The 113887-nt window shown below is 71.8% G+C and carries 102 protein-coding genes (2 of these 102 only partly in view); 63 read left to right on the forward strand and 39 right to left on the reverse strand.

Annotated features, from left to right (window positions below; genetic code table 11):
• From ACF1G2_RS10825 to ACF1G2_RS10840, 4 genes are all read right to left on the reverse strand, one after another.
• Positions 1–119: the start of a branched-chain amino acid ABC transporter permease gene (locus tag ACF1G2_RS10825; protein ID WP_352186341.1), read on the reverse strand. It extends 811 nt beyond the left edge of the window; only the first 119 of its 930 coding nucleotides appear in the window; the start codon lies at positions 117–119; its stop codon lies off the left edge, out of view.
• A gap of 103 nt (positions 120–222) precedes the next feature.
• Entirely contained in the window at positions 223–1455 is a 1233-nt protein-coding gene (locus ACF1G2_RS10830; RefSeq protein WP_352186340.1) for a branched-chain amino acid ABC transporter substrate-binding protein, read from the reverse strand.
• 1339 nt (positions 1456–2794) lie between these two features.
• The gene (locus tag ACF1G2_RS10835) at positions 2795–3301 is read right to left on the reverse strand and encodes a PaaI family thioesterase (RefSeq protein WP_391797948.1); all 507 of its coding nucleotides are present in this window, start codon (positions 3299–3301) and stop codon (positions 2795–2797) included.
• Positions 3302–3428: 127 nt separating this feature from the next.
• On the reverse strand, positions 3429–5708 hold the full coding sequence (locus ACF1G2_RS10840) for an FdhF/YdeP family oxidoreductase (protein WP_391797949.1): 2280 nt from the start codon (positions 5706–5708) through the stop codon (positions 3429–3431).
• 178 nt (positions 5709–5886) lie between these two features.
• On the opposite strand from ACF1G2_RS10840, the gene polA reads away from it, so the two are divergent.
• Positions 5887–8541, forward strand: coding sequence for a DNA polymerase I (polA, locus tag ACF1G2_RS10845; protein WP_391798135.1), 2655 nt, complete (start codon positions 5887–5889; stop codon positions 8539–8541).
• A gap of 164 nt (positions 8542–8705) precedes the next feature.
• Here the strand turns inward: polA and ACF1G2_RS10850 are convergent, their stop codons facing one another.
• The gene (locus ACF1G2_RS10850) at positions 8706–9584 is read right to left on the reverse strand and encodes a DUF4184 family protein (RefSeq protein WP_391797950.1); all 879 of its coding nucleotides are present in this window, start codon (positions 9582–9584) and stop codon (positions 8706–8708) included.
• 231 nt (positions 9585–9815) lie between these two features.
• Between ACF1G2_RS10850 and ACF1G2_RS10855 the strand changes: the two genes are divergently transcribed.
• From ACF1G2_RS10855 to ACF1G2_RS10865, 3 genes are all read left to right on the forward strand, one after another.
• On the forward strand, positions 9816–11555 hold the full coding sequence (locus tag ACF1G2_RS10855) for a lytic murein transglycosylase (RefSeq protein ID WP_391797951.1): 1740 nt from the start codon (positions 9816–9818) through the stop codon (positions 11553–11555).
• 189 nt (positions 11556–11744) lie between these two features.
• The gene (locus ACF1G2_RS10860; RefSeq protein ID WP_355111251.1) at positions 11745–11885 is read left to right on the forward strand and encodes an SPW_0924 family protein; all 141 of its coding nucleotides are present in this window, start codon (positions 11745–11747) and stop codon (positions 11883–11885) included.
• 14 nt (positions 11886–11899) lie between these two features.
• Complete coding sequence (locus tag ACF1G2_RS10865; protein WP_391797952.1) at positions 11900–12865, forward strand: DUF3068 domain-containing protein; 966 nt, start codon at positions 11900–11902, stop codon at positions 12863–12865.
• On the opposite strand, the gene hrpB is transcribed toward ACF1G2_RS10865, so the two are convergent.
• Both hrpB and ACF1G2_RS10875 read right to left on the reverse strand, forming a co-directional pair.
• Positions 12849–15410 (reverse strand): ATP-dependent helicase HrpB, encoded by a 2562-nt coding sequence (hrpB, locus tag ACF1G2_RS10870; RefSeq protein ID WP_391797953.1) that lies wholly within the window; start codon positions 15408–15410, stop codon positions 12849–12851. The genes ACF1G2_RS10865 and hrpB overlap by 17 nt on opposite strands.
• Positions 15411–15502: 92 nt before the next feature.
• Positions 15503–16330, reverse strand: a complete 828-nt coding sequence (locus ACF1G2_RS10875) for a class I SAM-dependent methyltransferase (RefSeq protein ID WP_391797954.1) — start codon at positions 16328–16330, stop codon at positions 15503–15505.
• Between the two features lie 345 nt (positions 16331–16675).
• Between ACF1G2_RS10875 and rpsA the strand changes: the two genes are divergently transcribed.
• From rpsA to ACF1G2_RS10895, 4 genes are all read left to right on the forward strand, one after another.
• Positions 16676–18178, forward strand: a complete 1503-nt coding sequence (rpsA, locus tag ACF1G2_RS10880; protein WP_391797955.1) for a 30S ribosomal protein S1 — start codon at positions 16676–16678, stop codon at positions 18176–18178.
• A 220-nt stretch (positions 18179–18398) separates the two neighbouring features.
• Positions 18399–19337 carry a PAC2 family protein gene (locus ACF1G2_RS10885; protein WP_391797956.1) on the forward strand — a complete coding sequence of 313 codons (939 nt, stop codon included), beginning with the start codon at positions 18399–18401 and terminating at the stop codon, positions 19335–19337.
• Between the two features lie 31 nt (positions 19338–19368).
• Positions 19369–19977, forward strand: coding sequence for a dephospho-CoA kinase (gene coaE, locus ACF1G2_RS10890; protein ID WP_391797957.1), 609 nt, complete (start codon positions 19369–19371; stop codon positions 19975–19977).
• Between the two features lie 202 nt (positions 19978–20179).
• Positions 20180–20548, forward strand: coding sequence for a tetratricopeptide repeat protein (locus tag ACF1G2_RS10895; RefSeq protein WP_391797958.1), 369 nt, complete (start codon positions 20180–20182; stop codon positions 20546–20548).
• A gap of 33 nt (positions 20549–20581) precedes the next feature.
• On the opposite strand, the gene ACF1G2_RS10900 is transcribed toward ACF1G2_RS10895, so the two are convergent.
• Positions 20582–20863: a DUF6343 family protein gene (locus ACF1G2_RS10900; protein WP_391797959.1), complete on the reverse strand. Its 282-nt coding sequence runs from the start codon at positions 20861–20863 to the stop codon at positions 20582–20584.
• A 139-nt stretch (positions 20864–21002) separates the two neighbouring features.
• Here ACF1G2_RS10900 and ACF1G2_RS10905 point away from each other — a divergent pair, with 139 nt between their 5' ends.
• Positions 21003–21698, forward strand: a complete 696-nt coding sequence (locus ACF1G2_RS10905) for a class I SAM-dependent methyltransferase (protein WP_391797960.1) — start codon at positions 21003–21005, stop codon at positions 21696–21698.
• 119 nt (positions 21699–21817) lie between these two features.
• On the forward strand, positions 21818–22264 hold the full coding sequence (locus ACF1G2_RS10910) for a DoxX family protein (protein ID WP_391797961.1): 447 nt from the start codon (positions 21818–21820) through the stop codon (positions 22262–22264).
• Between the two features lie 33 nt (positions 22265–22297).
• On the opposite strand, the gene ACF1G2_RS10915 is transcribed toward ACF1G2_RS10910, so the two are convergent.
• Positions 22298–22630, reverse strand: a complete 333-nt coding sequence (locus ACF1G2_RS10915; protein ID WP_391797962.1) for a hypothetical protein — start codon at positions 22628–22630, stop codon at positions 22298–22300.
• A gap of 188 nt (positions 22631–22818) precedes the next feature.
• On the opposite strand from ACF1G2_RS10915, the gene ACF1G2_RS10920 reads away from it, so the two are divergent.
• From ACF1G2_RS10920 to ACF1G2_RS10930, 3 genes are all read left to right on the forward strand, one after another.
• Entirely contained in the window at positions 22819–25662 is a 2844-nt protein-coding gene (locus tag ACF1G2_RS10920) for a DEAD/DEAH box helicase (protein WP_391797963.1), read from the forward strand.
• Positions 25659–26963, forward strand: a complete 1305-nt coding sequence (locus tag ACF1G2_RS10925) for an SWIM zinc finger family protein (protein ID WP_391797964.1) — start codon at positions 25659–25661, stop codon at positions 26961–26963. The genes ACF1G2_RS10920 and ACF1G2_RS10925 overlap by 4 nt, the downstream gene beginning before the upstream one ends.
• Positions 26964–27124: 161 nt before the next feature.
• The gene (locus tag ACF1G2_RS10930; RefSeq protein ID WP_391797965.1) at positions 27125–27949 is read left to right on the forward strand and encodes a chaplin; all 825 of its coding nucleotides are present in this window, start codon (positions 27125–27127) and stop codon (positions 27947–27949) included.
• A gap of 27 nt (positions 27950–27976) precedes the next feature.
• Here ACF1G2_RS10930 and ACF1G2_RS10935 read toward each other — a convergent pair whose 3' ends face one another.
• A complete protein-coding gene (locus ACF1G2_RS10935; RefSeq protein ID WP_391797966.1) occupies positions 27977–28636 on the reverse strand; it encodes a DUF2293 domain-containing protein in 660 nt (219 codons plus the stop codon).
• A gap of 12 nt (positions 28637–28648) precedes the next feature.
• Positions 28649–29107: a hypothetical protein gene (locus tag ACF1G2_RS10940; RefSeq protein ID WP_391797967.1), complete on the reverse strand. Its 459-nt coding sequence runs from the start codon at positions 29105–29107 to the stop codon at positions 28649–28651.
• Positions 29108–29188: 81 nt separating this feature from the next.
• Between ACF1G2_RS10940 and ACF1G2_RS10945 the strand changes: the two genes are divergently transcribed.
• Positions 29189–29923, forward strand: a complete 735-nt coding sequence (locus ACF1G2_RS10945) for a hypothetical protein (RefSeq protein WP_383170100.1) — start codon at positions 29189–29191, stop codon at positions 29921–29923.
• Between the two features lie 423 nt (positions 29924–30346).
• Here the strand turns inward: ACF1G2_RS10945 and ACF1G2_RS10950 are convergent, their stop codons facing one another.
• Complete coding sequence (locus tag ACF1G2_RS10950) at positions 30347–31726, reverse strand: MFS transporter (RefSeq protein WP_391797968.1); 1380 nt, start codon at positions 31724–31726, stop codon at positions 30347–30349.
• Between the two features lie 62 nt (positions 31727–31788).
• The gene (locus ACF1G2_RS10955; RefSeq protein WP_391797969.1) at positions 31789–33000 is read right to left on the reverse strand and encodes a pyridoxal phosphate-dependent aminotransferase; all 1212 of its coding nucleotides are present in this window, start codon (positions 32998–33000) and stop codon (positions 31789–31791) included.
• Positions 33001–33084: 84 nt separating this feature from the next.
• On the opposite strand from ACF1G2_RS10955, the gene ACF1G2_RS10960 reads away from it, so the two are divergent.
• The 3 genes from ACF1G2_RS10960 (at position 33085) to ACF1G2_RS10970 (ending at position 34979) form a co-directional block, all read left to right on the forward strand.
• Complete coding sequence (locus ACF1G2_RS10960) at positions 33085–33714, forward strand: winged helix-turn-helix transcriptional regulator (RefSeq protein WP_391797970.1); 630 nt, start codon at positions 33085–33087, stop codon at positions 33712–33714.
• Positions 33715–33809: 95 nt separating this feature from the next.
• Positions 33810–34286, forward strand: coding sequence for a cupin domain-containing protein (locus tag ACF1G2_RS10965; protein ID WP_391797971.1), 477 nt, complete (start codon positions 33810–33812; stop codon positions 34284–34286).
• Between the two features lie 45 nt (positions 34287–34331).
• Positions 34332–34979, forward strand: a complete 648-nt coding sequence (locus ACF1G2_RS10970; RefSeq protein ID WP_391797972.1) for a uridine kinase — start codon at positions 34332–34334, stop codon at positions 34977–34979.
• 95 nt (positions 34980–35074) lie between these two features.
• Here ACF1G2_RS10970 and ACF1G2_RS10975 read toward each other — a convergent pair whose 3' ends face one another.
• Genes ACF1G2_RS10975 through ACF1G2_RS10990 form a run of 4 tightly spaced genes read right to left on the reverse strand, consistent with a single transcriptional unit; the run spans position 35075 to position 38972 of the window.
• On the reverse strand, positions 35075–35971 hold the full coding sequence (locus ACF1G2_RS10975) for a carbohydrate kinase family protein (RefSeq protein WP_391797973.1): 897 nt from the start codon (positions 35969–35971) through the stop codon (positions 35075–35077).
• Positions 35968–36882 (reverse strand): pseudouridine-5'-phosphate glycosidase, encoded by a 915-nt coding sequence (locus ACF1G2_RS10980; protein WP_391797974.1) that lies wholly within the window; start codon positions 36880–36882, stop codon positions 35968–35970. The genes ACF1G2_RS10975 and ACF1G2_RS10980 overlap by 4 nt, the downstream gene beginning before the upstream one ends.
• Before the next feature lie 49 nt (positions 36883–36931).
• On the reverse strand, positions 36932–38128 hold the full coding sequence (locus ACF1G2_RS10985; protein WP_391797975.1) for a hypothetical protein: 1197 nt from the start codon (positions 38126–38128) through the stop codon (positions 36932–36934).
• Positions 38112–38972: a hypothetical protein gene (locus tag ACF1G2_RS10990; protein ID WP_391797976.1), complete on the reverse strand. Its 861-nt coding sequence runs from the start codon at positions 38970–38972 to the stop codon at positions 38112–38114. Before ACF1G2_RS10990 ends, ACF1G2_RS10985 begins: the two co-directional genes overlap by 17 nt.
• A gap of 593 nt (positions 38973–39565) precedes the next feature.
• On the opposite strand from ACF1G2_RS10990, the gene ACF1G2_RS10995 reads away from it, so the two are divergent.
• Positions 39566–39922, forward strand: a complete 357-nt coding sequence (locus ACF1G2_RS10995; RefSeq protein ID WP_391797977.1) for a cupin domain-containing protein — start codon at positions 39566–39568, stop codon at positions 39920–39922.
• Between the two features lie 92 nt (positions 39923–40014).
• Here the strand turns inward: ACF1G2_RS10995 and ACF1G2_RS11000 are convergent, their stop codons facing one another.
• Both ACF1G2_RS11000 and ACF1G2_RS11005 read right to left on the reverse strand, forming a co-directional pair.
• The gene (locus ACF1G2_RS11000; RefSeq protein ID WP_391797978.1) at positions 40015–41307 is read right to left on the reverse strand and encodes an MFS transporter; all 1293 of its coding nucleotides are present in this window, start codon (positions 41305–41307) and stop codon (positions 40015–40017) included.
• Between the two features lie 67 nt (positions 41308–41374).
• Complete coding sequence (locus ACF1G2_RS11005; RefSeq protein WP_391797979.1) at positions 41375–41908, reverse strand: methylated-DNA--[protein]-cysteine S-methyltransferase; 534 nt, start codon at positions 41906–41908, stop codon at positions 41375–41377.
• A gap of 198 nt (positions 41909–42106) precedes the next feature.
• Here ACF1G2_RS11005 and ACF1G2_RS11010 point away from each other — a divergent pair, with 198 nt between their 5' ends.
• From ACF1G2_RS11010 to ACF1G2_RS11030, 5 genes are all read left to right on the forward strand, one after another.
• Positions 42107–43054 (forward strand): MHYT domain-containing protein, encoded by a 948-nt coding sequence (locus ACF1G2_RS11010; protein ID WP_391797980.1) that lies wholly within the window; start codon positions 42107–42109, stop codon positions 43052–43054.
• Positions 43055–43125: 71 nt separating this feature from the next.
• On the forward strand, positions 43126–45264 hold the full coding sequence (uvrB, locus tag ACF1G2_RS11015) for an excinuclease ABC subunit UvrB (RefSeq protein WP_391797981.1): 2139 nt from the start codon (positions 43126–43128) through the stop codon (positions 45262–45264).
• A 151-nt stretch (positions 45265–45415) separates the two neighbouring features.
• Positions 45416–45994, forward strand: a complete 579-nt coding sequence (locus ACF1G2_RS11020; protein WP_391797982.1) for a TerD family protein — start codon at positions 45416–45418, stop codon at positions 45992–45994.
• Between the two features lie 105 nt (positions 45995–46099).
• The gene (locus tag ACF1G2_RS11025) at positions 46100–48079 is read left to right on the forward strand and encodes a TerD family protein (RefSeq protein WP_391797983.1); all 1980 of its coding nucleotides are present in this window, start codon (positions 46100–46102) and stop codon (positions 48077–48079) included.
• 236 nt (positions 48080–48315) lie between these two features.
• The gene (locus tag ACF1G2_RS11030; protein WP_391797984.1) at positions 48316–49335 is read left to right on the forward strand and encodes a TerC family protein; all 1020 of its coding nucleotides are present in this window, start codon (positions 48316–48318) and stop codon (positions 49333–49335) included.
• Between the two features lie 78 nt (positions 49336–49413).
• On the opposite strand, the gene ACF1G2_RS11035 is transcribed toward ACF1G2_RS11030, so the two are convergent.
• From ACF1G2_RS11035 to ACF1G2_RS11045, 3 genes are all read right to left on the reverse strand, one after another.
• Positions 49414–50769 (reverse strand): MFS transporter, encoded by a 1356-nt coding sequence (locus tag ACF1G2_RS11035; protein WP_391798136.1) that lies wholly within the window; start codon positions 50767–50769, stop codon positions 49414–49416.
• A 259-nt stretch (positions 50770–51028) separates the two neighbouring features.
• Positions 51029–51685 (reverse strand): MBL fold metallo-hydrolase, encoded by a 657-nt coding sequence (locus tag ACF1G2_RS11040; protein ID WP_391797985.1) that lies wholly within the window; start codon positions 51683–51685, stop codon positions 51029–51031.
• 49 nt (positions 51686–51734) lie between these two features.
• Complete coding sequence (locus ACF1G2_RS11045) at positions 51735–52424, reverse strand: maleylpyruvate isomerase family mycothiol-dependent enzyme (RefSeq protein ID WP_391797986.1); 690 nt, start codon at positions 52422–52424, stop codon at positions 51735–51737.
• Positions 52425–52611: 187 nt separating this feature from the next.
• Here ACF1G2_RS11045 and uvrA point away from each other — a divergent pair, with 187 nt between their 5' ends.
• A complete protein-coding gene (gene uvrA / locus ACF1G2_RS11050; protein ID WP_391797987.1) occupies positions 52612–55605 on the forward strand; it encodes an excinuclease ABC subunit UvrA in 2994 nt (997 codons plus the stop codon).
• Between the two features lie 122 nt (positions 55606–55727).
• On the opposite strand, the gene ACF1G2_RS11055 is transcribed toward uvrA, so the two are convergent.
• Positions 55728–56621 (reverse strand): carbohydrate kinase, encoded by an 894-nt coding sequence (locus ACF1G2_RS11055; protein WP_391797988.1) that lies wholly within the window; start codon positions 56619–56621, stop codon positions 55728–55730.
• A gap of 116 nt (positions 56622–56737) precedes the next feature.
• Here ACF1G2_RS11055 and ACF1G2_RS11060 point away from each other — a divergent pair, with 116 nt between their 5' ends.
• On the forward strand, positions 56738–57163 hold the full coding sequence (locus ACF1G2_RS11060) for a Rieske (2Fe-2S) protein (RefSeq protein ID WP_391797989.1): 426 nt from the start codon (positions 56738–56740) through the stop codon (positions 57161–57163).
• Between the two features lie 63 nt (positions 57164–57226).
• Here the strand turns inward: ACF1G2_RS11060 and ACF1G2_RS11065 are convergent, their stop codons facing one another.
• Positions 57227–58156 carry a hypothetical protein gene (locus tag ACF1G2_RS11065; RefSeq protein ID WP_391797990.1) on the reverse strand — a complete coding sequence of 310 codons (930 nt, stop codon included), beginning with the start codon at positions 58154–58156 and terminating at the stop codon, positions 57227–57229.
• A 247-nt stretch (positions 58157–58403) separates the two neighbouring features.
• Between ACF1G2_RS11065 and ACF1G2_RS11070 the strand changes: the two genes are divergently transcribed.
• Positions 58404–59000: a papain-like cysteine protease family protein gene (locus tag ACF1G2_RS11070; RefSeq protein WP_391797991.1), complete on the forward strand. Its 597-nt coding sequence runs from the start codon at positions 58404–58406 to the stop codon at positions 58998–59000.
• Between the two features lie 5 nt (positions 59001–59005).
• Entirely contained in the window at positions 59006–59785 is a 780-nt protein-coding gene (locus ACF1G2_RS11075) for a hypothetical protein (RefSeq protein ID WP_391798137.1), read from the forward strand.
• Positions 59786–60009: 224 nt separating this feature from the next.
• Here the strand turns inward: ACF1G2_RS11075 and ACF1G2_RS11080 are convergent, their stop codons facing one another.
• Positions 60010–60786 carry an SDR family NAD(P)-dependent oxidoreductase gene (locus ACF1G2_RS11080; RefSeq protein ID WP_391797992.1) on the reverse strand — a complete coding sequence of 259 codons (777 nt, stop codon included), beginning with the start codon at positions 60784–60786 and terminating at the stop codon, positions 60010–60012.
• 58 nt (positions 60787–60844) lie between these two features.
• Here ACF1G2_RS11080 and uvrC point away from each other — a divergent pair, with 58 nt between their 5' ends.
• From uvrC to ACF1G2_RS11130, 10 genes are all read left to right on the forward strand, one after another.
• The gene (gene uvrC / locus ACF1G2_RS11085) at positions 60845–63082 is read left to right on the forward strand and encodes an excinuclease ABC subunit UvrC (protein WP_391797993.1); all 2238 of its coding nucleotides are present in this window, start codon (positions 60845–60847) and stop codon (positions 63080–63082) included.
• On the forward strand, positions 63079–64053 hold the full coding sequence (rapZ, locus tag ACF1G2_RS11090) for an RNase adapter RapZ (RefSeq protein WP_352186292.1): 975 nt from the start codon (positions 63079–63081) through the stop codon (positions 64051–64053). The genes uvrC and rapZ overlap by 4 nt, the downstream gene beginning before the upstream one ends.
• Entirely contained in the window at positions 64050–65072 is a 1023-nt protein-coding gene (yvcK, locus tag ACF1G2_RS11095; RefSeq protein WP_391797994.1) for a uridine diphosphate-N-acetylglucosamine-binding protein YvcK, read from the forward strand. Before rapZ ends, yvcK begins: the two co-directional genes overlap by 4 nt.
• The gene (gene whiA / locus ACF1G2_RS11100; protein ID WP_352186290.1) at positions 65063–66052 is read left to right on the forward strand and encodes a DNA-binding protein WhiA; all 990 of its coding nucleotides are present in this window, start codon (positions 65063–65065) and stop codon (positions 66050–66052) included. Before yvcK ends, whiA begins: the two co-directional genes overlap by 10 nt.
• Before the next feature lie 194 nt (positions 66053–66246).
• Positions 66247–69210 (forward strand): M14 family zinc carboxypeptidase, encoded by a 2964-nt coding sequence (locus ACF1G2_RS11105; RefSeq protein ID WP_391797995.1) that lies wholly within the window; start codon positions 66247–66249, stop codon positions 69208–69210.
• A gap of 226 nt (positions 69211–69436) precedes the next feature.
• Complete coding sequence (gap, locus tag ACF1G2_RS11110) at positions 69437–70447, forward strand: type I glyceraldehyde-3-phosphate dehydrogenase (RefSeq protein WP_352186288.1); 1011 nt, start codon at positions 69437–69439, stop codon at positions 70445–70447.
• Between the two features lie 110 nt (positions 70448–70557).
• The gene (locus ACF1G2_RS11115; protein WP_391797996.1) at positions 70558–71769 is read left to right on the forward strand and encodes a phosphoglycerate kinase; all 1212 of its coding nucleotides are present in this window, start codon (positions 70558–70560) and stop codon (positions 71767–71769) included.
• A gap of 30 nt (positions 71770–71799) precedes the next feature.
• Positions 71800–72555 carry a triose-phosphate isomerase gene (gene tpiA, locus ACF1G2_RS11120; protein ID WP_391798138.1) on the forward strand — a complete coding sequence of 252 codons (756 nt, stop codon included), beginning with the start codon at positions 71800–71802 and terminating at the stop codon, positions 72553–72555.
• Between the two features lie 112 nt (positions 72556–72667).
• Complete coding sequence (gene secG, locus ACF1G2_RS11125; RefSeq protein ID WP_137990086.1) at positions 72668–72898, forward strand: preprotein translocase subunit SecG; 231 nt, start codon at positions 72668–72670, stop codon at positions 72896–72898.
• A gap of 77 nt (positions 72899–72975) precedes the next feature.
• Positions 72976–73311 carry an RNA polymerase-binding protein RbpA gene (locus ACF1G2_RS11130; protein WP_003976875.1) on the forward strand — a complete coding sequence of 112 codons (336 nt, stop codon included), beginning with the start codon at positions 72976–72978 and terminating at the stop codon, positions 73309–73311.
• Between the two features lie 99 nt (positions 73312–73410).
• On the opposite strand, the gene ACF1G2_RS11135 is transcribed toward ACF1G2_RS11130, so the two are convergent.
• Positions 73411–74259 carry a MurR/RpiR family transcriptional regulator gene (locus ACF1G2_RS11135; protein ID WP_391797997.1) on the reverse strand — a complete coding sequence of 283 codons (849 nt, stop codon included), beginning with the start codon at positions 74257–74259 and terminating at the stop codon, positions 73411–73413.
• Between the two features lie 75 nt (positions 74260–74334).
• Between ACF1G2_RS11135 and ACF1G2_RS11140 the strand changes: the two genes are divergently transcribed.
• Entirely contained in the window at positions 74335–75252 is a 918-nt protein-coding gene (locus ACF1G2_RS11140; protein ID WP_391797998.1) for an N-acetylglucosamine kinase, read from the forward strand.
• A gap of 22 nt (positions 75253–75274) precedes the next feature.
• On the opposite strand, the gene ACF1G2_RS11145 is transcribed toward ACF1G2_RS11140, so the two are convergent.
• Positions 75275–76003 (reverse strand): helix-turn-helix domain-containing protein, encoded by a 729-nt coding sequence (locus ACF1G2_RS11145; protein ID WP_391797999.1) that lies wholly within the window; start codon positions 76001–76003, stop codon positions 75275–75277.
• Between the two features lie 242 nt (positions 76004–76245).
• Here ACF1G2_RS11145 and ACF1G2_RS11150 point away from each other — a divergent pair, with 242 nt between their 5' ends.
• The 6 genes from ACF1G2_RS11150 to ACF1G2_RS11175 all read left to right on the forward strand — a co-directional run bounded on the left by ACF1G2_RS11150 (position 76246) and on the right by ACF1G2_RS11175 (position 82728).
• On the forward strand, positions 76246–76914 hold the full coding sequence (locus tag ACF1G2_RS11150) for a DUF4097 family beta strand repeat-containing protein (protein WP_391798000.1): 669 nt from the start codon (positions 76246–76248) through the stop codon (positions 76912–76914).
• 32 nt (positions 76915–76946) lie between these two features.
• A complete protein-coding gene (locus ACF1G2_RS11155; RefSeq protein ID WP_391798001.1) occupies positions 76947–78059 on the forward strand; it encodes a serine hydrolase domain-containing protein in 1113 nt (370 codons plus the stop codon).
• A 97-nt stretch (positions 78060–78156) separates the two neighbouring features.
• Positions 78157–78921, forward strand: a complete 765-nt coding sequence (locus ACF1G2_RS11160; RefSeq protein ID WP_391798002.1) for a sugar isomerase domain-containing protein — start codon at positions 78157–78159, stop codon at positions 78919–78921.
• Positions 78922–79012: 91 nt separating this feature from the next.
• On the forward strand, positions 79013–80665 hold the full coding sequence (gene pgi, locus ACF1G2_RS11165) for a glucose-6-phosphate isomerase (protein WP_391798139.1): 1653 nt from the start codon (positions 79013–79015) through the stop codon (positions 80663–80665).
• 3 nt (positions 80666–80668) lie between these two features.
• Positions 80669–81169, forward strand: coding sequence for a PH domain-containing protein (locus ACF1G2_RS11170; RefSeq protein WP_391798003.1), 501 nt, complete (start codon positions 80669–80671; stop codon positions 81167–81169).
• Positions 81166–82728, forward strand: coding sequence for a PH domain-containing protein (locus ACF1G2_RS11175; protein ID WP_391798004.1), 1563 nt, complete (start codon positions 81166–81168; stop codon positions 82726–82728). Before ACF1G2_RS11170 ends, ACF1G2_RS11175 begins: the two co-directional genes overlap by 4 nt.
• 22 nt (positions 82729–82750) lie before the next feature.
• Here the strand turns inward: ACF1G2_RS11175 and pgl are convergent, their stop codons facing one another.
• From pgl to tkt, 5 genes are read right to left on the reverse strand one after another with little or no spacing between them, the layout of a single operon-like run.
• A complete protein-coding gene (gene pgl, locus ACF1G2_RS11180) occupies positions 82751–83533 on the reverse strand; it encodes a 6-phosphogluconolactonase (protein ID WP_391798005.1) in 783 nt (260 codons plus the stop codon).
• Positions 83530–84600 (reverse strand): glucose-6-phosphate dehydrogenase assembly protein OpcA, encoded by a 1071-nt coding sequence (gene opcA, locus ACF1G2_RS11185; protein WP_391798006.1) that lies wholly within the window; start codon positions 84598–84600, stop codon positions 83530–83532. The genes pgl and opcA overlap by 4 nt, the downstream gene beginning before the upstream one ends.
• Positions 84597–86129 (reverse strand): glucose-6-phosphate dehydrogenase, encoded by a 1533-nt coding sequence (gene zwf / locus ACF1G2_RS11190; protein ID WP_391798007.1) that lies wholly within the window; start codon positions 86127–86129, stop codon positions 84597–84599. The genes opcA and zwf overlap by 4 nt, the downstream gene beginning before the upstream one ends.
• 5 nt (positions 86130–86134) lie before the next feature.
• Positions 86135–87253, reverse strand: coding sequence for a transaldolase (tal, locus tag ACF1G2_RS11195; protein ID WP_391798008.1), 1119 nt, complete (start codon positions 87251–87253; stop codon positions 86135–86137).
• A gap of 32 nt (positions 87254–87285) precedes the next feature.
• On the reverse strand, positions 87286–89370 hold the full coding sequence (gene tkt / locus ACF1G2_RS11200; RefSeq protein ID WP_391798009.1) for a transketolase: 2085 nt from the start codon (positions 89368–89370) through the stop codon (positions 87286–87288).
• 316 nt (positions 89371–89686) lie between these two features.
• Here tkt and ACF1G2_RS11205 point away from each other — a divergent pair, with 316 nt between their 5' ends.
• The 3 genes from ACF1G2_RS11205 to ACF1G2_RS11215 all read left to right on the forward strand — a co-directional run bounded on the left by ACF1G2_RS11205 (position 89687) and on the right by ACF1G2_RS11215 (position 92246).
• Entirely contained in the window at positions 89687–90634 is a 948-nt protein-coding gene (locus tag ACF1G2_RS11205) for a heme o synthase (RefSeq protein WP_391798010.1), read from the forward strand.
• 114 nt (positions 90635–90748) lie between these two features.
• The gene (locus tag ACF1G2_RS11210; RefSeq protein WP_383163870.1) at positions 90749–91084 is read left to right on the forward strand and encodes a hypothetical protein; all 336 of its coding nucleotides are present in this window, start codon (positions 90749–90751) and stop codon (positions 91082–91084) included.
• 82 nt (positions 91085–91166) lie between these two features.
• Positions 91167–92246 (forward strand): amidohydrolase family protein, encoded by a 1080-nt coding sequence (locus ACF1G2_RS11215; RefSeq protein WP_391798011.1) that lies wholly within the window; start codon positions 91167–91169, stop codon positions 92244–92246.
• Positions 92247–92306: 60 nt separating this feature from the next.
• Here the strand turns inward: ACF1G2_RS11215 and ACF1G2_RS11220 are convergent, their stop codons facing one another.
• The 3 genes from ACF1G2_RS11220 to ACF1G2_RS11230 all read right to left on the reverse strand — a co-directional run bounded on the left by ACF1G2_RS11220 (position 92307) and on the right by ACF1G2_RS11230 (position 95041).
• Positions 92307–93275 carry a heme A synthase gene (locus ACF1G2_RS11220; RefSeq protein ID WP_391798140.1) on the reverse strand — a complete coding sequence of 323 codons (969 nt, stop codon included), beginning with the start codon at positions 93273–93275 and terminating at the stop codon, positions 92307–92309.
• Positions 93276–93350: 75 nt separating this feature from the next.
• The gene (locus tag ACF1G2_RS11225; RefSeq protein ID WP_391798012.1) at positions 93351–94118 is read right to left on the reverse strand and encodes an ABC transporter permease; all 768 of its coding nucleotides are present in this window, start codon (positions 94116–94118) and stop codon (positions 93351–93353) included.
• Positions 94115–95041 carry an ABC transporter ATP-binding protein gene (locus tag ACF1G2_RS11230; protein WP_391798013.1) on the reverse strand — a complete coding sequence of 309 codons (927 nt, stop codon included), beginning with the start codon at positions 95039–95041 and terminating at the stop codon, positions 94115–94117. The genes ACF1G2_RS11225 and ACF1G2_RS11230 overlap by 4 nt, the downstream gene beginning before the upstream one ends.
• Before the next feature lie 174 nt (positions 95042–95215).
• Here ACF1G2_RS11230 and ACF1G2_RS11235 point away from each other — a divergent pair, with 174 nt between their 5' ends.
• From ACF1G2_RS11235 to ACF1G2_RS11280, 10 genes are all read left to right on the forward strand, one after another.
• On the forward strand, positions 95216–96742 hold the full coding sequence (locus ACF1G2_RS11235) for a carboxypeptidase-like regulatory domain-containing protein (RefSeq protein ID WP_391798014.1): 1527 nt from the start codon (positions 95216–95218) through the stop codon (positions 96740–96742).
• Positions 96743–96907: 165 nt separating this feature from the next.
• Positions 96908–97636, forward strand: coding sequence for a helix-turn-helix transcriptional regulator (locus ACF1G2_RS11240; RefSeq protein WP_391798015.1), 729 nt, complete (start codon positions 96908–96910; stop codon positions 97634–97636).
• Positions 97633–99048 carry a Fe-S cluster assembly protein SufB gene (gene sufB, locus ACF1G2_RS11245; RefSeq protein ID WP_391798016.1) on the forward strand — a complete coding sequence of 472 codons (1416 nt, stop codon included), beginning with the start codon at positions 97633–97635 and terminating at the stop codon, positions 99046–99048. The genes ACF1G2_RS11240 and sufB overlap by 4 nt, the downstream gene beginning before the upstream one ends.
• An 86-nt stretch (positions 99049–99134) precedes the next feature.
• On the forward strand, positions 99135–100316 hold the full coding sequence (sufD, locus tag ACF1G2_RS11250) for a Fe-S cluster assembly protein SufD (RefSeq protein ID WP_391798017.1): 1182 nt from the start codon (positions 99135–99137) through the stop codon (positions 100314–100316).
• Positions 100316–100636: a bifunctional 3-phenylpropionate/cinnamic acid dioxygenase ferredoxin subunit gene (locus ACF1G2_RS11255; protein ID WP_391798018.1), complete on the forward strand. Its 321-nt coding sequence runs from the start codon at positions 100316–100318 to the stop codon at positions 100634–100636. Before sufD ends, ACF1G2_RS11255 begins: the two co-directional genes overlap by 1 nt.
• A gap of 7 nt (positions 100637–100643) precedes the next feature.
• Complete coding sequence (gene sufC / locus ACF1G2_RS11260) at positions 100644–101408, forward strand: Fe-S cluster assembly ATPase SufC (RefSeq protein WP_352186263.1); 765 nt, start codon at positions 100644–100646, stop codon at positions 101406–101408.
• Positions 101405–102673 (forward strand): cysteine desulfurase, encoded by a 1269-nt coding sequence (locus ACF1G2_RS11265; protein WP_329121975.1) that lies wholly within the window; start codon positions 101405–101407, stop codon positions 102671–102673. The genes sufC and ACF1G2_RS11265 overlap by 4 nt, the downstream gene beginning before the upstream one ends.
• Positions 102674–102682: 9 nt before the next feature.
• Complete coding sequence (gene sufU / locus ACF1G2_RS11270) at positions 102683–103144, forward strand: Fe-S cluster assembly sulfur transfer protein SufU (protein WP_391798019.1); 462 nt, start codon at positions 102683–102685, stop codon at positions 103142–103144.
• A complete protein-coding gene (locus ACF1G2_RS11275; RefSeq protein WP_329121978.1) occupies positions 103141–103479 on the forward strand; it encodes a metal-sulfur cluster assembly factor in 339 nt (112 codons plus the stop codon). The genes sufU and ACF1G2_RS11275 overlap by 4 nt, the downstream gene beginning before the upstream one ends.
• 64 nt (positions 103480–103543) lie before the next feature.
• Positions 103544–103909 (forward strand): VOC family protein, encoded by a 366-nt coding sequence (locus ACF1G2_RS11280; RefSeq protein ID WP_391798020.1) that lies wholly within the window; start codon positions 103544–103546, stop codon positions 103907–103909.
• Here the strand turns inward: ACF1G2_RS11280 and ACF1G2_RS11285 are convergent.
• Positions 103899–104984: an oxidoreductase gene (locus ACF1G2_RS11285; RefSeq protein ID WP_391798021.1), complete on the reverse strand. Its 1086-nt coding sequence runs from the start codon at positions 104982–104984 to the stop codon at positions 103899–103901. The genes ACF1G2_RS11280 and ACF1G2_RS11285 overlap by 11 nt on opposite strands.
• A 63-nt stretch (positions 104985–105047) precedes the next feature.
• Between ACF1G2_RS11285 and ACF1G2_RS11290 the strand changes: the two genes are divergently transcribed.
• From ACF1G2_RS11290 to ACF1G2_RS11305, 4 genes are all read left to right on the forward strand, one after another.
• On the forward strand, positions 105048–105368 hold the full coding sequence (locus ACF1G2_RS11290) for a DMT family transporter (RefSeq protein WP_391798022.1): 321 nt from the start codon (positions 105048–105050) through the stop codon (positions 105366–105368).
• Entirely contained in the window at positions 105368–105973 is a 606-nt protein-coding gene (locus tag ACF1G2_RS11295; RefSeq protein ID WP_391798023.1) for a TetR/AcrR family transcriptional regulator, read from the forward strand. The genes ACF1G2_RS11290 and ACF1G2_RS11295 overlap by 1 nt, the downstream gene beginning before the upstream one ends.
• A gap of 43 nt (positions 105974–106016) precedes the next feature.
• A complete protein-coding gene (gene dapD, locus ACF1G2_RS11300; protein ID WP_352186255.1) occupies positions 106017–107000 on the forward strand; it encodes a 2,3,4,5-tetrahydropyridine-2,6-dicarboxylate N-succinyltransferase in 984 nt (327 codons plus the stop codon).
• Between the two features lie 75 nt (positions 107001–107075).
• Positions 107076–107294 carry a hypothetical protein gene (locus tag ACF1G2_RS11305; RefSeq protein ID WP_391798024.1) on the forward strand — a complete coding sequence of 73 codons (219 nt, stop codon included), beginning with the start codon at positions 107076–107078 and terminating at the stop codon, positions 107292–107294.
• Here ACF1G2_RS11305 and dapA read toward each other — a convergent pair.
• From dapA to ACF1G2_RS11320, 3 genes are all read right to left on the reverse strand, one after another.
• Positions 107279–108157, reverse strand: coding sequence for a 4-hydroxy-tetrahydrodipicolinate synthase (gene dapA, locus ACF1G2_RS11310; RefSeq protein WP_391798025.1), 879 nt, complete (start codon positions 108155–108157; stop codon positions 107279–107281). The genes ACF1G2_RS11305 and dapA overlap by 16 nt on opposite strands.
• Before the next feature lie 113 nt (positions 108158–108270).
• On the reverse strand, positions 108271–108720 hold the full coding sequence (locus tag ACF1G2_RS11315; protein ID WP_391798026.1) for a GNAT family N-acetyltransferase: 450 nt from the start codon (positions 108718–108720) through the stop codon (positions 108271–108273).
• Positions 108721–108921: 201 nt separating this feature from the next.
• Positions 108922–110769 (reverse strand): endonuclease/exonuclease/phosphatase family protein, encoded by a 1848-nt coding sequence (locus ACF1G2_RS11320; RefSeq protein WP_391798027.1) that lies wholly within the window; start codon positions 110767–110769, stop codon positions 108922–108924.
• A 217-nt stretch (positions 110770–110986) separates the two neighbouring features.
• On the opposite strand from ACF1G2_RS11320, the gene ACF1G2_RS11325 reads away from it, so the two are divergent.
• Positions 110987–112441, forward strand: coding sequence for a hypothetical protein (locus ACF1G2_RS11325; protein WP_391798028.1), 1455 nt, complete (start codon positions 110987–110989; stop codon positions 112439–112441).
• A gap of 380 nt (positions 112442–112821) precedes the next feature.
• Positions 112822–113887 carry the 5' portion of an alkaline phosphatase PhoX gene (locus tag ACF1G2_RS11330; RefSeq protein WP_391798029.1) on the forward strand. Its footprint extends 374 nt past the window's final position, so the window shows 1066 of its 1440 coding nt (coding positions 1–1066); the start codon lies at positions 112822–112824; its stop codon lies beyond the right edge, outside the window.

Below are 113887 nucleotides of genomic sequence, written 5' to 3' on the forward strand. Positions count from 1 at the left end.
CCATGGGCGAAGTTGATGAGCTGGACGATGCCGTAGACCATCGTGTAACCAACGGCGACCAGCCCGTACATGGATCCCAGTAGCAGGCCGTTGACCAGCTGCTGCGGCAGTTCGTTCACCGCATTGTCCTCCGAGACTTTCGACGGATGTGACACCGCGCGGGGCGCTGTGGTGCGGCGCCCCGCGCGGCGAAGGTGGTGCTGAGGGGTGAGGTGGAGCGGATCAGCCGCCGAAGGTGCCGGACTCGATCGGCTTGTGAGCGCCGTTCTCGACGCCGTACACGGTCAGCTGCTTGTTGGTGGTGTCACCGAACTCGTCGAAGGAGACCTTGCCGGTCACGCCCTCGAAGGAGATGGACTGCATCGCCTCGACGATCTTGGCGCGGGCGTCGGAGGGGAGCTTGCCGCCGTTGCCGTCGACGACCTTCTTGACGGCCTCGATGATGGCCCAGGTCGAGTCGTAGGAGTAGCCGCCGTACGCCTCGTACGCGTCCTTGTAGTTCTCGGCCTTGTAGTTGGCCAGGAACTCCTTGGCGGAGGGCAGCTGCTCGATCGGCGCGCCGACGGAGGTGGCGATGTCACCGTTGGAGGCGGCACCACCGAGCTTGATGTACTCGGCGCTGTAGAGGGCGTCGCCACCGACGACGACGACCTTGGCGCCGGCTTCCTTGATCTGCTTGGTCAGCGGGCCACCGGCCGGGTACTCGCCACCGTAGTAGACGACGTCGGCGCCGGAGCTCTTGACCTTCGTCGCGACGGCGCTGAAGTCCTTGGTGTCGGGGTTGACGTGGTCGGTGCCGACGACCTTGCCGCCGAGCTTCTCGAACTCGCCCTTGAAGGTGGCGGCGAGGCCGGCACCGTAGGTCTTCTTGTCGTCGATGATGAAGGCCTTGGTCTTCTTGGCCTTGTTGACGACGTACTGGGCGGCGAACGGGCCCTGGATGGCGTCGGTGGTGGCGGTGCGGAAGTAGGACTTGTAGGTCCGCTTCTTGTCACCGCTGTTCCAGTTGGGGCCCTGGCTCAGCGAGGGGTTGGTGTTGGCCGGGGAGACCTGCACCAGGTTCGCGTCCTGGAAGACCTTCTGCATCGACTCGGCGACGGAGGAGTTCAGGGGGCCGACGACGCCGAGCACCTCCTTGTCGGCGACCAGCTTGGTGGCGTTCTGCTGGCCGGAGGAGGGCTGGGCCTGGTCGTCGAGGGACTCCAGCTTGAAGGTGACGCCCTTGACGTACTCCTTCTTGTTGGCCGTCTTGACCGCGAGGTCGGCCGAGTTCTTGATGCCGAGACCGAGCGCGGAGAGGTCGCCGGTCAGGGGCGCGTCGAGGCCGATGACGACGGTCGTGTTGCCGCCGCCGGCGGCGTCGCCGCCCTTGTCGTCGCGCGAACCGCAGGCGGTGAGGGTGAGTGCTCCCGCGGTGATCGCGGTGGTGAGGATGAGCAAGGAACGGTGTCGCACGATGAATCCTTTCCCTGGCGCGGCCCCCTCGAGCTGAGGCGGTGCCGTGAAGCATGGAGCTTGAGGTGCCGTTTGTGAATGCCGGGCCGTACTGGGATGACTGTGGTGAAGCCGAGGTCGTGCAGTGGACGCGCCCGGCGGCGCGGTGACTGGCCGTGACTCTAAGCGCAGGTGGAGGAGGTGGGGAGCGGCGAGGTCAGGATGTGACTGTCTTGTTATCGCCTGGGGGAGAGGAGGTGGACAGGGGGTGGGCAAAACAGGACAAAAGGGTCTGCAACGTGGTGTTCACATAGTGAGAACGCCCAGTTCCGCTAAGGGGCTTGAGTGGAACTTGCTCCTGTCGGACCGCTGGTGACGCTCTCCGGATATCGGACAGTCACTCAAACGTCAGCGGACAGAACCTGGGAGTGACCGCGCCGTTCTCCGGCCGGAGAATCCTCACGGAGTGTTACGGCGGCGGATGGCACGGGCAGGCGGCGGAGGCTGCTTCCCGTTCCCGGGCGGCCGGCCGCGCCCGGCTCATGTGCTCCGCTCTCGCGCGTCGTTGCGCCCGGTACGGGATGAGGTCGGTGCGGATGTCCGCCGCCGCGCGGGGCGGAGTCGCGCGGCGGGTCCGGCGCTGCCCGTGTGGCCTGCACGTGGGGTGGATGCCTTGCCTGTGAGGCCTCCGGGGGAACCTGCTCGCGGGGTGCAACAGGCCTTTCGTGCAAGGCAGTTGGTCGACAGCGCGGGGCAGGGGTACGCGCCCGCGGATGTGGCCGGGGGAAGGGGACGCGACGGTGATCCGGGTGGTGAACTGCGCGAATCGCCGTGACGGGAGAGGCTGTTGGTGCGTGAGGCGCCCGGGCGCAGGGGCGGGCGCGGGCCGGGCTGCGCGGCCTGAGGCGCGGGGCCGGTGTCGTCGGGCGGGGTGGTCGCGATGCCGGACCGGCGACTTCGGTGTCCGGGGGGCGAAATCCGCACGCCGTCCGCGGGAGGGGTCGCCCGGCGGGTCCGCGTTCGGAAGGCGAGGCCCGGCGTCCGGGAGCCGGTGTTCCGGGGCCCGGCTCGCTTCACCGGCCACGGTGCCCGGAACGGGAGGCTCCATGTCCTGCGGCCGGGGTGCCCGGGGGCCGATCCGGAATCGTCCCCGCTTCGGCGAAGGTGACTCCTGGTGACGGTACGCCGTGATCGCCCCGACGCGGAGACGGCCCGGGACGGTGGTGACCGTCCCGGGCCGCGTGAGAACGAGTGGTGCCCCCGGCGGGGGTGCCGGGCGCCGGGCGTGGTGCCCCGGGCTGGGTGCGCCCCAGGCCTGGGTTGTCGGGCGCCGACCGGGTTGTCAGGTGGCGACCGGGGGTCAGGCGCCGGCGCCGCTGCCGTCCGCGTTCGGGATGTTGTCGGCGTCCTTGGGCGAGACCTCACGGAGCAGGCACGTCAGCCGGGCCGAGCAGACCCGCTTCTCCTGCTCGTCGGTGATCACGATCTCGTACGTGGCCGTGGAACGGCCGCGGTGCACCGGCGTCGCGACACCCGTCACGAGCCCGCTGCGGACCCCGCGGTGGTGCGTGCAGTTCAGGTCCACGCCCACCGCGATCCTGGAGACACCGCCGTGCAGCATGGAGCCGATCGAGCCCAGGGTCTCGGCGAGGACGGCGGAGGCGCCGCCGTGCAGCAGACCGTACGGCTGGGTGTTGCCCTCCACCGGCATCGTGCCGACGACCTTCTCCGCGGAGGCCTCGATGATCTGCACGCCCATGCGGTTGCCGAGGTGTCCGGCCGAGAAGAGGGCGGGAAGGTCGACGCCGAGCGCGGCGTACTCGTCGATGACCTCCTGCGGGAACTTCACGTGATGCTGCTCGCCCATCGGCCCGGCTCCGTTCGTCTTCGTACGTCGTCGTGAACACCTGCCTGAGCGAACGCTTAGGCGTGCCGTGATTGTTCCAGACGGCCCCCGGGGGCGGTCCAGCCCCCCTGTCCGGGAGGTACGGCGATCAGCCCGCCGCCGGGACCAGCCGCACGATCACGGACTTGCTGGCCGGGGTGTTGCTGATGTCCGCCGTGGACTCCAGCGGCACCAGGACGTTCGTCTCCGGGTAGTACGCGGCCGCGCAGCCCCGCGCCGTCGGGTAGTGCACGACCCGGAAACCCGGCGCGCGCCGCTCGCTGCCGTCGGTCCACTCGCTGACCAGGTCCGTGTACGACCCGTCCGCCAGGCCCAGGGCCGCCGCGTCCTCGGGATGGACCATGACGACCCGGCGGCCGCCCTTGATCCCCCGGTAGCGGTCGTCGAGGCCGTAGATCGTGGTGTTGTACTGGTCGTGCGAGCGCAGGGTCTGGAGCAGCAGCCGGCCCTCCGGCACCTTCGGGTACTCGACGGGGGCGGCGGTGAAGTTGGCCTTGCCGGTGGCCGTGGGGAAGCGGCGCTCGTCGCGCGGGGCGTGCGGCAGCGCGAAGCCGCCCGGGTCGGCGGCGAGGCGGGCGTTGAAGTCCGTGAAGCCGGGCACCACGCGCGCGATGCGGTCGCGGATCGTGGCGTAGTCCTTCTCGAACTCCTCCCACGGCGTGGCCGAGCCGGCCCCGAGGACGGCACGGGCCATCCGGGCCACGATCGCCGGCTCGGAGAGCAGGTGCGGACTCGCGGGCGGCAGGTTGCCGCGCGAGGCGTGCACCAGGCCCATCGAGTCCTCGACGGTCACGAACTGCTTGCCGCTCGCCTGGACGTCCTTGTCGGTGCGGCCGAGCGTGGGAAGGATCAGCGCGCGCGTGCCGGTGACCGCGTGCGAGCGGTTCAGCTTCGTCGAGACGTGGACGGTCAGCCGCGCCCGGCGCATCGCCGCCTCGGTGACCTCGGTGTCCGGGGTCGCGCCGACGAAGTTGCCGCCCATGGCGAAGAAGACCTTCGCCTCGCCGTCGCGGAGCGCCTGGATCGAGCGGACCACGTCGAAGCCGTGATGGCGCGGCGAGACGATCCCGAACTCCTTGTCCAGGGCGTCCAGGAACGCGGGCGCGGGCCGCTCGAAGATCCCCATCGTGCGGTCGCCCTGCACGTTGGAGTGGCCGCGGACGGGGCAGACGCCGGCGCCGGGGCGGCCGATGTTGCCGCGCAGGAGAAGGAAGTTGACCACTTCGCGGATCGTCGGCACGGAGTGCTTGTGCTGGGTGAGGCCCATCGCCCAGCAGACGATGGTCCGCTCCGAGGCGAGGACCATCTCCAGGGCCCGCTCGATCTCGGACCGCTCCAGGCCCGTGGCCGCCAGCGTCTCGTCCCAGTCCGCGGCGCGCGCGGCCGAGGCGAACTCCTCGAATCCGTGCGTGTGCGCGTCGACGAACTCCGTGTCGACCGCCCCGTCCGTCTCCAGGATCAGCTTGTTCAGGAGCCGGAAGAGGGCCTGGTCGCCGCCGATGCGGATCTGCAGGAAGAGATCGTTCAGCGCCGCGCCCCGGAGCATGCCGGTCGCGGTCTGCGGGTTCTTGAACTTCTCCAGACCGGCCTCGGGCAGCGGATTCACCGAGATGATCTTCGCGCCGGCCGCCTTGGCCTTCTCCAGGGCGGAGAGCATCCGGGGGTGGTTCGTGCCCGGGTTCTGTCCGGCGACGACGATCAGGTCGGCCTGGTGGAGGTCCTCCAGGGAGACGCTGCCCTTGCCGATCCCGATGGTCTCGTTGAGCGCCGAGCCCGAGGACTCGTGGCACATGTTGGAGCAGTCCGGCAGGTTGTTCGTACCGAATTCGCGGGCGAAGAGCTGCAGCAGGAACGCGGCCTCGTTGCTGGTCCGCCCCGAGGTGTAGAAGAGCGCCTCGTCGGGGGAGGAGAGGGCGGTCAGCTCCTCGGCGATGATCGCGAACGCCCGTTCCCAGGTCACCGCCTCGTACCGCTCGGCGCCTTCCCCCCTGTACATGGGCTGAGTGATGCGGCCCTGCTGGCCCAGCCAGTACCCGCTCCGGTTCGCCAGGTCCGCCACGGGGTGCGCGGCGAAGAAGTCCGGGGTCACCCGGCGCAGCGTCGCCTCCTCGGCGACCGCCTTCGCCCCGTTCTCACAGAACTCCGCCACGTGCCGCTTGTCGCCCTCGGGCCAGGCGCATCCGGGACAGTCGAACCCGTCCTTCTGGTTGACCTTGAGCAGGGTCCGCGCGCTGCGCGCCACCCCCATCTGAGCCTGGGCGATCCTCAGGGTGTGCGCGACGGCGGCCAGGCCGGCCGCGGCGTGCTGCGGCGGCGCGACCTGCGGTGCGTCCTGGACCGGGTCGCCGGCGGGGGGCTTGCTGACCATCGCGCTCTCCCTTGAGCGGTCATCCTGTGTCGTACGTCTCCGATCCTGTCACGCGCCTCCGACAGCGCGGTGCCCGGACCGGGTGTGGAGGGGATTGTCGGTGGTCCGTGGCAGGATCGTGTACGTGGCCCAGACAGCATCGAAGAAGACCGAAGAAACCCGTCCCCGCCTGCTCCTCATGGACGGGCACTCGCTCGCGTACCGGGCGTTCTTCGCCCTGCCCGTCGAGAACTTCACGAGCGCGAGCGGACAGACGACGAACGCGATCTACGGCTTCGCGTCGATGCTGGCGAACACGCTGCGCGACGAGGCGCCCACGCACTTCGCCGTCGCGTTCGACGTGTCCCGCAAGACGTGGCGCTCGGCCGACTTCCCCGAGTACAAGGCGAATCGCTCCAAGACCCCGGACGAGTTCAAGGGGCAGGTCGAGCTGATCGGCGAGCTGCTCGACACCATGAACGCGGTGCGGTTCGCGGTCGACGGCTTCGAGGCCGACGACATCATCGCGACGCTCGCGACGCAGGCCGAGGCGGCCGGCTTCGAGGTCCTGATCGTCACGGGCGACCGGGACTCCTTCCAGCTGGTCACCGACCACGTGACCGTGCTCTACCCCACCAAGGGCGTCTCCGAGCTGACCCGCTTCACGCCGGAGAAGGTCCAGGAGAAGTACGGCCTCACCCCCTCGCAGTACCCCGACTTCGCCGCCCTGCGCGGCGACCCGTCCGACAACCTGCCCGGCATCCCGGGCGTCGGCGAGAAGACCGCGACGAAGTGGATCAACCAGTTCGGGTCCTTCGCGGAGCTGGTCGAGCGCGCCGACGAGGTCAAGGGCAAGGTCGGGCAGGCCCTGCGCGACCACCTGGAGTCGGTCAAGCTCAACCGCCACCTGACCGAGCTGGTCCGGGACGTCGAACTGCCCCGCACCGTCGCGGAGCTGGAGCGCGCGCCGTACGACCGGACCGCGCTCAAGGGCTTCCTGGAGGTCCTGGAGATCCGCAACCCGAGCCTGCGCGAGCGCCTGCTCGCGGTCGACCCCGGCGCGGAAGAAGAGGAAGCCCCGGTTCCCGACGCGGGCGTCGAGCTGGACGGCACCGCCCTCGGCACCGGCGAGCTGGCGCCCTGGCTGGAGGCTCACGCCGCGCAGCCCCTCGGTGTCGCGACCGTCGCCACCTGGGCCCTGGGCGCGGGCAACGTCAGCGAGGTCGCGCTGGCGGCGGCCGACGGCAAGGCGGCCTGGTTCGACACCACGCGCCTCGACGAGCAGGACGAGCGTGCCTTCGCGGCCTGGCTCGCCGACGCCGCCATGCCGAAGGTGATGCACAACGCCAAGGAGGCCCTGCGGGTCTTCCCCGAGCACGGCTGGCAGCTCGACGGCATCACGATGGACACCGCGCTCGCCGCCTACCTGGTCAAGCCCGGGCGCCGCTCCTTCGCCCTGGACGCGCTCTCCGTCGAGTACCTCCACCGCGAGCTGGCCCCGGCGGCCGCCGACGGGCAGCTCGCCTTCGGCACCGACGAGCACGCCGAGGCGGACGCCCTGATGGCGCAGGCGCGCGCGGTCCTCGATCTCGGAGAGGCGTTCGGCGAGAAGCTCGGCGAGGTCGGCGCGACCGAGCTGCTGCATGACGTGGAGCTGCCGACGTCCCTGCTCCTGGCCCGGATGGAGCGGCACGGCATCGCCGCCGACCGGGACCATCTGGAGGCCATGGAGCAGCAGTTCGCCGGAGCGGTGCAGCAGGCCGTGAAGGAGGCGCACGACTCGGTGGGCCACGAGTTCAACCTCGGCTCGCCCAAGCAGCTCCAGGAGGTCTTCTTCGGCGAGCTGAACCTGCCGAAGACGAAGAAGACCAAGACCGGCTACACCACGGACGCCGACGCGCTGGCCTGGCTGGCCGGACAGACCGAGCACGAACTGCCGGTGATCATGCTCCGCCACCGTGAGCAGGCGCGTCTGCGCTCCACGGTCGAGGGCCTGATCAAGACGGTCGCCGGCGACGGCCGCATCCACACCACCTTCAGCCAGACCGTGGCGGCGACGGGCCGGCTGTCCTCCACCGACCCGAACCTGCAGAACGTGCCGGTGCGCACCGACGAGGGCCGCGCCATCCGGCACGGCTTCGTCGTGGGCGAGGGCTTCGAGTCGCTGATGACGGCGGACTACAGCCAGATCGAACTGCGGGTCATGGCCCATCTCTCCGAGGACGAGGGCCTGATCGAGGCGTTCACCTCCGGCGAGGACCTGCACACCACGGTCGCCTCGCAGGTCTTCGGCGTCGAACGGTCCGCCGTCGACGCCGAGATGCGCCGCAAGATCAAGGCCATGTCCTACGGCCTCGCGTACGGCCTCTCGGCCTTCGGCCTCTCCCAGCAGCTGAACATCGAGCCGGGCGAGGCCCGTGCCCTGATGGACACGTACTTCGAGCGTTTCGGCGGGGTACGGGAGTACCTGCACCGGGTCGTCGACGAGGCCCGTGCCACGGGGTACACGGAGACGATGCTCGGCCGCCGCCGGTACCTCCCCGATCTGAACAGCGACAACCGCCAGCGCCGTGAGGCCGCCGAGCGGATGGCGCTGAACGCGCCGATCCAGGGCACGGCGGCGGACATCGTCAAGGTCGCGATGCTGAACGTGGACCGGGCGCTGACCGAGGCCGGGCTCGCCTCCCGCATGCTGCTCCAGGTCCACGACGAGATCGTGCTCGAAGTGGCCGCGGGCGAGCGGGAGCGGGTCGAGGCCATCCTCCGCGAGCAGATGGCCTCGGCGGTCTCCCTCCGAGCCCCCCTCGACGTCTCGGTCGGCGTGGGCCCGGACTGGGAGTCGGCGGCCCACTGACGCTCCCGGCGCGGGCGGGAGACCGCCCGCGCCGGAGAGGTCGCGCTCGCTGCCCTCCTGCGTCACGCCCGTCCGGCGCCGCGGCCGGATGCGCCCGTGTGCGGGCGTGCTCTACGGCGCCCCGGGCGGCCCGGGCGGAACGATTCTCCGCTTCCGCAGCCGGGTCAGCGAGGTCCCGGGCGGGAGCCGGCCGGGACCTCGTCCTCGGAGCGCTCGCCCACGCGGGGCTCGGCCGCCGTCGGCCGCATCCCGCGCAGCCGCATCCCCGCGCCGTACAGCACCAGGCCGACCGCGAGCCCCGCGCCGCCGCCGAAGCAGGCAGTCGGGACGATGTCCAGGGGCGTCTCGATCCGGCCCCAGTACGCGTACCAGCGCAGGCACCGGTGCACGATCCCGGCCAGGACGCAGGCGCCGATCAGCCCGCCCGCCAGCCACCGGCCCCGGGGGCTCAGGACCGGAACGCCGTCCGGCCGCGCGTCCCCTCCGGCGGCGCCGCGCAGCGCCCGCGCCGTGAACCACACCAGCAGCGCCAGCGCCAGCGCCGACCCTCCGTACTGCAGGTACAGATAGACCGGGAACCCGGCCACGATCGCGTCGAGGAACGGGATCGCGCGCGTGCCCCAGCGGTCGAGGTGGGTGAAGGAGTCCCAGACGACATGGGTCGAGGCCCCGATGGCCGCGGACACGCAGAACCACCCGGCGAGCGGCAGGAGCGCGCGGCCGTCCCAGGACCTCCCCCGGACGAACCCCCACACCCGTCCCTGCCACCGTCCCGGCAGCAGCGCCACCAAGGGCTCGCGCACCAACAGCCACACCGCCACCAGGGCGCCGGCGATGAGCAGATCGACCGTCACGACACCGACACCGGAGTGCGTGACGTCCCCGAAGAGCATCGCGCCCGGGATGGCGGTGGCCGCGAAATAGGTCATGTCGGGCGCGAACGACCCCGCCACCAGCGCGGAGGCGATCAACGGGCCGCGTCCGGTGCCGTCCCGGCGGATGCCCGGTAGCACCGCGGCGGCATGACTGAGCGTGAACGGCATCGGAACATCCCCCTCGAATCCACGCCGGCCGGGGAACGTCCCGGCGGCCGGCGGTCGGCGATCACGCCCAGTATGCGTGAGCGATCTCGACCCGGTCGTGGGCGGCCGAGAGGTGACGAAAGAGTGAAACACGGTCAAGGCTCGGTGTTCCGGGGCCCGTCGGTGTCATAGGGTCTCCTGAGGCCTCGCGCGGGGAGCGCGGAGTGGAGTCGAGGGGGAGGAACCAGACGTATGGCAGCGCAATTCGGCCGTCGGCTGCGCAGGGGGGCCACCAGCGGTGCCGTCGTGGCGGCGGCTGTGGCGGCACTGGCCGCCTCGCAGGGACCCGGTGCGGTCCCGCCGTCCGCGGACACAGCGGGCGGGGACCGGCCGGTCGGCGCCGGTGACGCGACGCTCCCGCCGGACGGATCGGCGACCGGCGACTCGCCGTACTACACCGACCTTCCGCCGCTGAACACCCCCAACAAGCCCGGCACTTCCATAGACCTGCCGATCGTCACCGGCCCCGCCGAGGCCGGCATACCCGCGACCGTGCTCTCCGCCTACAAGCGCGCGGAGCAGTCCATCCGGTCCAGCGACCCCGCCTGCCACCTTCCGTGGCAGCTCCTGGCCGGCATAGGCAAGGTCGAGTCCGGGCAGGCCCGCGGCGGACGTGTCGACGCCAACGGCACCACGCTCTCGCCGATCCTCGGCCCGAAGCTCGACGGTGTCGGCTTCGCGAACATCTCGGACACCGACAACGGCGCCTTCGACAACGACACGACGCACGACCGCGCCGTCGGCCCGATGCAGTTCATCCCCTCGACCTGGGCGACCTGGGGTCAGGACGCCAACGGCGACGGCCGCAAGGACCCCAACAACATCTACGACGCCGCGCAGGCCGCCGGGCTCTACCTCTGCGCCAACAACCGCGACCTCGCGGTCAAGGCCGATCTGGACCGGGCGATCCTCAGCTACAACCGCTCGACCGAGTACCTGCGCACCGTTCTCTCCTGGTTCGAGTACTACCAGCGCGGCACCCACCAGGTCCCGGACGGCACGGGAACACTGCCCGTCGACCGCAGCGACACTCCGAGCACCGGCCGCTCCCCGCAGCCCACGCCGACCGCGCCGGTGACCCCCTCGCCGTCGCCGACCCCTCAGAAGCCGAAGCCCACGCCGACGCCGAACCCGTCCGAGCCCGGCACCCCCAAGCCGACCCCGCCGGCGACCGTCGAGGTGGCGCGGATCAAGGACGCCGGCACCGGCACGCTGACGGTCGCCGCCGGCGGCACCTTCGCCGAGCGGCCCACCGTCGAGGCGCTGGACGCGAAGGGCAAGCCGGTCGCCGGTGTGAGCGTGCGCTTCGAGATCGTCGGCTCCACCGACTCCCACTTCGGCGGTGTGGCGAAGAGCGTGCAGGTCACCACCGGCTCCACGGGCCGTGCCGTCGCGCCGAACGTCCGGGCGGGCGAGCAGACGGGCACCTTCACGGTCCGGGCCACGGTCGTGGGCCGGGCACTGGCGCCCGTGGCGTTCACCGCGACCGTCACCGAGCGGACCGCCGACACGCTGGTCCGCGGTGACGACAAGGAGCTGACGGCCACCACCGGCGGCCGGTTCGCGGACCGCGTGCTGGTGAAGGCCACCCTCGACGGTGCCGCCGCCGCCTCGGTCGGCCTGACCGCCACCTTCATCACCTCGGCGGACGACCCGCAGGCCAACACCAAGGGCCCCTACTTCAAGGACGCCGACGGCAAGCCGCTGCGGACCCTCACGGTGAAGACGGACGCCAACGGGCTGCTCACCCTCCCCGACATCTACGCGGACGACCAGGTGGGCCCCTTCCTGCTCCGGCTGACGACGCCCGGTGGAGGCACCCTGACCATCGAGCTCAAGGTCACCGCCCCGGCCCCCGACCCGACCCCGACCCCGACGCCTGCCCCGACGTCCTCGTCGACCGGCTCGCCCGAGGCCACCCGGACCCCCTGAACGCCCCGTCGAGCAGCGCGCCCCCTCCGGAGGTCCTGCTCGGCCGCCGGCCCTCCGCCGCCCTCTCGTCCGCCCGGACGAGGGGGCGGCGCTCTGTGTTCTGAGTGCAACGTGTTCTCATCTCGCGGCCACGTTGCTACGGTGCCCCAGCCCTGACGCCGCATCAGATCGAGCACCGGGAGGCCGACCTTGCGCGCCCTCGTAGCCGCCGCCATCGGGCTGGTCCCAGTCCTCCTCGTCATCCTCCTCGTCTCCGTGGTCGACCTGCCGCCCGACGGGCCCACCTCGCCCAAGCCCCTCCTCACCGCCGACCCCGGCCCCAAGAAGTAGGAGGAGCCACGCCCATGCGCCGCCGCGCCAGCCTCGTCCTGCTCTCCTTCGCCGTGTTCTTCGCCGCGATGGCCCCCACCCTCCGCTGGTACGTCTTCCCCCGCGTGGCGAAGATCCCGCCGAACCAGTACCAGGAGATCGTCCTGGAGGCGAAGCCCGCCACCCTCGTCGACTACTCGACCCTCACGGCCAAGGAGGTCGAGAAGCTCACGATCATCCAGACGCTCAAGGGCAACGTGGAGGAGTCGAAGCGGATCGAGCGGAACGCCGGCCGCGACGTCGTCGTCTGGGACGCACTCACCTACATCACCGGCCCCGACGGCAAGATGGTCTCCAAGATCCCCGAGCGGTACATCTTCGACGCCCACACCCAGGACCCGGTCAACGCCACCGGGGCGATGGTCGACGGCGACGCCGTCCGGCGCGAGGGCATCGAGTTCAAATGGCCCTTCCTCACCGAGAAACGGGACTACCAGTACTACGACGCCCGCTCCCGCACCTCGGCCCCCATCCACTACAAGGGCACCCGCACCTTCCGGGGCATGGACGTCTACTACTTCGAGCAGACCATCCCCTGGACCAAGGTCCCCATGCCCAAGACGATGCCGATCGAGGGCGTCACCCCCGAGATGATCAGCCAGTCGGGCATGACCATCTGGTACACGACCAAGCGGATGTTCTGGGTCGACCCCGTCACCGGCGCCCCCGTCAACGGCGAGGAGATCCACAAGGAGGAGCTCCGCAACGAGAAGACCGACTGGAAAGTCACCGCCTTCTCCGGCCATGTGAAGATGCGCGAGGACTACATCCGCAGCACCGTCGAGCTGGTCAGGACGAACCGCACGGTAGTCCTCCTCGTCACCTCCTACCTCCCGTGGACGTTCGTCACTCTCTCCCTCCTCCTGCTCGCCCTCTCGCTCTGGCTGGAGGCCCGCGGCCGGCGCCCGGGACCGGACACCCCCGCTACCGCTCCCTCCTGAGCCGCGCGCTGGTGTGCCGCGTCGGCTCCGCCCCGGCCGGGTCCTCCGGCCACGGATGCCTGGGATAGCGGCCGCGCAGCTCCGCCCGCACGGCGCGGTAACCGTCCCGCCAGAACGAGGCCAGATCGGCGGTGACGGCCGCCGGCCGGCCGGCGGGGGAGAGAAGGTGGACCACGACCGGCGTCCCGCCGGCCACCCTCGGCGTCTCGGCGAGCCCGAACATCTCCTGCAGCTTCACCGCGAGGACCGGCTGCTCCCCGCCGTAGTCCACCCGGATCCGCGATCCGCTCGGCACCTGGATCCGCTCCGGCGCGAGCTCGTCGAGCCGGCCCGCCTCACCCGTCGCCCACGGCAGCAGCCGTCCCAGCGCCTGCCCCGCGTCGATCCGGGCGAGGTCCGCCCGCCGCCGGGCCCGGGAGAGCTCCGGCTCCAGCCACTCGTCCGCCCGGTCGAGCAGAGCCCCTTCCGCCATCTCGGGCCAGGGCTCTCCGATGACCCGGTGGAGGAAGGCGAGACGCAGTCGCAGCTCCTGGGACTCCCGGCTCCACCGCAGCAGCCCGAGCCCCTCGCGCCGCAACCCGTCCAGCAGTGCCGCCCGTACGCGCCCGGGGTCGGCACCGTCCCTCAGCGGACGCGCGGTCAGCTCGACGGCGCCCAGCCGCGACACCGACCGGGCCACCACGTCCCCTTCCTCCCAGTGGACCTCCTCGCCGGACGTGAGCAGATGCCCGGCCGCAGCACGCGCCACGTCCTCGTCCACCACGGCGGCCAGCCGCACCCTCGCCGTGGCGCTCCGTGCGGTCCGGTCCGCCACGGCGACGGCCAGCCACGGGGCGCTGCCGAGCCCCGACCCCTCGGCGAGTTCGGCACCCGTCCCCGACACCATCAGGAACCCGCCGCTCTCCCGAGCCCTGGCCACCCGCTCGGGAAAGGCGTACGCCGTCACAAGCCCGGCGACGACGTCCTCCCCGCCGCCTGCCGCGGCGCCGCCTCCGGCCCGCGGAGACTCCGGCCCCACCTCGGCGGCCGATCGCTCCAGACGCCGGGCCTCCGCCTTCCAGCGCGCTCCGTACCCGTCGGTGCCCCGCCGCGCCGTGCGCCAGGCCGCGGTCAGGTCGTCGCCGTACTCCCGGGGCGGCTCCTCGCTGAGCAGCGCGACCACCTCGGCCGCCCGCCGCGCACCGACCTCGGGCGCACCGTCGATCAGGGCCCTGGCCAGACGCGGGTGCACGCCGAGCCGGGACATCCGTACCCCCCGTTCCCTCGCGCGCCCCTCCTCGTCCACCGCCCCGATCGCCGTCAGTACGGAGCGCGCGGCCGCCATCGCCCCGGCCGGCGGTGTGTCGAGAAGTGCGAGTCCCTCCGCCGTGGGGTCGCCCCAGCAGGCCGTGCGCAGGGCGAACGAGGCCAGGTCCGCGATCTCGATCTCGGGGGAGGGGAAGCGGGAGCGGCGGCCGTCGTCCGCCTCCGCCCAGCAGCGGTACACGACCCCGGCCGCCTCCCGGCCGGAGCGGCCCGAGCGCTGCGTCGCGGCGGCGATCGACACCGGGACCGTGGCGAGCGACCCCAGGCCGCGGGCGTGGTCCGTCCGCGGCTCCCGCGCCAGTCCCGAGTCCACGACGATCCGCACCCCCGGCACGGTCAGGCTCGACTCCGCCACGGAGGTCGCCAGGATCACCCGGCGCCGCCCGCCGGGCTCCGCCCCGCGGAGCACCGCGTCCTGCACCGCCGCCGGCGCCCGCCCGTGCAGCTGGAACACATCGGCGTCGAGGTCCGCCAGCATCCCCGCCGTCCGTGCGATCTCCCCCGTGCCGGGAAGGAAACAGAGGACGTCGCCCTCGTGGCGTTCGCACGCGAGCCGTACCGTCGCCGCCACATGACGCAGCAGAGCGGGATCCACCCAGGTGCCGTGGGAGGGCCGGACACCTGCGGGCGGTGCGGCGAACCGGACGAGGTAACCGTGCGACTCGCCCTTGCTCCGGACGATCGGCGCCGGGCCGGTGCCGTCCAGGACCGTCAGGAGCTCCGCCCAGGCCTCGGCGTCCGTCGTGGCCGAGGCGGCGATCAGCTTGAGCTCGGGCCGCAGCGTGGCCCGGACGTCCACCAGGAACGCCATCGCCGTGTCGGCGTCCAGGTGACGCTCGTGGCACTCGTCGAGCAGCACCACGTCCACGCCGGCCAGCTCCGGATCACGCTGGAGCCGCTGGAGGAGGACACCGGTCGTCACCACCTCGACGCGGGTCCCGGGGCCGGTCCGCCGCTCACCGCGGACCGAGAAGCCGACGGCCTCGCCGACCTCCTGACCCAGCAGCCACGCCATCCGCCGTGCCGCCGCCCGCACCGCCATCCGGCGCGGCTCGGCCACCAGCACCCGCCGCCGCGGTCCGTCCCCTATGAGGCCCGCGAGCGCGAGCGGCACCAGCGTGGTCTTGCCGGTGCCGGGAGGCGCGTGCAGCACCGCCGTGCCGCGCTCCCCGAGCGCGGTCAGCAGCTCGGGCACGGCATGGCGGACGGGGAGACGGTCGAGTGCGTCGTGTCGGATCACGCACTCAGTCTCGTACGTCGCCCCGGGACGCGGTCACCGCTGTCCACAGGTCCTGTCCTCTTATATGAGGAACAGGAGGCGAGCGGCGTTCGTCAGTCCCGCTCGCAGACGAAGATCGCCGTACCCGGGATCAGGTTCCCCCGCAGCGGCGACCAGCCGCCCCACTCCTGGCTGTTCCACTCCGGCCACTCCGGCTCGACGAGATCCACCAGCCGGAAGCCGCCGGCGACCACGTCCCGCACCCGGTCGCCGATCGTCCGGTGGTGCTCCACGTACACGGCCTGCCCCTGCTCGTCCTGCTCGACGTAGGGGGTGCGGTCGAAGTAGGAGGCCGCGACCGACAGCCCCTCGGGACCCGGCTCGTCGGGGAAGGCCCAGCGGATCGGGTGCGTCACCGAGAAGACCCACCGGCCGCCCGGCCGCAGCACCCGGCGCACCTCGCGGAACACCTTCACCGGGTCCGCCACGAAGGGCACCGCGCCGTACGCCGAACAGGCCAGGTCGAAGGCGCCGTCCCGGAACGGCAGCGCTCCGGCGTCCGCCTCGACCAGCGGCACGTCGTCCCCGATCCGCAGCGCGTGCTGGAGCTGCCGGTGCGAGAGGTCGAGCGCCACCGGCCGCGCCCCCTGCGCCGCGAGCCAGCGCGAGCACTGCGCCGCCCCCGCGCCTACCTCCAGGATGTCGAGCCCCTTCAACGAGCCGGCCGGTCCGAGCAGCCCCGCCTCGGCCTCGTCGAGACCCTCCGGACCCCAGACGAAACGGTCGTCCCCGAGGAACGCCCCGTGCTCGCTCTGGTACTCGTCGGCGTTCCCGTCCCACCAGCCGCGGCTCGCCCGGCTGCTCTCCGCGTCACCCGCGTCACGCCGGGTCGCCGCAGGCTCGTACTCGGACCCGTCTTCCTGTTCGTACTCTTGGTTCATCTCGCCCGTCGATGTAGTTTGCGCACAGCGTCGCTGCGCGGCCCCGGCCAGGACGGCCTGGGGAGAGTTGAGTTGTGCCGGGTATAGGACGAACCGCCCCGCCTGCGCGCTTCGCGCATTGACCCTGTCCGGCTGCCCCCGTATGCTAAAGGTTGCGCTGCGGGCCTGCGCGCCTCAGACGGAGCAGGCCGCGCTCGCACGGTTGTATGTCCCCTCGGTTCTCGAGGCGCCCACCGGTCCATCCGGAAAGGCGCTTCATTGGCTGTCCGGCTTCTTCGGTGCGATACGGGCTCTCGGCGTAGCAGTACCTACGACTTTCTGTCCGTAACCGGAGCCCTTTCCCACATGACGAGCAGCACCGAGACCACCGCCACCACCCCGCAGGTTGCGGTCAACGACATCGGTAACGAGGAAGCCTTCCTCGCCGCGATCGACGAGACGATCAAGTACTTCAACGACGGCGACATCGTCGACGGCGTCATCGTGAAGGTCGACCGGGACGAGGTCCTGCTCGACATCGGTTACAAGACCGAAGGTGTCATCCCGAGCCGCGAGCTCTCGATCAAGCACGACGTCGACCCGAACGAGGTCGTCAAGGTCGGCGACGAGATCGAGGCCCTGGTTCTCCAGAAGGAGGACAAGGAAGGCCGCCTGATCCTCTCGAAGAAGCGTGCCCAGTACGAGCGCGCCTGGGGCACCATCGAGAAGATCAAGGAAGAGGACGGCATCGTCACCGGTACCGTCATCGAGGTCGTCAAGGGTGGTCTCATCCTCGACATCGGCCTCCGCGGCTTCCTCCCGGCCTCCCTGGTCGAGATGCGTCGCGTCCGCGACCTCCAGCCCTACGTGGGCAAGGAGCTCGAGGCGAAGATCATCGAGCTGGACAAGAACCGCAACAACGTGGTCCTGTCCCGCCGTGCCTGGCTGGAGCAGACCCAGTCCGAGGTTCGCCAGACCTTCCTCACGACCCTCCAGAAGGGTCAGGTCCGCTCCGGCGTCGTGTCCTCGATCGTCAACTTCGGTGCCTTCGTGGACCTGGGTGGCGTCGACGGTCTCGTGCACGTCTCCGAGCTGTCCTGGAAGCACATCGACCACCCGTCCGAGGTTGTCGAGGTCGGCCAGGAGGTCACCGTCGAGGTTCTCGACGTGGACATGGACCGCGAGCGCGTCTCCCTGTCGCTGAAGGCGACCCAGGAGGACCCGTGGCAGCAGTTCGCCCGTACCCACCAGATCGGCCAGGTCGTCCCGGGTAAGGTCACGAAGCTGGTTCCGTTCGGTGCGTTCGTCCGCGTGGACGAGGGCATCGAGGGTCTGGTCCACATCTCCGAGCTGGCCGAGCGCCACGTGGAGATCCCGGAGCAGGTCGTCCAGGTCAACGACGAGATCTTCGTCAAGGTCATCGACATCGACCTCGAGCGTCGCCGGATCTCGCTGTCCCTGAAGCAGGCCAACGAGTCTTTCGGTGCCGACCCGGCGTCGGTCGAGTTCGACCCGACCCTGTACGGCATGGCCGCGTCCTACGACGACCAGGGCAACTACATCTACCCCGAGGGCTTCGACCCCGAGACCAACGACTGGCTCGAGGGCTACGAGACCCAGCGCGAGGCCTGGGAGACCCAGTACGCCGAGGCGCAGCAGCGCTTCGAGCAGCACCAGGCTCAGGTCATCAAGTCCCGCGAGGCCGACGAGGCCGCCGCTGCCGAGGGTGGCGCCGCCGCTCCGGCCGGTGCCCCGGCGGGTGTCACGGGTGGCTCGTACTCCTCGGAGTCGGACGACAACTCCGGCGCCCTGGCGTCGGACGAGGCCCTGGCCGCCCTGCGCGAGAAGCTGGCCGGCGGCCAGAGCTGAATCAGCTCTGTCGCTAGGCACTAGCTAGCCAACGATCGAGGCCCGTTCCCCTCCGGGGGAGCGGGCCTCAGTCGTGTCCCGAGGGCTCCACGCGCGTCCTGCGCCGGTCCCACGCGGGCGTGCTCGCGTGCGCACACTCCGCTCACGAAAACCGGGCCACGGGGAATGCCCCTGCACCGGGGAGCGTTCTTCTCTAGGAACGCGAGGAGGAGCGGTAATCGTGCTTGATCCCCAGGATTTGTACGAATGGGACCAGAAGGGCCTGGCCGTCGTGGACATGGCCCTGGCGCAGGAGTCGGCCGGGCTGGTCATGCTCTACCACTTCGACGGCTACATCGACGCGGGTGAGACCGGCGAGCAGATCGTCGACCACCTGCTGGACACGCTGCCGCACCAGGTGGTGGCCCGCTTCGACCACGACCGGCTCGTGGACTACCGCGCACGCCGGCCGCTGCTCACCTTCCGGCGCGACCGCTGGACGTCGTACGAGACGCCCGCCATCGAGGTCCGCCTGGTCCAGGACGCCACCGGCGCCCCCTTCCTGCTGCTGTCCGGCCCCGAACCGGACGTGGAGTGGGAGCGGTTCGCCGTCGCCGTCCGCCAGATCGTCGAACGCCTCGGCGTCCGGCTCTCGGTGAACTTCCACGGCATTCCCATGGGCGTCCCCCACACCCGCCCCGTCGGCCTCACCCCGCACGGCAGCCGTACGGACCTCATGCCCGGCCACCGAAGCCCCTTCGACGAGGCCCAGGTCCCCGGCAGCGCCGAATCGCTCGTCGAGTTCCGGCTCACCGAATCCGGTCACGACACCCTCGGCGTCGCCGCCCACGTCCCGCACTACGTGGCCCGGTCCTCCTACCCCGACGCCGCGCTGACCGCCCTGGAGGCGATCACGGCCGCCACCGGCCTCGTCCTGCCCGGTGTCGCCCACACGCTGCGCACCGAGGCCCGACGCACACAGACCGAGATCGAGCGCCAGATCGGGGAGGGCGACGACGAGCTGACGGCCCTGGTCCAGGGCCTTGAGCACCAGTACGACGCGGCGGCCGGCGCCGAGACCCGCGGCAGCCTGGTCGCCGAGCCCGTCGACCTGCCGTCGGCGGACGAGCTCGGCCGCGAGTTCGAGCGCTTCCTCGCCGAGCGGGAGGGCGAGGCGTAGCCGGCGGACCGCGGGTCCTAAGCTGCCGCTCATGCTGAAGGTGGGCCTGACCGGCGGTATCGGCGCCGGCAAGAGTGAAGTGTCGCGGCTCCTCGTCTCGTACGGGGCCGTGCTGATCGACGCCGACAAGATCGCTCGCGAGGTCGTCGAGCCCGGGACTCCCGGGCTCGCGGCCGTCGTGGAGGCGTTCGGGGCGGAGATCCTGACCGACGGGGGCGTCCTGGACCGGCCGAAGCTCGGCTCGATCGTCTTCGCCGACGCCGACCGTCTGGCGACCCTGAACGCGATCGTCCATCCCCTGGTCGGCGCCCGCTCCGCCGAGCTGGAGAGCACGGCCGGAGCCGACGACGTCGTCGTCCACGACGTCCCCCTGCTCACCGAGAACGGCCTCGCGCCGCTCTACGACCTGGTGGTCGTCGTCGACGCGTCCCCGGAGACCCAGCTCGACCGGCTGGTACGGCTGCGAGGGATGGCCGAGAGCGAGGCGCGAGCCCGGATGGCGGCCCAGGCGACGCGCGAGCAGCGCCGGGCGATCGCGGACCTGGTCGTCGACAACGACGGGCCGCTGGACGCGCTGGAGCCCCAGGTGCGCAAGGTCTGGGACGAACTGACCCGGCGGGCCGCCGGGGAAACCCGGTAGAAAGCCGACAGGTCCGCGCGATGGGCCACGCCCGTGGCGGGGTAGGAATCGCGGGTACGGCGGTCGGATCTCCGGCGGTCACCACCGCGGCGGGCCGCGGCGAGAACCGTGGCGATGCCGTCCGTGCCGGAATCGGGTCCCGGCACGGAATACCGCTGTCGGGCCCGATGTTGAACCGCCGGAGACAGGGAAGGATGCCACCGTGGCCGAGAGGAACCCCGAGACCCACGTCATCGACTTCCGCGCCGCCGAGCAGCTCTTGGCAGCGCGGGACCCCCGCGGTGCCGTGAAGCTGCTCGACTCGGTGATCGCCGCTCATCCCGAGAACACCGCGGCTCGGCTGCTGCGCGCCCGCGCCTTCTTCGCCGCCGCCCAACTGCGCCCCGCCGAGCTGGAGTTCGAGCTGGTCCTGGAGCGCGAACCGGACAACGCGTTCGCGCACTTCGCCCTCGCCCGCACCTTCCAGCGCTCCGGTCGGCCCGACCAGGCCACCCGCCACTTCCGCCTCGCGGCCGCGCTCGACCCCAAGCCGGAGTACCTCCAGGCGGCCCGCTTCGGCGCCGAGGACTGACGCCCGGTACGGGTCGCGCGGCGCCGGGCGGTGTCAGCGGCGGCGGCGCGGGCCCGTGCCGCCGTGATCGGGCTCGTACGGCGGGATGTTCCGCCCTGGCTGCCAGTGCGGCCCCTGACGGATGTGGTGCAGCACCATCGACATGTCGACGGCGGCCACGACGAACAGCACCCCGCAGGCCGCCGCCCACCCGGGGCTGCCCACCAGTGCGAAGACCGTCGTGCCGAAGGCGGCCCAGAGCAGACCCCACAGACTCAGCCAGAACCGCATCCGCAGAGCACTGCGCGCGGTCGCCGGTTCACTGCCTGTACGCATGACGGTCGCATCTCCTACTGAGGGTCTACCCCCGGCGTGCGAGGGCGAACGTCACTCGAACGGGCGATATTCGGCTCGACGCGGCGTCGCTGGGAACGGGCGCCCGAGGGCCTTCGTTCTCCTGGGCATGAGCGGACGGATGCGTGAGGGACACCAAGGGACGGGGCCCGGAGCCATCACCCCCGACGGCTGCGCCGTCGACGTGTACCGGCGCCTCGGGGTGGGACGCGAGCCGGAGGTGATCGAGGCCGCCGTGCCGGCCGGTGCCTCCCTGCTCGAACTGGGCTGTGGCGCCGGGCGGGTGACGGGGCCTCTGGTCGACCGGGGTTTCGCCGTGACGGCGGTGGACGAGTCGGCGGAGATGCTGGAAGCGGTCAGGGAGCGCGTGCCGGGCGTGGAGACGGTGCACAGCCCGATCGAATCACTGCGCCTGGAGCGGCGGTTCGATGTGGTGATGCTCGCCTCCTTCCTGGTCCACACGGCCGAACACGCCGAACGGCAGGCACTGCTGGAGAGCTGCAGACGCCATGTCCGCGACGACGGCTGCGTCCTGATCCAGCGCGAGGGCGAAGGCTGGCACCGGGAGGTGCCGCGCGAGCGCGAGGACCCGGGCGGCTGCACGGTACGCATCGTGTCGTCCGACCCGGTCGGGGACGGCGTCGACTCCGTCCTCGCCGAGTACGTCTTCCCGGATCTGCGCTGGACCCAGAGGTTCCTCTCGCGGCCCCTGAGCGCGGCGGAGTTCGAGCGGTACCTGGGCGAGGCGGGGCTCGCGGTCGACGCCGTGCTGACGGACGACGGCACCTGGGTCAGGGCTCGTCCCGTGGCCCGGTGAGCGGACCGTGACCCGCTGAGAGAGTTCGCGCCGTGCACCGGAACGGCGATGAGTTTCCGGTGCCCCGCCCGTCTACCCCTGTGACAGCGAACGCACCGCCGACAGCAGGGGGATCACCCGTGACCACCGACATCGCAGCCGTCACCGCCGCCTCCGGGACCACCGCGGGCAAAAAGCGCCTGAGCCGCCGCGCCGACATCACCGTACGGGTCCTCCAGATCCTCCTCGCGCTCTTCTTCGCGATCCCGAGCGCCGCGCCGAAGCTGGTCGGACACTGGTCGGCCGCCGAGGCCTTCGACCGGATCGGCTGGGGCGACTGGCTGATGTACACGGTCGGCGCACTGGAACTGGCCGGGGCGGTGGCACTGCTGGTCCCGGTCCTCGCCGGCGCCGCGGCGACCGCGCTCATCGGCCTGATGATCGGGGCGTTCGTCACCCAGCTGACCGTGTTCGACGGCCAGAACGCCCTGACGCCGGTCCTCTTCGCCGTACCCCTCGCCGTCATCGCCTGGACCCGTCGCGACCGCAGCACGGAGCTTCTCGCGCGGATCCGCCGCCGGGCGTGACGCGCCGGCGGCCCGCGCGGCCCGCGGCCGCGGCTAGTGGACGACGCTGTAGCTGCGCCAGGGGAGCGTGTCCGGCGCGATGATGTCGCTCGTGTTGGTGGCGATGTAGATGTAGTCCCCCTGGCACTGCCTGTTGGTGTACAGCTTCAGGTCGAGCAGCGTGCGGTTCTCGACCCTCGTCACGCCGGACGGGGCGAGCCTGTGGCAGCCGTTGACCGAGGGGCTCGTCACGGTGATCACGACTTCGCGCGCGGTGTCGTACGTGAGCGTGCCCACCGCGGTGCGGCCGAGACCGGAGCAGCCCGCGACGGTGAGCATCAGGAGCGCGGCCCCGGCGGCGGTGCCGATACGCCGATGAACGGACATGGCGGTTCCTCGTCTGTCGGGCGAAGGCGGCAGAAGCCCTGTTCACGTCACCCTGCCGCCTGCGGGGCGGGCTGTCACCCGGTGCTGGTCCGCCCGGGCGAAGCGGCGCGAGGGCCCGTTGTCAGACCCCACCCGTAAGGTCGGAGATCCAGAAGGAATCCGTCGCGGAACGGGAGGTGACCGGCGCCATGACCCAGCACACCTGGCAGAGCTGTGCCGCCGTCTTCCTTCCGGCCTCGCTTCCCCGGGAGGGGCGGGTCGCCTTCTGGGCCCCGGACGGCGGCACGCTGCCCGGGGCCGCCGAGATCACCGAGCTCACCGTCGTACGGCGTCACGGCTCCGGAGTCCGCAGCCGCACCGTCCCCGCGAGGGTCCTCGGCATCGCCGAGGCCCTGCCGCACCTGGTCGCCGCCCGTCACCGCCCGGGCGCCCACCCGGCGGCCGCCTGCTGGGGCGCCGCCGCCCTGCACGCCCTGCATCTCGCCGCACGGGGCCGGCTGCTGCCCGGCCTCACCGCGGACGACCTGGACGCCTGGCGGGCGGGGCCGCTGGACGCCGACGATGTCGCCCATCTGAGGGCCGTCGCCGCCGCGATGCCACCCGAGGCCCACGCGGTGCCGTTCCCCGGCCGCAGTCCGCTCCAGCTGCCCGACCCGGAGGCGCTCGTGCGGGCCTTCCTCGACGCGGTCGCCGACACCCTGCCCCGTACCCCCGCCGCGGCCCACGCGGCCGGTGAGCCGTTCGCCGCGCGCGCCGCACAGCACCTGCCCCACGCGCGCGCGTGGGCGGCCGAGGCGGCGGCCGGCATGGACGCCGGCGTCCGGGTCTCACTCCGGCTCGACCTGAGCGGTTACCGACTCTTCGACGTCGCCGGGGACGGCGGTGACGAGCGGCGGGCCGCCGCGGCCCTCCTCCAGGTCCACAGCCTCGCCGACCCCACCCTCGTCATCGACGCCGCCGCACTCTGGGAGGGCGACGGCGACGAGCTCTTCGGACCGCGGGCCCGCGTCGACGCCGTCCTCGCGCTGCGCCGGGCGGCCCGCGTCTGGCCACCGCTCGGCGGGCTCCTGGAGCGCGACATCCCCGACGTCCTCGCCCTCACCGAGGACGAGCTGTACGAGCTGCTCGGCCCCGCCGCCGCACGCCTGGCGGACGCCGGGGTGGCCGTCCACTGGCCCCGCGAACTGGCCCGCTCGCTCACCGCCTCCGCCGTCGTACGGCCGCCGGCCGCCGCCCCGGGCTCGGCCACCGACGGCACCGCGTTCTTCGACAGCGAGGAACTGCTCCGCTTCAACTGGCAGCTGGCCCTCGACGGAGACCCGCTCACCGAGCGGGAGATGGACGCGCTCGCGGAGTCTCACCGGCCCATCGTGCGACTGCGCGACCAGTGGGTGGTCGTCGACCCCGACCTGGTCCGCAAGGCCCGCAAGCGCGAACTGGGCCTCCTGGAGCCCGTGGACGCGCTCGCGGTCGCCCTCAGCGGTACGGCCGAGGTGGACGGCGAGACCGTCCGCGCCGTGCCCGTGGGCACCCTCGCGACGCTCCGGGACCGGCTCGTCGCCGGGCCCGAGGAGGTCGAGGCACCCGCCGGACTGGACGCCACCCTGCGCGACTACCAGCTGCGCGGACTGGCCTGGCTCGACCTGATGACCTCGCTCGGCCTCGGCGGCTGCCTCGCCGACGACATGGGCCTCGGCAAGACCGTCACGCTCATCGCCCTCCATCTGCGCCGCGCCCGCCGCGCGCCCACCCTCGTCGTCTGCCCCGCCTCCCTGCTGGGCAACTGGCAGCGCGAGATCCAGCGCTTCGCCCCCGGTGTCCCCGTGCGCCGCTTCCACGGCCCCGACCGCTCCCTCGAAGGACTCGTCCCCGAATCCGGCACGGGCGGCTTCGTCCTCACCACCTACGGCACCCTCCGCACCAGCGCCCCTCACCTGGCCGAACAGGAGTGGGGGATGGTCGTCGCCGACGAGGCGCAGCACGTCAAGAACCCCTTCTCCGCCACCGCCAAGGCGCTGCGCACCATCCCCACGGCCGCCCGGGTCGCCCTCACGGGCACGCCGGTGGAGAACAACCTCTCCGAGCTGTGGTCCCTGCTCGACTGGACCACCCCCGGCCTCCTCGGCCCCCTCAAGGCCTTCCGGTCCCGCCACGCGCGCGCCGTCGAGAACAGCGAGGAGATCGAGAACCAGGAGGCCGTCGAGCGCCTCGCCCGGATCGTCCGGCCCTTCCTGCTGCGCCGCCGCAAGTCCGACCCCGGCATCGTCCCCGAGCTGCCGCCCAAGACCGAGTCCGACCACCCCGTGGCCCTGACCCGCGAGCAGGCCTCGCTCTACGAGGCGGTCGTCCGGGAGACCATGAGCCAGATCGAGGACGCGGAGGGCATGGCGCGCCGCGGTCTCGTCATGAAGCTGCTCACCTCCCTCAAGCAGATCTGCAACCACCCCGCCCAGTACCTGAAGGAGCACACGGCCGAGGGCGGCGGTACGGCCCGGCTCGCCGGCCGCTCCGGCAAGCTCGCGCTGCTCGACGAACTCCTCGACACGATCCTGGCCGAAGGCGGCTCGGTGCTCGTCTTCACCCAGTACGTCTCCATGGCCCGGCTGCTCGCCGACCATCTGGAGGCCCGGGCGATCCCGGCCCAACTGCTCCACGGAGGAACGCCGGTGGCCGAGCGCGAGCGGATGGTCGACCGCTTCCAGTCCGGCGACGTGCCCGTCTTCCTGCTGTCGCTGAAGGCGGCGGGCACCGGGCTCAACCTGACCCGCGCCGGCCATGTCGTCCACTTCGACCGCTGGTGGAACCCGGCCGTCGAGGAGCAGGCCACCGACCGGGCCTACCGGATCGGACAGACCCAGCCCGTCCAGGTCCACCGGCTGATCGCCGAGGGCACGGTGGAGGACTCCATCGCCGAGATGCTGCGCGCCAAGCGCGCCCTCGCCGACGCCGTTCTCGGCTCCGGAGAGGCCGCGCTGACCGAGCTCACCGACCGCGAGCTGGCGGACCTGGTGTCCCTGAGGAGGCCGGCATGAACGGCCGCTCCGGCTCCTCGCCGCGCCCCGCCCGCCGGCCAGTCGCCGGGAGGTTCGCCGGCCCGCGCCACGACGACCTGCGACGTACCTTCCCCGCCCTCGCCCCGCGCGAGGCGCCGGACGGCCGCTTCGCCGCCACCTGGTGGGGCAACGCCTGGGTGGAGGCCCTGGAGGACACCGCCCTCGACCCGGCACGGCTGGCGCGCGGCAAGGCGTACGCCGGGCGCGGGCACGTCGACGCCATCACGGTCACCCCCGGCCGGGTCATCGCCTACGTCCACGGCACGCGCCCCCGTCCGTACCGCACCGAGATCCGGCTGAGGACCCTCGGCGACGACGGCTGGGAGCAATTCCTCGACGAGGTCGCCGCGCGGCCCGACCACATCGCCGCCCTGCTCGACAAGGACGTCCCGCACGCACTGGAGGCCGTCACCGGTCTGCTGCCCGCGCCCGGAGACCTCGTCCCCGACTGCTCCTGCCCGGACGACGGGTTCCCCTGCAAGCACGCGGCAGCCCTCTGCTACCAGTCGGCGCGGCTCCTCGACGAGGACCCGTTCGTCCTCTTCCTGATGAGGGGCCGCGGTGAGCAGGAGATCCTCGCCGCCCTCACCCAGCGCAACGCGGCCCGTTCCGCCGCGGAGAAGACGGCGGCGGCGCCGCCGATGGCGACGGTCCCGGCTCGCGCCGCGTTCGCCCCCGACCCCGGCCGGGCCCTGCCGTCGCTGCCTCCGCCCCTGCCCGCGCCCGCGCGGCCGGGCCGTCCCCCCGTCTACCCGCCTGACCCCCACGCGCCCGATCCTCTCGCCCTGGACCTGCTCGCCACGGAGGCCGGGGCCCGCGCTCACGCCTTCCTGACCACCGGGCGCGATCCCGTCGCCGCGCTCACCCCCTGGCAGGACGCCGTGCGCCTCGCCGCCGCCCACCCGGGCTCCGGACTCACCGCCTCCACTCGCGCGCTCTACCGCGACCTCGCATACGCCCTGGACCGCACACCCACCGACCTCGCCCGGGCCGTCGCGGCCTGGCGGCAGGGCGGAGCCGCCGGACTCACCGTCCTCGAAGAGCCCTGGGACCCGCCCGCGGGGCCCTTCGACCGCGCCCGACCGGCGCTGCTCGCCGCCGACTTCCCGGCCTTCCGCCCCTGGCGCAACCGGTTGTCGACCCGCTCCCTGCAGCTCCGCCTCGGCCGCGACGGACTCTGGTACGGCTACGAGTCCGACGCCGACCGTGAGGACTGGTGGCCCCGCGGCACACCCGACGCCGACCCGGTCGGCGCGCTCACCGATCTGCTGGGCCGCTGACCGCCGGGCAGGACCCGAACCGTCTCACCCTGCCCTCTCCGTTCGAAGCCATTCCCACTCGATGGAGTGAAACCCGCCGACGGCCTGATCCGGCCTCGCCCGAATCGCGTTAATTGCGTTACGGGCGGATGCCCGTGAACACCTCCGGAAGGCAGGAAGCCATGAGGCACATTCGCCGAAGTGGTCTGGCCACACTGATGGTCACGGGTGGCGCGCTCGCGCTCTCGGCGGGCGCCGCGCACGCCGACGCCGGTGCACAGGGCGCCGCTGTCGGTTCGCCGGGCGTCGGCTCCGGCAACACCGTGCAGTTGCCGGTGCACGCCCCGGTCAACGTCTGCGGAAACACCGTCAACGTCGTCGGACTCCTCAACCCGGCGTTCGGCAACCGCTGTGCCAACACGAGCGCGTCCGGCGGCTACGGCTCGGACGCCGACGGCCCGGGCAGGGCCCACAAGGACCTGCCCGGCACGCCGCGCAGCGGGGGTCAGCACGGCGGCGGCTCCCAGCACGGCGGCTCCCAGCACGGTGGCGGCTCCCAGCACGGCGGCTCCCACGCCGGTTCGTCCCACGGCGGTTCGTCGAACGGGGGCGGGGCCACCGCCGAGGGCCACGCCCACGGCTCGCCCGGCGTGCTCTCCGGCAACGGACTCCAGCTGCCCATCGACCTCCCGGTCAACGTGAGCGGCAACTCCGTCAACGTCGTGGGCATCGGCAACCCGGCGTTCGGCAACACCTCGGTCAACGGCCCGTCCCAGCCCGAGGAGCCGGGCGAGGAGCCCAAGCCCACGCCGCCGCGGAACATCCCCCCGGTCCCCGAGACGGAGACCGAGGAGCCCGCCCCGGCGCCGCGCCCGCAGACCAGCTCGGTCGCGCTCGCCAGCACGGGTTCGGAGCTCGTCGGCTACGCGGCCCCGGCCGGCGCGGCCCTGCTGCTCGGCGGCGCACTCCTGTACCGCCGGGCGCGCGGCATGGGCGCGCAGGTCTGAGGCCCTCCGCGCGGTACCTCCCCGTCCTCACCCGGGGCGCCAGGCCCGGAGCACCGTCTCGATGGCGGGTGCCACCCTCGTCCGGGCCTGGTGCCGGGGAACACCGCGCATGAGCAGCGAGTCGTACTCGGTGTCGACATGCCGTACGGCGGCCCGCACCGCGGCCGTGACCGCGCCCCGGTCGAGCGCCCGCCCCGCCGCCGTACGTCCCACCCGGCCGCTGCCCTTGTGGGAGGCGTGGGCCGCGATCTCCGCGGCCCGGTCCAGCGGGCAGTGCGGGAAGAGCCGCAGGATCTCGGCCTCCAGCGCCGCCGTGACCTCCGTGTCCCGCTCCGCGCGCCGCGCCGCGTCCCGGACCCGGCGCCTCGCACGCGCCTCCGCGTCCGCCAGGCAGGCGGCCTCCGCCCGGGCGAGCGCGTCCTCCTCGACGAGGAGGCCCTGACGCTCGTACCGGGTGCGGCGCCGGTTGTGCCGGACCACCACCGCCCACAGCGCGCTGCCCTCCCGCGCCCGGCGGGTCAGGGCGGTGTCGCCCCGGCGCAGGAACACCAGATGGCCCAGGTCGGCGCAGTCGAGGCAGACGGGCGCGTTGAACTCGACGATCATCCGCTCGAGGGGCCCTTGACGGCACTCCGAGCAGCGGCGTCGCTTGAGCGGTTCGACGACGACGGGTGCGACCAGGTCCACGACGTCCCCCTTTCAGCGCGTGCCGGGAGCGGCGGCGGCGATGAACCGGTCGAGCGTCTCCTTCGCCTGCCGTGAACGGTGGGCGCGGTCCTCCTCGCCTGTCGCCTCGTGCACGCAGTTGGTCGTCTCGAAGGCCTGCTCGGCCAGTCGGCGGGTCTCCGCGTCCTCGCAGACCAACTGCACGCGGAAGAGCGCCTGTCGGGTGGCCGTGCGCTGACGGTACGAGGCGTAGCGCGACTCCTCCGCCCGGTCCGAGTCCGGATCCTCCACGGCGCGGAACCAGCGGTCGTTCTGGCTGCGCCGGTAGTCGACGACCGCTCCCGCGAAGGCGCTGTACGCCGCGATCCGCTCCTGCCGCAGCTGCTCGTCGCGGGCCAGCGCCGCCGTACGCTCCGCGGCCCGGCTCTCGAACCAGTGCGTGGCGATCACACCCAGCAGGGTTCCCGCCACGGCGATCAGTGCCGTCTCCATGCCCCGGTCACTCCTCCGCGTGCTCAAGTGGCCGCAATAATCGTTCGATTCACCGCCCCGGTCCCGGCTAGGGTCCGTCGCGTGGCAACGAAACTCAATCAGATCATCGCAGTGGAGAAGGGCGTCAAGTCCAGGGCGCAGCAGGACCTCACGTCGGCGCACCACGGGCTGCAGAAGCCCGCCCTGCTGGCGGGCATCTCCCGTACGTACCAGCCGAAGGACGAGGAGGGCGAGCAGCTTCCGCCCGAGTCCACGCTGGTGCAGGTGAAGGCCGAGGACGTACTGCGCGACACCGCACGGGCGTTGACGAGGCTGTTCGATGTGACCGCCACCAAGGACTGGGCCAACTGCGAGGCACGCGCCGACATCACGGTCGACGGGCGCGTCCTGGTGAGCCGGGTGCCCGTCGCGTACCTCCTCTTCCTGGAGAAGCAGCTGACGGACATCAACACCTTCGTGCGCAAGCTGCCGGTCCTCGACGCGGCCGAGTCGTGGACGCAGGACCCGTCGACCGACGCGTGGAAGACCGAGGTCGTGCGGACGGTCCGGACGAAGAAGGTGCCGCGCAACCACGTCAAGGCGGAGGCGACGGACAAGCACCCGGCCCAGGTCGAGGTCTACTACGAGGACGTGCCGGTCGGCTACTGGACCACCGTCAAATTCTCCGGGGCTCTGCCGGCCCGGCGGGTGAACGAGCTCCTGGAGCGGGTGGAGAAGCTCCAGCAGGCCGTGAAGTTCGCGCGTGAGGAGGCGAACAGCGCCGAGGTCACCGACCAGCGTGTCGGCGACGCCGTCTTCGGCTACCTCTTCGGGTAGCCGGGGACACCCATGAACTCCCCGGCCGCAGTGACGGCCGGGGTGCGCGAGGAGCGCAAAGCTGAAACTGAGGCTTGTCGTGAATCCGCGGTTCCAGTGGAGGTTCGAGTCCTCCTCCCGGCACTCTCCTGCCGGGGTGGCCCAACCAGGCAGAGGCAGACCGCGTCAATCTCAGACTATTGCTCCAGACTCAGCATGCGCCGCTCATCGCCGGATCGACCGGGCCCGGGCCCTGGTGCGTCGAAATGCCAGTTCGAATCTGGTCCGCCGAGCTCGATCGGCGGTGGTCCAACGGCAGGACGCGACGCAATGACGACTGACCCGGGTCCTCAAGTGTGCCGGCGTGTGATGTGAGCGGCATCGAACAGGGTCCGGGGGCAGGCTACGCCCTCGGACCCGCTCCGTTTCCGGAGCCGTGACGCCCTACGGCGTACGGGGCTTCGCCGGTACGCAGAGCCGGGCGAGGACGGCGGCGGTCAGGTAGGCGAGCGCGCCGACGGCCATGCTGACACGCACCCCCGCGCCGCCCCCGGCCGTGACGAGCAGGCTTCCGCCGAGCGCGACACCGGTGGCGCTGCCGATCTGCCGCGTGGTGTTGAAGAGCGCGGACGCGGTCCCCGAGTACGCCGGTGGAGCGGCGCCCATCACGGTGGCGGTCGAACCGGTGAGGGCGAAGGAGGTACCGAACCCCGCCGCCATCATCGGGGCCACCAGCAGGGCGTACGCGGGGTCGGCGCCGGTCGCGGCCCAGCCGGCCAGCCCCAGGGCGGCCAGGAGCATGCCGGTGACGACGAGCGGACGGTCGCCGGTGCGGCGGGCCAGCCGTCCGGACAGGACGGACGCGAACATGGTCATCGCCACGGCCGGGAAGAGCGCGAGACCCGTTTCGAGGGCGCTGTAGCCGCGATGCTGCTGGAACTCCAGGCTGGCGGTGAACACCATGCCGTAGAAGCCGAAGTTGAACAGCAGCCCGATGACGGCTCCGCCCCCCATGGCGCGGGACCGGAGCAGGTCCAGGGGCAGGGCGGGGGACCGGGCCAGCCGCTCGCGTACCGTGAACGCCACCGCGGCGAGGACGGCCAGGGCCAGTCCGCCGAGGACGACCGGGTCGGACCAGCCGCGCCTGCCGGCCTCGTTCAGTGCCCCCGTCAGCAGCGCCACCCCCGCGACGACCGCGACCTGGGCCGGCCAGTCCAGAGCCCGGGTGGCGCGCCGCGGCGAGCGCTCCACATGGCGCAGGGTCAGCAGCAGACACACCGCGCCGACGGGCAGGTTGATGAGGAACACCCAGCGCCAGCCCACGGTGGAGACGAGCAGTCCGCCCAGGAGGGGCCCGGCGGAGGCGGCGATGCCCGCCATCGAGCCCCAGAGTCCGAACGCCCGCGACCGGGCGGCCGGCGCCGGGTAGGCCTGCTGGAGCAGGGCGAGGGAGCCGGGCACGATCAGCGCCGCGCCGAGCCCCTCCACCAGCCGGGCCGCCACGAGGAAGGGCGTGCTGGGTGCGAGAGCGCAGGCGGCCGAGGACGCGATGAAGACGACGACGCCCGCGCAGAAGATCCGGCGGTTGCCGAGGCGGTCGCCCAGCGCGCCACCGGTCAGCAGAAACCCGGCGAAGACCAGGGTGTACCCGTCGGTGATCCACTGGATCCCGGTGAGCGAGGCCGACAGCTCCCGGCCGATCACCGGTACGGCGACGTTGAGGATCGTCACGTCCAGGATCACCATGAAGTACCCGGCGCACACGGCCAGGAGCGGCGCCAGGGACCGTCGCTCCGGCGTGGGTGACGACTTCCCGAACTCCACGGCCTCAACTCCCATCCGTCCGTGGAGGCCCATGTCACGGCCAGCGTAGGGGCAGGGCGGCCCTACTGCCGGTAGCCGCTCAGGAAGCGTCCGATGCGGCTGATCGCCGCGTCCAGGTCGTCGGCGTACGGGAGGGTCAGAATGCGGAAGTGGTCCGGACGTGGCCAGTTGAAGCCGGTGCCCTGGACCACCTGGATCTTCTCCCGCAGCAGCAGGTCGAGGACGAACTTCTCGTCGTCGTGGATCCTGTGCACCTTCGGGTCGAGGCGGGGGAAGGCGTAGAGCGCGCCCTTAGGCTTCACGCAGGAGACTCCGGGGATCTCGTTGAGCTTCTCCCAGGCCTTGTCGCGCTGCTCGTGGAGCCTGCCGCCCGGGGCGGTGAGCTCGTGGATCGACTGCCGGCCGCCGAGCGCCGCCTGGATGGCGTACTGGGCGGGGGCGTTCGGGCACAGCCGCATGGAGGCGAGCATGGTCAGCCCCTCCAGATAGCTCTTCGCGTGCTGCTGCGGGCCGCTGACGACCAGCCAGCCGGAGCGGAACCCCGCCACGCGGTACGTCTTGGAGAGCCCGCCGAAGGTGAGCACGACGAGGTCCGGGGCGAGGGAGGCGGCCGGATGGTGCACGGCCTCGTCGTAGACGATCTGGTCGTAGATCTCGTCGGCGAAGACCATCAGCCCGTGGCGGCGGGCGAGGTCGAGGATGCCCTCGACGATCTCACGGGGATAGACGGCGCCCGTGGGGTTGTTGGGGTTGATGATCACGACGGCCCGGGTACGGTCGGTGATCTTCGCCGCCATGTCGTCGAGGTCCGGGTACCAGTCGGCCGACTCGTCGCAGAGGTAGTGCACGGCCTTCCCGCCCGCGAGGGTGGTCGCCGCCGTCCACAGGGGGAAGTCGGGAGCGGGGATCAGTACCTCGTCGCCGTCCTCGAGCAGCGCCTGGACCGCCATGGAGACCAGTTCGGAGACGCCGTTGCCGAGGAAGACGTCATCGACGTCGACCTCGGGCAGGCCCATGGCCTGGTAGCGCTGGGCGACGGCGCGCCGGGCGGAGAGGATGCCGCGGGAGTCCGTGTAGCCGTGGGCCTTCGGGAGCATCCGGATCATGTCCTGGACGATCTCCTCGGGCGCCTCGAAGCCGAAGAGCGCGGGATTGCCCGTGTTGAGGCGCAGGACGCTGTGGCCCGCCTCCTCCAGGGCGTTGGCGTGCTCGATGACCGGGCCGCGAATCTCGTAGCAGACCTCGCTCAGCTTGCTCGACTGCCGGAACTCCATGCGACGACCTCCCCAGAAGTATTGATGCTTGGTTTTACCAAGTTAGAGCTTGGAAAGTCCAACAACTTGTCTAGACTGCGTCGCATGCCACGTCAGCCACGACACCCGCGCCGCCGGAGCTACGACCAGTACTGCGCCTCCGCGCGCGCCCTCGACGCCGTCGGCGACCGCTGGACGCTGCTGATCGTCCGCGAACTCCTCGCCGGGCCGCGCCGCTACACGGATCTCCACGCCGATCTCCCGGGCGTCAGCACGGACATGCTGGCCGGGCGGCTCAAGGACATGGAGGGCACCGGACTCGTCACGCGCCGCCGCCTGCCGCCACCCGTGTCGGCGTACGTGTACGAACTCACCCCGCGCGGACGCGGACTGCTGCCGGTCCTGCGTGCCCTGGCGGAGTGGGGCGCGCAGGACCTGGACGCGCCGCGCCCGACCGACGCCGTACGCGCCCACTGGTTCGCGATCCCGCTGCTCCGAGCCCTGGAGGGCGTGGTGACAGGGGTCGTACAAGTGACGCTGGACGAGGGCGCGTTCCATGTACGGATCGAGGGCGACGGTGGTGTCTCCTACGCGGACGGGCCCGCCGAGAGCCCGGACGCGCACCTGCGGACGGACACCGCGACCTGCCGGGCCCTGGCCGGCGGGGAGCTGAGCCTCGCGGAAGCGGTCGCGGCGGGACGGGCGCGGCTGGATCAGACCGTACCGACCGGCTGAGATCGTTCGGCCGGGCCCCCTCCGCCGGGTTACCGTATGGCCGGTTTCCGCTGTCGTGAACAACACGACCGCATCGGGGAGTTGGAGGGGTGGCCATGAGAACGGGCATATTCGGGGCGCGGCTGCGCAAGAGCCTGGTCGTCGCTGGCACGGTCGCCGCTGTGGCGGTCGTCCCGTCCGCCGCGCTCGCCACACCGGGCACCGGGGTGAGCGGCACCGTGCTGGCCAAGGGCACCTCCGACGGCAGGCTGAAGATCAAGCCGCCCAAGGGCGACACCGACGTCACCGTCCGCACCGTCACCATTGCGCCGGGCGGCTCCACCGGCTGGCACCACCACCCCGGCCAGCTCATCGCCGTCGTCCAGTCCGGCACCCTGACCCGCACCCTCGACGACTGCTCGGTCGAGACCACTCCCGCGGGCGAGGCGTTCATCGAACCGGCAGGGCGCAGGCACGTGCACATCGGACGCAACCTCGGCGCCGAACCCGTCGTCCTCTACGTCACCTACGTGCTGCCCGAAGGCGCCCCGCTCTCCGTCGACGAGCCCGCGCCGGAGTGCGCGCAGGACTGACGCCCCTGCGGCGAACCGCCGTACGCGTGTGGCAAGGTCACGTCCGTGCGATTCGAAGCGATCACCTGGGAGCGGCTCTCCGAGACCCTGGCCGCGCATGTCGACGGCGCCACCCCCGGTGACGGGAGCGCCTGGCTCAAACTCGCCATCGACGGCGCACCCGCGGCACCGACCGGCGAGACCGCGGAGCGGATCGCGCAGGCGCTGCGGCTGCGCGGACGGTCCGTGCTCGTCGTCGGCACCGGAGGGTTCCTGCGGCCCGCGTCCCTCCGGTACGAGCACGGGAAGCAGGACCCCGACTCGTACTACGGCGAGTGGTTCGACACCGGCGCGCTGTGGCGCGAGGTGTTCGGCCCCCTGGAGGCGGGCGGCACGGGGCGCGTCCTGCCCGACCTGTGGGACCCGGTCACCGACCGCGCCACCCGCAGCCCCTACGTGGAACTGCCGCCCGGTGGAGTGCTCGTGGTGCACGGGCCCTTCCTCCTCGGGCACTGGTTCCCCTTCGACACCACCGTCCATCTGCGCCTCTCGCCCGGAGCCCTCGCCCGCCGCAGTGGGGAGCCCTGGACCCTGCCCGCCTTCGAGCGGTACGAGAACGAGGTCGGGCCGTCCGACGCGGCCGACGTGGTCGTCCGCGCCGACGACCCGCGCCATCCGGCCTGGACGGGGCTCCCCGGCCAGGACCTGCCCTGAGCGGTGCCCCGGGGGCCAGGGCCGGCCTCCCCGGTCCGCCGGGATCCCCTAGGGAGTGTCTGCCCTCGGCGGCCGCCCGCCCACGCGGGCGTCTCCTAGGGGTGCGCCGTCAGCGGCCGCCCGCCCACCACGGTCACCGCCTCCGCTCCGGCCCGGCAGCCCGCCGCTGCCGCCTCTCTCGCGTCCGCGCCCGAGAGCCGGGCCGCCAGGAACGCCCCCGTGAACGCGTCACCCGCGCCCGTGGAGTCCACCGGCGACACCTCCGGAGCGGCGACACGGCCCGTGACCGCGCCGGACTCGGCGACCAGAGCACCCCCGGCGCCCAGGGTGACCGCGACCAGCGGGAACGCCCGGCTCAGTGCCACGGCCGCCTCCTCCGGCTCGGCGCACCCCGTGAGCAGCCGGGCCTCGTCGGCGTTCGGGAACAGGGCCTGCACCCCTTGAGCGGCCGCCAGGAACCGCTCCACGCCCCACTGCTTCAGGAACCCCACGGACGCCGGGTCCACACTCACCGGGATCCCCGCCTCCCGCGCGCCGCGCATCGCCCGCAGCGCCGCCGCACGGCTCGGCTCGGCGAAGAAGAGGTACCCCGACAGATGGAGGCGAGCCGCCCCGTCGAGGAACGCGTCGGACCAGTCGGCGGGGGAGAGGCGCAGCGCTGCTCCGCTGTCCGTCAGGAACGTCCGCTCCGCGCCCGCGTCGACCAGGGATATCACCGTCGCCGTGCCGACCTCGCCGTCCGGGACGAGCATCGGCCGCACGCCCGCCCGGCGGAGCGCCCTGTCGTGCCACCCCGCCTCGTCCGTGCCGACCCGGCCGAGCAGGGTCACCCCCACGCCGCCCGAACGCGCGGCCCAGCAGGCCACGTTGGCCCCGGCACCACCTGGCAGCCGCCGGATCTCGGCGGCCGTGTCGGTCGCCGGCGCCAGCGGTGTCCTGTGCCGGGCGACGATGTCGGTGACCACGTCGCCCACGACCAGCAGACCGCTCATGCGCCGACGCCGGCGTACGCGGCGGCGATCCGTGCCCCGAGGCCCACGTTCCCGCGCACCGCCGCCAGGTTCGCCTCCAGGGACGCCCCGTCCGTGTGCACCATCAGATACTCCAGCAGGAACGGCGTCACGGCCTGGCCCGTGATCCGCTTCTCCTTCACCGCCGCGAGGCCCTGGGCGAGAACCCGGTCGTGCAGCTCCGGGTCCAACTGCTCCGTCACCGGCACCGGGTTGGCGACGATCATCGCCCCAGGGGGCCCGCCCAGCGCGTCCTTGGCCCGCATCACCCCCGCCACCTCCTCGGGCGTGCGCAGCGTCCAGTCGACCGGCTCACCCGAGGAGGCCAGATAGAACCCCGGGAAGTGCTCCGTCCCGTACCCCACCACCGTCACGCCCAGGGTCTCCAGCCGCTGCAGCGTCGCGGGGACGTCGAGGATCGACTTGACCCCCGCGCACACCACGGTGACCCCGACCCGGGAGAGCAGCCGCAGGTCCGCCGACTCGTCCTGCGACTCGGTCCACTCCCGGTGCACGCCGCCGAGTCCGCCCGTCGCGAAGACCCGGATACCGGCGGCGTCCGCCAGCCACGCCGTCGCGGAGACCGTCGTCGCCCCCGTCGCCCCGGTCGCGAGCGCCGGTGCCAGGTCCCGGTGGCCCAGCTTCCGCACCGCCGGGTCCTCGGCGATCCGGGCCGACCCGCGCTCGTCGAGGCCGACATGGGCCACCCCGTCGATCACCGCGATCGTCGCCGGCACGGCGCCCCCGGCCCGTACCAGAGCCTCCAGCTCCCCGGCCACGGCCAGATTGCGCGGGCGCGGCAGACCGTGGGCGATGATCGTCGACTCCAGCGCGACGACGGGCCGGCCCTCGTGGAGCGCCTCCCGCACCTCTTCGTACACCTGTGTGGACATGTCCCATTTCTGGCGCGCTCACGCACCAGTCAAACCTGGGTGGCGAGGTTCAGCCACACCGCGGCAGGGCGGGCAGCCGCGCCGCGTCGACCACCTGGATCACCGCCCGGGAGCCGTCGGACTTCGCGTTGCCCCGGCTGTACGCGACCGCCAGCGCCCCGCCCCTGGCCTGCGCGTAGCCGTACGCGGGAGTGATCCGCGTGTACGAACCCGTGCCGAGGTCGAGCGCGTACGACGTCTCCGGGGTGCGCCAGGTGACCAGGCGGCCGCTGATCCTCAGCTGGTCCATGCCGTCGACGGCCGGTGACGTGGTGACGACCGCCGTGGGCCGCGCGTCCCCCTCCCGCCACACCATCAGGCGCGGTTCGGCCTCGCCCGCCACCCAGGCCCACGTGCCGCCACCGGACCCGCTGCCTCCGTTCCCTCCGTTCGTTCCGCCGTCGGCGACGACCGAGCGGACGTCCCGGAGCGCGGCCAGGGGGCCCGGGAGCTCGGCGGGCCTCCCGTCCCTGAGCGAGACGGCGGCCAGCCGGGTGCCGGATCCCGTGGACTCGCGCCAGACCAGCAGTCCGCCCACCGCGAAGGGTGCGTCGACGACGCCCGTGTGCAGGGGGCGGGGTGCGCCGCCCGAGGCGGTGGCCGCGAACACCGTGGCCTTGCCGTCGCCCACCCCCTGCGCCCAGTGGACGGTGCCGTCGCGGACGACGGGCTGGGGAAGCGGGCCCGGCCGGTCGGCCCGGGCGAGCCGCCGCGACGAGCCCGTCTCGGCGTCCCACACGTACAGACTCCACGGGCTGTCCAGCGTCCGTCCCTCCAGGACGGCGAACGCGGCCCACCGGCGGCCGTCGAAGTCGGCCGCGAGCAGCTGGTGCTCGACCGGGTCGGCGAGCGCCAGCAGGGTGCGCGGCGCGCCGCCGCCGCCCACCAGCGCCGCCCGTCTGCGGTCGGCGCCGCTGAGCTGGACGGCCGTCCAGCCGGGGCCGGTGTCGGTGAGCGTCGCCCGCTCGCCGGCCGGTGCCCGCAGCTCGCCCGCGGCGAGCACGGAGCGCCAGGCCGCCGGCAGCTCCACCTCGCACGCGGCGGCGAGCGCGGTCGGCCTGGGCGCGGGGGCGGACGCCTCGTGGGGCGCCGGTTCCGGGCCGCCGTGCCGCGTCGACGAGCACCCCGCGAGGAGGGTGCCCGCCAGCAGCAGGGTCAGCGCCGCCCGTGCGCCGACCGGGGAGCAGGACCTACCAGACGTACCCACGGCCGCCCATGATGGTGGTGATGGTGTCGGACGAGATGTGCGCCGACCTGGGTACGGAGCCCGCCCACGAGATCACGCTCGTGCTCACCCCGCCCACGGGGTCGAGGTAGTTGACCTGCCCGGCGGCGGTGTCCGCGTTGTACCCGTCGATCGCGACCCAGTGGAATATCTCCACGTTGGGGTGGCCGACGAGGTGGGGGCCGCCCGGTACCTCCCAGGCGTTGCCCGCTATCGCGTAGTCGTTGTCGGTGTTGTGGGTGATGTGCTGCCGGAAGTTCGCCTTGTCGGTGGCGGACGGCGTGTAGGGCAGCGCACGGGGTACGTAACCGGCGCCGGGGAGGCGGTGGTTCAGAGCGTCGGCCATGGGGTAGCCGGTGGGGCTCGGCACGTTGATGTTGACGCCGTACCAGGCGGTGCCGCTGGTGGTGGTCCGCAGGAGGTTGGCCGCGTCCTGCTGGGAGCGGCCGGCGACCTCGTCGGCGGCGGACTGGGCGATCACGAGGGTGGCCGGACCGCACCAGTACGAGGTCCTCTGGGACTGGTGGACGCCACCGGAGAGCTTGTAGCCGGCGAGCGCGCTCTGGGTGCGGATCCCGTCGAGCGCCCTGGACGCCTCCGCCTGCTTGGCGTCGCTCATTCTCTGCTGGGCCGGGGTCAGGCGCTGCGGCCCGAGGGTGTCGTACGCCGCCTTGTAGGAGGCGCCGGGGGCTATCGGTTCACGGGCCGAGGGCTCGGACGCGGCCTGCGCCGGGGGCGCGGCCGCGAGGACCGCGAGCAGCGCGGCGGCGGTCAGGACGGTGGCGGTGCGGGGGGCCTTGCGAGGGGTGAGGGACGACGCGGGCATCGCACTCTCCTGTCGGAGGTGGGGGAGGAGGTCACGGAGGGAGTTTGACGCGCGCACGCCAGGCACGACAGGGGGCTCGGAGGATTCCGTCCGACCAACATTGGGCGCACCAAAGGCGCCTGCGGCGACCTGCGGGAACATCGGTCCACCGACTGTCCCGCCGGCCCCGTTCTCCAGCTGTGCGGCGCCGGGACACAGGCCCCGGCGGTGTGCGCGTATGAGCGGTTCCGCCCCCGAGGGAGCCGAAGTGTTCATCTGCCACTTGTACGACGTCCGAGGGTCCGACTACGACCGGATCTACGCCGATTGGCCGCCTCCACCACTCCTACGGAATCGGTGGCCCGCCGCCGGCTCCCGCCCGACCGGCGCGGCGAAAGCCTCCACCCGATCGCGCCGGGATCACCGCGACGCCCCACCCGGGCCTCGCCGGGAGCGCCTGCCGGGTCCGCACGGCGGTGCGTCAGGCCGCACCTCGGATTTCGTCGCGGTCAGCCGATCCGGTGAAGTCGGCTGGTCAGGGGCGAAGCGGAGGGGATTGTTCCATCCGGTCCTGACGGTGGGGCCGCCCGGAGCCCCCGCTACAGTCACCGGCCATGACGACACATGACCAGCCCTCGTTCGCCGTCCACATCCCCGACGCGGAGCTCGAGCCCGAGCCGCTCGACCCCGCCCAGATCGTCTCGGGAACACCCGAGGTGACCGGCAAGGTCCTCTGGGAGTCCGCCGACGGCAAGCAGGTGCGCGGCATCTGGCAGATCACCCCCGGAGTGGTCACCGACACCGAGGCCGACGAGCTCTTCGTCGTCGTCAGCGGGCGGGCCTCCGTCGCCGTCGAGGGCGGCGCCACGCTGGAGATCGGGCCCGGTGACGCGTGCGTGCTGCGCGAGGGGGACCGGACCACCTGGACGGTCCATGAGACGCTGCGCAAGGCGTACCACATCAGCCTCTGACCCCCGGTGCGGTGAGGGGGCGCCGAGCCCGGTCGGACGCGGAGAGCCCGGTCGGACGCGGCGTCCGCTGCGGACCGACGCCGGACGCCCCCTCAGCCCCGCCGCAGCACGCCGCGCACCGCCAGCGCCGCCATCGGCAGCAACAGGCACGCGCCCACCAGGTTCAGCCAGCCGTAGCCCGCGCGCGCCACGATCAGCCCGGCCATCAGGCCGCCGAGGCCGGCCGCGGTGTTCATGATGAAGTCCGACAGGCCCTGAACGGCCGCCCGCGCGGCCTGCGGAACCGAGTCCGTCAGCAGCGCCGAGCCCGACACCAGGCCCGCCGACCAGCCCAGGCCGAGGACGAACAGGCCCGCCGCGGTCTGCCCGTGGCTGGGGCCCGCCGTGCCCGCGAGCAGCGCCGCCAGGGAGAGGAGCCCGACCGCGAGGCCGATGACGGAGAGCCGGCCGAGGCGGTCCGAAAGCCAGCCCATGACCGGGGAGAAGGCGTACATGCCGGCGATGTGTCCGCTGATCACGTGGCCGATCAGCTGGATGCCGGCGCCGTGGTGGCTCAGCGCCACCGGGGTCATCGACATGATCGAGACCATCGCGGTGTGCGAGGCGGTCACGGTGACCAGCGCCAGACGGGCCCCAGGGGACTTCCGTACGGCCCGCACGCCCGCCCTGAGGGAACGGCTCTCGGCCCCCTGGTCCTCCCCCGGAGCGGCCAGAGCGCGCGCCGTGAGCAGAGGGTCGGGGCGGAGCAGCAGTGCGACCACGAGCGCGGCGATCAGGAACGCGCCGGCCGCCCAGACGAAGGGGCCGGCCGTCGCCGGGATGCCGAGTCCGGCCACGCTCTCTCCGGCCGGCGCGGCGATGTTCGGGCCGAGGACGGCGCCGATCGTCGTGGCCCAGACGACGGTGGAGATGGCCCGGCCCCGGTGATGCGGTTCGACCAGGTCCGCCGCGGCGAACCGGGCGGCGAGGTTGGCCGAGGAGGCGGCGCCGAACCCGACCAGGCCGGCGAGGAGCAGGGGGAAGCTGTTCAGGACCGCCCCGAGGACGGCGACGCCGGCGCCCAGTGCCCCGATGAGATACGCCAGGACGAGTCCGGGGCGCCGCCCGCGCGCACCCATCAGCGCGGCCAGCGGCATGGCGAGCAGTGCGGGGCCGGCCACCGTGGCCGTCGAGGCGAGGCCCGACAGGGCCTCCGTGCCGCTCACCTCCTTGGCGAGGACGGCGGCGAGGGCGATGCCGGTGGCGATACCGAGCCCGCCGAGGATCTGCGTGGCGATCAGCACGGCCTGGACCCGTCGCCGGAGCGCCGGGGGCACGGGTGCCGCGACGGGGGTGGATATCTCCGCCGGACGTGCGGCGTCAGGGGCATCGGGGGCGTTGGTCACTGACGAGAGTGTGCCAGCCGGCCCCGCCCCTGAGAACGGTGCCCGCACGACCCGCGGTCGCCGCGCCTCAGAAGAGGGGCTGCGGAAGGACGCCCTCCAGGGCGAGCAGCGTCCGCTTCGTCTCCCGTCCGCCCCCGAAGCCGCCAATCCCGCCGTCGCTCTCCACCACCCGGTGGCACGGCACCACCACCGGCAGCGGATTGGCGCCCATCGCCGCGCCGACGGCCTGGGCGGCGCCCGGCTGCCCGACCCGCTTCGCCAGATCCCCGTACCCGACGACCGTCCCGAACGGCACACCCTCGGCCAGCTCGCGCAGCACCTGGCGGTTGAAGCCCGTCGTCAGCGTCCAGTCCAGGGCCAGGCCGAACGCGCGCCGGTCACCCTCGAAGTACTCCGCGAGCTGCCGTATCGGCTCGGCGAGCCGCCCCGACGCGCTCTCCACCGGCTCCGCGCCGAGCTGCCCCGCCAGCCGGGCGATCGCCGTCTCCCGGACCGTCCCGTCGGCGTGGAAGACCACGCTCACCAGACCGCGCTCGGTCGCCGCGAGCAGCAGCGGACCGATGCCGCTCGGCACGACCGCCCATTCCACCGTGGTGTCCATGACGATCACGGTACGACCGGGCACTGACATCACGGTCATCACGGCCCGGTCTCGTCTCGGTCTCACCGACGGCAATTCCCGGACCTCATGGTCGTACGGCCCGCCGCGCGCCATAATCTCGCCCCGGTAGGACTACTACTCAGCGGTACCGACTGTTTTCGGACGACGTGGGCACCACGGCTGGAGGTACAGACGCTCATGCAGGGCACGGTCGACGGATTCAGCTACGGCCTCGTCACCCCGGTCGCCGCCTACCTCATGGCCTGCCTCGGCGGCGCCCTGGGGCTGCGCTGCACGACGAGATCCCTGCGTCACCGCGACACCTTCAAAGCGGGCTGGCTCGCCCTGGGGGCGACGGCGATAGGCACGGGCATCTGGACGATGCACTTCATCGCGATGATGGGCTTCTCCGTCCGTCAGGCGCCGATCAGCTACGACCGCCCCATCACCTTCGCCAGCCTGGGCGTCGCCATCCTGATGGTCGGCATCGGCATCTTCATCGTCGGCCACCGCGGGGCCACCCCGCTCACCCTGGTCACGGGCGGCACCATCACCGGCCTGGGCGTCGCCACCATGCACTACCTCGGCATGGCGGGCATGAGACTCCAGGGGACCATCGACTACGACACCCCCACCGTCGCCCTCTCCGTCGTGATCGCCGTCGTCGCGGCCACGACCTCCCTCTGGGCGGCCGTCTCGGTCCATGGATTTCTGGCCAGCCTCGGCGCCAGCCTGGTGATGGGGCTCGCCGTCAGTGGTATGCACTACACCGCCATGGCGGCCGTCAACGTCCACGTGCACGATTCCGCCACCGTCGCGGGCGGCGGCGACACGGCCACCTCGCTGCTGCTCCCGATGCTGGTCGGCCCGGCCGTCTTCCTGCTCCTGGCCGCGGTCGTCGTCATGTTCGACCCGCTGCTCGTGATGGGCGACCCGGACTGGCAGCGCCCCTCCGCGCAGGGCCCCCACCGCCCCGGACTGCCGGCCCAGCGCCGCGCCCCCGCCTACGGCGAGCCGGCGAACTGGTCGGCCCGGCAGCCCGCCGGCCGGGGAGCCAGGGGAGGCCGGGGCGGCCGCGCGGACCGGGGAAGCCGCGGCGGCGCCAAGAGCGCGGGACGGGGCGCCCACCGCTCCCAGGAGTGGTGAGGAGCGGCCCCGAGAGAAGGCCCTGAGGCGTTCCCCGCCCGACTGTCAGTGGGGGGTCGTACGGTGGTTCCATGCGGCCTGTTTCCCAGATCGAACGTACGGTGGCGCCCTTCGAGGTCGTCAGTCCCTACCAGCCCAGCGGCGACCAGCCGACGGCGATCGCCGACCTCGAGCGGCGCGTCCGCGCCGGCGAGAAGGACGTCGTCCTCCTCGGGGCGACCGGCACCGGAAAGTCCGCGACCACCGCGTGGATGATCGAGAAGCTGCAGCGCCCCACCCTGGTGATGGCGCCGAACAAGACGCTGGCCGCCCAGCTGGCCAACGAGTTCCGCGAGCTCCTGCCGAACAACGCGGTCGAGTACTTCGTCTCGTACTACGACTACTACCAGCCCGAGGCGTACGTCCCGCAGTCGGACACCTACATCGAGAAGGACTCCTCGATCAACGAGGAGGTCGAGCGGCTCCGCCACTCCGCGACGAACTCGCTGCTCACCCGCAGGGACGTGGTCGTGGTCGCCTCCGTCTCCTGCATCTACGGCCTCGGCACGCCCCAGGAGTACGTGGACCGCATGGTCCCGCTCAAGGTCGGCGAGGAGATCGACCGCGACCAGCTGCTGCGCCGTTTCGTCGACATCCAGTACACGCGCAACGACCTGGCGTTCGCCCGGGGCACGTTCCGGGTCCGCGGCGACACCATCGAGATCTTCCCGGTCTACGAGGAGCTCGCCGTCCGCATCGAGATGTTCGGCGACGAGATCGAGGCGCTCTCCACGCTCCACCCGCTCACCGGCGAGGTCATCAGCGAGGACCGCGAGCTGTACGTCTTCCCTGCCAGCCACTACGTGGCGGGCCCCGAGCGCATGGAGAAGGCGGTCAACGGCATCGAGCGCGAGCTCGAGACGCGGCTCGCCGAGCTGGAGAAGCAGGGCAAGATGCTGGAGGCCCAGCGCCTGCGCATGCGCACCACGTACGACATCGAGATGATGCGCCAGATCGGCTCCTGCTCCGGCATCGAGAACTACTCGATGCACTTCGACGACCGCGAGCCCGGCTCCGCGCCCAACACGCTCCTCGACTACTTCCCCGAGGACTTCCTGCTCGTCATCGACGAGTCGCACGTCACCGTTCCGCAGATCGGAGCGATGTACGAGGGCGATGCCTCCCGCAAGCGGACCCTGGTCGACCACGGCTTCCGGCTGCCGTCCGCGCTCGACAACCGCCCGCTGAAGTGGGAGGAGTTCCAGCAGCGGATCGGCCAGACCGTCTACCTCTCGGCCACCCCCGGGACGTACGAGCTGTCGCGCGGCGACGGCTTCGTGGAGCAGATCATCCGCCCCACCGGCCTCGTCGACCCCGAGGTCGTCGTCAAGCCCACCGAGGGCCAGATCGACGACCTGGTCCACGAGATCCGGCTGCGGACCGAGCGGGACGAGCGGGTCCTCGTCACCACGCTCACCAAGAAGATGTCTGAGGACCTCACCGACTACTTCCTGGAGCTCGGCATCCAGGTCCGCTATCTGCACAGCGACGTCGACACCCTGCGCCGTATCGAGCTGCTGCGCGAGCTGCGGGCCGGCGAGTACGACGTCCTGGTCGGCATCAACCTGCTCCGTGAGGGTCTCGACCTGCCCGAGGTGTCGCTCGTCGCCATCCTCGACGCCGACAAGCAGGGCTTCCTGCGCTCCGGGACCTCGCTGATCCAGACCATCGGCCGCGCGGCGCGGAACGTCTCCGGACAGGTCCACATGTACGCGGACACCGTCACGCCGGCCATGGAGAAGGCCATCGACGAGACCAACCGGCGCCGCGAGAAGCAGATCGCGTACAACACCGCCAACGGCATCGACCCGCAGCCGCTGCGCAAGAAGATCAACGACATCGTGGCCACCATCGCCCGCGAGGAGGTCGACACCGAGCAGCTGCTCGGCACCGGCTACCGGCAGGCGAAGGACGGCAAGGGGGCCAAGGCGCACGTCCCCTCGCTCGCCGCGCACTCGACGAAGGGCCGGGCCAAGGGCGGCAAGGCGGGCTCCACGGTCGAGCTCGGAGACCGCCCGGCGACCGAACTGGCCGCGATCATCGAGGAGATGACGGACCGGATGCGCGCCGCCGCGGCGGAGCTGCAGTTCGAGGTGGCCGCCCGGCTCCGTGACGAGGTGGGAGAGCTGAAGAAGGAGTTGCGCCAGATGAAGGAGGCGGGACTCGCCTGACCTCCCGGGCTGCTCGGCACGCCCGGTGTGTTGCAAGACCGACACAAAACACGACCATGTCTGCTGCGTTGTCAGTGCCCCTGCGTAGGGTGCTGGGAAACCGCACGCACAGCAAGGCGGCCGCGGGGATCGCTAGGAGAGGGGACAGCGCGTGACGGTCAACATGACCAAGGGTCAGGCCATCAGCCTGGAGAAGCAGGGCGGGGGCGACCTGTCGTCCGTACGGATGGGGCTCGGCTGGCAGGCGGCGCCCCGGCGCGGTCTGTTCGGTTCGCGTACGCGCGAGGTCGACCTGGACGCCTCCGCGGTGCTCTTCGCCGACAAGCAGCCGGTGGACGTGGTCTTCTTCCGCCACCTGGTGAGCGACGACGGCTCGGTCCGGCACACCGGTGACAACCTGGTGGGCGGCGCCGGTCAGGGCGGCGACGACGAGTCGATCCTCGTCGACCTCCAGCGCGTGCCGGTCCACATCGACCAGATCGTCTTCACGGTGAACTCCTTCACCGGACAGACGTTCCAGGAGGTGCAGAACGCCTTCTGCCGGATCGTCGACGAGACGAACGGCCAGGAGCTCGCGCGCTACACCCTGGACGGCGGCGGCCAGTACACCGCGCAGATCATGGCGAAGGTGCACCGGGCGGGCTCCGGCTGGAAGATGACGGCCCTGGGCAACCCGGCCAACGGCCGGACGTTCCAGGACCTCATGCCCGCGATCCTGCCGCACCTCTAGACGGCACGGCAGACGCACCCACAGCTCCCGGAGGCGGCAGGCCACCGGGAGCTGTCCCACATGATCCACACGGAAGACACGGAAGACGCTGAGGGGACAGAGCCGATGACGGTCGAGCTGGTCCGGGGACAGAACCATCCCCTGCCCGACACCCGACTGGAGATCCGGGTCTCGGCCGGACATCCGGTCGTCGCCGGAGCCACCCTCGGCGACGAGGGGGGCCGGGTCCCCGGCGTCGAGTGGATCGCCCACCCGGGCTCGCCCTCGCTGCCCGGGGTCGAGGTCTCCCAGCAGGCCGCGGCCGACCACCGGCTCGCAATCGACCTCGAAGCGGTCCCGGCGGCCGTGCACCGCCTCTCGCTCCTCCTCGCCCTGCCCGTCGGCGTCGGCGGCCCGACCCGCTTCGGCACCGTCGCCGCCCCCTTCGTCGCCGTCACCGGCCTCGACGGCACCGAGATCGCCTCCTACACGATCACCGGCCTGGACCGTGAGTCGGCCGTCGTCGCCCTGGAGCTGTACCGCCGTCAGGGCGCCTGGAAGGTGCGGGCGATGGGCCAGGGGTACGAGGGCGGTCTCGCCGCCATGCTCGGCGACCAGGGCCTCGAGCGCCCGGCCGACCTGGCCGCCACGATCCTGGAGGCCGTCGCCAGGGGGATGGCCCGCTCGGTCTCCGCCCCGCCCCCGCGCGTCCCCGAGACCGAGCGCGTACGCCACTCGGCGCCGGCGGTCGCCCCGGAGACGACGGCCGCCGTGGACTCGTCCCCCACGCTGCCGGTGACCCCGCCCCCTCCGCCGCTGCCCTCCACGCCGCTGCCTTCCACTCCGGCGCCGTCCAGCCCCGCCCCGTCCGCCGGGAGCACGGGCGCCGGGAGCACGGGCGGCGGTCCCATCAGCTACGCCCATCCGGGCCGCCGTGCGGCCGCGCCCGAGCCCGAACCCCGGCAGGCACCCCCCGTCCCCGTCGCCGGGGACGCCGGTGGCTGGTCCATGGACGAGCGGCTCTACAACCAGGTCTGGGGCATGTTCGAGGACCTGGCCCGCACCACCGCCGCGTACCGCAGTGCATGCGACTTCGCCGAGTCCCGGCTCGACAAGGAGCTCGACGGCGTGCTCTCCGACCCGCGCAGCCGCATCGGCGGCGCGGGGGACGCCGCTCGCGAGGCGGCCCGCGCCCGGCACGACGAGCTCACCGGCCGCGCCCAGGAGGTCCTGGACCGGGACCTCGCCCAGCTCGCCGCGGAGTCCGAGGTCGTCGAACCGGCGCTGCCGCCCGCCTACGCCCGCTGGGACAACCCCGTCTGGCACGCCTACCGCGTCCCCATGGAGGCCCCCATGGCGCTGCGCCTGGGCGACCTCCACCTCCCCGAGCGCACGGACCTGCGCATCCCGATGCTGGTGAGGCTCCCGCTGGAGCGCGGCTTGTGGGTGGACTCCGGACGCGGGCGTTCCGAGGCGGCCGGACTGCTGGACGAGGCCGAGCTGCGCCGGCTCGCGCTGGACACCGCCGTCGCGCACGCGGCGCGGCTGCTCGCGGTGTACCCGCCGGGCGAGTTCACGGTCCATGTCGTCGACGCGGCGGGCTCGGGCGCGACGGCGCTCGCGCCGCTCGTCGAGGCGGGCGTCCTCGGGGGCCCGCCGGCGGTCGGAGCGGCTGGGGTCACGGCCGTCCTCGCCCGGCTCACCGAGCGCGTGGACCTGGTCCAGATGGCGCTGCGGGCCGGCGCCCCCGACGCGCTGCCGCCGGGCATGGACACGGCCGAGCAGCTGCTGATCGTCCATGACTTCCCGCACGGTTTCGACGACCGGGCGGTCAACCAGCTCCGCTACCTCGCGGACGAGGGCCCGGCGGTCGGGGTGCATCTGCTGATGGTCGCCGACCGCGAGGACGCCTCCGCGTACGGCCCGGTGCTCGACCCGCTGTGGCGGTCGCTGCTGCGGATCACTCCCGTACCGGACGACCACCTCGCCGATCCGTGGGTCGGCCACGCCTGGACGTACGAGCCGCCGCTGTTCCCGTCGGGGAGCCGGATACTGCCCCAGGTCCTCGCGCAGGTGGCCGAGGCCCGACGGCAGTGGGGCCGCTGACCTGCCGCCTTGGGATCTCTTTACCCTAGCCTTTACCTTTTCTTGGTTCTTCGGGTAGTCTTCTCGGTGCGGAGGGGAGTACTCCCCATGTGCGGCGTTCCCGTCAATACGGACGCACCCCGAGCGGGGTCGATCCCGGGGCGCCGGCCCGGCCCGTCCCGCGCGGACGGCCCGGGTGGAAGAGACCTCCGGCAGCGACGACGCTGATCAAGTAGCCGTACGACGCCGGAGGCGCAGTGGACGTTTCGACGACTCTCTGGGTGCTGACCATTCTCGGTCTGAGCGCCCTCATCGCTATCGACTTCTTCATCGGGCGCAAGCCCCATGACGTGTCGGTCAAGGAAGCCGGAATCTGGACGGTCGTCTGGATCGTGCTCGCCGTGCTCTTCGGCGTCGGCCTGGCCTTCTTCGGCAACGGTCAGGCGTCCGGTGAGTTCTTCGCCGGATTCATCACCGAGAAGTCGCTCAGTGTCGACAACCTCTTCGTCTTCGTACTGATCATGGCGAAGTTCTCGGTGCCCTCCCACCTCCAGCAGCGCGTGCTGCTCGTGGGTGTGCTGATCGCCCTGGTCCTGCGTGCGATCTTCATCGCCGCCGGCGCCACGATCATCGCCAGCTTCTCCTGGGTCTTCTACATCTTCGGCGCGTTCCTGATCTACACCGCCTGGAAGCTCATCCAGGAGGCGCGGGCCGGCGAGGACGAGGACGAGTGGGAGGAGAACCGTCTCCTCAAGTCGGTCGAGAAGCGGTTCGGCGTCGCGGACAAGTACCACGGCACGAAGCTCTTCATCAAGGTCAACGGCAAGCGGGTGCTGACGCCGCTGATGGTCGTCATGCTCGCCATCGGCACGACGGACGTCCTGTTCGCCCTCGACTCGATCCCGGCGATCTTCGGCCTGACCCAGGACCCGTACATCGTCTTCACCGCCAACGCCTTCGCCCTCATGGGTCTGCGTCAGCTGTACTTCCTGATCGGCGGCCTGCTGAAGAAGCTGGTCCACCTCAGCTACGGCCTGTCGGTGATCCTCGGCTTCATCGGCGTGAAGCTGGTACTGCACGCCCTGCACGAGTCCGGGGTCCACGTCCCCGAGATCTCCATCCCGTTCTCGCTCTCGGTCATCGGCGGCGTCCTGGTCATCACGACGATCACCAGCCTGATCGCCTCCAGGAAGCAGGCGGAGCGCGAGGCCGCCGAGGCCTCCACGACCCCCGCCGCGGAGGCCGGGGAGACCGAGAAGGACAGCGTCGGCGCCTGACCGCGTACGGCACGGAGAACCACGCACCGCGGCCGGTGCGGGCGGCACACCACCGCTCGCACCGGCCGCTGTGCTTCCCTACGCGGACACCTCCGCCGCAGCCTCCGCCGACACCTCCGCCGCAGCCTCCGCCGACGTCTCCGCCGACGTCTCCGCCGACGTCTTCGCCGGCGCGTTCGCCGGGGTCGAGGCCGGCAGCGTCTCCGGCAGCAGCGCGAAGCAGCCCAGGCTCACCAGCGCCACCACCGTCAGATACGCCGCCACGCCCCAGGGCGGCCCCGAGCCCCCGGACAGCGCCGTCGCCAGGATCGGTGTCAGCGCCCCGCCCAGGACGCCCGCCAGGTTGTAGCCGACCGCCGCTCCCGTACAGCGCACCCTCGGCTCGTAGAGCTCCGGGAGGTACGCGGCGACCACCGCGAACATGGTGATGAACGCGAGCAGGGAGCCCAGGAACCCGAGGAACATCAGCACCGGCCGCCCCGTGTGCAGCAGGGCCACCATGGGGAACATCGAGGCGGCGGAGGCCGCGCAGCCGGCGAGGCAGAGCGGACGACGGCCGTACCGGTCGCCCAGCATCGCCGCCAGCGGTGTCGTGGCGCCCTTGATCGCCACGGCCGCCATGATGCAGATCAGCATGGTCGTACGGTCGACCCCGAGCCGCTCGGTGCCGTAGGCGAGGGCCCAGGTGGAGACCGTGTAGAACACCGCGTACCCGACGGCGAGCGCGCCGGCGGTGAGCAGGACGAGCCGCCAGTGGTCCCGCGCCACCTCGGCGAGCGGGGCGCTCGCCCGCCGTCCGGTCGCGCTGAGCTCCTGGAACTGCGGTGTCTCGGCGAGCGAGGAGCGCAGCAGCAGCCCGCCCACCGCGAGCAGCCCGGCCGCCCAGAACGGCACGCGCCAGCCCCACTCCCGGAACTGGGCGTCGGTCAGCGCGGCGGACAGCGCCAGCATCACCCCGTTCGCCAGCAGGAAGCCGACTGCCGGGCCGACCTGCGGGAAGCTGGCCCACAGCGCCCGCCGCCGCTCCGGGGCGTGCTCGGCGGTGAGCAGGACCGCCCCGCCCCACTCGCCGCCCAGACCGAGGCCCTGCAGGAAGCGCAGCACGAGCAGCAGGACGGGGGCGGTGATGCCGATCGTCGCGTACGTGGGGACGAGGCCGACCGCGACCGTGGCACAGCCGGTCAGCACGAGCGAGGCGAACATGACCGGGCGCCGCCCGTACCGGTCGCCGACATGTCCGAAGAGCACGGAGCCGAGCGGCCGGGCGATGAAACCGACGGCGAAGGTGCCGAAGGCGGCCAGGGTCCCGGCGACGGGGGAGAAGGTCGGGAAGAAGAGCGGCCCGAGAACGAGCGCGGCGGCGGTCCCGTAGACGAAGAAGTCGAAGAACTCGATGGCCGTGCCCACGAGCGACGCGAGGGCGACCCGCCCCATGGAGGGGCCGTAGGCGGCCGCCGGGGCTTCGGCCGGGGCTTCGGGGGCCACCGGGCCGCCCGGGGGCGACGGGGGGTCCGGGGGTGTCGGTGGACGCGGAGAGTGACCGTGGTGCATGTCGCGCCAACTACCCGGCGTCCACCGGAGTTACGGGGGCGTGCGGGAGCACGCGGCCGCGGGCCGCGCGCCTCCCGAGGTCGGCGGGGTCGGGGCGGTCGCATCGACCGCGCGCCCGCCCGTCACGACCGCCCCCGAGGTGTCACCAGCCGCGTGCGCGCCACTCCGGCAGATGCGGGCGCTCGTCACCGAGCGTGGTGTCCTTGCCGTGTCCCGGGTAGACCCAGCTCTCGTCCGGCAGCACGGCGAAGAGCTTGGTCTCCACGTCCTCGATCAGGCTCGCGAAGGCCTTCGGGTCCTTCCAGGTGTTCCCGACGCCGCCCGGGAACAGGCAGTCGCCGGTGAAGACGTGCGGGTGGCCGTGCGGGTCGTCGTAGACCAGCGCGATCGAGCCGGGCGTGTGCCCGACCAGCCGGCGGGCGGTCAGCTCCACCCGGCCGACCTTGACCGTGTCGCCGTCCTCGACCCGGACGTCCGTCGGGACCGGGATGCCCTCGGCGTCGTACGCCCCCGCGTACGTCCGCGCCCCGGTCGCCGCGACCACCTCGGCGAGCGCCTGCCAGTGGTCTCCGTGCTGGTGGGTGGTGACGACGGACGCGATGCCGTCGTCACCGATCAGCGTGAGGAGCGTCTCGGCCTCGTTGGCCGCGTCGATCAGCAGCTGCTCGCCGGTCGCCCGGCAGCGCAGCAGATACGCGTTGTTGTCCATCGGACCGACCGCGACCTTGGAGATCATCAGGTCCGTCAGTTCGTGCACATCGGCGGGCCCGCCGACCTTCACCGCTCCGCTGTACGTCATGGGCTCAGCCTATCGCCGGGCACCGAAGGACGGGCCCCAACAGCCGGGACTACAGGGCCGGGAGCCGCGGAAGCGCGCCGCCCTCCACCTTGAGGGCGGAGCCGTCGCGACGGCCCGCGAGCCAGCCGAGCAGCTCGGGAGCGGGCCCCGAGACGGCCACCGAGCCGCCGTCGGCCCCGCCGCCGGTCGTCCACATCTCGCCGCTCTCCGACCGGAGGCCGGTCGACGGGACGTCCTTGTGGCCGGCGAACCGCTCCGCGAGGAAGTCGATCTCCCGCAGGACGAACTCCTCCGGCAGATCCTCCAGCTCGTAGCCGATCCCCAGGTCGACGTGGTGCAGGGCGACCTCGACCCAGCGGCGGAAGGGCACCCGCGCCGCCCGGTCCGTGACGCCGTTGCGCAGCTCCACGGTCCGCTGCCAGTCGGCGGGCTCGGCGCCCACGGCCTGGAAGCGCTCGCCCGTCTCTCGGATGTCGGCGAGCTGCTCGGCCGCCGGGCGGGGGGCGTCCCGCTCGATGTCGGCGTCGCGGGTGGCGGCGTCGGCGTACATCGGCCGGCCCTGGAGAACGTTCACCAGGGCGTCGGCGTTGCGGGCGACATGGGCCAGGACATGGCCGCGGGTCCAGCCGGGAAGCCGTGACGGCTCGGCGACGGCCGCGTTGTCCAGGGAGGCGGCTGCGCTCAGGAGCCGCTCGGTCGCTTCACGTACAGAGTCCAGGTCACGCACATGGTCGATCATGGGGCCGACCCTAGCGCCGCCACTCGTTCGGGTGAAGCGGTAGGAGTGAGGCCGGAAATCGAATGTGCGTGCTATAGGCTCGATGGAAGCATCCGGCATCCTTGGTTGTTGGGTACTCAGGATCATCCAGGCATATCTGTGACCCGCACTCTGTGCCTCCGCTCTCTCAAGAAAGGTGCGGACCGGCGTGGCCGACCGTCTCATCGTTCGTGGCGCTCGCGAGCACAACCTCAAGAACGTCTCGCTCGACCTCCCCCGCGACTCCCTGATCGTCTTCACCGGGCTGTCCGGGTCGGGCAAGTCCTCCCTCGCGTTCGACACGATCTTCGCCGAGGGACAGCGTCGGTACGTCGAGTCGCTCTCCTCGTACGCCCGGCAGTTCCTCGGCCAGATGGACAAGCCGGACGTCGACTTCATCGAGGGCCTCTCGCCCGCCGTCTCCATCGACCAGAAGTCGACCTCGCGCAACCCGCGCTCGACGGTCGGCACCATCACGGAGGTCTACGACTACCTCCGCCTTCTCTTCGCCCGGATCGGCAAGCCGCACTGTCCGGAGTGCAGCCGCCCCATCTCGCGCCAGTCGCCCCAGGCGATCGTCGACAAGGTCCTGGAGCTGCCCGAGGGCAGCCGCTTCCAGGTCCTCTCCCCGCTCGTGCGTGAGCGCAAGGGCGAGTTCGTCGACCTCTTCGCCGACCTCCAGACCAAGGGGTACAGCCGGGCGCGGGTGGACGGGCAGACGGTCCAGCTCAGCGAGCCGCCGACCCTGAAGAAGCAGGAGAAGCACACGATCGAGGTGGTCGTCGACCGTCTCACCGTGAAGGACAGCGCCAAGCGCCGGCTCACCGACTCCGTGGAGACCGCCCTCGGGCTCTCAGGCGGCATGGTCGTGCTCGACTTCGTCGACCTCGCCGAGGACGACCCCGAGCGCGAGCGGATGTTCTCGGAGCACCTCTACTGCCCGTACGACGACCTGTCCTTCGAGGAGCTCGAGCCCCGCTCCTTCTCCTTCAACTCGCCCTTCGGCGCCTGCCCGGACTGCACCGGCATCGGCACGCGCATGGAGGTCGACCCCGAGCTGATCGTCCCGGACGAGGACCGCTCGCTCGACGAGGGCGCGATCCACCCCTGGTCCCACGGCCACACCAAGGAGTACTTCGGCCGGCTCATCGGCGGCCTCTCCGAGGCCCTCGGCTTCCGTACGGACCTGCCGTACGCCGCGCTCCCCGCACGGGCCAAGAAGGCCCTGATGTACGGGCACAAGACCCAGGTCGAGGTCCGCTACCGCAACCGGTACGGACGGGAGCGGGCGTACACCACCCCGGCCTTCGAAGGCGCCGTCTCCTTCGTCAAGCGGCGGCACAGCGAGGCCGAGAGCGACTCCAGCCGTGAGCGCTTCGAGGGCTACATGCGCGAGGTGCCCTGCCCCACCTGTGAGGGCACCCGACTGAAGCCGATCGTCCTGGCCGTCACGGTCATGGAGAGGTCCATCGCCGAGGTCGCCGCGATGTCGATCAGCGAGTGCGCCGACTTCCTCGGCCGGCTGAAGCTCAACGCCCGTGACAAGAAGATCGCCGAGCGGGTCCTGAAGGAGGTCAACGAGCGCCTTCGGTTCCTCGTCGACGTCGGTCTCGACTACCTCTCCCTCAACCGCGCGGCCGGCACGCTCTCCGGCGGCGAGGCCCAGCGCATCCGGCTCGCCACCCAGATCGGCTCGGGCCTCGTCGGCGTGCTCTACGTCCTGGACGAGCCCTCCATCGGTCTCCACCAGCGCGACAACCACCGCCTCATCGAGACCCTGGTCCGGCTCCGGGACATGGGCAACACGCTCATCGTCGTCGAGCACGACGAGGACACCATCAACGTGGCCGACTGGGTCGTCGACATCGGCCCCGGCGCCGGTGAGCACGGCGGCAAGGTCGTCCACTCCGGCCCCTTGAAGGAGCTGCTCGCGAACGAGGAGTCGGTGACCGGGCAGTACCTCTCGGGACGCAGGGCCATCGGGATGCCGGACATCCGCCGCCCCGTGGACCCCTCACGCCGGCTCACCGTGCACGGCGCCCGTGAGAACAACCTGCGCGACATCGACGTCTCGTTCCCGCTGGGCGTCCTCACGGCCGTCACCGGAGTCTCCGGGTCCGGCAAGTCGACACTGGTCAACGACATCCTCTACACGCACCTGGCGCGCGAGCTCAACGGCGCCAAGTCGGTGCCCGGCCGGCACACGCGCGTGGACGGCGACGACCTCGTCGACAAGGTCGTGCACGTCGACCAGTCGCCGATCGGCCGCACCCCGCGGTCGAACCCGGCGACGTACACCGGGGTCTTCGACCACGTCCGCAGGCTGTTCGCCGAGACGATGGAGGCGAAGGTCCGCGGCTATCTGCCGGGCCGGTTCTCCTTCAACGTCAAGGGCGGCCGCTGCGAGAACTGCTCCGGCGACGGCACGATCAAGATCGAGATGAACTTCCTGCCGGACGTGTACGTCCCGTGCGAGGTCTGCCACGGCGCCCGGTACAACCGGGAGACCCTGGAGGTCCACTACAAGGGCAAGTCCATCGCCGAGGTCCTGGACATGCCGATCGAGGAGGCCCTGGACTTCTTCGAGGCGGTCCCGACCATCGCGCGCCACCTGCGCACGCTCAACGAGGTCGGGCTCGGGTACGTCCGGCTCGGCCAGTCCGCGCCGACGCTCTCGGGCGGTGAGGCACAGCGCGTGAAGCTCGCCTCCGAGCTCCAGAAGCGGTCGACGGGACGCACGGTCTACGTCCTGGACGAGCCGACGACGGGTCTGCACTTCGAGGACATCTCGAAGCTGATCAAGGTCCTGTCGGGTCTGGTCGACAAGGGGAACTCGGTGATCGTCATCGAGCACAACCTCGATGTCATCAAGACCGCGGACTGGGTCATCGACATGGGCCCGGAGGGCGGCAGCGGCGGTGGTCTGGTGATCGCCGAGGGCACGCCGGAGGAGGTCGCCTCGGTCCCGGCGAGCCACACCGGCAAGTTCCTCCGCGAGATCCTGGGCGCCGACCGGGTCAGCGACGCGACGGTGCCCGCGGCGCGCAAGGCGTCCGGCTCCGCGAAGAAGGCCCCCGCGAAGAAGGCGGCTGCGAAGAAGGTGGCCGCACCCGCGAAGAAGGCCGCGGCCAAGAAGACGGCGGCGCGGGCACGCAAGGCGTGACGGGACCGGGGTGGGGGGCGCCCGCGACGGGCGGTCCCCCCGCTCCGCCCCTTCCCGGACCGGGGCCGCGCCCCCGTCCGGGCTGCCTGCCAGGCCTGCGGGCCACCTGAAAGGCCTTTGGGCTACGTTCCCAGCTCGTGCGCGTACGGAGGTTCCGCGCCCGGGCGGGTGCAGGTGAGGGCGGCCGCCTTCGCCGCGTACGTCAGGAGCGCGGACCACGCCTCCGCGTCCAGGGAGTGCACCGGGCGGTCGCCCAGGCCGTGCAGGAGCGCCGCGTTCACCGTGTCGCCCGCACCGATCGTGTCCGCGATCTCGACCCGTACCGCCGGGACCGACACCTCGTACGACGGGGTGTGGACCGTCAGGCCCGCCGAACCCCGGGTCAGGACGACCGCCGAAGGCCCGCGTTCCAGCCAGCGCTCCGGCGTCGAGCCCAGCCAGGCCGCGTCCTCCTCCGAGAGCTTCAGCAGCGAGACGTACGGCAGCCAGGACGCGAAGCGCTCACGATAGGCGGCCGCGTCCGGGATCAGGCCCGGGCGGATGTTGGGGTCGAGCAGCGTCAGCGCCCCGCGCTCCGCCTCCCGCCGCAACAGCGCCTCATACGCGCTCGCACCCGGTTCGAGGGCCAGCGAGCACGTGCCGAACGCGACCGCCCGCACCCCGTCCGGCAGCCGCTCCGGCAGCGCGAAGAGCCGGTCGGCCGTGCCCTCGACGTAGAAGCCGTACTCCGCCGAGCCGTCCGCGCCCACCGAGGCGACCGCCAGCGTCGTAGGCTCCGGGCCGCGCTGGACGAGCCCGGTCTCCACCCCCGCCTCCCGCAGCCCGCCCATCAGCGCCTCGCCGAACGGGTCCGTCGAGACCCGCGAGCAGAAGGCGACCCCGGCGCCCAGCCGGCCGAGGGCCACGGCGGTGTTGTACGGCCCCCCGCCCCTGACGGGTACCAGCGCGGACAGCGGCCCGGCGGCGGCACCGTCGGGGACCAGATCGATCAGGGACTCACCGGCGACGACGATCACGCCGTGAACGTAACCCATGCCCCACCGGCCACGACAGCCCCCTCGCAGGCCGGTGCGGAGGCGCCGGTATCGTCGGTTCGGTCACCCCATGTCCCGATCGCACCCGTGGAGCGCTCATGTCCGGCCAGTCCAGCCGCCGCACCGTACTGAAGGGCGCCGCGCTCGCCGGTGCCGCCGGGCTGGGCGTCGCCGCCTGCTCCACGGATTCCAAGCTCGGACATGCCCAGGTCCCCACGCCGACCGCCCCGGTGACCCTCGGAGCCCCCGAGGAGGTGCCCGTCGGCGGCGCCAAGCTCTACCGCGAACAGCGCGTTCTGGTGAGCTGCCCGGCCGAGGGCCGGTACAAGGCCTTCAGCGCCCAGTGCACCCACGCGGGCTGCGTGCTCGACAAGATCGAGAACAACGAGGGCAACTGCCCCTGCCACGGCAGCCGCTTCGACGTGACCACCGGCAAGGCCCTCCAGGGCCCGGCGACGGTCCCGCTCCCCGAGGTCCCGGTCCGCGTCGAGGGCGGAAAGCTCGTCGCGGGCCCGGAGGCGTAGGAGCCCGGAGGGAGCAGGGCGGCCACCGCGTCTACGAGCAGTCCCAGCGCCTACGAGCAGCGCCTACGACCAGTCCCAGTCGATCCCCAGGAGCCCCGGCCGTACGCCCTGCTCCACCAGGTGCACCGCGCGGTGCCGCCCGCTCAGTGTCAGATCCGAGCGGCCACCGCGCGCCGCGCCCGCCGACGCCTGGGCGAAGCGCCGGCACCGTACCGGCAGCGCCGCCTCGTCGAACCGCACCTGCAGCACGTACTGCCCGCCGGCGAAGCTGAACCCCCGGACGTACTCCCCGCTCGGACCGCCGGTGCCGTCCTCGAAGCCGTAGCCGAAGAGGTACGTGTCCCCGGCCCGCAGCCGCGTGTCGAACAGCAGCTCCGCGACCAGCACACCCGTCTCGGCGTGCCACCGCACCCGCCCCGTCCGGCAGTTCTCCGTCGCCCGCACCACCACCCGCGACGGGTCGCAGCCCGGATCGCCGTGGTGGATGGCCAGATAGCGGTCGATCCCGTCCCGGTGCGCCCGCACCACGTGCTGGGAGTCCCGCCCCACCAGTTCCCGCCCCGCCCCGATCCGCACCCGCTCGTGGTGGCCGACCGTGTGCAGCCCCCCGTCGACCGGCGACTCCAGGCCGGCGAGCAGCTCCTCCACCGCCCCCGACGCCTCCACCAGCGAGCGGTACGAGCGGGCGGCCGGCCGCTCCACGTCACCGCGCGCCGCCGCGTCCTCGGCCAGCAGGCGGATCAGCGAGTTCCCGGGCAGCTGCAGCACCTCCTCCAGCGCGCGGACCGCCTTCATCGACTCCGGCCGCTGCGGCCGGCGTGCGCCCTGCTGCCAGTAACTGAGGCTGGTCACCCCGACCTTGACCCCCCGGTGGGCGAGATGGTGCTGCACCCGCTGGAGCGGCAGCCCCCGCACAGCGAAAGCCGTGCGCAGCGCCAGATGGAACGGCCCGGTGTGCAGCAACTGCGCCAGATCGGCCTCGGTGTGCCCCACGGGACTCCTCAGTGAACGTTCACGGTGAAGGGGGCGGGCCGCCGTGCCGCCGGGGGCCCGCCCGCAGGTGACGGCAGGGCGCGTGTTCACAACCGGGTCACACCGTTCACAGGCCGCCGTCACCCCGCATTGAAGCGTGTTGACCCGATCCGGACAACGTTCGATGCTCCAGGGCAGCGTCCGGACGCGCTCCTCCACCCCCCACACCCCCACACATCCCCACACCCCCCGTCTCGGGAGGAACGCGATGCGCAGTAGAAAGCTGTCCTTGGCGGCGCTCGCCGCTGCCGCCCTCTTCCTGCTCCCCATGACGTCGGCGACCGCCGCGCCGACGGGCGAGGACGTCTCCACCCAAGCGTCCCTCGCGTACAAGCGACTGAACATCACCATGCAGGCACAGCAGAAGACCAACTGGTGCTGGGCCGCCAGCGGCAACACGATCGCCACGTGGTTCGGCCGGAACTACAGCCAGAACCAGTTCTGCAACGCCGCCTTCAACCGCCAGCAGGGCTACGACTGCCCCAACGACCAGGCCACGCTCGGCAACGTGCAGACCGGCCTGCGCTGGGCGGGCGTCAGCCCCGGCTCGTACGTGACGGGCTGGCTGCGCTACTCGACCGTGCAGACCGAGATCAACGCCGACCGCCCGATCGAGACACGGATCCAGTGGGCGAGCGGCGGCGGTCACATGCACGTGATCTACGGCTACGACGACGCGAACAGCTGGGTGTACTGGGGCGACCCCTGGCCCTCCAGCGACCGCTACAACTGGGCCTCGCACGCCTGGTACGTGAACAACGGGTCGTTCTCCTGGACCCACTCGCTCTACCGGATAGGGGCGTGACGACGATGAAGGTGCACGTACGCGCGGCCGGCGCCGGACTCCTGTCCGCCGCCGCCCTCGTCGCCCTCGGCGCCGTGCCGGCCGCCGCGGCCGGCACGCCTCCTCCTGCGCCGACGCCGGAGAAGGCGGCGTCCGCCCCCGCGACCCTGGACACGCTCTCCCGGTTCTTCGCCCGCGACGGAGCCGTCGCCCGGGCGGCGGCGCGGCCCCGGATCGAGGGGGCGTCCGTCCCCGTGCGGGTCCTGTCCCCGGACTTCGTGGCCGGGAAGGCGGGGGCGCCCGTCGCCCGCGTCGAGTTCCACGCGAGCAAGGCGGTCGCCTCGGACGGGCAGACCGCCTCGCTGTGGACCGCGCGGGGGGCGGACGGGGCGTGGCAGGTGGTGAACATCGCCACCGGAGACGACGAGATCCGGTACGCGGTGCAGGGCGCGCGGGCCCTGCCAGGCGGGATCGTCTTCCGCGAGCCGCAGATCGACGCGTGGTACGTGCAGAAGGGCGCGAAGGTGCTGCCGCTGGACGAGGACGCGGTGCGGGCGGTGGGCCGGAACGGGACGAGCCTCGGCGCGTACCGGGAACGGGTCGTGACGGCGTACGGGGACAAGCTGCCGGCCTCCGCGTACGCGCGGAAGGGCGCGGCTGGCGGCTACGACGAGCCTGCCGCGGCCCAGGACGAGCCCTGGGTCACGGCGGCGTCCACGACGGCGGGCGCGGGCGCGGCACTGGCCTTGGGCCTGATCGCCACGCGTGCGTGGCGCCGCCGGGCCCGCCTGAGCGACCGCGCGTAGAGCCTGCTTCTTTCCCCACCCCGCCCCTTCCCGAACCGGGGGCAAGCCCCCAGGCCCCGTCCGGCCTTCGGCCGCGTCCTCAAGCGCCGGACGGGCTGAGATACGGGGCGCAGCCCCGCAATCCAGCCCCGTCGGCGCTTGAGGCGCGGGGTCCGGGGCGTAGCCCCGGTTACGGGAAGGGGCGGGGTGGGGAACGAGCCCCGCGCAGCGGCCCGCCCCCGCGCTCAGCGGGCCAGGTAGCCGCCGTCCACCGGCAGGACCACACCCGTGATGAAGGACGCCTCGTCCGAGGCCAGGAAGAGGATGGCCGCCGCCACCTCGTCCGGGGTGCCGAAGCGGTGCATGGGGTGGAGCTCGACGATCTCCGAGAGATACTCCGGGCCGCCCGGTTCCGTGCGGGCCGCCGCGACCCGCTCCGTCTCGATCGTGCCCGGAGCCACCGCGTTGACGCGGATCCCGCGCCCCGCCCACTCGACCGCCAGGTGCTTCGTCAGCCCCGAGGCCACGAACTTCGCCGGGCCGTAGACCGCCTGGCGGGCCTGGCCCGCCACCCCGGAGATCGACGAGGTGCAGACGATCGCCCCGCCGCTCTCCTGCCCGGCCATGACCTCGATCGCGTACTTGCAGGTCAGGAACATGCCCTTGCCGTCCACGGCCATGACCCGGTCCCAGTCCTCGCCGGTCGCCTCCGTGATGTCCGAGAGCGGGATCACCCCGGCGTTCGCCACCAGGACGTCGAGCCGCCCGAACCGCTCCACCGCCGTCGTGATCATCCGACGCGCGTCCTCCTCTCTCGCCACGTCCCCGACCACCGTCGCCATGCCGGGGTCGTCACCCAGCGTGGCCAGCCGCTCCGCGTTCACGTCCGTGGCCACCACCCGCGCGCCCTCGCGGGCGAACCGCAGCGCCGTCGCCCGCCCGATTCCGCTGGCCGCCCCCGTGATCACGCACACCCGGCCCGCGAGCCGCCGCGTCGCCCGTTCCGTCGTCTCCGTCGTCATGTCCGGCCAACGAGCGCACGCGGTCTGAGTGTCGGCCCCCGCCAGTAGGGTGGGGAGCATGGCCGACCCCTCCAGCTACCGCCCCAAGCCGGGGCAGATCCCCGACTCGCCGGGGGTCTACAAGTTCCGCGACGAGCACCGCCGGGTGATCTACGTCGGGAAGGCGAAGTCCCTGCGTCAGCGGCTGGCGAACTACTTCCAGCCGCTCGCGAGCCTGCACCCGCGCACGGCCACGATGGTCACCACGGCCGCCTCGGTGGAGTGGACCGTGGTCTCGACCGAGGTCGAGGCGCTCCAGCTGGAGTACTCCTGGATCAAGGAGTTCGACCCCCGGTTCAACGTCAAGTACCGCGACGACAAGAGCTATCCCTACCTCGCGGTGACCCTGAACGAGGAGTTCCCGCGCGTCCAGGTCATGCGCGGCCACAAGAAGAAGGGCGTCCGCTACTTCGGTCCGTACGCCCACGCCTGGGCCATCCGCGAGACCGTCGACCTGATGCTCCGCGTCTTCCCCGTACGGACCTGCTCCGCCGGTGTGTTCCGTAACGCCGCCTCAGCCGGGCGCCCCTGCCTCCTCGGCTACATCGGGAAGTGCTCCGCCCCCTGCGTGGGCCGGGTCGAGCCGGACGAGCACCGCGAACTGGCCGAGGAGTTCTGCGACTTCATGGCCGGCCGCACCGGCACGTACATCCGCCGCCTCGAGCAGCAGATGATGGAGGCGGCCGAGGAGATGGAGTACGAGAAGGCGGCCAGGCTCCGCGACGACATAGGGGCGCTGCGGCGCGCCATGGAGAAGAACGCCGTCGTCCTGGCCGACGCCACCGACGCCGACCTGATCGCGCTCGCCGAGGACGAGCTGGAGGCCGCCGTCCAGATCTTCCACGTCCGGGGAGGGCGGGTGCGCGGCCAGCGCGGCTGGGTCACCGACAAGGTGGAGGCGGTCTCCACGGCCGGCCTCGTGGAGCACGCGCTCCAGCAGCTGTACGGGGAGGAGAGCGGCGACGCGGTCCCCCGGGAGGTCCTCGTCCCGGCCGTGCCCGAGGACGCCGACGCCGTCACCCAGTGGCTGAGCGGCCGCCGGGGCTCGCAGGTCTCCCTCCGCGTCCCGCAGCGCGGCGACAAGAAGGACCTGATGGAGACGGTCGCGCGCAACGCCCAGCAGGCCCTGGTGCTGCACAAGACCAAGCGCGCCAGCGACCTGACGACCCGCTCCCGTGCCCTGGAGGAGATCGCCGAGGCACTGGACCTGGACTCCGCGCCGCTGCGGATCGAGTGCTTCGACATCTCGCACCTCCAGGGGCAGGACGTCGTGGCGTCCATGGTCGTCTTCGAGGACGGGCTGCCGCGCAAGAGCGAGTACCGCCGCTTCCAGATCAAGGGCTTCGAGGGGCAGGACGACGTCCGCTCGATGCACGAGGTGATCAGCCGCCGCTTCAAGCGCTACCTCGTCGAGAAGGAGAAGACGGGCGAGTGGGGCCCCGAGGGCGTGGCCGTCGACGCGGACGGTGACGCGGTGGACGCGCTGACGGACCCCGCCGGGCCCGTGGACGCGCTGACGGAGCCCGCGGGGCCCGTGGGCGCGCTGACGGCCCCTGCCGGGTCCGCGGGCGCGCTGACGGACCCCGCCGGGCCCGTGGACGCGCTGACGGCCCCTGCCGGGTCCGCCGGCGCCCCGGCGGACGGCAGCCGGGGCCAGGAGCTCTCGGCGGACCGTGTCCGCGTCCGCACGGACACGGACACCGCCGGCTCCGGTGAGGTGCCGGTCGACGACGGGCGTCCCAAGCGCTTCGCGTACCCGCCGCAGCTCGTCGTGGTCGACGGCGGCCAGCCCCAGGTCGCCGCCGCCCGGCGGGCCCTGGACGAGCTGGGCATCGACGACATCGCCGTCTGCGGCCTCGCCAAGCGGCTGGAGGAGGTCTGGCTGCCCGGCGACGACGATCCGGTCGTCCTACCCCGCTCCAGCGAGGGTCTCTACCTCCTCCAGCGGGTACGTGACACGGCTCACGACTTCGCCATCCGCTACCAGCGCTCGAAGCGGAACAAGCGCATCAGGACCAGCCCCCTGGACGCGATCCCCGGCCTCGGCGATACCCGCAAACAGGCGTTGATCAAGCATTTCGGCTCGGTGAAGCGGCTCAGGCAGGCGACAATCGAGCAGATCTGCGAGGTGCCCGGCATGGGCAGGAAGACGGCCGAGGCCGTCGCCGTGGCTCTCGCCCAGGCGGCCCCGGCCGCGCCCGCCGTGAATACGGCAACAGGAGAGATCATGGAAGACGACGGGGGCACCACCGCATGACCGAGCACGACCGCCAGACAGAGCAAGAAACGCAAGAAGAGCAGCGAGAAGACGGAGCAGGACACGTGAGTACGGGCACGAAGGAGGCCGGTGAGACCGCCGACACGGCGGCCATCCCCGAGCTGGTGATCATCTCCGGCATGTCCGGCGCCGGCCGGTCCACCGCGGCGAAGTGCCTGGAGGACCTCGGCTGGTTCGTCGTCGACAACCTGCCGCCCGCGCTGATCCCCACCATGGTGGAGCTCGGCGCCCGTTCCCAGGGCAACGTCGCCCGGATCGCCGTCGTCGTCGACGTCCGCGGCCGGCAGTTCTTCGACGCCCTGCGGGAGTCCCTGGCCGCGCTCGACGCCCAGCAGGTCACGCGGCGGATCGTCTTCCTGGAGTCCTCCGACGAGGCCCTGGTCCGGCGGTTCGAGTCGGTCCGCAGGCCGCACCCCCTCCAGGGCGACGGCCGCATCACCGACGGCATCGCCGCCGAGCGCGACCTGCTGCGCGAGCTGCGCGGCGACGCCGACCTGGTGATCGACACCTCCAGCCTCAACGTCCACGAACTGCGCGCCAAGATGGACGCCCAGTTCGCCGGCGAGGAGGAGCCGGAGCTGCGGGCCACCGTCATGTCCTTCGGGTTCAAGTACGGGCTGCCTGTCGACGCCGACCTCGTCGTCGACATGCGCTTCCTCCCCAACCCGCACTGGGTCCCCGAGCTGCGGCCCTACACCGGGCTCAACGAGGAGGTCTCGGCCTATGTCTTCAACCAGCCCGGGGCCAAGGAGTTCCTCGACCGCTACACCGAGCTGCTCCAGCTGATCGCCGCGGGCTACCGCCGCGAGGGCAAGCGGTACGTGACCATCGCCGTCGGCTGCACGGGCGGCAAGCACCGCTCCGTCGCCACGTCCGAGAAGCTCGCCGCCCGCCTCGCCGCGGAAGGGGTCGAGACCGTCGTCGTCCACCGGGACATGGGGCGCGAGTGAAGCCGTACCGTCGGCGTACGTCCACCCTCTCGGTGCGTACGCTCCGTAGGCGCGGCACCCAGCCCAAGGTCGTCGCGCTCGGCGGGGGCATGGGCCTGTCGGCCTCCCTCGCCGCACTGCGCCGCATCACGGGCGATCTGACCGCCGTCGTCACCGTCGCCGACGACGGCGGCTCCAGCGGCCGGCTCCGGGAGGAGCTGGGGGTGCTCCCGCCGGGCGATCTGCGCAAGGCGCTCGCCGCGCTCTGCGGGGACGACGACTGGGGGCAGACCTGGGCCCGGGTCATCCAGCACCGCTTCCAGTCCAAGGGGGACCTGCACGAGCACGCGGTCGGCAATCTGCTGATCGTCGCGCTCTGGGAGCAGCTGGGCGACCATGTCCTCGCTCTGGACCTGGTCGGCAAGCTGCTCGGCGCGCACGGCCGGGTGCTGCCGATGTCGGCCGTCCCGCTGGAGCTCCAGGCCCTGGTCAGGGGGCACGATCCGGACCGGCCGAACGATGTGGACACCGTCCGTGGTCAGGCCACGGTGGCGCTCACACCGGGTGAGGTGCAGTCGGTGCACCTCGTGCCGAACGATCCGCCGGCCGTGCCCGAGGCCGTCGCCGCGGTCCGGGACGCGGACTGGGTGGTGCTCGGCCCCGGCTCCTGGTTCTCCTCGGTGATTCCGCATCTCCTCGTGCCCGAACTGCTCGACGCGCTCACCGAGACCAAGGCCCGCAAGGTCCTCTCGCTCAACCTCGCGCCGCAGCCCGGAGAAACCGAGGGGTTCTCTCCGCAGCGTCATTTGGAGGTTTTGGGACGACACGCCCCTAAACTCGCCCTGGACGTGGTGCTGGCCGACGAGGCCGCCGTGCCCGACCGCGACTCTCTCGCCGACGCCGCCAAACGGCTCGGCGCCGCGGTCGAGCTGGCGCCGGTGGCCCGTGCCGACGGGCTCCCGAAGCACGATCCGGAGCTGTTGGCCGCCGCGTACGACCGTATTTTTCGGATGCATGGAAGGATCGGCCCATGGCGATGACGGCAGCGGTGAAGGACGAGATCTCCCGGCTCCCCGTCACCCGGACCTGCTGCAGGAAGGCAGAGGTCTCGTCGATCCTGCGGTTCGCCGGCGGTCTGCACCTGGTGAGCGGGCGGATCGTGATCGAGGCGGAGCTGGACACCGCGATGGCGGCGCGTCGGCTCAAGCGGGACATCCTGGAGATCTTCGGGCACAGCTCGGAGCTGATCGTGATGGCGCCCGGCGGTCTGCGGCGCGGCTCCCGCTTCGTGGTGCGCGTGGTGGCGGGCGGCGACCAGCTGGCCCGGCAGACGGGCCTGGTCGACGGCCGGGGCCGCCCGATCCGCGGCCTGCCCCCGCAGGTCGTCTCGGGCGCCACCTGCGACGCCGAGGCGGCCTGGCGCGGCGCCTTCCTGGCGCACGGCTCGCTCACCGAGCCCGGGCGCTCCTCCTCCCTGGAGGTGACCTGCCCCGGTCCGGAGGCCGCGCTCGCCCTGGTGGGCGCCGCGCGCCGGCTCAGCATCGCCGCGAAGGCCCGTGAGGTGCGGGGTGTGGACCGGGTGGTCGTCCGGGACGGGGACGCCATCGGGGCGCTGCTGACCCGGCTCGGCGCGCATGAGTCGGTGCTGGCCTGGGAGGAGCGGCGGATGCGCCGCGAGGTCCGGGCGACGGCGAACCGGCTGGCCAACTTCGACGACGCCAACCTGCGCCGCTCGGCGCGTGCGGCGGTCGCCGCGGGCGCCCGTGTGCAGCGTGCCCTGGAGATCCTCGGCGAGGAGGTGCCGGAGCACCTCGCCGCCGCGGGCAGGCTGCGCATGGAGCACAAGCAGGCCTCCCTGGAGGAGCTGGGCGCGCTCGCCGAGCCGCCGCTGACCAAGGACGCGGTCGCGGGGCGGATCCGCCGTCTGCTGGCCATGGCCGACAAGCGGGCGCAGGACCTGGGCATCCCCGGAACGGAGTCCAGCCTGACGGAGGAGCTGGACGACAGCCTCGTCGGCTGACCGATCCGGACGGCCCGACCCGGGCGCCCCGAACCGGCCCTCCGCCTGCCGCGTCGCTCAACTCACCGCTGCCGGTGCCTTTCTGAGGCACCGGCAGCACCCGTTCGGCCCGCATGGCACCCTTGACATGATCATGAACGATGATCAGCCTGGCGTCTGTTCACTTTCGTGGCAGACAACAGCAAGGGGGGCTTATGAGACGCAGAGCGGGAGCGATCCTCGCCGCGGCTTCACTGCTGATCGCGGGACTGGCGGCGACACCCGTCGCCGGAGCGCAACCTCGGAGCGCGAGCGCCGGCACCGACGGCGAAGCCGTCTCCGTATGGCGCGCGAAGGTCACCAAGGAACAGGTACCGCTGCTGCTCGAAGCGGGTACCGACGGCCATGAGCTGACGGAACAGGTGCCCGAGAAGGGCTCCGCCACGCTGGAGCTGTACCTCACCGGCGCACAGGCCGGGCAGCTGCGCGGCAAGGGCGTCGAACTCGCCGAGCACACCCTCTCCGCCAGGGCCGAGAAGCGGGTCGCGGGTGCCGGTGACGGCGTCTTCCGCCCGTACAGCGGTGCGGGCGGCCTCAAGCAGGAGATCCTGGCCACCTCGCAGGCCCACCCGGACCTCACGAAGGTCGTCTCCATCGGCCGGACGGTCAAGGGGCAGGACATCCTCGCCGTCAAGGTCACCAAGGGCGCCAAGAAGGTCAGGGACGGCTCGAGGCCCTCGACCCTCTACATGTCCAACCAGCACGCCCGTGAGTGGATCACTCCCGAGATGACGCGGCGGCTGCTCCACCACTACCTCGACGGGTACGGCACGGACCCGCGGATCACGAAGATCGTCGACTCCACCGAACTCTGGTTCGTGCTCTCCGCCAACCCGGACGGCTACGACTTCACCCACGCCGACCCCGCCAACCGCCAGTGGCGCAAGAACCTGCGCGACAACGACGGCGACGGCCGCGTGCAGTCCGGCGACGGCGTCGACCTCAACCGCAACTTCGCCTACAAGTGGGGCTACGACAACGAGGGTTCGTCGCCCGACCCGGCCGACGAGACCTACCGCGGCACCGGCCCGATGTCCGAGCCCGAGACGAAGGCTCTCGACGCCTTCCAGAAGCGAATCGGCTTCCGGTACGGCATCAACTACCACTCCGCCGCCCAGCTGCTGCTCTACGGCGTCGGCTGGCAGGTCGCCACCGACACCCCCGACGACGTCGTGCTCAAGTCGCTGGCCGGTACCCCGCAGAAGTCCGCCGTGCCGGGATACCGCCCGCAGGTCTCCTCCGAGCTCTACACCACCAACGGCGAGGCCGACGGACACGCGGCGAACGTCAACGGGATGCAGATGTTCACCCCTGAGATGTCGACCTGCGCCACCGCCTCCCGCGTCGACCCGAACGACGCCTGGGAGCCCGCCGACTGCGCCTCCGTCTTCACCTTCCCGGACGACGAGAAGCTGATCCAGGCGGAGTTCGCCAAGAACGTCCCGTTCGCGCTCGCCGTCGCCGAGACCGCCGCCCACCCGGACCGGCCCGTCTCCGTCACCGGCCTCGACGCGCCGGACTTCACCCCGCACACCTTCGCCACCTCCTACGCCCGCGGCGGCGACCAGGAGGTCTCCGTCACCGCCCGCAGGTCGCTGCGGTCCAAGGAGCTCAAGTACCGCGTCAACGGCGGCCGTACGCACTCCGAGCGCCTTCGGGCCTGGGAGGGCGGCGAGACGTACGGCGGCGAGGACAACCTCTACTTCGACCAGTACCGGGCCGAGGTCGAGGACGCCGACCCGGGCGACACCGTCGAGGTCTGGTTCACCGCCCGCACCCGTGAGGGCAGGACGACCTCCTCCGCCCCCTTCACCTACACCGTGGCCGAGCGGCCCCGCGGCGACGTGCTCGTCCTCGCCGAGGAGGGCGGCACCACCGCCGCCCGGCACACCGCCGCGTACCGGGCGGCGCTCGCCGGCACCGGCCGCTCCTCCGCCGTCTGGGACGTCGCCACCCAGGGCGCCCCCGACCCGCTCGGCGTGCTGAGCCACTTCCGTACGGTCGTCTGGTACACCGGCGCCGAGGAGCCCTCGGGCCCCGTCACGATGGCCGTACGGGACTACCTCAACGAGGGCGGCAAGCTCGTCAACGCCGGTGAGAAGTCCGGCGGACTCGTCGACATCGGCCGGGCGACGTCCAACGACTTCGCCCAGTACTACCTCGGCGCCTACCACCGGGCCGGACTGAACGGCCCGCCGTCCTTCGCCGGAGCCGGCGGATTCGGCGGCGCCACCGGCACCCTCGGCGGCGCGGCGGACAACCCGCTCGACAACGCCGGGGCGTACACCGTCACCTCGGACACCCTGAAGCCGCGGGAGTTCCCGCAGTTCGGCAGCAGCCGGTCCGCCGGCGACTACCCGGGCGTCCGCACCCCCTTCGAGCCGTACGAGGGCACGTCCTTCGCCGCCGTCCGGCACGTCGACGACACCTGGACGCGGCTCAGCCGCACCGTCGACCTCTCCGCCGTCACCGCGGCGGACGCGCCGAGCCTGCGCTTCCAGGTCAGCTACGACACCGAGCCCGGCTACGACAACCTCGTCGTCGAGGCCCACACCGTCGGCCAGGACGACTGGACCACGCTGCCCGACGCCAACGGCGGCACCTCCGCCGCCGAGCCGGCCGACTGCGGCGAGGGCTACTACGTCCAGGGCCACCCCTTCCTCGCCCACTACCTGACCGTCGGCGAGGACGGCTGCGCCACGACCGGCACCACCGGCGCCTGGCACGCCTTCACCGGCCCGTCCAACGGCTGGCGGCAGGCGTCGATCGACCTGAGTGCCTACGCGGGCAAGCAGGTCGAGCTGTCGATCTCGTACGTCTCGGACCCCGGGACCGGCGAGATGGGCGCCTTCGTCGACGACACCGCGCTCGTCGTCCGCGGCACGGCGGGCCAGAGCGAGGGCTTCGAGACCTCCCTCGGCGCCTGGTCCGTACCGGGTCCGCCGGCCGGCAGCCCCGGCAACGGCACCGAGTGGACCCGGTCCGCGGGGCTCTTCCACTCCCAGGCAGCGGTCACCACCCGTGACACCGTTCTCCTCGGTTTCGGCCTGGAGCACGTCACGAGTACGGCGCAGCGCACGGCACTCCTCCGCAAGGCGCTCGGCACGCTGCACGGCTGAGCGGGCACCCGCACCTTTGATCACAGTCAGTGATCGGGACGAAATGGGCACCGTGGCCCGAACCTGCCGGTAATAACGGGCCACGGTGCTTTCACTAGGCATTTCGACCGCACGCGATGTCACTCTGAGCCGATGAGAGAGGTAGGGTCGTAAGCGGTCGGGGACATCCCTAAAAAAGAATCTCGCCGGCGTCGAACCCGGCGTACTCTCACGAGGAGATCGGTTCGTGACGATCCGCGTAGGCATCAACGGCTTTGGCCGCATCGGTCGCAACTACTTCCGGGCGCTCCTTGAGCAGGGTGCCGACATCGAGATCGTGGCTGTCAACGACCTGGGTGACACCGCGACCACTGCTCACCTGCTGAAGTACGACACGATCCTGGGACGCCTCAAGGCCGAGGTCACCCACACCGCCGACACCATCACCGTCGACGGCCACACCATCAAGGTGCTCTCGGAGCGCAACCCGGCCGACATCCCCTGGGGCGAGCTGGGCGTCGACATCGTCATCGAGTCGACCGGCATCTTCACCAAGAAGGCCGACGCCGAGAAGCACATCGCCGGTGGCGCGAAGAAGGTCCTCATCTCGGCTCCGGCCAAGGACGAGGACATCACCATCGTCATGGGCGTCAACCAGGACAAGTACGAGCCGGCGAACCACCACGTCATCTCGAACGCGTCCTGCACCACCAACTGTGTGGCGCCGATGGCCAAGGTTCTCGACGAGAACTTCGGCATCGTCAAGGGCCTGATGACCACGGTCCACGCGTACACCAACGACCAGCGCATCCTGGACTTCCCGCACTCCGACCTGCGCCGCGCCCGCGCCGCCGCGGAGAACATCATCCCGACCACGACGGGCGCCGCCAAGGCCACCGCCCTGGTCCTCCCGCAGCTCAAGGGCAAGCTGGACGGCATCGCCATGCGCGTCCCGGTCCCGACCGGTTCGGCCACCGACCTGGTCGTCACGCTGCAGCGCGAGGTCACCAAGGACGAGGTCAACGCCGCGTTCAAGAAGGCCGCCGACGACGGCGACCTGAAGGGCATCCTCTTCTACACCGAGGACCCGATCGTCTCCTCGGACATCGTCAGCGACCCGGCCTCCTGCACCTTCGACTCCTCCCTGACCATGGTCCAGGAGGGCAACTCGGTGAAGATCCTCGGCTGGTACGACAACGAGTGGGGCTACTCGAACCGCCTCGTCGACCTCACCGTCTTCGTGGGCAACCAGCTCTAAAGCCTCCGGAACCGGCACCTCGATGTGAGTACAGGGCTCGGACAGCGCGATGATGCGCTGTGCGAGCCCTGTCTCGTGTGCTTCACCGCGTACCAAGGAGTCAGTAGAAGATGAAGACCATCGACGAGCTTCTCGCCGAAGGCGTCGCCGGCCAGCGCGTATTCGTCCGCGCCGACCTCAACGTGCCGCTCGACGGCACCACCATCACCGACGACGGCCGCATCCGCGCCGTCCTGCCCACGGTCAAGGCGCTCGCCGACGCCGGCGCCCGGGTCGTCGTCGCCTCGCACCTGGGCCGCCCCAAGGGTGCCCCGGACCCGGCGTTCTCCCTCGCCCCGGCCGCCGCGCGCCTCGGCGAACTGCTCGGCGCCGAGGTGGCGTTCGCGACCGACACGGTCGGCGAATCCGCCCGGTCGACCGTCGCCGGCCTCACCGACGGCCAGGTCGCCGTCGTCGAGAACCTCCGCTTCAACGCCGGCGAGACCTCCAAGGACGACGCCGAGCGCGGCGCGTTCGCGGACCAGCTGGCCGCCCTCGCCGATGTCTACGTCGGCGACGGCTTCGGCGCCGTGCACCGCAAGCACGCCTCGGTCTTCGACCTCCCGGCCCGGCTGCCGCACGCCGCCGGCTACCTCATCGCCACCGAGGTCGGCGTCCTGAAGAAGCTGACCGACGACGTCAAGCGTCCGTACGTGGTCGTCCTGGGCGGCGCCAAGGTCTCCGACAAGCTCGCCGTCATCGACGCGCTGCTCGGCAAGGCCGACCGTCTCCTCATCGGCGGCGGCATGGCGTACACCTTCCTCTACGCCCAGGGCCATGAGGTCGGCATCTCCCTGCTCCAGAAGGACCAGGTGGAGACCGTCAAGGAGTACATGAAGCGGGCCGAGGAGAACGGCGTCGAGCTCGTGCTCCCGGTCGACGTGCTCGTCTCCTCGGACTTCCCGGACCTGAAGACCAAGGCCCCGGCCGACTTCGAGACCGTCGACGCCGACAAGATCCCGTCGACGAAGGAGGGCCTCGACATCGGCCCGAAGACGCGTGAGCTGTACGCGTCGAAGCTGGCCGACGCCGAGACCGTCTTCTGGAACGGCCCCCTCGGTGTCTTCGAGCACCCCGACTACGCGGGCGGGACCAAGGCCGTCGCGCAGGCCCTGCTCGACAGCCCCGGCTTCACCGTCGTCGGCGGTGGCGACAGCGCCGCCGCGGTCCGCACCCTGGGCTTCGACGAGAATGCCTTCGGCCACATTTCGACCGGCGGCGGCGCCTCCCTCGAGTACCTCGAGGGCAAGACGCTCCCCGGCCTCGCCGCACTGGAGGACTGAACACCTGTGAGCAGCACCCGCACCCCGCTGATGGCGGGCAACTGGAAGATGAACCTCAACCACCTGGAGGCCATCGCCCACGTCCAGAAGCTCGCCTTCGCGCTGACCGACAAGGACTACGACGCCGTCGAGGTCGCGGTCCTGCCGCCCTTCACCGACCTGCGGTCCGTCCAGACCCTGGTCGACGGCGACAAGCTCAAGATCAAGTACGGCGCCCAGGACATCTCGGCGCACGACTCCGGTGCGTACACCGGCGAGATCTCGGGCCTCATGCTGTCCAAGCTGAAGTGCGCCTACGTCGCCGTGGGCCACTCCGAGCGCCGGCAGTACCACGCCGAGACGGACGAGATCTGCAACGCCAAGGTGAAGGCCGCGTTCAAGCACGGCATCACCCCGATCCTCTGCGTCGGCGAGGGCCTGGACGTCCGCAAGGCCGGACAGCAGGTCCAGTACACGCTCAACCAGCTCGACGGCGGTCTGAAGGACCTCCCGGCCGAGCAGGCCGAGTCCATCGTGATCGCGTACGAGCCGGTGTGGGCCATCGGTACCGGCGAGGTCGCCACCCCCGAGGACGCGCAGGAGGTCTGCGGGGCGATCCGCGGCCGTCTCGCGGAGCTGTACTCGCAGGAGCTGGCCGACAAGGTCCGCATCCAGTACGGCGGCTCGGTCAAGGCCGGAAACGTGGCCGCGATCATGGCGCAGCCCGATGTCGACGGTGCCCTGGTGGGCGGCGCGGCGCTGGACTCCGACGAGTTCGTCAAGATCGTCCGCTTCCGGGATCAGTGACCTGATCGGTGAGTAGGCGGTAGCGACGATCCGTCGTACCCTTGCGGGGGTCGGGCGCGAGATGCCCGGCCCCCGTCCGTATAAGTCCGAGGAAGTTGGTCCAGCCGTGGTTATGGGGTTCTCGATCGCCCTGATCGTCTTCAGCGCGCTGCTGATGCTGCTCGTGCTGATGCACAAGGGGAAGGGCGGCGGCCTCTCCGACATGTTCGGCGGTGGCATGCAGTCGTCCGTCGGTGGATCCTCGGTTGCCGAGCGCAACCTGGACCGCATCACCGTCGTGGTCGGTCTGCTGTGGTTCGCGTGCATTGTCGTACTTGCGCTTCTGATGAAGTTGGACGTGTAACTCCAATCACTGGACGCGCGTTGGGCCTTACGTAGACTGGGGCATCTTCGAGCACCATCACGCAGGGAGTTACGACCGTGGCAAGTGGCAACGCGATCCGGGGAAGCCGGGTCGGAGCGGGGCCGATGGGGGAGGCCGAGCGGGGCGAGTCGGCGCCGCGCCTCCGCATCTCCTTCTGGTGCTCGAACGGGCACGAGACGCAGCCGAGCTTCGCCAGTGACGCACAGGTTCCGGAGACGTGGGACTGCCCGCGCTGCGGCTTCCCGGCCGGTCAGGACCGGGACAACCCGCCGGACCCGCCGCGCACCGAGCCGTACAAGACGCACCTCGCGTACGTGCGTGAGCGGCGCAGCGACGCGGACGGCGAGGCGATCCTCGCGGAGGCGCTCGCCAAACTGCGCGGCGAGATCTGAGCGTGGTGTGACGGTGTGACGAACGGGCTCCGCCCGCGAACTCGGTTCGCGGGCGGAGCCCGTTCGCGTACGCCGCCCACTGTGGCGGTGGTTGCCGTTTCAGCGGTGGTTGCCGGGAATGTGCGCGGTGAGCGCCATCGCGGCGGTCGCCCGCGCGTACGTCAGCTGCGCCACGCGCGCGTAGAGGCAGTCCAGGATCAGCAGCACCGAATGCCGGGTGCCGAAGCCGCCGCGCCGGAAGCCGGTCTCGGCCGAGGTCGACGTCAGATGGAGCGAGGCGGCGCGGGCGACGGGGGAGCGGGGGTCGCCGGTCACCGCGACGGTCCGCGCGCCCCGTTCGGCCGCGAGCCGCAGCGGCGAGAGGACCTCGCGGGTCGCGCCCGAGTGGGAGAGCGCCACCACCGCGTCCGCGGGCGTGAGCAGCGCTGCCGAGGTCTCCGCGGCGTGGACCTCCGTCCAGCCGCGGGCGTCGCAGCCGATGCTGAAGAGCCGCGCCTCGGTCTCCAGGGCCACGACGCCGGAGGCGCCGACGCCGTAGACGTCGATGCGGCGGGCGTCGGCGAGGATCCGCGCGGCCCGCTCCAGCGCGTCGAGGTCCAGACGCTCGGCCGTGCGGCGCAGCGCCCCCAGGTCGGCCTGGGCGACGGCGGCGACGACCTGGTCGAGCGGATCGTCGGGGCCGATGTCCGGCCCCAGGGGCTGTTCCTGTCCGCCGCGTTCGTTCTCGCCGCGCTCCTGCGCGAGGGCGAGCAGCAACTCCTGGTACGAGCCGAGGCCGAGGGCGTGGCAGAAGCGGGTCACGGTCGCCTGGGACGTGCCGGTGCGGCGGCCCAGCTCCGCGGCGGAGACCCCGGCCACGCGGTCCGGAGCGTCGAGGACCCAGACGCCGACCTTGCGCAGAGAACCGGACATGCGGGGCAGTTCGGAGCGGATCAGCGTGGTGATCACGGGCGCGTTCCCTCCTGCCCTGCCTGGTGCGCGGGTCTTGTCGAGCGGTGAATCTATCAACCACCATGCGGGCTGATGAACGAATCCGGGATTCAGCCGTGCGTGCTCGGGATCGACGCCGGGGGCACGCGGACCAGGGCGCGGCTCGCCGACGCGGGGACGGGCGCGGTGCTCGGGGAGGGCGTGGGCGGCGCGGGGAACGTGCTGAGCGTCGCCTCCGCCGATCTCGTACGGAACCTGGCGCGGGCCGTGCGGGGCGCCGTGCCGCGCGGCGGGGCGGGCGCGGTCGTCTCCGTCGTCGCCGGCTTCGCGGGCGGCGGGCCCGGTGGAGGGGTCGAGAAGGCCGGTTCGGCGCTCGCCGCGGCGCTGTCCGGTGTCGGCGTGGCCCCGGACCGGGTCGAGGTCGTGGGGGACGCGGACATCGCCTTCGCCTCCGGGCCGGGCGCCCCGGCGGACGGGCTCGTGCTGATCGCGGGCACCGGCGCCGCCGCCGCGCGGGTGGAGCGGCGCAGGGTGGTTCGGACCGCGGACGGGGACGGCTGGCTCCTCGGCGACGCGGGCAGCGGGTACTGGCTCGGGCGAGAGGCGCTCCGAGCGGTCCTGCGCTCGCTGGACGGCCGCGGCCCGGCCACGAGCCTCACGGAGGCGGTCGGGGAGGTGTGCGGGGCACTGACCAAGGAGGCCGTCGTCGGGTACGGATTCGGCGGCCACCCCGTACGTCTCGCGGCGCTCAGCCCCCTCGTGGTGGAGGCGGCACGGACCGGGGACGCGACGGCGGGCTCCCTCCTCGACCGCGCGGCGGACGAACTGGCGTCCACCATCGGCGCGTTGGCGCCGTGTCCGGGCGAGCCGCTGGTCGTCACGGGAGGCCTGCTGGGGCCTGGCGGCCCGCTGCTGCCGCGTTTCGCCGAGCGGGTGGAGGCGGCGGGTCTGGTCCCGTCCCCGGTGCCGGACGGTCTGGCGGGCGCGGTGGCCCTGGCCCGGCTCCGGTAGGCGGCAGCGGTCCGGAGGCGGCTCAGTCGGTGCTGTCCGGACCCGGTTCGGGCTTCGTGTGGAGGATGGCGCGGGCCTGTTCCGCCGCGCGGGCGGTGCTTTCGGAGACGTGGTCGAGGAAGCGGGCGATGTTCTCGAGGCGGTTGCCGACGGGGGTGCCGGAGCCGAGGACGCCGACGCCCTGCCGCGCGATGTCGCTTATGTGGGCGGTGGAGCGGGCGCTGGCCATCATCGACTGGTACCAGACGTCGTCGTCCACGACGTAGCGCTCGCGGCGGCGTTCGTCGCGCTCCCGGCGGATCATGCCCTGGCCTTCGAGGAACGTGACGGCCTTGGAGACGGACGCCGGACTGACCTGGAGACGTCCGGCGAGTTCGGACGCGGTGAGGCTGCCCGAGTCGGCGAGGCAGAGAGAGGCCATCACCCGGGACATCATCTTGGGCATGCCCGACTGCATCATCACGGTGGTGAACACCTCCTCGTACTCGCGTGCGGCTTCGGTGTCGCGACCGTGGGCCTGCGGGGGTGCCTGCGACGGCGTGGCCTGCCTGCGGCGGTGGGCACGGCGCTCGGTCGCGCGGTGGGCCAGGTCGGCGCGGTAGGCGGTGGGGCCGCCGTTGCGCATCACTTCACGCGTGACCGTGGAGGTCGGGCGTCCCAGGCGCCTGGCGATCTCGGCGTAGGCGAGGCCGTCGGCCAGTCCCAGTGCGATCTGCTGTCGTTCGGGCTGGGTGAGCCTGCCTCCGGGCATCGCGGTCTCCTTCATGATCCGTAGAGATCGCCAGCATAGCGTTCACCGCGATTCATTGCAACGAACTGAACGAGTGTTGTTGCGTTGCGTTCAGAACTGTTGCAACGATTTCCCGGCTCTTACCTGCAATAACACAGTTGAAGCGCAACGACTGTGTTGCCGATGTCATGAACGCAACGTAGCTTTCCACTATCAGAAACGACGGGCCGACAGAGCGCCCGCCGCTGAACGAGGAGAGCACCATGCAGAAGTTCGCCACCACCGCCGCCGTCTCCGCCGTCCTGGACGTCCCCGCCGGACGCATCCAGTTCATCGCCGCCGACCGGACCGACGTCACCGTCGAGGTCCGCCCCGCGAACGCCTCGAAGAGCCGGGACGTCCAGGCGGCGAAGGAGACCACGGTCGACTTCACCGACGGTGTCCTGCGGGTCCAGGCCCCGGAGGCGAAGAGCCAGATCCTCGGCGGCTCCGGATACGTCGAGGTGACGGTCCAGCTGCCCGCCGGCTCCCACGTCGAGGCGAAGGGCGCCGACGCCGAACTCCGCGGTGTGGGGCGGCTCGGCCAGGTCGCCTTCGCGGCCGCGCAGGGCACGGTCAAGCTCGACGAGGCGGAGACCGCCCGGCTGACCCTCCAGGCCGGCGACGTCTCGGTCGGCCGCCTGGGAGGCGACGCGGAGATCCGCACCCTCAAGGGCGACCTGCGGGTCACCGAGGCCGTGCGCGGCGCGGTCGTCCTGCGCACCGAGGCCGGCGACGTGACGGTCGGCGCCGCCCGCGGCGTCTCCGCCTCCCTGGACGCCGGGACCTCCTACGGCCGGATCCACAACGCGCTCAAGAACGCCGACGGCACCCCCGGCCTGGCCATCCACGCCACCACCGCCTACGGCGACATCACCGCCCGCAGCCTCTGACGCCCCTCACCGACGGAAAAGGAGCACACCTCATGTCCCCCACCCTTGCCGTACAGGACCGCCCCGAACTGCAGAAGGCCATCCAGGAGATCGTCGATTCCGGATTCGCCGGGGTCCAGCTGCGCGTGAACGACGAGCGGGGCGAATGGGTCGGCAGCGCCGGAGTGCGCAAGCTCGGCGAGAGCGCCGCCCCGGCGACCGACGGGCGGTTCCGGATCGGCAGCACCACCAAGACCTTCACCGCTACCGTCGTGCTGCTGCTGGTGGCCGAGGGCAGGATCGGGCTGGACAGCCCGGTGGACGACCACCTGCCCCGGTTCGGCCTCGACCGCCGGATCACGGTGCGGATGCTGCTCCAGCACACCAGCGGGCTGTTCAACCACACCGGGGAGTACTACGACGACGGGACGGTCGCGCCGGGCATTCCCTGGCAGGGGCAGGAGTACGTGGACCGTCAGTTCCACACGTACGAACCGGAGGAGCTCGTACGCCTCTCCCTGTCCAGGCCGGCGCGGTTCGAGCCGGGCGCGGACTGGAGCTACTCCAACACCAATTACGTGCTGGCCAAGCTGCTGGTCGAGGAGGTCACCGGCAACTCGCTGGCGGAGGAGACGGAGCGGCTGATCCTGCGGCCGCTGGGGCTGTCGGGCACCGTGGTGCCGGGCGCCTCGCCGGAGATCCCCGAGCCGCACGCGCACGGCTACTACCGGTACGAGGACGCCGGCCAGTGGAAGGTGGTCGACGTCACCCGATTCAACGTCTCCTGGATCTCCGCCGCCGGCGACATGATCTCGACCACCGAGGACCTCCACACCTTCTTCTCCGCCCTGTTGGGCGGCAGGCTCCTGCCCGCCCCGCTGCTGGCCGAGATGTGCACGCCGCACCCCAAGCTCGGCTACGGCCTCGGGGTCTTCGTGGAGGAGACGGACGACGGCGGGACGATCCTCCACCACAACGGCGGCTTCTTCGGCTGGGCGGCGCTGATGTACAGCACGCCCGACGGCAGCAGGACGCTGACCGCCTCGCTGACCACAGGGGACGCCGACCTCGACTTCGCCGCAACGGCGGCGGCCTTCCAGAAGGCGCAGAAGACGCTCGTCGGCGAGGTGTTCGGCGGGCGGGCCGAAGCCGCCGCGACTCGGTAGGCCGTCCCTGCGGGCCTTGACGGTGGTCGGGCAGGCTGGTTCATTGAATCGGAACTCGCATCCAACTCCGGTTCAATGAACCATTGGAGGCTTCGCCATGCCCCGACCCGCCCTCGGCGCGGCCCTGTTCGCCGACCACGCGCGGGAGGCCGTCGAACGGGCCGTCGCCGCCAACAAGGACTCCGTCACCGTCGCCGCCCGCCTCTTCGCCGACTGCGTCGCCGCCGACGGGGTGATCCACGCCTTCGGCACCGGCCACTCGCAGGCCGCCGCCCTGGAGATCGCGGGCCGGGCCGGCGGGCTCGTGCCCACCAGCCGGATCGCGCTCGCCGACCTCGTCCTGCGGGGCGGCGAGGACCCCTCCGTACTCGCCGATCCGCTCCTGGAGCGCGCCCCCGGCCTCGCCGACCGGCTCTACGCCCTGGCCACCCCACGACCGCAGGACCTCTTCGTCGTCATCTCCAACTCCGGTGTGAACAACGCCGTCGTCGACCTGGCGCTCAAGGTGACCCGGGCCGGCCACCGGCTCGTCGCGCTCACCTCGCTCACCCACACCCACGCCGTCCCCGCCCTGCACGCGAGCGGCCGCCGGCTCGCCGACCTCGCCGACGCCGTCCTCGACAACGGCGCCCCCACCGGCGACGCCGTGCTCCCCCTCCCGGACGGCACCGCGCTCTGCGGGGTCTCCACCCTCACCTCGTCCCTCCTCGTGCAGATGGTCGTCGCCGAGGCGGTCGCCCTGCTCCTCGCCGAGGGCCACGAACCGCCGGTGTACGTCTCCGCCAACATCCCGGGCGGCCACGAGCACAACGCGGTGCTGGAGGCCCGGTACGCGGGCCGGCTCCATCGCGGTGGGCACTGAGTCGTCGCGCGCCTTCCGCCCCCGCGATCAATTAGGTTGGAGTCGCAGCGGGGCAAGCAGGCAGGAAGAGAAGAAGTAGGCGATGTCCGAGATGAACGCAGCAGGTCGCACGAGGCTCAACCAGCTTCCCGAATGGGCCGCCCTCGGCAAGCACCGCGAGCAGCTGGGGGCCACCCATCTGCGCGAGCTGTTCGCCGCCGAACCGGGTCGTGGCACCGCGTACACACTGCGCGTCGGCGACCTGTACCTGGACCACTCCAAGCACCTGGTCACCGACGAGACGCTGACGCTGCTGCGCGAACTGGCCGCGGCCACCGGCGTGGCCGAGCTGCGCGACGCCATGTTCCGCGGCGAGAAGATCAACACCACCGAGGACCGCGCGGTCCTGCACACCGCGCTGCGCGCCCCTCGCGACGCCGTCGTCGAGGTCGACGGCGAGAACGTCGTCCCGGCCGTCCACGCCGTCCTCGACAAGATGGCCGCCTTCGCGGACAAGGTCCGCGCGGGCGTGTGGACCGGCCACACCGGCAGGCCGATCAAGAACATCGTGAACATCGGCATCGGCGGCTCCGACCTCGGTCCGGCCATGGCGTACGAGGCCCTCCGCGCCTACACCCAGCGGGATCTGACGTTCCGCTTCGTCTCCAACGTGGACGGCGCCGACCTCCACGAGGCCGTCCGTGACCTCGACCCGGCCGAGACGCTCTTCATCGTCGCCTCGAAGACGTTCACCACCATCGAGACGGTCACCAACGCCACCTCCGCCCGCGACTGGCTCCTCACCGGGCTGGGAGCCGGCCAGGAAGCCGTCGCCCAGCACTTCGTCGCCCTGTCGACCAACGCCGAGAAGGTGCAGGAGTTCGGCATCGACACGGCCAACATGTTCGAGTTCTGGGACTGGGTCGGCGGACGGTACTCCTACGACTCCGCCATCGGCCTCTCCCTGATGATCGCCATCGGCCCGGAGCACTTCCGCGAGATGCTCGCCGGCTTCCACCTCGTCGACGAGCACTTCCGCACCGCCCCCGCCGAGGAGAACGCGCCGCTGCTCCTCGGCCTCCTCGGCGTCTGGTACGGCGGTTTCTTCGACGCCCAGTCCCACGCCGTCCTGCCGTACTCGCACTACCTGTCGAAGTTCACCGCCTACCTCCAGCAGCTCGACATGGAGTCCAACGGCAAGTCCGTCGACCGCGACGGCAAGCCCGTCGACTGGCAGACGGGTCCGGTCGTCTGGGGCACGCCCGGCACCAACGGACAGCACGCGTACTACCAGTTGATCCACCAGGGCACCAAGCTCATCCCGGCCGACTTCATCGGCTTCGCCGAGCCCGTCGCCGACCTCGCCCCCGGTCTCGTCGCCCAGCACGACCTGCTCATGGCCAACTTCTTCGCCCAGACGCAGGCGCTGGCCTTCGGCAAGACGCCCGAGGAGGTACGGGCCGAGGGCGTGGCCGAGGAACTCGTCCCGCACAAGACCTTCCAGGGCAACCACCCCACCACCACGATCCTCGCCAGGGAGCTCACCCCCTCGGTGCTCGGCCAGCTCGTCGCGCTGTACGAGCACAAGGTGTTCGTACAGGGCGCGATCTGGAACATCGACTCCTTCGACCAGTGGGGCGTCGAGCTCGGCAAGGTCCTCGCCAGGAAGATCGAGCCGGTGCTCACCCAGGGCACGGGCGGTGAGGAGCTCGACGGCTCGACCGCCGCGCTCGTCGACACCTACCGGAAGCTCAGGGGGCGCTGACCGATGACGGGGGAGAACGCGGTGCGGCTGCGGCCGCCGAGCAACACGCTCGACGAACGGGCCGTCGGCTGGTGGCGCGCCCAGTGGCTGGTGACCACCGCCGTGCCGGTGGTGGTCCTCGGCGTGCTGGGGGCGTTGATCACGCCGGCCCGGTTCTGGCTCTGGCTGCCCGCCGCCGTCCTGGCGGCCGTCGGCCTCGCCTGCGCCGCGTTCTTTCCCGCCTGGTGGTTCCGGGTCCACCGCTGGGAGGTCACCGAGGACGCCGTCTACGTCCGGACGGGGGCCGTCCGGCAGGAGTGGCGGATCGCCCCCATGTCCCGCATCCAGACCGTCGACACCGTCAGGGGCCCGCTGGAGCAGTACTTCCGGCTCGCCACGGTCACCGTGACCACCGCCTCGGCCAAGGGGGCGATCCGCGTCGAGGGTCTCGACCACGAACTCGCCGCGGAGCTCGCGGAGAAGCTCACCCGCATCACCCAGGCCACGCCCGGGGACGCCACATGAGCGAGGAGTGGCGGCGCCTGGACCGCCGTACGGTCCTGGTCACCGCCGCCGTCCTCGCGGGCGTCGCCGCGGGCGCCGCCCTGCCCACCTTCTTCGGCCTGGCCAACGCCATGCCCGCCTGGAAGGCCGCCGGCTGGATCCTCGCCGGGGCGGCGCTCCTCATCGGCGCCGGCTCGGCCGCCGACCACGTCCGCTGGCGGCGCACCCGCTACCGCGTCGGAGCCGGGCGGAGCGAGACGGAGGCGCCCCCGGCCGAAGGCTGGGGGAGGGTCGAACTCCACACCGGGCTCTTCCTGGTCAAACGCCGCTCCCTGGCCCGTGAACGCATCCGCAGCGTCGACCTGACCGCCAACCCGCTGCAGCGTGTCCTCGGCCTGGTCAAGGTCCGCATCGGCACCGGCGAGCACAACGGCGGCGAGTCCACCCTCGAACTCGACCCGGTCGCCCGGGCCGAGGGCGAACGGCTCCGGCGCGAGCTGCTCGACCGGACGCCCACCGGCACCGAGGACACCCGCCACGACGGTGCGCTCGCCGAGCTCGACCCGCGCTGGATCCGCTACGCCCCGGTCTCCTTCGTCGCCGTGGCCCTGGGCGGAGCGGCGGCCGGGGCCGTGATGCAGGTCAGCGAGTGGTTCGGGGCGCAGAAGGAGGTCATCGACTGGATAGGCGACCGCTTCCAGGGCGCCTCCGTCGTCTCCATGATCCTCGTTCTGATCGCCCTGGCCGTCCTCGTCGGGACCGTCGGCGCCCTCGGCCTCTGGGTCGAGATGTGGTGGAACTACCGCCTGGAGCGGGAGCCCGGCGGCACCCTGCGGGTCCGGCGCGGACTGTTCACCGCCCGCTCGATCTCCATCGAGGAACGCCGGCTGCGCGGTGTCGAACTGGTCGAGCCGCTGGGCGTGCGGATGTGCCGCGCCGCCCGCGTCGACGCCGTCGCCACCGGACTCGCCGAGCGCACCGAGGAGGAGCACACCGACACCAAGACCCTGCTGCCCGCGGCGCCGCGCGCGGTCGCCGACCGGGTCGCCGCGCAGGTGCTGCGCGCGTCCGAGCCCCCGACGAGCGCGCCGCTCACCGCCCATCCCCCCGCCGCCCGCACCCGGCGGCTGCGCTGGGCGCTGTGGAGCGCGTTCACCCCCGCCGCCGTCCTCGCCGTCCTCGGCGCCCTCCTCACGCCGGTCCTCCTCTACGTGGCCGTAGGCTGCGCCCTCGTCCTCGGCCCGCTCGCCGTGGTGTTCGCGCGCGACGCCTACCGCAACCTCGGGCACGGTGTCACCGACGACTACCTGCTGGCCCGCTCCGGCACGGTCCGCCGGACCACGGTCGCCCTGCAGCGCGGCGGCGTCATCGGCTGGACCGTCAGGCAGTCGTACGTCCAGCGGCGCGCCGGCCTGCTGACGCTCACCGCGACGACCGCCGCGGGCACGGGCGCGTACGACATCCACGACGCCGGGCAGGGCGAGGGACTGACCTTCGCCGCCGAGGCCGTGCCGGACCTGCTCGCGCCCTTCCTGGAACAGGTACGGCAAACGCAGGAGGCCCGGCCCACCGTGCGGTGAACCGGGCCCCCTTGAGCGTCCGTCAGGCCGAAGCCGGCGGGTAGAGCGCGCGCGGCAGCTCCGAGGCGGCCGCCGCGTCGAGCAGCCAGAGCGTCCGCGAGCGACCGTAGGCGCCCGCTGCCGGGGCCTGGATCTCACCCGCTCCGGAGAGCGCCATCGCCGCGGCCTTCGCCTTGTCCCCGCCGGCCGCGAGGAGCCAGACCTCACGGGCGGACCGGATCGCCGGCAGTGTCAGCGTGATCCGGGTCGGCGGCGGCTTGGGCGCGCCGTGCACGCCCACCACCGTGCGTTCGGTCTCGCGGACCGCCGGGAGCTCCGGGAACAGGGAGGCCACGTGCGTGTCCGGGCCGACGCCCAGCATCAGCACGTCGAAGCCCGGCACCGATCCGTGGTTCTCCGGACCGGCGGCCGCGGCCAGTTCGGCCGCGTACGCCTCGGCCGCGGCCTCGACGTCGTTGCCGTACGCACCGTCCGAGGCCGGCATCGCGTGCACCCGGGCCGGGTCCAGCGGGACGCGGTCGAGCAGCGCCTCACGGGCCTGGGTGACATTGCGCTCCGGGTCGCCCTCGGGCAGGAACCGCTCGTCGCCCCACCACAGATCGAGCCGCGACCAGTCGATCGCGTCCCGCGCGGGGGCCGAACCGAGCGCCGCGAGCAGCCCGTTGCCGTTGCGGCCGCCCGTGAGGACCACGGAGGCCGAGCCGCGGGCGGACTGGGCGTCCACGATCCGCGTGATCAGCCGGGCCGCCGCGGCCTGGGCCATCAGCTCCTTGTCGCGGTGGACGACGAGCTGGGGAGCGCTCACTTGGCCGCCGCCTTCTTGGCCGGGGCCTTCTTCGCGGGCGCCTTGGCCGCCTGGCGGGCCGAATCGGCCGCGGTCGCCGCCGGGTCCGCCGCAGCGGCTTCCCCGCCGGCCGCCGCATCCGCCGGAGCCGTCGTCTTCGACTCCTCGTCCAGCCGGTCGAGCCCGAACCGCAGCGCCGAGGCGTACGTGTCGTCCGGGTCGAGCCGGCGCAGCTCCTCGGCGATCAGCTCGGCCGTGTCGCGGCGCTTGAGCGCCACACCACGGTCCGGCTGGCCCTGGATGGAGAGCGTCGCCAGCGAACCGTCCGGACGGTCGAGGACTATCGGCCCGCAGGTGGACTCCATCCGCACGGAGGTGAGCCCCGGGCCCGCCGACGTGGACCGGCGCACCGGTACCTTCAGCCGGTCCGCCAGCCACATGGCGAGCAGCTCGACGCTCGGGTTGAACTCCTCGCCCTCCACCTCGGCCGAGGTGACCTCGCACACGACCTGGTCGAGCGCGGCGGCCAGCATCGAACGCCACGGGGTGATCCGGGTCCAGGCCAGATCCGTGTCGCCCGGGGTGTACGTGTCCGCGCGCCCGGTCAGCTCGTGGATCGGCTGCTCGGAGGCGTACGTGTCGGTCACCCGGCGCTGGGCGAGCGCGCCCAGCGGGTCGTTCGCCGGGTCGGCCGGGGCGTTGACCGGCCACCAGACGACGACGGGCGCGTCCGGGAGGAGCAGCGGAAGGACCACCGACTGGGCGTGGTCGACGACCTCGCCGTAGAGTCGGAGGACAACCGTTTCCCCCGTGCTGGCGTCGGCGCCGAGGCGGACCTCGGCGTCGAGCCGCGCCTTCGCGCGGTCCCGCGGCGAACGCGAGACCCGCTTGATGACCACCAGGGTCCGCGAAGGGTGCTCGCGGGACGCGTCGTTGGCCGCCTTGAGCGCGTCGTAGGCGTTCTCCTCGTCGGTGACGATGACGAGGGTGAGCACCATGCCGACGGCGGGGGTGCCGATGGCGCGACGTCCGAGCACCAGCGCCTTGTTGATCTTGCTGGACGTGGTGTCCGTCAGGTCGGTCTTCATGGCCGGCGCCAGCTCCGTCCGTCTCGTGCGAGCATTTCGTCCGCCTCGACCGGACCCCAGGTACCCGACGGGTACTGTGCGGGCTTGCCGTGCTTGTCCCAGTACTGCTCGATCGGGTCGAGGATCTTCCAGGACAGCTCGACCTCCTCGACCCGCGGGAAGAGGTTCGAGTCGCCGAGCAGCACATCGAGGATGAGCCGCTCGTACGCCTCGGGGCTGGACTCCGTGAAGGACTCGCCGTAGGCGAAGTCCATCGACACGTCCCGGACCTCCATCGAGGTGCCCGGAACCTTGGAGCCGAACCGCATGGTCACGCCCTCGTCGGGCTGGACGCGGATGACCAGGGCGTTCTGCCCCAGCTCCTCCGTCGCCGTCTTGTCGAACGGCGAGTGCGGCGCGCGCTGGAAGACCACCGCGATCTCGGTGACGCGGCGGCCGAGCCGCTTGCCGGTACGGAGGTAGAACGGGACGCCCGCCCAGCGGCGGTTGTCGATCTCCAGCTTGATGGCCGCGAAGGTGTCGGTCTTCGACTTGGGGTCGATCCCGTCCTCCTGCAGATAGCCGACGGCCCTCGCGCCGCCCTGCCATCCCGGCGCGTACTGGCCGCGCACGGTCGAGGCGCCCAGGTCCTTCGGCAGCTTCACCGCGCCGAGCACCTTGGTCTTCTCGGCCGCGAGCGCGTCCGCGTCGAAGGAGGCGGGCTCCTCCATCGCGGTCAGCGCGAGCAGCTGGAGGAGGTGGTTCTGGATGACGTCACGGGCGGCCCCGATGCCGTCGTAGTACCCGGCGCGGCCGCCGATGCCGATGTCCTCGGCCATGGTGATCTGCACGTGGTCGACGTACGACCGGTTCCAGATCGGCTCGAAGAGGGTGTTGGCGAAGCGGAGCGCCAGGATGTTCTGGACGGTCTCCTTGCCCAGGTAGTGGTCGATCCGGAAGACCGCCTCGGGCGGGAAGACCTCGTGGACGACCTCGTTGAGCTCCTTGGCGGAGGCCAGGTCGTGGCCGAAGGGCTTCTCGATGACCGCGCGGCGCCAGGAGTTGTTCTTCTGGTCGGCCAGGCCGTGCTTCTTCAGCTGCTGGACGACCAGCGGGAAGAACTTCGGCGGCACGGACAGGTAGAAGGCGAAGTTGCCGCCCGTGCCCTGCGCCTTGTCCAGCTCCTCGATGGTGGTCTTCAGCTGGTCGAAGGCGTCGTCGTCGTCGAAGTCGCCCTGGACGAAGCGCATCCCCTGGATCAGCTGCTGCCACACCTCCTCGCGGAACGGGGTGCGGGCGTGCTGCTTGACGGCCTCGTAGACCTCCTGCGCGAAGTCCTCGTCCTGCCACTCACGGCGGGCGAAGCCGATGAGCGAGAAGCCCGGCGGCAGCAGACCGCGGTTGGCCAGGTCGTAGACGGCAGGCATCAGCTTCTTACGGGACAAATCGCCCGTGACACCGAAGATCACCAGACCCGACGGCCCCGCGATACGCGGGAGCCGTCGGTCTGCGGCGTCACGGAGCGGGTTGGCTCCGTGGACTGCGCTCAAAGTGCTTACGCCTCCGAAGGTGCGAGGCGCTGAAGCTCCGCCTCGGTCGACTTGAGCAGGTCGTTCCAGGACGCCTCGAACTTCTCGACGCCCTCGTCCTCAAGCAGCTGTACCACGTCGTCGTAGCTGATGCCGAGCTTCTCGACGGCGTCCAGCTCGGCGCGCGACTGCTCGTACGTTCCGCGCACGGTGTCGCCGGTGACCTCGCCGTGGTCGGCGGTGGCCTCCATGGTCGCCTCCGGCATGGTGTTGACCGTGCCGGGCGCGACCAGGTCCACCACGTACAGGGTGTCCTTGTACGCCGGGTCCTTGACGCCGGTCGAGGCCCACAGCGGACGCTGCTTGTTGGCCTGCGCCTTGTCCAGGGAGGCCCAGCGGTCGCCGGAGAAGACCTCTTCGTACGCCTCGTAGGCCAGACGGGCGTTGGCGAGCGCCGCCTTGCCCTTGAGGGCCTTGGCCTCGTCCGTGCCGATGGCGTCCAGGCGCTTGTCGATCTCCGAGTCCACCCGGGAGACGAAGAAGGACGCCACCGAGTGGATCTTGGAGAGGTCGAGACCGCGCTCGCGGGCCTTCTCCAGACCGGCCAGGTAGGCGTCCATGACCGCGCGGTAGCGCTCCAGCGAGAAGATCAGCGTCACGTTGACGCTGATGCCGAGGCCGATGACCTCGGTGATCGCCGGCAGACCCGCCTTGGTGGCCGGGATCTTGATGAGCGTGTTGGGGCGGTCCACCAGCCAGGCCAGCTGCTTGGCCTCGGCGATGGTGGCCGCGGTGTTGTGGGCGAGACGGGGGTCGACCTCGATCGACACCCGGCCGTCCTGGCCGTCCGTGGAGTCGTAGACCGGGCGCAGGATGTCGGCGGCGTCCCTCACGTCAGCCGTCGTGATCATGCGGATGGCCTCGTCCACGGTCACCTTGCGGGCGGCGAGGTCGGCGAGCTGCTGGTCGTAGCCGTGGCCCTCCGAGATCGCCTTCTGGAAGATGGACGGGTTGGTGGTCACACCCACCACGTGCTGCTGGTCGATCAGCTCGGCCAGGTTTCCGGACGTGATCCGCTGACGCGAGAGGTCGTCCAGCCAGATCGCGACGCCTTCGTCGGAGAGGCGCTTGAGAGCGTCTGTCATGAGAGGTTCTCCAAAATTCGTGTCTAGTGGCGTCAGCGCGCCGCGGCGTCCAGGGATTCCCGGGCTGCGGCGGCCACGGCCTCCGGCGTGAAGCCGAACTCGCGGAAGAGGACCTTCGCGTCGGCGGAGGCACCGAAGTGCTCCAGCGAGACGATCCGGCCGGCGTCGCCGACGTACTTGTGCCAGGTGAGACCCACACCGGCCTCGACGGCCACACGCGCCTTGACCGACGGCGGCAGGACGGAGTCCTTGTACGCCTGGTCCTGCTCCTCGAACCACTCGACGGACGGCATCGAGACCACACGGGTCGGGACGCCGGCGGCCTGGAGCTGCTCCCGGGCCTCGACGGCCACGTGCACCTCGGAGCCGGTGCCGATCAGCACGACCTGGGCGTCGCCGTCCGCCTCGAACAGGACGTAGCCGCCCTTGGCGGCGTCCTCGTTCCAGTCGTACGTCGGCACACCCTGGCGGGTCAGGGCCAGACCGTGCGGGGCGCCCTTTCCGAACACGCGGGTGTGGCGCCTGGTGATCTCGCGCCAGGCGATGGCGGTCTCGTTGGCGTCCGCCGGACGGACGACGTTCAGACCGGGGATCGCGCGCAGCGACGCCAGGTGCTCCACCGGCTGGTGCGTCGGGCCGTCCTCGCCCAGACCGATCGAGTCGTGGGTCCAGACGTACGTCACCGGCAGGTGCATCAGCGCGGACAGCCGGACGGCGTTGCGCATGTAGTCGGAGAACACCAGGAAGGTGCCGCCGTAGACACGGGTGTTGCCGTGCAGCGCGATGCCGTTCATCTCCGCGGCCATGGAGTGCTCGCGGATGCCGAAGTGGATCGTGCGGCCGTACGGGTCCGCCTCGGGGAGCGGGTTGCCCTCGGGCAGGAACGACGAGGTCTTGTCGATCGTCGTGTTGTTCGAGCCGGCCAGGTCGGCCGAGCCGCCCCAGAGCTCCGGGATCACGGCGCCGAGCGACTGCAGGACCTTGCCGGACGCGGCGCGGGTGGCGATGCCCTTGCCCGCCTCGAACACCGGGAGCTTCGACTCCCAGTCCTCGGGCAGCTCGTTGGCCTGGATGCGGTCGAACGTGGCCGCCCGCTCCGGGTTGGCCGTACGCCACTCGGCGAGGGACTTCTCCCACGCGGCGCGCGACTCGCGGCCGCGGTCGCCCAGCGAGCGGGTGTGGCCGATGACCTCGTCGGAGACCTCGAAGGTCTGCTCCGGGTCGAAGCCGAGGATCCGCTTGGTGGCCGCGATCTCCTCGTCGCCGAGCGCCGAGCCGTGCGCGGCCTCGGTGTTCTGGGCGTTCGGGGCGGGCCAGGCGATGATCGAGCGCATCGCGATGAACGACGGACGGTCGGTCTCGGCCTCGGCGGCCTTGATCGCGGCGAACAGACCCGCCGGGTCCAGGTCGCCGTTGGCCTGCGGCTCGACGCGCTGGACGTGCCAGCCGTACGCCTCGTACCGCTTCATCGTGTCCTCGGACACGGCCGTCTCGGTGTCGCCCTCGATCGAGATGTGGTTGTCGTCCCACAGCAGGATCAGGTTGCCGAGCTTCTGGTGACCGGCCATCGAGGACGCCTCGGCGGAGATGCCCTCCTGCAGGCAGCCGTCACCGGCGATCGCGTAGATCCGGTGGTCGAACGGGGAGGTGCCGGGGGCCGCCTCCGGGTCGAACAGACCGCGCTCGTAGCGGGCGGCCATCGCCATGCCCACGGCGTTGGCGACACCCTGGCCCAGCGGGCCGGTCGTCGTCTCCACGCCCGCGGTGTGTCCGTACTCCGGGTGGCCCGGGGTCTTCGAACCCCAGGTGCGGAACGCCTTCAGGTCGTCCAGCTCGAGCCCGAAGCCCCCCAGGTACAACTGGGTGTAGAGGGTCAGGGACGAGTGACCGGCGGACAGTACGAACCGGTCGCGCCCCACCCACTCCGGATCGGCCGGGTCGTGGCGCATCACCTTCTGGAAGAGGGTGTACGCGGCGGGCGCGAGGCTCATGGCCGTACCGGGATGGCCGTTGCCGACCTTCTGTACGGCGTCCGCTGCCAGGATGCGGGCGGTGTCCACGGCCCGCTGGTCCAACTCGGTCCACTCGAGGTCTGTGGTGGTCGGCTTAGTGCTCACCCTGAGTCAGGGCTCCTCTCCACATGTACTGGAAGCCGGTGACTGAGGGTGTACCGGCGTTGTCGAGCCTACCCCCGTCGTCACGCCCATCTTTTCGAGTGCGGGCCCCGGAAAACAGAAGACACGGCAAGAGTGCGGGTCACTCTGTCACTTCGCCTCCCGAACGCTGTCCACCCCTTGGGACAAGGCCCCCCAACACGACCCCACCCCCGCGAAGATCGGCGTCTGGGCAACGTCTACAGTGGCGTGGTACGCGCAAGTCTTCACCCCGTCTTCATCCGGGGAGCTTGCTGGGAATTCTCTGTCAGGGGTGTGCGTGACGGCCGTCGAGTCCCGACCCGCAGGGGTCGTCTTGACTCCCAGCCCGGGGGGCCATCGGCCGTTCGGGGCCCGCGTCAAGGCATACGTGGCGCTGACCAAGCCGCGGATCATCGAGCTGCTGCTCATCACGACCGTGCCGGTGATGTTCCTCGCCGAGCAGGGTGTGCCGAACCTGTGGCTGGTTCTCGCCACCTGTTTCGGCGGCTATCTGTCGGCGGGCGGCGCGAACGCGCTGAACATGTACATCGACCGCGACATCGACGCGCTGATGGACCGGACCTCGCAGCGGCCGCTGGTCACCGGCGTCCTGACTCCGCGCGAGGGCCTGGTCTTCGGTCTCACCCTCGCCGTGGTCTCGACGCTCTGGTTCGGCCTTCTCGTCAACTGGCTGTCCGCGGCGCTCTCGCTCGGCGCGCTCCTCTTCTACGTCGTGGTCTACACGATGATCCTCAAGCGCCGCACGGCGCAGAACATCGTCTGGGGCGGCATCGCCGGCTGTCTGCCGGTGCTGATCGGCTGGTCGGCCGTCACCGACTCGATGTCCTGGGCCGCGGTCATCCTCTTCCTGGTCATCTTCTTCTGGACGCCGCCGCACTACTGGCCGCTGTCGATGAAGGTCAAGGACGACTACGCCCGCGCCGGCGTCCCCATGCTCCCGGTCCTCGCCTCCAACAAGGTCGTCGCCCGGCAGATCGTCGCGTACAGCTGGGTGATGGTGGCCGTCTCGCTGCTGCTGACCCCGCTCGGCTACACCGGCTGGTTCTACACGGCCGTCGCGCTGCTCACCGGCGGGTGGTGGCTCTGGGAGGCGCACGCGCTGCTGAACCGCGCGAAGAACGGCGCGACCGGCGCGAAGCTCAAGGAGATGCGCCTCTTCCACTGGTCGATCACCTATGTCTCGCTGCTCTTCGTGGCGGTCGCGGTGGACCCCTTCCTGAGGTAGTCCCTCAGCTTCCTGAGGCAGCCCCTCAGCCCCTGATCAACGGCCGGTGCACGTGGGCAAGACCACGTGCACCGGCCGTCGCCAGTGGATCTACCCCTCGGTAGCATCTGTCGCATGGCAGAAACCAAGCAGGCGGAGAGCAAGCAGGCCGAGCGCAGGGCGGTCAAGCTCGCCAAGCAGATCCAGGCGTTCTCCAAGGAGCACGGCGGCGCCGAGGGGCAGATCGCCCACATCGGCCAGGCGGGCACGCGGATCGTCCTCGTCGGCGAGGACGGCGGCTGGGGCGACCTCGTCGCCCCGACGTACGCCGTCGCCGAGAAGGCGGCCGAGAAGGCCGGGCTGACCCTCCACGAGGAGTTCGACGGCGAGTTCGCCGCCAAGGTCGTGACGGGCCCGTACGAGTGGACCCGGATGGCCGGAATCCAGCTGGGCGGCCCGTCCAACGCGTAGGCGTTCGAGGCGAGGCAACAACCTCGGGTGGGGCTCACCCGTTAGGACGTGTGGAAGAACGTCCACGCAGGGAGCCCCCCGAATGATCGAGACCCCGAGCCTGGTGGACCAGTACTGCCACGGGGTGCTCCGTACGGAGCTCGGCCTCGGCACCTTCGAGGCCTACCTCGGCAGGACCGCCCGGCCGCCCGCGCCCGGCACCACCTTCTTCGACACCCAGACCGGTTTCGCGGTACGCCGCTGGTGCCCGCCGCTGCTCGGTCTGGAGCCGCACTGCCCGCCGGCCCGCTATCTCGCCCGCCGCCGGGAACTGGGCGTGCTGGAGTCCGGGCGGCGGCTGCTGAGCGCCTCCGGCATCTCCACCTATCTCGTGGACACCGGCCTGCCCGGCGATCTGACCGGCCCGGCGGAGATCGCCTCCGCGGGCAGCGCCGCCGCGCACGAGATCATCCGGCTCGAACCCCTCGCCGAGCAGGTCGCCGACACCTCCGGCTCGGTCGAGTCGCTGCTCGCCAACCTCGCCGAGGCCGTCCACGGCGCCGCGACCACCGCCGTCGCGTTCACCTCCGTCGCGGGGGTGAGCCGGGGCCTCGCCCAGGCGTCGGAGCCCCCGGGGCCCGGCGAGGTGCGCGGGGCGGCGGGGCGCTGGCTCGCGCGGCGTCCGGTCGGCGGCCCGCTCACCGACCCGGTGCTGCTGCGCCATCTGCTCTGGATCGCCGTCACCTCCGGGCGGCCGCTCCAGCTGCACGTGGGGGCCGAGGACCCGACAGGGCTCGCCGGTTTCGCCGCGTCCACCAGCGGCCTGGGCACGGACGTCGTCCTGCTGCACGGATACCCGTACCACCGGCAGACGGCCCAGCTGACGGGTGTCTACCCGCATGTGTACGCCGACCTCGGCTCCGTCCTCGGCAGGACCGGGGCCCGGGCCGCGGCCGTCCTCGCCGAGCTGCTGGAGCTGGCCCCCTTCGGCAAGTTGCTCTTCTCCAGCGGGGCCCACGCGCTGCCGGAGCTGCACGTCGTCGCCGCGAGCGTGTTCCGGGGCGCGCTGAGCAGGGTGCTCGGAGAATGGGTCGGCGACGGAGCCTGGTCCCTCGGCGACGCCCAGCGCGTGGCGACCATGATCGCCTCGGGCAACGCCCGCAGGATCTACGGACTGGCCTGAGCGACCCCCGGCCGGGGCGTACGCCGGGGACAGCCCGGGCCGGGGAGTGGTGCTGCGGGGTTACGCCTTCGCCAGGGCCGCGTCGGCCTGGGCCGGGATCTCCGGGGCGGGCAGCGGGCGCTCTCGCAGGCTCAGGGCCAGGCGCAGGACCGCGATCCACATCAGGGCGGAGCCGAGCATGTGGGCACCGACCAGGATCTCGGGGACCCCGGTGAAGTACTGGAGGTAGCCGATCCCACCCTGGGCGAGCAGCACGAGCAGCAGGTCACGGGCGCGCGCCCGGATGTCGTCGGGGGCGTCGACCACGCGCAGCACCAGCCACATCGCCAGCGCCAGCGCGCAGACCACCCAGGCGGCGATCGCGTGGACGTGGGCGGCGGCGGTCCAGTCCCACGGCATGCGCGGAACGTCGCTGCTGTCGCCGGCGTGCTTGCCCGACCCCGTGACGCCCGTACCGAGGACGATCAGGGCGACGGCCGTCGCGACGATCGCCCAGGAGAGCTTGCGCACCGGGCCCGGCACCCGCCGGCGGGGCGTCGTGTCGCCCTCGCCGGTGCGGTGCCAGGTGATCACGGCGACGGTCAGCAGCGCGTTCGCGGCGATGAAGTGGCCGGCGACCGTCCACGGGTTGAGCCCCATCCACACCGTGATGCCGCCGATGACGGCGTTGCTCGCGACGATCCAGAACTGCGCCCAGCCGAGCCGGGTCAGCCCGCGGCGCCACGGCTTGGTGGAGCGGGCGGCGATGATCGCCCAGCCGACGGCGGCGGACAGCACGTAGGTCAGCATCCGGTTGCCGAACTCGATCACACCGCGGTAGCCCTGCTCGGGCGTGACGATGAGGCTGTCGTCCGTGCACTTGGGCCAGGTGTCGCAGCCGAGACCGGAGCCGGTCAGCCGGACCGCGCCTCCCGTGACGATGATGAGGACGCTCATCACGACGGCGGAGAGCGCGGCGCGCCGGAGCGTCCTCGGGGACGGGGTCCAGCGCTTGGCGATGAGGGCGAGGGGGGTCAGCACGGGCCCTATCGTAGGACGGGGCTTGTGCACGCTTTCACGAGGGGTGCGTTACGGGAGAAGTCACCCCGGAACGTCACCCCTCCGCTACTCCCAGCGGAAGAACCTCGCCGCCGCACCGAGCCCGAGGACCGCCCAGACGGCGAGCGTCAGCGCCTGCCCCCACGGCAGCGAGGAGCCGCCCTGGAGCACGTCCCGCAGCCCGTCCGACAGCGCCGAGATCGGCAGCAGCTCCAGAACGGCGCGGGCCGCGTCGGGGAACCTGTCGAGCGGCACGATCACCCCGCCGCCCACCAGGAGCAGCAGGAAGACCAGGTTCGCGGCGGCCAGCGTCGCCTCGGCGCGCAGCGTGCCGGCCATCAGCAGGCCGAGGCCCGAGAAGGCGGCCGTGCCGAGGACGAGCAGCAGCAGGACGGAGACGGGGCCGCCCTGCGGGGACCAGCCGAGCCCCAGCGCGATCGCGGTCAGGAGCGCGACCTGGAGGACCTCGGTGACCAGGACCGAGAGCGTCTTGGCGGTCATCAGCGCCCAGCGGGGGAGCGGAGAGGCGCCGAGTCGCTTGAGGACGCCGTAGCGGCGCTCGAAGCCGGTGGCGATGGCCTGGCCGGTGAAGGCGGTGGACATCACGGCGAGGGCGAGGACGCCCGGCGCGAGGAAGTCGACGGCCTTGTCGGCGCCCGTGTCGACGATGTCGACGGTCGAGAACAGGACGAGGAGTAGCGACGGGATGATCACCGTGAGCAGCAGCTGCTCGCCGTTGCGCAGCAGCATCTTCGTCTCCAGGACGGTCTGCGCCGCGATCATCCGCCCGACGGGGGCGGCTCCGGGCTTCGGGGCGTACGTACCCGTACTCATGACCGCAGCTCCTTGCCCGTGAGCTCGAGGAAGACGTCTTCGAGGGTGTGGCGCTCCACCGCGATGCCGTCCGGCATCACGCCGTGCTGGGCGCACCAGGTGGTGACGGTGGCGAGGAGCTGGGGGCCCACATCGCCGGTGATCCGGTAGGTGCCCGGCATCGGCTCCGCGGCCTGCGTGCCGTCCGGCAGGGCCTTGAGCAGCGAGCCGAGGTCCAGCCCGGGGCGGCCGGTGAAGCGCAGGGTGTTCTCGGCGCCGCCGCGGCAGAGGGCCTCGGGGCTGCCCTGGGCGGCGACCCGGCCGGCGTCGACGATGGCCACGTCGTCCGCCAGCTCCTCGGCCTCGTGCATGAAGTGCGTGGTCAGGACGACGGTGGCGCCGTCGGTGCGCAGCTCGCGGACGAGGTCCCAGGTGGCGCGGCGGGCCTGCGGGTCGAGTCCGGCGGTCGGCTCGTCGAGAAAGACCAGCTCCGGGCGGCCCACGACGGCCATGGCGAGGGCGAGCCGCTGCTGCTGGCCTCCGGAGAGCCGTCGGTACGTGGTCCGGCCGCAGGAACCGAGGCCGAGGCGCTCGATCAGCGCGTCCACGTCCAGCGGGTGCGCGTGCAGCTTCGCCATGTGGCGGAGCATCTCGTCGGCCCGGGCGCCGGAGTAGACGCCACCCGACTGGAGCATCACGCCGATCCGGGGCCGGAGCAGCGCCGCGTCGGCCACCGGGTCGAGGCCGAGCACGCGCACGGTGCCCGCGTCGGCCCTCCGGTAGCCCTCGCAGGTCTCGATCGTGGTGGTCTTCCCGGCCCCGTTGGGGCCGAGGACGGCGGTGACGGTGCCCGCGCGGACGTCGAGGTCGAGGCCGTCGACGGCGGTCTTGGTCCCGTACCGCTTGACCAGGCCGCGGACCTGGACGACGGACTCGTTCTTCATGCCCGGAATTCTAGAGAGCCGTCCGGTTGCTCCGGTCGGCGGGGAGAACCGGCCGCCTCGGAGGCCCGGGAATGGCCGAAAACATTGGGCGGAAGCCGCCACGTCGAGCGCACTTCTCTTCCACGATCGGGTGATCGTGCGTACGAATGTCGCACCTTCCGTGAAGGAGAGTCCGTGCACCTGGCCCGATCGCACCGACGTGACCGACGGAGAACCCTCGCCGCGCTCACCGCCGCCGCCCTCGTGCTCCCCCTGACGCTGGCCGCCGCCCCCGCGCAGGCCGACGCCGCCACGATCGACCTCACCGGCATCGTGACCGGCGCCACCGGGGCCGAGGCCGGCGCGGTCGTCACCGCCTCGCCCTCCGGTGCCACCACGACGACCGGCGCCGACGGCCGCTACACCCTGCGCCTTCCGGCCGCCGGAGCGTACGAGCTCGCCGTGGCCCCCGCGCACCGCTGTGCCTCTCCGGCGACCGTCCCGGTCGAGGTCGCCGCGGGCGGTGGCGCCGAGGACGTCGCGCTGGAGCCCCGTACCGATGCCTTCGGCACCGCCTGCTCGGTCACGGCGGCGGCCGAGTTCCCGGCCGGCACGCAGCGGCTCCGTCTGGCCGACCGCGCCTCCGGCACGGCGGCCTTCGCGCTGCCGTTCCCCGTGCCCTTCTACGGCCGCGCGTACCGCTCGCTGACGGCCTCCGTCGACGGGGCGCTCTCCTTCGTCCCGCCCGGAGGGCAGACGGCCGACGGGACCCTGCACGCCTTCGGGGACGATCTCACCGTCGACGGCCGGTCGGGTGTGTACTGGGCCGCCACCGGTACCGCCCCGCACCGGAAGATCGTCGTCGAGTGGCGGAACGTGAAGATCGCCGGGTCGGCTGCCCGCGAGCGGATCGGCTTCGCCGCCGTGATCGGCGAGGACGGCACCGCCTCCCTGCACTACCAGGGCATCTCCGGGAGCGGACGGGAGGACGGTTCGTCCGCCACGATCGGCGCCGAGAGCCACACCGGGGCGGGCGCGCTGCTCTACTCGCGGGACGAGGGCACCCTGCGGGACGGGACGGTGATCGCCCTCCGCCAGACGAGGACCGCCGTCATCCTCGGCCGGGTGACCGACGCCAACGACCGGCTCCCGGTCGTCGGCGCCCGGGTCGGCGCCTACAGCGGGGGCCTGGGGCCGTCCGGCTCCGCCGACGCCGACGGCGCCTATCTGTTCCAGGTGCCGGCGTCCTGGCAGGACTACGACGTCGTGCTCGACGCGCCGTACTACTGGGGCGACCGGACCACGGTCACCGCCGTTCCCGGCAGCGTCCGCCTCGTGGACGGGGAGCTCGGCACCGGCCGCGTCACCGCCGACGAGCGGTCCCTGAGGGTGAAGGCCCCGTCGGACTCCCGGCGCACCCGGACGCTCACCCTGACCAACACGGGCGGCATCCCCGCCGCGTACTCCGTGGCCGAGAAGGACGGGCAGGGCTGGCTCACCGTCTCCCCGGCCGGAGGCGGCCTGGAGGGCGCCGGGCAGGAGCCGTACGACCGGACCGAGGTGACGGTCACCGTCGACACGACGGGGGTGGCGCCCGGCACGGTGCTGAAAGGGACATTGCGGGTCCGTTCGGACAGTGGGCGCGGGCCGGTGACCGACATCCCGGTGACGGTGATCGTGCGAGGTCACAGCGGCGCAGGGGAGGCCGTTCCGGGTCTCTGAGGCTCATCCGAACGACCGCGGCCGCACCCTTCCGGGGTGCGGCCGCGGGGCGCCCCGGAGATCGTTTCCGCAGGTCAGGTAAGCCTTACCTGAGTGATGCAGAGCACCGCGCCCCCGCCGCGGCGTCGCTTGTCACTCTCGGAGGAATTACGCAACAATGGCGTTGTGAAAAACGTTGGCGAGGCTCCCGTGGAGGAACTCGCGACCGGTGAGCGCTCCACGCGCAACCGTGTCGCGCGCTCCATCCTGGACCACGGCCCGTCGACGGTCTCCGATCTGGCGACGCGGCTCGGCCTCACCCAGGCGGCCGTGCGTCGGCATCTGGATTCGCTCGTCGCCGAGAACGTGGTCGAAGCGCGAGAGAAGCGCGTCTACGGACAGCGCACCCGCGGCCGCCCCGCCAAGGTCTTCGCACTGACCGACTGCGGCCGGGACGCCTTCGACCAGTCGTACGACTCGCTCGCCGTCGACGCCCTGCGCTGGATCGAGAAGAACGCCGGAGGCGAGGCGGCCGTCGCGGCCTTCGCCCGCGACCGGCTCGAGCACCAGGCGGAGGCGTACCGTGAGGCCGTCGAGTCGGCGGAGCCCGACCAGCGCACCGAGGCGCTTGCCAAGGCGCTGAGCGCGGACGGGTACGCTGCCACTGCGCGGAACGCGCCGGTCGGCGAGCAGCTCTGCCAGCACCACTGCCCGGTCGCCCATGTCGCCGAGCAGTACCCCCAGCTGTGCGAGGCGGAGACGGAGATCTTCTCCCGCCTCCTGGGAACGCACGTCCAGCGTCTCGCCACGATCGCCCACGGTGACGGCGTCTGCACGACGTTCATCCCGCACAGCGCCCCACAGCCCACCCCATCAGAAGCATCCGCAAGCACGGCCGGGAGGAACCCCGCATGACCACCGAGATCAGCCACCCCGAGCTCGAGGGCCTGGGTCGGTACGAGTACGGCTGGGCCGACTCCGACGCGGCCGGCTCCGCCGCCAAGCGCGGTCTGAACGAGGATGTCGTCCGCGACATCTCCGCCAAGAAGAACGAGCCCGAGTGGATGCTGAAGCTGCGGCTGAAGGGTCTGCGCCTCTTCGACAAGAAGCCCATGCCGAGCTGGGGCTCCGACCTGTCGGGCATCGACTTCGACAACATCAAGTACTTCGTGCGCTCCACCGAGAAGCAGGCCGCTTCCTGGGAGGACCTGCCCGAGGACATCAAGAACACGTACGACAAGCTCGGCATCCCGGAGGCGGAGAAGCAGCGCCTCGTCGCCGGTGTCGCGGCCCAGTACGAGTCCGAGGTCGTCTACCACCAGATCCGCGAGGACCTGGAGGAGCAGGGCGTCATCTTCGTCGACACCGACACCGCGCTGAAGGAGCACGAGGAGCTCTTCCGCGAGTACTTCGGCACGGTCATCCCGGTCGGCGACAACAAGTTCGCCTCGCTGAACACGGCCGTGTGGTCCGGCGGATCGTTCATCTACGTGCCGAAGGGCGTGCACGTGGAGATCCCGCTGCAGGCCTACTTCCGTATCAACACGGAGAACATGGGCCAGTTCGAGCGGACGCTGATCATCGTCGACGAGGACGCCTACGTCCACTACGTCGAGGGCTGCACCGCCCCGGTCTACTCCTCCGACTCGCTGCACTCCGCGGTCGTCGAGATCATCGTGAAGAAGGGCGGCCGCTGCCGCTACACGACGATCCAGAACTGGTCGAACAACGTCTACAACCTGGTCACCAAGCGCGCCGTGGCCTACGAGGGCGCGACCATGGAGTGGGTCGACGGCAACATCGGCTCCAAGGTCACCATGAAGTACCCGGCCGTCTACCTGATGGGCGAGCACGCCAAGGGCGAGACCCTCTCCATCGCCTTCGCGGGCGAGGGCCAGCACCAGGACGCCGGCGCCAAGATGGTCCACATGGCCCCGAACACCTCCTCCAACATCGTCTCCAAGTCGGTGGCGCGAGGCGGCGGCCGCACCTCCTACCGCGGTCTCATCGAGATCGGCGAGGGTGCCCCGGGCGCCAAGTCGAACGTGCTCTGCGACGCGCTGCTCGTCGACACCATCTCCCGCTCGGACACGTACCCGTACGTCGACGTCCGCGAGGACGACGTCTCCATGGGGCACGAGGCCACGGTCTCCAAGGTCTCCGAGGACCAGCTCTTCTACCTGATGAGCCGCGGCATGACCGAGTTCGAGGCGATGGCGATGATCGTGCGCGGCTTCGTCGAGCCGATCGCCAAGGAGCTCCCGATGGAGTACGCGCTCGAGCTGAACCGGCTGATCGAGCTGCAGATGGAAGGGTCCGTCGGCTGACGTACCGACGCCCCACCACCAGCTAGCGGCCCGCCCCACGCGGCGGGCCGAGGATCGAAACGTAGGAAGAGAGCAAGACGACAGCCATGGCTGAGGCTCAGAACATTCCGGCGGGCTCCACCACCGCCGGCTCGATCGCGGTGGCCGCCGAGTCCACCGTCGCCACGCGCATGAGCGCGCCCCCGTCCTTCGACGTCGCGGACTTCCCGGTCCCGCACGGCCGCGAGGAGGAGTGGCGGTTCACCCCGCTGGAGCGCCTGCGCGGCCTGCACGACGGCACCGCCGTCGCGACCGGCGAGGGCGTCAAGGTCGAGATCGAGGCCCCCGAGGGCGTCACGGTCGAGACCGTCGGCCGTGACGACGAGCGGCTCGGCAGGGCCGGCACGCCCGTCGACCGCGTCGCCGCCCAGGCGTACTCGTCCTTCGAGAAGGCCTCGGTCGTCACCGTCGCCAAGGAGGCCGTCCTCGGCGAGCCGATCCGCATCGCCGTGCACGGCGAGGGCGGGGTCGCCTTCGGCCACCAGATCATCGAGCTCGGCGCCTTCGCCGAGGCCGTCGTGGTCATCGACCACACCGGTGACGCGGTGCTCGCCGCCAACGTGGACTACATCCTCGGCGACGGCGCCAAGCTCACCGTCGTCTCCGTCCAGGACTGGGACGAGAAGGCCGTCCACGTCGCCCAGCAGAACGCGCTCGTGGGCCGTGACGCCTCCTTCAAGTCGGTCGTGGTGACCTTCGGCGGCGACGTCGTCCGCATCCACCCGCGCGTGCAGTACGCGGCCACCGGGGGCGAGGCCGAGCTCTTCGGCCTGTACTTCACCGACGCCGGCCAGCACCAGGAGCACCGCCTCCTGGTCGACCACAACCAGCCGCACTGCAAGTCGAACGTGGCCTACAAGGGCGCGCTCCAGGGCCAGGACGCCCACGCCGTCTGGATCGGTGACGTCCTCATCCAGGCCGCCGCCGAGGGCACCGACACGTACGAGCTCAACCGGAACCTGGTCCTGACGGACGGCGCCCGCGTCGACTCCGTGCCGAACCTGGAGATCGAGACCGGCGAGATCGCCGGCGCCGGTCACGCCTCGGCCACCGGCCGGTTCGACGACGAGCAGCTGTTCTACCTGATGGCCCGCGGCATCCCGGAGACCGAGGCCCGCCGCCTCGTCGTCCGCGGCTTCTTCGCCGAGCTGGTCCAGCAGATCGGCCTGCCGGACGTCGAGGAGCGCCTGATCGCCAAGATCGAGGCCGAGCTGGAGGCGTCCGTCTGATGGCCGGCTTCGTCCGCGTCTGCGCACTGAGCGAGCTGGAGGCCGACACCCCGAAGCGGGTCGAGGTCGACGGCACGCCGGTGTCCGTCGTGCACACCGAGGGCGAGGTGTTCGCGATCAACGACATCTGCTCGCACGCCAACGTCTCCCTCTCCGAGGGCGAGGTCGAGGACTGCTCCATCGAGTGCTGGCTGCACGGCTCCAGCTTCGACCTCCGCACCGGTAAGCCGTCCGGTCTTCCCGCGACGCGCCCCGTGCCCGTATACCCCGTCAAGATCGAAGGGGACGATGTGCTCGTCTCCGTCACCCAGGAGTCCTGAGTCACCCATGGCAACGCTTGAAATCCGCGACCTGCACGTCTCCGTCGAGGCCGAGAACGGCCCCCGGGAGATCCTCAAGGGCGTCGACCTGACCGTGAAGCAGGGCGAGACCCACGCCATCATGGGCCCCAACGGCTCCGGCAAGTCGACCCTGGCGTACTCCCTCGCGGGCCACCCGAAGTACACGATCACCGGTGGCACCGTGACCCTGGACGGCGAGGACGTCCTGGAGATGTCGGTCGACGAGCGCGCCCGCGCCGGCGTCTTCCTGGCCATGCAGTACCCGGTCGAGGTCCCCGGCGTCTCGGTCTCCAACTTCCTGCGCACCTCCGCCACCGCCGTCCGCGGCGAGGCCCCCAAGCTGCGTACCTGGGTGAAGGAGGTCAAGGAGGCCATGGAGAAGCTCCAGATGGACCCGGCCTTCGCCGAGCGCAACGTCAACGAGGGCTTCTCCGGCGGTGAGAAGAAGCGTCACGAGATCCTTCAGCTGGAGCTCCTCAAGCCGAAGATCGCGATCCTCGACGAGACCGACTCCGGCCTCGACGTCGACGCGCTCCGCATCGTCTCCGAGGGCGTCAACCGCGTCCGTGAGACCGGCGAGGTCGGCACCCTGCTGATCACCCACTACACGCGCATCCTGCGCTACATCAAGCCCGACTTCGTGCACGTGTTCGCGAACGGCCGCATCGCCGAGTCCGGCGGCGCCGAGCTCGCCGACCAGCTGGAGGCCGAGGGCTACGACAAGTACGTGAAGGGTGGCGCATCCGCGTGACATCTGCCCATCAGGGGCTCTCCGGCCTCCTCGACACCGAGGCGATCCGCAAGGACTTCCCGCTCCTGGATCGCGTGGTCCACGACGGCAAGAAGATCGTGTACCTGGACTCCGCGGCGACCTCGCAGAAGCCGCGCCAGGTGCTCGACGCGCTCAACACCTACTACGAGCGCCACAACGCCAATGTCCACCGCGGCGTCTACACGGTCGCCGAGGAGGCGACGGCGCTCTACGAGGGCGCCCGTGACAAGGTCGCGGCGTTCATCAACGCGCCGAGCCGCGACGAGGTGATCTTCACCAAGAACGCCTCCGAGTCGCTCAACCTCGTGGCCAACATGCTGGGCTGGGCCGACGAGCCCTACCGCGTGGACCACGAGACCGAGATCGCCATCACGGAGATGGAGCACCACTCCAACATCGTGCCGTGGCAGCTGCTCTCGCAGCGCACCGGCGCGAAGCTGAAGTGGTTCGGCCTCACCGACGACGGCCGTCTCGACCTCTCGAACATCGAAGAGGTCATCACCGAGAAGACCAAGATCGTCTCGTTCACGCTGGTCTCGAACCTGCTGGGCACGATCAACCCGGTCGAGACGATCATCCGGCGTGCGCAGGAGGTCGGTGCGCTGGTCTGCATCGACGCCTCGCAGGCGGCCCCGCACATGGTGCTCGACGTGCAGGCGCTGCAGGCCGACTTCGTGGCCTTCACCGGCCACAAGATGGTCGGACCGACCGGCATCGGCGTGCTGTGGGGACGGCAGGAGCTCCTGGAGGACCTGCCTCCGTTCCTCGGCGGCGGCGAGATGATCGAGACCGTCTCGATGCACTCCTCGACGTACGCGCCCGCTCCGCACAAGTTCGAGGCCGGTACGCCCCCGATCGCCCAGGCCGTCGGCCTCGGCGCGGCGGTGGACTACCTGTCCGCGATCGGCATGGAGAACATCGCGCGCCATGAGCACGCGATCACCGAGTACGCCGTGCGCCGGCTCCAGGAGGTGCCGGACCTGCGGATCATCGGCCCCACCACGGCCGAGGACCGCGGCGCGGCGATCTCCTTCGTGCTCGGTGACATCCACCCGCACGACGTGGGCCAGGTCCTCGACGAGCAGGGCATCGCGGTCCGCGTCGGCCACCACTGCGCGCGGCCGGTCTGCCTGCGGTACGGAATTCCTGCGACCACGCGAGCGTCGTTCTATCTGTACTCCACCCCGGCCGAGGTCGACGCCCTGGTCGAGGGACTTGAGCACGTACGGAACTTCTTCGGGTAGGGGCTGGTCGTGAAGCTGGATTCGATGTACCAGGACGTCATCCTGGACCACTACAAGCACCCGCACGGGCGCGGTCTTCGGGACGGCGACGCCGAGGTGCACCACGTCAACCCGACGTGCGGCGACGAGATCACGCTACGGGTGAAGTACGACGGCTCGCGGATCGAGGACGTCAGCTACGAGGGTCAGGGCTGCTCGATCAGCCAGGCCTCGGCCTCGGTCCTGAACGAGCTGCTCGTCGGCAAGGAGCTGGAGGAGGCGCAGAAGATCCAGGGCACGTTCCTGGAGCTGATGCAGTCCAAGGGCCAGATCGAGCCGGACGACGCCATGGAGGAGGTCCTGGAGGACGCGGTCGCGTTCGCGGGTGTCTCCAAGTACCCGGCCCGGGTGAAGTGCGCGCTGCTCAGCTGGATGGCGTGGAAGGACGCGACGGCCCAGGCTCTGGGCGACGCGGAGAGGAAGTCGGCATGACCGAGAACGCCGAGGCCACGATGAAGCCGGCCTCCGAAGAAGAGATCCGCGAGGCGCTGTACGACGTCGTCGACCCCGAGCTGGGCATCGACGTCGTCAACCTCGGCCTGATCTACGGCATCCACATCGACGACTCCAACGTCGTCACGCTGGACATGACCCTGACGTCGGCGGCCTGTCCGCTGACCGATGTGATCGAGGACCAGGCGAAGTCCGCGACCGACGGCATCGCCAGCGAGCTGAAGATCAACTGGGTCTGGATGCCGCCGTGGGGCCCGGACAAGATCACGGACGACGGCCGCGAGCAGCTCCGCGCGCTCGGGTTCAACGTCTGACGTTCTCGGCGTCCGACCGTTTCGTACTGTCGAACGGCCATGCTCTTCAGGAAGACTGAAGGGCATGGCCGTTCGCATGTACCACCTCGCCGTCGACTGTCACGACCTCCCGGGCCAGGCCCGCTTCTGGGCCCAGGTCCTGGACTGGAAGATCCTCTTCGAGGACGAGGAGGAGATCGTCATCGGCGCCGACGAGCACACCTGGCCGGGGATGTGCTTCCTGCCGGTGCCCGAGTCCAAGACCGTCAAGAACCGGCTCCACATCGACCTCTCGCCCGACGACCGGGACGCGGAGGTCGAGCGGATCATCGGGCTCGGCGCCCGCCGGATCGACGTCGGTCAGGGCGAGGACGCGACCTGGGTCGTCCTCGCCGACCCCGAGGGGAACGAGTTCTGCGTGCTGCGGCCGAAGCGGTCGCTCACGGACTGAACGGGGACGGCGTCCCGGCGGCCTGCACCAGGGCGGGGGCGAGGTTCTCCTTGCGGATCCGCTGGTCGACGTAGACGAGACCGGTGACCAGGGGCGGGAAGACCGAGCAGACGGCCTGCGCCAGCATGCCGCCGACGACCACGATCAGCATGACCGGTACGAGCGCGATCATGACCTCGCCCGGGGTCTCGAAGCCGGACGCGGCCGTGAACGAGACCGGGAACGACAGAAGCGTGCTGAGGATCTGCTGGATCAGCCCGTTCGCCAGCCCCGCCATGAGACCCGCGACCAGCAGCGCACCGAAGATCCGCCACCACGAGCCGCGCACCAGTTCGCTGGAGCGGCGCATGGAGGCCGTCGCGCCCTGCCCCTCGAAGACGGCCGCCGTCGGAGCCAGGCTGAGCTTCACCCAGATCCAGGTGGCCAGCGGCATCGTGGCGAGGGCGACGAGGAAGGCGACGAGGGCGAGACCGGACGCGGTCATCGCCGAGTCCGACCCGCTGCCCGCGTTCGACGCGGCCGTGACGAGCGCGATCATGAATCCGATCATCGCCCCCATGAAGAGGGCGACGGGCACGAAGGCGACCAGCATCGTCAGGAAGACCGTGCCGATCACCGACGGCACCCGCGACCAGGCGCGGCGCCAGACCGCGCCGAAGGTCGTGCGCCGGCCGAGCACCGCCTCCTGGAGGACGGCCGGGCAGGCCGCGGACACCACGGCGCTCGCCAGCAGCATCCCGGCCATGGCGATCAGCCAGACGAGACCGAAGGCGACCAGCAGCGGGCGGCCGTCGTCCCAGCTCGGCTCCTGCCCGCTCGGCAGGTCGAAGACGCGCGGCACGTGGTCCGCGACCGCCGCGTACGCGAGGCCGCCGACCGCCGCGACCAGCACAAGCGCCCCGCCGAAGGCGGCCGTGGCCACACCGAGCAGCTGCTTCCAGTAGCGGCCGATGGTGGCGAAGGCGCCGGTCAGGATCTGGCTGAGACCGAGCGGCGCCAGGGGTATCACGCCGGGCTTCGGCGGCGGGGGCGGGGGAGCGTAGCCGTAGCCGTACGGCCCCGAGGGATACGTCATGCGGGACACCGTAGCGGGAGGCTTTGCGTACGACCGTACACATCGTTGGGTACGATGGTACGCATGGGATACGGACTGCTGGCGGGCGCCATCACGGCGGAGATCATCGCGACGGTCTCGATGAAGTACAGCGAGGGCTTCTCCAAGCTCTGGCCCTCCGTCGTCACGGGCGCCGGCTATCTGATCGCCTTCGCCCTGCTCGCCCAGGCGCTCAGGACCCTCCAGGTCGGCACGGCCTACGCGATCTGGTCCGGCGTCGGCACCGCCGCCGTCGCCGTCATCGGCATCCTCTTCATGAACGAGGCGCTCAGCGTCGCCAAGGTCGCCGGGGTCCTCCTGATCATCGCCGGGGTCCTCGTGCTCAACATGGGGGGCGCGCACTGATGGCCCGCCCCCGCCGCCACGACCCCGAGCGCCGGCAGCGAATCGTCGACGCCGCGCTCCGCGTGGTCGGTGCCCGGGGCATCGACGGGCTCAGCCACCGTACGGTCGCGGCCGAGGCGGACGTGCCGCTCGGCTCCACGACGTACCACTTCGCCTCCCTCGACGAACTCCTCGTCGCCGCGCTGCGCCAGGCCGGCGAGGGCTTCGGCCGGCAGCTGCGCGAGAGCCCGGCGCTCGCCGACCCGGACACCGACCTCGCCGCCGCCCTCGCCCGGCTGACGGGGGAGTGGATCGGCGGCGCGCGGACGGGGGTGGAGCTGGAGTACGAGCTCTACCTCGCCGCGCTCCGCCGCCCCGCGCTGCGGCCGGTCGCCGCGGAGTGGACGGACGCCGTCACCGAGGTCCTCTCGCGGCGGACGGACTCCGCGACGGCCCGCGCGCTGGTCGCGCTGCTGGACGGCATCTGCCTCCAGGTCCTGCTGACGGACGGGACGTACGACGAGGAGTACGCCCGCGAGATGCTGGCGCGTCTCCTGCCGGGTGATCCGACGAGGGCCGTGGCGCGGGCGTTGGCGGATCCGCCGGGACGCTCGACCGACACCTGAGACCGGTTGGCCCGGGCGGGGCCCCGAACGTTAGGTTTTCCGCATGACCACTGCTCCTCGCACCACCGGCGCCGTCGCCGCCGGCCTCGCCACCATCGCCGGTGACGGCACCGTTCTCGACACCTGGTTCCCCGCCCCCGAGCTGACCGACGCGCCCGGGCCCGCCGGTACCGAGCGGCTCACCCCCGACGCCGCCGTCAACGCCCTCGGTGAGGGCGCCGCCAAGGCACTCGGCGTGGACGCCCGCCGCGGCGTCGAGGTGGTCGCGGTCCGTACCGTCATCTCCTCGCTCGACGACAAGCCGCTCGACGCCCACGACGCGTACCTGCGTCTGCACCTGCTCAGCCACCGGCTGGTCAAGCCGCACGGCCAGAGCCTCGACGGCGTCTTCGGCCTGCTCGCCAACGTCGCCTGGACCTCGCTCGGCCCGGTCGCCGTCGACGACATCGAGAAGGTCCGCCTCAACGCGCGCGCCGAGGGCCTGCACCTCCAGGTGACCTCGATCGACAAGTTCCCGCGGATGACCGACTACGTCGTCCCCGCCGGGGTCCGGATCGCCGACGCCGACCGCGTCCGCCTGGGCGCGCACCTCGCCGCCGGTACGACCGTCATGCACGAGGGCTTCGTCAACTTCAACGCCGGCACGCTGGGAACCTCGATGGTCGAGGGCCGCATCTCGGCCGGCGTCGTCGTCGGCGACGGCTCCGACATCGGCGGCGGCGCCTCCACCATGGGCACCCTCTCCGGCGGCGGCAACGTCATCATCTCCATCGGCGAGCGCTGCCTCATCGGCGCCGAGGCGGGCGTCGGCATCGCGCTCGGCGACGAGTGCGTCGTCGAGGCCGGCCTGTACGTCACCGCCGGTACGCGCGTCACGATGCCCGACGGCGAGATCGTCAAGGCCCGCGACCTGTCCGGTGGCGACAACATCCTCTTCCGCCGCAACTCGGTGACCGGTGCCGTCGAGGCCCGCCCGAACAACGCGGTGTGGGGCGGACTCAACGAGATCCTCCACAGCCACAACTGAGGCCGTGACCTGCTCGTGTGACGCTGCGTTAACAGGATGACGTGGTCACACGAGCAGACAAGGCGAGGAGTCGACATGAGGACGAGGCCCACCATCGTCGGAGCGCTGACCGTGGCGGCGGTGCTCCTGCCGGCCGCGGTCGCCTCCGCGGACGAGACGCACACACGGACGCAGAACGGTCCGTACGTCTCGAACGGTCCGAACCTCACCCTCCACACCGGTCAGATCGACGACCCGCTGGAGGACGTCCTCGAACACGCGGCGCTGTTCGGCACCACCTACGTGTTCGACTGAACCAGATCCTCGTACGCCGCCCGCAGCCCGTCGACCGCCTCCAGGCCGGCGGGCTGCAGCGGTTCCCGGACGAAGTCGCCGAGGAGGGCCTTGGCCGTCACCGTGCCCGGCAGGCCGGAGGCCATCATCAGCTCGACGAGCGGGAGGGTGAGGCCGTTGAGCCGGGCGGCCCCGGCCGTGTCGCCGGCGTCGAAGGCGTCGAGCACGGCCCGCATCTGGCGGGGCGCCACATTGGCCACCGTGCTGACGTATCCGGCGCCGCCCACCGCGTACAGCGGGAGGTTCAGCTCCTCGCAGCCGGAGTAGTACGCGAGCGAGGTGCGGGCGATCACCCGGGAGGAGCCGAGCAGGTCGTAGGAGCAGTCCTTGACGGCGACGATCCTCGGGTGGGCGGCGAGCCGCAGCATCGTCTCCGGCTCGATCCTGGTGCCCGTGCGGCCGGGGATGTCGTACAGCATCACCGGCAGACCGGTCGCGTCGGCGACCTTCAGGAAGTGCGCCTCGACGGCGGCCTGCGGCGGGCGGCTGTAGTACGGGGTGACGACCAGGAGCCCGTCCGCGCCCGCCTTCTCGGCCTGGCGCGCCAGCTCCACGGTGTGACGGGTGTCCGAGGTGCCCACGCCCGCGACCACGGCCGGACCGGGGCCGACGGCCTCGCGGACCGCCTCGATCAGCGCCGCCTTCTCGGCGTCCGTGGTGGTGGGGGACTCGCCGGTGGTGCCGCTCAGGACCACGCCGTCGCAGCCCTCGGCGACCAGATGGGCGGCGTGCTCGCGGGCGACGTCGAGATCCAGCCCGCCGGTGGCGGTGAACGGAGTGATCATCGCGCAGAGGGCCCGGCCGAAGGGGCGTTCAGTGCTCATCCGGGAAGTCTGCGTGCCCTGACGCTGAAGGTCCACTTAGTTCTTCTTGGGGTGAGAGCTAAGTGTCACTGAAGAGTGGGTCGGTCGACCCCGCCGCGGATGCCGGGTCGCGGTCAGGTCGGAGCGCGAGCTTGAAGCCGTCGTGGCTCCCGGGCGAAGCCCAGCGATCCGTAGAACCGGTGGGCCTCCGTCCGCCGCTTGTCGCTGGTCAGCTGGACGAGCCCGCAGCCACGCGCCCGCGCCCGCTCCACCGTCCGGCGCAGCAGCTCCCGTCCGAGTCCGCCGCCCCGCCGGTCGGCCCTGATCCGCACCGCCTCGATCAGGGCCCGCTCCGCGCCGCCCTTGCCGAGACCGGGGACGTACGTCGCCTGCAGGCAGCCGACGACCGCGTCACCGTCGACGAGGACCAGCATCTCGTTGCGCGGATCGTCCACGATCGCCGCGAAGGCCCGCTCGTACGCCTCCGTGACGGTCACCGACGCGGGGTCCACGACCCTCTCCTCGTCGGCGAGAAGGGCGAGGACGGCGGGCAGTTCGGCGCGGACGGCGGGGCGGAGGATCATGTCCGAAGTGTCGCACGGGCGGAAGGACTCGACCTCGAGCAAGGTCGAGGTCGAAGACCGGGGTCACCCGGCCAGGGGACGGGATCGGCTCGTCGACGCCGCAGTGGGGCGAGGGTGCAGACGTACCCGGGCGTGGTGGGCGGTGGTGTGCGGCGCTACGCGCCCGCGCCGAGCCTCGGCGCGGGCGCGTAACGCGCGGCATCACGGGCGGAAGCGCAGGACCTGCGGGTCGTGGTCGCTGTTCTGGTCCGCGAACTCCGCGTTGATGTGGACGCTGTCGTACTCGAAGTGGCCGATCCCCGGGCTGGTCAGGATCTGGTCGAGAACCTGGCTGTTGCCCTGGAAGACGTACGAGTAGCGCTCGCTGCGCGGCAGGGACTTCACCGCCGGGTAGAGCGCCCCGCCGTCCGTCAGCGCCTTCGTCGTCTCCGAGAACTCGAAGTCGTTGATGTCGCCGAGGACGAGGACGTCCGCGTTCTTCCGGATCGAGAGCACGTCCTTCACGAAGGCGTTGACGGCCTGCGCCTGCAGCAGGCGCTTCGCCTCCGAGGAGCGGACCGGCGGCTGGTGGTGCGAGACCAGGGACTCGTCGCCGCCCTTGGAGCCGAAGTGGTTGGCGACCACGAAGACGGTGCGGCCCCGGAAGGTGAACTCGCCCGCCAGCGGCTTCCGGCTGCTCTCCCAGGCCGTGTTGGCCGGGTCGATCCGGCCGGGCGACAGGGTCAGCTCGGGCGCGCCGCCCTCGCCGCGCACGACGCCCGTCGCGGTGACGGCGTCGCCGCCCGCGCGGTCGGTGAACGAGACGCGCTCGGGGTTGAAGAGGAAGGCCTGGCGGATGTTGCCGCCGGGCTCGCCGCCGTCCTTGTTGTTCTCCGGGTCGACCGAGCGCCACTCGTACGCCGGGCCGCCCGCCGCCAGGATGGCGTCGGTGAACTTCTTCAGCGTCTGGTCGGCGGCGACCGTGCCGTCGTTCTTCGCGCCGTTGTTGTCCTGGATCTCCTCCAGGGCGAGGATGTCGGGCGAGGCCAGGTTCGTCACCACGGCCGCCGCCAGCGCGTCGAACTTCTCCTGCGGGTCGGACGGGTCGAGGTTCTCGACGTTGTACGTCGCGACCGCCAGCTCGTTCTTGTGCTGCCGGTCCGTGACCTCGCGCTCCAGGCCGCGGTCGACGACCGTGCCCAGGGTGCGCGCCGTCAGCGTGTAGCCGCCGAACTGGTTGAAGTCGAGCGGGCCCTCGGTCGTGCCGGAGAGCACGTCGCCGACGTTCGCCGTCGGGAAGGGCTGCTGGGCGATCGGGGTCAGCGACTGGATCTGGAGCCGGCCGGTGTTCTGCGCGTCGTACGAGCCGTAGACCGTGCCGCCGCGCCAGTTGCGGTTCTCCCAGGGCTTCACCGTCACCCAGAGCTCGGAGTACGGGTCGGTGGCACCCACCACGCGCGAGGTCCCGACCCGGACGTTGGTGCCCTCGAGGGACTCGTAGTAGTCCAGGGCGTAGTGCCTCGGCTTGAGGGTGAGGCCGTTGATGGAGCCTGCCGCGGCGGCGTCGCCCTCGGGCGCGTACGCGTCCGGGACGGACCAGGCCGAGATCGTGACGGGGGCCGGGACCGGGTTGCCCTGCGAGACCACGGTGACCGTGGGCTTGGAGATCTGCGTCAGCGACTGGTTGCCGGAGTTCAGACCCCCGGGGACGTACTCGCCGACCGTGCCGTTGACGCTGACGGCGTCGCCGACCGCGACGGTCGGCACCGAGCTCGTGAAGACGAACAGGCCCTCGCTGGTGGCCGGGTTGTCGTCGGCCTGCGGGTCCTGGATCCAGAATCCGCGCGAACCGTAGGTGCGCACACCGGTCACGATCCCCGTGACGCCGGTGACCTGGGTGCCGACGAGGGGCGAGACGCGGGTGGTGCCCTGGATGTCGTGGATACGGACACCGGCGGCGGTCTCCGTCGAGGTGTCCGCCGAGGCGGTGGAGCCGGCGAGGAGTCCGGCCGCGAGGGCGGCCGACACGACGGCGGCCACGGCCGCGGATCTCGGTATGGAGGAAGGCATCAGGGGGCTCCGGAGGCACTTGGATGAACGGTCGATGTATCTACGCGCGTCAATCTCTTGGCTGAGCGGTGGACTTGTCAAGAGTCGACGGGTGTACGAAGGCTGACGCCTCGGTGAACCGGCGGGCCGGACGGGAAATGCGTCTACGCTGAAGTCCGTTCGCCGACCGCACGACCGGCCCCCCGGACTCGCAGGCCCTTCGAGGAGAAGACCCCAGATGGCACCGGATCGCCCCACCCTGCCCCCCGTTCAGCTGCACTCGGACGCGGAGCTGGCGCGGGATGCCCTGGCCGCACCCCTCCTGGCGCGGGCGGCACGGCTCGCCCGCTGGGCCGGGCCCGAGACCAGGGTCGGCGCCGGCGGTGAACTCGTCGACGAGCAACTGCCCGCCGCCGCAGAGGTGTTGGGGCTCGCGTCGGACGAGGACGGCGAGGCGTACGCGAGCGAGGCATGGCGCCTCGCGGTCGACACCGGGCTCGTCGACGTCGAGGACGGCGACGAGGACGACACCCCGGGCGCGGTCGCCCCGGGTGAGAACCTCGGCCTCCTCACCGGCGGCGCCCCGCTCGACGTCCTCGCGATCTGGCTCGACGGCCTGGACGTCGTCTTCGCCGACGCCACCGCCCCCGTACTCGACGACCTGGCGGACGTCATCGGCGAGGACGGCGAGATCGACTTCGAGCTGCTCGACTGGAACCCGGAGGAGGAGGCCGAGTTCCTGGAGGGCGTGCTCGGCAACCTGTACCTGCTGACGGTCGGCGAGGGCGGGCCGGGCGAGGGCCCGGTGCCGCTGCCGGCGCTCGCCGCGTCGATGATCGTCCCGGACGACATGGGCGAGCCGACCGACGACGTCCTGGAGCAGGTCTCGGAGGCGATGATGCGCCTGGACGAGCAGTTCCGGCTGCTCGAACCGATCGGGCTCGTCGAGTACCAGCCCGTCGACGAGGCGCTGATGGTCGAGGAGGGCGAGGAGCCCACCGCGCGGATCGACGAGGTCGACGACGAGGACGTCACGCGGTACGGCATGGTCCGGCTGACGCCGCTCGGCCTCTACGGCGTACGGGCCCGGCTGCTGGAGGCGGGCGTCGACGCGCCGGCCGTCGGCGAACTGGCCGACAAGGGAGCGGACGTGCTCCTCGACGGTCTCGCGGTCTACCCCGAGCCGGCGGCGCGCGCCGAGACCGTGGGCTGGCTGGCCGGGCGCGACGCCGTGAGCGCGGCGCGGGAGCTGCTCGCCGCGGCGCGGGGCGCCGACGCGGGCTCGCCGCTGCGCCGGCTCCACTGCCAGCAGGCGCTCTCCCTCGTGGGCCCGGACGCGGAGCCCGCCGTACGGGAGGTGCTCGACGACGCCGAACTGGGCGGGCTCGCCCGGGTCTGGCTCGCGGAGCGCGGGGCCGCGGACGTGCCGGCGCCGTCGGAGTCGATGATCTTCTGGCTGGCCATCGACACGATCGCGGCGCAGCTGGACGCCCGGGGCGACCTGGACGAACTCCGTGAGCTGATCGAGGGGCTGACCGGGCGCCACAGCGGCTTCTTCGACGCGGCCTGGCGCGTGGAGCACCCGGCGACGGCCGAGGTCCTGGAGGCGATGGGCCGGCTCCACCCCGACAAGGCGGCGGCCAAGGAAGCCCGCAAGGCGGCCTTCAAGGCAAGGTCCCGCACGGGGTCGTAGGCGGCGGCCTGCTGCGGAGTGGGCCGCCACCGGGTGGCGAAGGCGTCCGGGGCCGGCCGCGGACGTTCGGCGACGCGGAGCCGAGGGGCGCCGGCGCGCGGCGGGAGTACGCGCGGCGGGGCGCCGGGGCGCGGCGGGTGTGCGCGGCCGCTCATGTGCGGCGCGCGGCGGGGGTGCGCGCGGCTGCCGCCCGCGTGCGGTGCTCGGCGGGCGGGCGCCCCCGCCCGGCCCGGTGGCCAACCGCCCTGGCGGCCCCGCGGGCCGCGTGTCCCTCCGCCGGGGCGCAGTTCATCGGGGGGCGCCTCTCCGTTCAACTCTCGTTCGTGCGTGGGCGGGACCGTGTGCCCGACACCGGGTGACGACAGGGAGACGAACACGCCATGCCTCTCAACCGCAGAGAGTTCGCCAAGCACTCCACCGCCGCCGGAGCCGGCCTCGTCCTGACCGGATCGGTCGCCGCCCTCGCCACCGCACCCGAGGCGCTCGCCACCGCGGACGACCGGCTCGACGACCGCGCCGACGACCTCGCGGACTCGGGCGACCGGCATCGGCTCGGCTACGGTCCTCTCGTCGAGGACCCCGCCGGCGTGCTCGCCCTCCCCGCCGGCTTCACGTACCGCGTCATCACCCACAGCGGTGTCACCAAGCTGGAGTCCGGCGAGTTCACCCCGCAGAAGCACGACGGCACCGCCACCTTCGCGGGCCCGCGCGGCACCACCCTCCTGGTCAACAACCACGAGCTCAAGGGCAAGCGCTCCGGCTGGACGCACCCGGTCCCGCTGACCGAGGGCCTCGTCTACGACCCCGCCGCGTCCGGCGGCTGCACCGTCGTCGAGGTGCACCGCGACGGCACCGTCGCCGAGTGGGTCGGCATCGCGGGCACCTCCACCAACTGCGCGGGCGGCCGGACCTCCTGGGGCACCTGGCTCACCTGCGAGGAGAACTCCGACCGAGCCGGCGAGAACGGCATGACCAAGGACCACGGCTACGTCTTCGAGGTCGACCCCCGCGACCGCCGCGCCAACCGCGACCCCAAGCCGATCAAGGCGTTCGGCCGCTACGACCACGAGGCCGTCGTCATCGACCCCAAGCGCGGTCACGCCTACCTCACCGAGGACGCCTCCGAGCCGAACGGCCTCTTCTTCCGCTGGGTGCCGCCGAAGGGCTTCGAGCACGGCCGCGGCAGGCTCCGTACCCTCGCCGACGACGCAGGCGTCCTCCAGGCACCCCGCTGCATCGACTCCGGCGGCCGCTTCGTCGACGACCTCTCCCGCGCCACCCGGATCGGCACCGTCTACGGCGTGGACTGGCTGGACGTCCCCGACCGCGACGGCCGCGAGGTCGAGGTCCGCGAGCAGTTCGGCCCCGACGAGGTCACCCGCGCACGCAAGCTGGAGGGCATGTGGTGGGCCGACGGCGGGGCGTACATCGTCTCCTCGTACGCCC

Origin of the sequence: Streptomyces sp. NPDC013457, assembly GCF_043089925.1 — a bacterium.
Classification (GTDB): domain Bacteria; phylum Actinomycetota; class Actinomycetes; order Streptomycetales; family Streptomycetaceae; genus Streptomyces.

Bases quoted from the DNA above. Each gene is read 5' to 3' on its own strand.
- ACF1G2_RS10835 (WP_391797948.1), bottom strand. From the start codon at position 3,301: ATGGGCGAGCAGCATCACGTGAAGTTCCCGCAGGAGGTCATCGACGAG.
- ACF1G2_RS10840 (WP_391797949.1), bottom strand. From the start codon at position 5,708: ATGGTCAGCAAGCCCCCCGCCGGCGACCCGGTCCAGGACGCACCGCAG.
- polA (WP_391798135.1), top strand. From the start codon at position 5,887: ATGGACGGGCACTCGCTCGCGTACCGGGCGTTCTTCGCCCTGCCCGTC.
- ACF1G2_RS10850 (WP_391797950.1), bottom strand. From the start codon at position 9,584: ATGCCGTTCACGCTCAGTCATGCCGCCGCGGTGCTACCGGGCATCCGC.
- ACF1G2_RS10855 (WP_391797951.1), top strand. From the start codon at position 9,816: ATGGCAGCGCAATTCGGCCGTCGGCTGCGCAGGGGGGCCACCAGCGGT.
- ACF1G2_RS10865 (WP_391797952.1), top strand. From the start codon at position 11,900: ATGCGCCGCCGCGCCAGCCTCGTCCTGCTCTCCTTCGCCGTGTTCTTC.
- ACF1G2_RS10875 (WP_391797954.1), bottom strand. From the start codon at position 16,330: ATGAACCAAGAGTACGAACAGGAAGACGGGTCCGAGTACGAGCCTGCG.
- rpsA (WP_391797955.1), top strand. From the start codon at position 16,676: ATGACGAGCAGCACCGAGACCACCGCCACCACCCCGCAGGTTGCGGTC.
- coaE (WP_391797957.1), top strand. From the start codon at position 19,369: ATGCTGAAGGTGGGCCTGACCGGCGGTATCGGCGCCGGCAAGAGTGAA.
- ACF1G2_RS10900 (WP_391797959.1), bottom strand. From the start codon at position 20,863: ATGCGTACAGGCAGTGAACCGGCGACCGCGCGCAGTGCTCTGCGGATG.
- ACF1G2_RS10905 (WP_391797960.1), top strand. From the start codon at position 21,003: ATGCGTGAGGGACACCAAGGGACGGGGCCCGGAGCCATCACCCCCGAC.
- ACF1G2_RS10915 (WP_391797962.1), bottom strand. From the start codon at position 22,630: ATGTCCGTTCATCGGCGTATCGGCACCGCCGCCGGGGCCGCGCTCCTG.
- ACF1G2_RS10920 (WP_391797963.1), top strand. From the start codon at position 22,819: ATGACCCAGCACACCTGGCAGAGCTGTGCCGCCGTCTTCCTTCCGGCC.
- ACF1G2_RS10925 (WP_391797964.1), top strand. From the start codon at position 25,659: ATGAACGGCCGCTCCGGCTCCTCGCCGCGCCCCGCCCGCCGGCCAGTC.
- ACF1G2_RS10930 (WP_391797965.1), top strand. From the start codon at position 27,125: ATGAGGCACATTCGCCGAAGTGGTCTGGCCACACTGATGGTCACGGGT.
- ACF1G2_RS10940 (WP_391797967.1), bottom strand. From the start codon at position 29,107: ATGGAGACGGCACTGATCGCCGTGGCGGGAACCCTGCTGGGTGTGATC.
- ACF1G2_RS10955 (WP_391797969.1), bottom strand. From the start codon at position 33,000: ATGGAGTTCCGGCAGTCGAGCAAGCTGAGCGAGGTCTGCTACGAGATT.
- ACF1G2_RS10960 (WP_391797970.1), top strand. From the start codon at position 33,085: ATGCCACGTCAGCCACGACACCCGCGCCGCCGGAGCTACGACCAGTAC.
- ACF1G2_RS10965 (WP_391797971.1), top strand. From the start codon at position 33,810: ATGAGAACGGGCATATTCGGGGCGCGGCTGCGCAAGAGCCTGGTCGTC.
- ACF1G2_RS10975 (WP_391797973.1), bottom strand. From the start codon at position 35,971: ATGAGCGGTCTGCTGGTCGTGGGCGACGTGGTCACCGACATCGTCGCC.
- ACF1G2_RS10980 (WP_391797974.1), bottom strand. From the start codon at position 36,882: ATGTCCACACAGGTGTACGAAGAGGTGCGGGAGGCGCTCCACGAGGGC.
- ACF1G2_RS10990 (WP_391797976.1), bottom strand. From the start codon at position 38,972: ATGCCCGCGTCGTCCCTCACCCCTCGCAAGGCCCCCCGCACCGCCACC.
- ACF1G2_RS10995 (WP_391797977.1), top strand. From the start codon at position 39,566: ATGACGACACATGACCAGCCCTCGTTCGCCGTCCACATCCCCGACGCG.
- ACF1G2_RS11005 (WP_391797979.1), bottom strand. From the start codon at position 41,908: ATGGACACCACGGTGGAATGGGCGGTCGTGCCGAGCGGCATCGGTCCG.
- ACF1G2_RS11010 (WP_391797980.1), top strand. From the start codon at position 42,107: ATGCAGGGCACGGTCGACGGATTCAGCTACGGCCTCGTCACCCCGGTC.
- uvrB (WP_391797981.1), top strand. From the start codon at position 43,126: ATGCGGCCTGTTTCCCAGATCGAACGTACGGTGGCGCCCTTCGAGGTC.
- ACF1G2_RS11025 (WP_391797983.1), top strand. From the start codon at position 46,100: ATGACGGTCGAGCTGGTCCGGGGACAGAACCATCCCCTGCCCGACACC.
- ACF1G2_RS11035 (WP_391798136.1), bottom strand. From the start codon at position 50,769: ATGGGGCGGGTCGCCCTCGCGTCGCTCGTGGGCACGGCCATCGAGTTC.
- ACF1G2_RS11040 (WP_391797985.1), bottom strand. From the start codon at position 51,685: ATGACGTACAGCGGAGCGGTGAAGGTCGGCGGGCCCGCCGATGTGCAC.
- ACF1G2_RS11045 (WP_391797986.1), bottom strand. From the start codon at position 52,424: ATGATCGACCATGTGCGTGACCTGGACTCTGTACGTGAAGCGACCGAG.
- ACF1G2_RS11060 (WP_391797989.1), top strand. From the start codon at position 56,738: ATGTCCGGCCAGTCCAGCCGCCGCACCGTACTGAAGGGCGCCGCGCTC.
- ACF1G2_RS11070 (WP_391797991.1), top strand. From the start codon at position 58,404: ATGCGCAGTAGAAAGCTGTCCTTGGCGGCGCTCGCCGCTGCCGCCCTC.
- ACF1G2_RS11075 (WP_391798137.1), top strand. From the start codon at position 59,006: ATGAAGGTGCACGTACGCGCGGCCGGCGCCGGACTCCTGTCCGCCGCC.
- ACF1G2_RS11080 (WP_391797992.1), bottom strand. From the start codon at position 60,786: ATGACGACGGAGACGACGGAACGGGCGACGCGGCGGCTCGCGGGCCGG.
- uvrC (WP_391797993.1), top strand. From the start codon at position 60,845: ATGGCCGACCCCTCCAGCTACCGCCCCAAGCCGGGGCAGATCCCCGAC.
- rapZ (WP_352186292.1), top strand. From the start codon at position 63,079: ATGACCGAGCACGACCGCCAGACAGAGCAAGAAACGCAAGAAGAGCAG.
- whiA (WP_352186290.1), top strand. From the start codon at position 65,063: ATGGCGATGACGGCAGCGGTGAAGGACGAGATCTCCCGGCTCCCCGTC.
- ACF1G2_RS11105 (WP_391797995.1), top strand. From the start codon at position 66,247: ATGAGACGCAGAGCGGGAGCGATCCTCGCCGCGGCTTCACTGCTGATC.
- ACF1G2_RS11115 (WP_391797996.1), top strand. From the start codon at position 70,558: ATGAAGACCATCGACGAGCTTCTCGCCGAAGGCGTCGCCGGCCAGCGC.
- tpiA (WP_391798138.1), top strand. From the start codon at position 71,800: ATGGCGGGCAACTGGAAGATGAACCTCAACCACCTGGAGGCCATCGCC.
- secG (WP_137990086.1), top strand. From the start codon at position 72,668: ATGGGGTTCTCGATCGCCCTGATCGTCTTCAGCGCGCTGCTGATGCTG.
- ACF1G2_RS11140 (WP_391797998.1), top strand. From the start codon at position 74,335: ATGAACGAATCCGGGATTCAGCCGTGCGTGCTCGGGATCGACGCCGGG.
- ACF1G2_RS11145 (WP_391797999.1), bottom strand. From the start codon at position 76,003: ATGCCCGGAGGCAGGCTCACCCAGCCCGAACGACAGCAGATCGCACTG.
- ACF1G2_RS11150 (WP_391798000.1), top strand. From the start codon at position 76,246: ATGCAGAAGTTCGCCACCACCGCCGCCGTCTCCGCCGTCCTGGACGTC.
- ACF1G2_RS11155 (WP_391798001.1), top strand. From the start codon at position 76,947: ATGTCCCCCACCCTTGCCGTACAGGACCGCCCCGAACTGCAGAAGGCC.
- ACF1G2_RS11160 (WP_391798002.1), top strand. From the start codon at position 78,157: ATGCCCCGACCCGCCCTCGGCGCGGCCCTGTTCGCCGACCACGCGCGG.
- pgi (WP_391798139.1), top strand. From the start codon at position 79,013: ATGAACGCAGCAGGTCGCACGAGGCTCAACCAGCTTCCCGAATGGGCC.
- ACF1G2_RS11170 (WP_391798003.1), top strand. From the start codon at position 80,669: ATGACGGGGGAGAACGCGGTGCGGCTGCGGCCGCCGAGCAACACGCTC.
- ACF1G2_RS11175 (WP_391798004.1), top strand. From the start codon at position 81,166: ATGAGCGAGGAGTGGCGGCGCCTGGACCGCCGTACGGTCCTGGTCACC.
- opcA (WP_391798006.1), bottom strand. From the start codon at position 84,600: ATGAAGACCGACCTGACGGACACCACGTCCAGCAAGATCAACAAGGCG.
- tal (WP_391798008.1), bottom strand. From the start codon at position 87,253: ATGACAGACGCTCTCAAGCGCCTCTCCGACGAAGGCGTCGCGATCTGG.
- ACF1G2_RS11210 (WP_383163870.1), top strand. From the start codon at position 90,749: ATGGCAGAAACCAAGCAGGCGGAGAGCAAGCAGGCCGAGCGCAGGGCG.
- ACF1G2_RS11215 (WP_391798011.1), top strand. From the start codon at position 91,167: ATGATCGAGACCCCGAGCCTGGTGGACCAGTACTGCCACGGGGTGCTC.
- ACF1G2_RS11225 (WP_391798012.1), bottom strand. From the start codon at position 94,118: ATGAGTACGGGTACGTACGCCCCGAAGCCCGGAGCCGCCCCCGTCGGG.
- ACF1G2_RS11230 (WP_391798013.1), bottom strand. From the start codon at position 95,041: ATGAAGAACGAGTCCGTCGTCCAGGTCCGCGGCCTGGTCAAGCGGTAC.
- sufB (WP_391798016.1), top strand. From the start codon at position 97,633: ATGACCACCGAGATCAGCCACCCCGAGCTCGAGGGCCTGGGTCGGTAC.
- sufD (WP_391798017.1), top strand. From the start codon at position 99,135: ATGGCTGAGGCTCAGAACATTCCGGCGGGCTCCACCACCGCCGGCTCG.
- ACF1G2_RS11255 (WP_391798018.1), top strand. From the start codon at position 100,316: ATGGCCGGCTTCGTCCGCGTCTGCGCACTGAGCGAGCTGGAGGCCGAC.
- sufC (WP_352186263.1), top strand. From the start codon at position 100,644: ATGGCAACGCTTGAAATCCGCGACCTGCACGTCTCCGTCGAGGCCGAG.
- ACF1G2_RS11275 (WP_329121978.1), top strand. From the start codon at position 103,141: ATGACCGAGAACGCCGAGGCCACGATGAAGCCGGCCTCCGAAGAAGAG.
- ACF1G2_RS11280 (WP_391798020.1), top strand. From the start codon at position 103,544: ATGGCCGTTCGCATGTACCACCTCGCCGTCGACTGTCACGACCTCCCG.
- ACF1G2_RS11285 (WP_391798021.1), bottom strand. From the start codon at position 104,984: ATGACGTATCCCTCGGGGCCGTACGGCTACGGCTACGCTCCCCCGCCC.
- ACF1G2_RS11290 (WP_391798022.1), top strand. From the start codon at position 105,048: ATGGGATACGGACTGCTGGCGGGCGCCATCACGGCGGAGATCATCGCG.
- ACF1G2_RS11295 (WP_391798023.1), top strand. From the start codon at position 105,368: ATGGCCCGCCCCCGCCGCCACGACCCCGAGCGCCGGCAGCGAATCGTC.
- dapD (WP_352186255.1), top strand. From the start codon at position 106,017: ATGACCACTGCTCCTCGCACCACCGGCGCCGTCGCCGCCGGCCTCGCC.
- ACF1G2_RS11305 (WP_391798024.1), top strand. From the start codon at position 107,076: ATGAGGACGAGGCCCACCATCGTCGGAGCGCTGACCGTGGCGGCGGTG.
- dapA (WP_391798025.1), bottom strand. From the start codon at position 108,157: ATGAGCACTGAACGCCCCTTCGGCCGGGCCCTCTGCGCGATGATCACT.
- ACF1G2_RS11315 (WP_391798026.1), bottom strand. From the start codon at position 108,720: ATGATCCTCCGCCCCGCCGTCCGCGCCGAACTGCCCGCCGTCCTCGCC.
- ACF1G2_RS11320 (WP_391798027.1), bottom strand. From the start codon at position 110,769: ATGCCTTCCTCCATACCGAGATCCGCGGCCGTGGCCGCCGTCGTGTCG.
- ACF1G2_RS11325 (WP_391798028.1), top strand. From the start codon at position 110,987: ATGGCACCGGATCGCCCCACCCTGCCCCCCGTTCAGCTGCACTCGGAC.